Below are 115,343 nucleotides of genomic sequence, written 5' to 3'. Positions count from 1 at the left end.
GCAATATCATCCGGAATTTTTATACCATGTTGTTTTAAGTGAACCATACAATAAACAGCAGATAAATCGTTGGCACAAAAAACAGCATCAGGTCTTTGTTCTGCATCCATTGCAAGAATTGTATTTGCTGCAGTTGTGGCATCCTGCTCGTTAAGTGTACTTACCAATACACGTTTTTCATCGAAAGCGATTTTGTTTTCTTCCAATGCCTGTTTATATCCCTTTAAACGATCGGCATAAATATCTCTCGTTAAATTACCGGTGAGGTGCATAATTTTTTTGCAACCCTGTTCTATAAGATGTGTAGTTGCTTTGTAGGCAGCCTGGTAATTATCTATAACAACAGAAGTGCTTTCTACTCCCGGAAAGCTACGGTCGAAAAAAACAACAGGTATCTGTTTGTCGAAAAAAGGTTGAATGTGTGCTATATCTGTAGTGGTATAAGCCAACGAAATGAGGAGCCCGTCAATACGTTTGTTAAACATCGTGCTGGCATTACTTTTTTCCAGTTCCATTTTTTCCAGCGACTGGCTTATAATAAGATCGTAACCTTCCTTACTTGCAACGTCTTCCATACCGGCTAATATAGAAGTCATAAAATAACTGTTTAGCCGGGGAACAATAATGCCAAGTGTTTGGGTACGTTTATTACGCAGGCTGCTGGCAAAATTATTATGACGATACCCCATTTCTTCTGCCTTTGCGAGTATGCGTTGTACAGTAGTTTTGTTCAATGCCGGGCTTTTTTTCAATCCACGGCTTATGGTTGCCGGCGAAAGTTTCAATTCACGGGCCAGATCGTATATCGTTATTTCTTTTTGCATCAATCCTTTACAAAGTTCTAAGTGAAACTAAGGTAAGGATTTTTAAAAAAAAATTATGCAATCGGTTGCATATTTCAAAATTATTCCTACATTAGCTTTCAGAAAGGCATTCAGCTGTTTCTTAATTGTGGCAAACTTCAATTTGGCTATTGAAAAATTGGAGGTAACAATAGACCAAGGTTGCAAGCCTGGTTTATTGTATTTCTATAAAGGCATTGTAAGACGGGTAATCCGTAGGATAATGCTAATTTTTTGTCTGATTAATGCAACCGATTGCAAAAAAAATGTCTTGCTAAATCCCGATCCATCGGGCCATATAAACGATAACTACTGTTATGAGAGTATTGCTTGCTCCGCCAAAAGCTTCAATCATTTTTTGCAGTGCATTAACCACCGCATTGTACAATGCTGTATCGGTGTTTCCGTCTTTTTTTAGAGGCTGTGTGTTCTATATCTCCAAACATTATTACACAAGCAAAATACATCACCCTCCCACCTGAAAGGAGGTTTTAATCCAATAACAAATTTCCTGGTACGACCATTATTAACTGTTTCAAAACTCAAAACTCGAATTGACTATGCCAAACAAAAAAACGATTTTGTCACTTTTGGGAAGAAAAGCGACAAAGGCAGCTACGCTGGCAATTGCAGTGTTGCTTCAACTGCTATTTTTTACCGGCTCCGCCAACGCACAAAACGTAACGGTAAAAGGTAAAGTAACAAACGAACAAGGGTCGCCTGTTGAAGGCGCTTCCGTTGTTGTAAAAGGAACTACAAACGGAACTACTACAGACAATACAGGAAGCTTTACAATTTCTGTACAACGAAATGCTGTACTGGTTATTTCGGCTATTAACTTTTCTGATAAGGAGGTTGTAGTTACAGATGCCAATATTAATGTTAAACTGGAACCGCTTGAAAAGTCTTTAGGCGAAGTTGTTGTAATTGGTTATGGTACGCAACGTAAAATAGATGTAACAGGTGCTGTAGCCAGTGTTAATCTCGAAGCCCGCAGAGATCTTCCAATGACTAATGTTGGACAGGTATTGCAAGGAACTGTACCGGGTTTGAATGTTGGTTTATCAACTGTTTCGGGAGGTACTCCGCCAATTTCAATTCGTGGTAGAGTAACATTAAGCGGTAATCAGAATGTGTTGATTATATTGGATGGTATACAGTATACAGGTTCTTTATCATCAATTAACCCCGATGATATTGCAACAATTGATGTATTGAAAGATGCAAGTTCAACCGCTGTTTATGGTGCACAGGCGGCAAATGGTGTTATTCTCATCACTTCTAAGAAAGGACGTAAAAGCGAAAAGCCACGACTTTCTTTTTCTTCATCGTATACAGTTCAACAACCAACAATCGGAGACCTGAGACCATTCGACAGAGATGGCTTTATTAAATTCATGACGGAGAATTTCTATGATAAAGCTTATTTGGCGCCCGGCTATACACAGCCCAATCCCAGTTTTCGTCTTCAGGATTGGATTGACCCGGTGTTAGGAACACCAACAACAGGTTTGCAGCCACATAACTACGATTGGTTTGATGAGGCTACTAAAAACGGTTCAATTTATGAAGCCAATCTGAGCATTTCAGGAGGTTCGGATCGCTTTACGTATTTTCTTTCTGGTGCCCTTGTTGATCAGAAAGGTTATATCATCAACGATAATTTTAAACGTAAAACAATCAGAGCGAACCTCGAAACAAAACCCTTAAGCTGGTGGAAGGTTGGTGTTGTTTCTTCTGCTTCGTTTGTAAACCAGGATGGTGCTGAACCTTCTTTCGGAAGCATTCAGCGTATGCCTCCATTGCTTCGTCCATACGACAGCACCGGAACGCTTATTCCTTTTCCAACAAGAACATTGGAACCAAGTCCGTTTACTACCTATTACGTAGACGATGTTGAACGGAATAACTACTATTTCGCTAACATTTATACCGACATCAATTTCCCATTCCTTAAAGGTCTTAATTACCGTATGAACTTTGGTAATAACTACAGAGAGTCAAAACGATTCTTTGCAAGTATTTATGCAGCAGGCCAAACAGGACAGGCGTTTAAAAACTATCAGAATTATTACGACTATACGTTCGATAACATCCTTACTTATAAAAACACATTTGGTAAGCATGATGTTACTGCAACTTTATTATATGGTGCAATTGAACGCCAGTTTAACAGTACCAACTCAAGAGCAGAAGGATTTACACGTTTGAATTTAAGTTACAATAACCTTTCTCTTGGTACAAACAGGTTTACAGAATCGAGTGCAAATGCAGAAGCACTCAATTACCAAATGGCAAGAGTAAACTATAAGTTTAACGACAGATACCTGCTTACGGGAACAATCCGCAGAGATGGTTTCTCAGGATTCTCTAAAAACTTCAAGTATGGTGTATTCCCTGTTGTTGCACTTGGCTGGGTAGTTTCCGAAGAAAAATTCATGAAAAATATTAAAGCAATCAATTCATTAAAATTAAGAGCAGGTTATGGCGTAAACGGAAATCAAACTGCACAGTATACATCTATTGCACGTGTTGAAACCAACACATCTTATATCTATGGTGATGGTGGTACAACAGCATTTGGTCAGCAGGTTTCTTCGCTTGGTAACGACAACCTGGAATGGGAACGTACTGCAGGTTTAAACATTGGTGTTGATTTTGGATTGCTCAAACAAAACCGTTTAACCGGTTCACTTGAATTTTATAAAAACAAAACAACCGATCTCCTGTACAGTATTAACATACCAAATGTTACTGGCTTTGGAAGCATCAGAACAAATGTGGGCCAAATTGATAACACAGGTTTTGAAGCTGCAATCAATTACAACATCATCCGTGCAAAAGATTTTAAATGGGATGCGAACCTTAACTTCTCTGCAAACATCAACAAGATCGTAACTATCAGAGGTATTGATGCAAACGGCGATGGTATTGAAGATGATCTTATCTCAAGTGGTTTGTTTATCGGAAAAGCAATTGGTACTATTTACGATTACCAGTTGGATGGCATCTATCAATTAACAGATACAAGATTACCCGGTTTCCCTGTTGGTTCACTCCGCATCGTAGATCAGAACAAGGATAATGATATTACACAGGCCGCCGATCGTATTGTATTGGGAAGAAGAGAGCCTGCATACCGGGTTAGTTTAGGAAACACATTCTCGTATAAAGGTTTCTCACTCTTTGTGTTTGTTAACTCTGTACAAGGTGGTAAAAACGGATATCTCGGTAACAACAATCCTTCTTATTTCAGAGAAGACAATACAATCCGTATTAACGATTTAATGGGTATCGATTATTGGTCGCCTAATAATCCGAATGGTAAGTACCCCCGTAACGTTTCCGGCACACGTGCTAAGTTCGAACCAAGCTATTGGCAAGACAGAAGCTTTATCAGATTGCAGGATGTTACACTCTCTTACAATTTTTCGAAGCTGCTGAAAAAATTACCGGTTGAAACAATCAGTGCTTTTGTAAGCGGCAGAAATCTCTATACCTGGACAAACTGGGAAGGATGGGATCCTGAAACAGAAGCGGCTGATGCAAATGGCGTATTGCAGGCACAAGGTCTGCTTATTGGTGGCCGCCCTGTGTTAAGAACGTTTACGTTTGGTGTTAACCTTGTTTTCTAAAAAAATAAATCTACTATAATGAAATATATATATCGATTGACATTGCTGATTCTTATACTGACGGTTTCGTCGTGTAAGAAATCTTTTCTCGACGAAAAACCGCTTTCGTTTTTAAGTACAACAAATGCATTTATCACAGCTAATGATTTTAATGCGTCGATCAATAATCTGTATAGAAACGTACGTGATGAATTTTATGCACGAAGCGACTGGCAACCGATGCAGTATCTGTACAGAACAGATTTGGTTATTGAAGTAACTGTTGGTTCTAATCCACAGCTTGCAACAGAATTTGGTCCAAACGGAACGCTTGCGAATAATCACTGGGCACAAATCTGGAAAATTGTAGCAGAAGCAAATACAATCATCAGCCGTATTCCTTCTTCTTCTCTTTCTGCAACAGATAAAGTAGCATTTGAAGCAAAGGGTCGTTTCTTCCGTGCATTTGGATATCGTACACTTGCTTATTTGTGGGGTGGTGTGCCGCTTATTACAGAAGAGATCGTTTCGGAGAAAACAGATTTTAAAAGAGCTACAAAACAGGAAATTTTAAACCAGGTAATTGAAGATCTGAAATTTGCTGCAGCAAATCTTCCTGGTATTACAGCTGTTAAAGACGGGGAAATTTCGAACCTTGTTGCACAACATCTTTTAGCAGAAGTTTATCTTGCAGCAGGTCAAAATCAAAATGCAGTTGATGCTGCTACTGTTGTAATTAACGATCCTGCAACAGATTTAATGTTGAGTCGTTTTGGTTCACGTTCTGCTGTTAATCCCGGCGATGTGTATTGGGATCTTTTCCAGGCAAAAAATCAAAACAGAAAAAGTGCAAACAACAGAGAGGGTCTTTGGGTAATTCAGTTTGAAACGGATGTGCCCGGCGGTGGTGCAGTTTCTACTGCAATGGCAGGTTCTTTTCAAATGGAAAGGGTACATGTTCCCTTGTTCAGAGATTTTCGTGTAAATGGTGTTGCCCAGTTTCGTTGGCCTGTGAGCGATTATACAGGTGGTCGTGGTGTAGGGTTTATGCAGCCTTCACGTTACTTTGCTGATACAGTATGGGCAAGCGATTTCAATAACGATATCAGAAATGCCAATCATAATTTCATCAGAGTAATACCTGTTACAAATCCAGCCAGTCCTTTATACGGCCAAACAGTATCTACACAAAATCCTCCTCCCGGTTCAGGTGTAACATATCCATCAAGGGTTTTTTATCCATACCAGGCAAAGGCTACAACTATTGCCGATCATCCTGCCGGTTTGTATGTAAACCCCGGTTCATCAGATCCTACATTGAAATATGAATTGAAAGCATCGGCCGGTGGTACATATGCAGATCAGTACATGTTCAGATTGGCAGAAACCTATTTGCTGAGAGCAGAAGCTTATGTAGGATTGGGTAATACCGCTTCAGCTGCTGCAGATATTAATGTAGTTCGTGGCAGAGCAAATGCAAGCATTATTACTCCGGCACAAGCTACTATCGATTACATTCTTGATGAACGTATGAGAGAATTTGGTGTTGAAGAAAAACGTATGCTCACTCTGATGCGCTTAGGTAAACTGTACGACAGGGTGAAAAAGCATAACTCGTTTTATGGTGTTAACATGCAACCGCATTTTAATCTTTGGGCTATTCCTTTTGGTGAAATTGAAAGAAACACAGGAGCAGTATTAACACAAAACCCCGGCTATTAATTCTATCTTAATAATGAAAAGGAGAGATGAATTCATTTCTCCTTTTCATTACACTTAACTTTCTATAGATCGACTTACTCTTTAATCAACATGGTTTTTTTTCAGCGATATCGTCATTTTTGTTTCACTGGTTTATTAGCGTTTGTTGTAAGTGTTGCGTCTGCGCAATACAGTTCGCATCGTGTTTTGATCAATGATGGCTGGCGTTTTCATAAAGGCGATCCTGCCGGTACAAACGGTTTGTCGTACGATGTGCGTCCCGATGTTACAGACAGAAATGATAATGTTGTGGCCGATTCAAAACCAACAGAAGGAGTTGCAGTTAAAGCAGCAGATACAGTATTAAAAAAATGGATACTTCCTTCTGCAAATAGATTTATTAAAGATGCAACAAAGCAACATCAGCGACCTGCAGGTAATCCCGGTGCAGATGTAGCTTTTGTACAAACAAATTTCAACGATAGCGAATGGGAGAAAATTACTCTTCCGCACGACTGGGCTATTAATGGGCCGTTTTATAAAGAAGCCAATGCAATAGTTGGCGGTGGTATGGGACGTTTGCCTGTACAGGGTATTGGTTGGTACAGGAAAAAAATAAATATTACAGCAGCCGATAAAAACAAATCGATTTATCTCGACATCGATGGTGCAATGTCGTACACTGTTGTTTGGTGTAACGGTAATCTTGTTGGAGGATGGCCTTATGGTTACAATTCGTTTCGTTTAGATCTTACACCGTATGTTAAGCCAGGCAGTGATAATCAAATTGCGATCCGCATCGATAATCCAACAAACTCTGCACGTTGGTATCCCGGTGCAGGTATTTACCGCAATGTATGGCTTACGAAAGTAAACCCTGTGCATGTAGCACATTGGGGTACTTTTATTACTACGAAAAATGTATCTGCAGCTGCGGCAACAATTGATCTTGCAGTGCAGATTGAAAATAAATCAACAGCCAATCAAAACATACAGGTTGTTACCGAAGTTTTTTTGTTTGATACTAAGTTGAAAAAGAAAGGAGCAAAGGTTGCTTCGTTTCCTGCAGCAACTATTGTTGCAACTGCCGGAACAAACAGTAAAATTGGAAAAAGTATTATACTAAAGAATCCGCTGTTGTGGGGACCTCTTCCTGCACAAAAACCAAACTTATACATTGCTGTTACACACTTGCTTGCAAACGGGAAAGTAGTGGATGAATATCAAACGCCGTTTGGCATCCGTTCACTAACCTTTGATGCAGAAAAAGGACTTTTTGTAAATGGAAAGCCGGTGCGTTTCCAGGGCGTTAATCAACACCACGACCTTGGTGCATTAGGTGCAGCATTTAATGTGCGTGCAGCAGAACGTCAATTGGAAATGCTGCATGAGATGGGTTGCAATGCAATTCGTTTGGCACATAATCCACCTGCACCTGAGTTACTGGAGTTAACCGATCGGATGGGTTTTTTAGTGATCGATGAAATATTCGATAGTTGGGAGCGTAAGAAAACAGCACTCGACTTTCATTTGATCTTTCCCGATTGGTATGAAGCAGATACCAGATCGTTCATTCGCAGAGATCGTAATCATCCATCCGTTATAGCATGGAGTTACGGTAACGAAGTTGGTGAACAATACACGGCAGATACAGGTGCGCTTGTTTCAAAAAAACTGTACAACATTGTAAAAGAAGAAGACAATACACGGCCTGCAACTGCATCGATGAACTATGCAAAACCAAACATGCCTTTTCCTGCAGTAATGGATATGCTCAGTTTAAATTACCAGGGCGAAGGTATTCGTGATGCTCCGGCTTATGCACATCTCAGAGGCATCCGTACATCACCATTGTATCCTGCATTTCATGAAAAGTTTCCGGATAAATTAATTGTAAGCAGCGAAACGGCTTCTGCATTAAGCACACGTGGTTCGTATGTTTTTCCGGTAACAAGTGGCAACAGTGCACCGGTAAGCGATACCACAGGTGGTGATCCGGTAAATAAATATGTAAGTGCATACGAGTTGTACACGGCTCAGTTTGGTGCATCGCCCGATAAAGTGTTTGCATCGCAGGATAAACATCCGTTTGTTGCAGGTGAGTTTGTTTGGAGTGGTTGGGATTATTTAGGAGAACCAACACCTTACTATTCTGCACGCAGTTCTTATTCGGGTATTATTGATCTCGCCGGATTTAAGAAAGATCGTTTCTATTTGTATCAATCACGTTGGCGTTCCAATCTTCCAATGGTACATATTTTACCGCATTGGAACTGGCCCGATCGTATTGGACAAATTACACCCATCCATATTTTTACTTCCGGCGATGAAGTGGAATTGTTTTTGAATGGCCGTTCGCTTGGGAAAAAGAAAAAAGCTGCCTACGAATATCGTTTACGTTGGGATGATGTGTTGTATGAACCGGGCACAGTAAAAGCAGTAGCCTATAAAAATGGAAAGAAGTGGGCTGAAGAAACGATACAAACAACCGGTGCTGCTGCGCAATTAAAACTGCAAGCAGACCGCACAATGATTGATGCAGATGGGTATGATCTTTCATTTATTACTGTAAGTGTTACCGATAAAAATGGAGCAACAGTGCCTGTGGCAAATAACAATATCGGCTTTAGTATAGAAGGTGTGGGAGAAATTGTAGCGACAGATAACGGAGATCCGGCAAATCTTGTTTCTTTTGCATCGAAAGAGCGGGAAGCATATTTTGGATTCGTGCTGGTAATTGTACGTTCGAAAGCGGGCATGCCGGGTGTAATAAAACTTAAAGCATCTGCACCGGGTTTAACAGCTGCAGTTGTTGAAATAAAAACGAAATAACAGATTAAAATATTCTCATGTTAGTTTGTTTAGGGTCATAATTAACAGCACGGGGGAATGCTTCTCGTTCCCCCTTTTTTTAAACAAAACAGGAAGAATGCTATTATTAGGAATTGATATTGGAACATCGTCAATCAAAGTATCGGTGGTTGATGCACAAACGCAGCAAAGAATTGTGTCGGTGAGTTATCCCGAAACAGAAACTGAAATTATATCGAAACAACCGGGTTGGGCAGAGCAGAATCCCGATGTCTGGTGGGAACATACACAACTGGCCATTCAAAAAGCAAACGTAACAGGTTTGTATAACCCAAAGGAAATTGCGGCCATTGGTATTTCGTACCAGATGCATGGATTGGTGATTACAGATAAGAACGATCAGATTTTGCGTGATAGTATTATCTGGTGCGACAGTCGTGCGGTTGAAATTGGTAATGCAGCTTTTGATACAATAGGTCCATCAAAATCTTTACAGCATTTATTAAACTCTCCGGGAAATTTTACTGCAAGTAAACTCGCCTGGGTAAAACAAAACGAGCCGCAGTTATACCATCAGGTAAAACATGTAATGCTTCCCGGCGATTATATTGCGATGAAGCTGAGCGGTATGGTTACAACAAGTATTTCAGCATTGTCCGAAGGCGTTTTCTGGGATTTTGTAAATAACGAACTGTCGAAAGATGTGTTCGGTTATTATGGATTTAATGAAGCATCAATTCCCGAAATAAGAAATGTATTTGCAGAACATGGCCGATTGAGTGAAGAGGTTGCCAATAAACTTTCGTTGCAGCAAGGTATTCCTGTTTCGTATAAAGCAGGCGATCAACCAAACAATGCATTCTCGTTAAATGTACTCGAAGCAGGTGAAGTAGCAGCAACTGCAGGAACAAGTGGTGTGATCTATGGCGTGAGTGATGAATTAACATTCGATCCGCAATCACGTATCAACAGTTTTGCACACGTGAATCATACAGCTGAGCAAAAGCGTATCGGTGTTTTGTTATGCATCAACGGTACAGGTATTCTTAACCGCTGGATGAAAACAATTACCGGCAACGGATCGTACCAGGCAATGAATGATGCAGCTACAGCTGTTTCCATTGGCAGCGATGGCGTATTTGTTTTGCCGTTTGGCAATGGTGCAGAACGTATGCTGGAAAATAAAATGGCCGGCGCACATATACAGGGGCTCGATTTCAATACACATACACAGGCGCATTTATACCGTGCATCGCAGGAAGGTATTGCATTTGCTTTCCGTTACGGGTTAGATATTATGCGTGAGAACAAAATGAATCCTTCGGTAATACGTGCAGGTAAGGCCAATATGTTTTTAAGTGATGTGTTTACAAAAGCATTTGTCAACACACTCAACATACCTGTTGAATTACACAATTGCGATGGCAGTGTTGGTGCTGCATTAGGAGCAGGTATTGGAGCAGGAATTTATAAACACGCAAAAGAAGCCTTCAGCAATACAAAACCTTTGGCTGTAATTGAGCCGGATGGTACAGGTAAGTTGTATGATGAGTTGTATGCAGAATGGAATACCTTGCTGAGCAAACAGATAAACTGAAAAAGTAAACATTCGATAACACTGCTGCAGAAAAGCAGTTAAATAAAACAACCATGAGTATAGTAACAGGACAAACAGAATTTTTTAAAGGCATTCCTCAAATTAAGTTTGAAGGAAGTGGTAGTGATAATCCTCTTGCGTTCCGCTGGTATGAAGAGAACAGGGTAGTTGCAGGAAAAACCATGAAAGAATGGTTACGTTTTGCCTGTGCGTATTGGCACAGTTTTGTAGGAAGCGGTGCAGATCCGTTTGGCGAACCAACGCATATTTTTCCATGGGATGTAAAAGCAGATGCTGTTGAACGTGCAAAAGATAAAGCTGATGCTGCATTTGAATTTATGACCAAGTTGGGCTTACCTTACTATTGTTTTCATGATGTGGATGTTGTTGATTATACCAACGATGTAAATGAAAATGATAAACGTTTACAGGCTGTTACAGCCTACCTTGCCGAAAAGCAAACGGCAAGCGGTGTGAAGCTTTTGTGGGGCACAGCGAATTTATTTTCGAACAGACGTTATATGAATGGCGCTTCAACCAATCCGGATTTTCATGTGCTTGCTCACGGTGGTGCACAAGTGAAAGCCGCATTGGATGCTACCATTGCTCTCGGAGGTGAAAACTATGTGTTCTGGGGCGGACGTGAAGGTTACATGAGTTTGCTCAACACAAACATGAAACGTGAAAAAGAACATCTTGCACGTTTCCTGCATACAGCAAAAGATTATGCACGCAAAAACGGCTTCAAAGGAAAATTCTTTATTGAACCAAAGCCTTGCGAGCCAAGCAAACATCAATACGATTACGATTGCGAAACGGTAATTGGTTTCCTTCGTCAATACGATTTGCTCAACGATTTCAGTTTGAATATTGAAGTAAACCATGCAACATTAGCAGGGCATACTTTCCAGCACGAATTACAAGTTGCAGCAGATGCAGGTTTGCTCGGCAGTATGGACGCAAACCGTGGCGATTACCAGAATGGCTGGGATACCGATCAGTTCCCGAACAACATCAACGAACTGGTTGAAGCAATGCTGGTAATTGTGGAAGCAGGTGGTTTTACAGGTGGTGGCATCAACTTCGATGCAAAGATCCGCAGAAACAGTACCGATATGGAAGACCTGTTTTATGCACACATCGGCGGTATGGATGCATTTGCACGTTCGCTGGTTATTGCGGAAAATATTTTGCAGAAATCGGATTACAAAACGATCCGCAGCAACCGTTATGCTTCGTTCGACAGTGGTAAAGGAAAAGAATTTGAAGAAGGTAAATTAACACTGGAAGATCTGCGTGCATATGCAGTTGAAAATGGCGAGCCAGCTGTAACAAGCGGTAAACAGGAATATCTCGAAAACCTGATCAACCGTTTTATTTAAACGGGCGGCTTTTCTATAAAAAATCCTCTTCAGTACGAAGAGGATTTTTTTATGTGTTTTACGGAAAGGAATGTCTTTTAAGCGACAATTTAAAACCGAACGGCACAGTAGTTTCGTATAGTTCATAATTGAAAAAGCTAAACCGAGTTTGTATGAAACCTGTCGTTCTTACAGTAACTGTATTTTTTATATTCTTTTCTTCCTGTGTAAAACAACGAACACCCGAGGTAACACTTAACGATGCTGCAGATACAACAGCAAAACTGAAATATACCGGTGTTTTTATGAATGGCCCTTGGGGAAGAGTGAGTGGCAAAGCAATTATCAGCCAGGCATATAACGGACAGTTTTCATTGGTTCTGGACAGCGTAACAATTTCAAACGGTCCGGATCTGTACGTTTATCTTTCGAAAGAAATACAACCGGTTAATTTTATCAGTTTAGGAAAATTAAAAGCAACCATGGGTACACAAGTATATTCAATTAACGGCATGCCCGATTTTGCTGAGTATAAGTATGCCCTGATACATTGCCAGCAATACAATCACCTGTTTGGAAGTGCGTTGCTGATGATGCCATAGCCGCAATTAACCCGTTACCATTTCTCTTGCAGTTACAAGCGAAGAGTCGGTTGGTCTTTCGCCGCTGAGCATTTTTGCAACAGCTTCTATCTGCTCATCTTTTGTCAATCGGCGGATCTTTGTTTTAATAACCGATTTTTCATCCTGTTTGTAAACAAAATAATGGGCTTCGGCTTTTGCAGCTATCTGTGGCAAATGTGTAATGGTAATTACCTGTTGACGGTTTGCCAACTCCTTCAATAAAACACCAACCTGTTTTGCAGCTTCGCCGCTGATGCCTGTATCAATTTCATCAAATAACATTGTTGATAACGAAATACGTTCGGCCACCAACGATTTTATGCACAGCATCAGTCTGCTTAATTCGCCACCACTTGCAACTTTACTGATGGGTTCGAAGCGGTTGCTTTTATTTGCATCGAACAGGAAATTTATTTTATCGATTCCGTAAGCATGTAACATGCCGGTAGTAAGTTCAACTTTTAATTGTGCATTTGGCATGCCAACACGGGCAAGCAATGCGTTCACCTGTTTTACAAACGGCTCGGTTTGTTTGCTTCGTAACTGATGAATGTTTTTTGCTTCTTTTTCCAGTTGAAGTTTTAATTGCTCGGCTTCTTTTTCTTTTGCAGCAATATTGTTGTCTGCTTCTGCAACAGCCTGCAATTCCTTTTCGAGTTGTTGCTGTAAGGCAAGCAATTCGTTGGTAGCATGCAGTCCATGTTTTTTCTGCAGCTTGTAGCCGATCTCCATCCGTTCGTTCAACTGTTGCATGCGTGCTTCATCAATGCTGATGTTGTTTTGCAAATGATCGAGTTCCGATGCAATATCGCTCAGCTCAATTTGAGCACTCAATAAACGTTCGCTGATGTTGCTGATATCGGCGTGTACATCTTTATATTGCTGCAAACGCTGCAATATAATTTTTAACTGTTGCACAACCGGTGTGTCGCCTTCTTTTAAAAATGCAACTGAATCGGTTAATACAGCTGCAATGCTTTCAGCGTTGTTCAACAGTTTTAGTTCCTGCTCAGCTTCTTCCAGTTCGTTTGGTTTAAATGAAGCCTGTTCCAGTTCGTCGAGTAAAAACTGTTTATAATCCTGTTCTTTTTGTTGTTGCAGCTGTTGTTGTTTCAGCTGCTCAAGTTCTTTTTGTAAACGTGCAAAGCCGAGGTATTGTGAGCGATACAGCTCCACAGCTTCAGTACAACCTGCCAAAGCATCTAACACTTCACGCTGAAAATCTTCTTCACCCAATTCCAGGGTGTCGAACTGCTGGTGCAGATCAACCAAAGCAGAAGTAAGTTCTTTCAGTTGTGCAATTGTTACAGGTGTATCATTAATAAATGCTCTCGATTTTCCCGTTGCAGCAATTTCCCTGCGCAGAATAAGTTCTTCATCTGCATCAATATCGTTTTGTGTCAGCCATTGCTGCAATTGTTTTTTGCTGCTGCCAAAAATTGCCTCCACCACACATTTCTTATCTGGCAAACGAAGTACAGAACTATCGGCCCTGTTGCCAAGCACCAATCCGAGTGCACCTAATAAAATGGATTTACCTGCACCTGTTTCGCCGGTGATAATGTTCAGTCCCTGCTGAAAATCAACACGAAGCTCATCTATGATCGCAAAATTCTGTATGGATAACTGTAGCAACATAAGCAGCTCAAAACTAAATGAAATAGGGCAAATCTGCGAAAGCTGTTTAAAGGGGGCAAATCGCTTAAAAAGTGATTTAAAAATTACCTGCTGAAATAAAAACAGATGTATAAAACGGGTTTGTTTTTTTACGGTAAAGCCCCAACAAGGCTCAAATGATCTGTGCCAAAGATTTCCTGAAAAAATAGAACAACCGTTTGCGCAGGTTTTTCAACCGTTTGCGCAAGTGCAAAGGGTTTCGGGGCTTTTGGAGAGATAACATCACCCATATAAATTTGGTTTAACGAAGAGATGATAATTACATCACAACAACATAACATTTCGATACAGTTGTTGATGTAGCAAGGATGAGAAAAACGATTGCTGAATTCAAATTTGATGATCCATTATTCTGTTTGCCATAAAGCCATATAAATAAAAACAGAAGTGTGTAGAATGTGATTATTCAAGTGCAGCCCGATTAGAAGATTGATGACAATTTGATCAAGAGCCGTTAAGGCGAAGATTGATTTCGATAAATAAGGATTACTGTGGTTAACGCTGTGGTGTATCCTGGGTATAAACCTAAACTAACTGACTTAATTATGAAGAAGCGAATGATTCTGTCTGCGACAGCACAGAAGCTTATTGTTACTGCATTGCTGTTTTCTTTCGTTGGTAATGCAAACGCTCAGTCCGATACAACTTCAACCTCCTCCAAGAGCGATACAGCAATCATGTCTGTTACAAATGGCGTTAAGGTAGAAACTGCAACAGCAGGGTTTAAAGAAATCAGTTTTGTGCCCTTGCGATATGTGCTTAAGCAGCCGGTTATTTCGTTGCAGCAGATAGTAAAAGGAAATGCAGCGGGTGTACATGTGCAGGAGCCAAGCGGAGAACCAGGCAGCGAACAGAATATTTTTATCCGTGGTATTTCTTCACCATTGCTTAGTAAACGTGAGCTATTCGATCAGCAGGCAGCGATCTTTCTCAACGGCATTCCACTTGCGCAGGATAATCCATTTGCTTACGAAATACAGAAGTACGATTTTAACCGCATTGGTCCGGCTACCAATTTGCTTGCAGCGATCAATCCCGATAATATCGAATCTATTGAAGTAATAAAGGATCCGTTAACACTTGCCGCCCTTGGACCTGTTGCAACAAATGGTGCTATCTGGATAACTACAAAAAATGCACATTCAGGTTACAGGGAAATAGCAGTAAACAGTTATTATGGTTATGCATTGAAGCCTTCAGTTACACCGGTTAATGCTGCGTATGAGAATAGTTTTCGCAAACCATTTTACGATCGCTTTGGAACGCTTGCAGATCGTTTGAATTATCCTCCTTACTTAAGAGATTCTACCAATGCAGATTATTATGGTCCTGCAAACTGGGGCGATAAGTATTATGAAAATGCAGCTTTGTACAATCTTGATTTGAGTTTAACCGGAGGATCGGAGCGTGCTAATTTCCGTTTCTTCGGCAGTGCAACCAAAAATGCATCAAGTGCCGACCGTACAGCTATTAACCGTTACACAGGTTCGTTCTTTATTAATGCTTCGCCTATTAAATGGTTAACGGTATCGAGCATGTTAAACTATAATCGTTTAGAGCGTACACGTAACCGCAATATTCGTGACCGCCTGGCAGAGCAACGTTATATTCCCGATTTAACTAACCCGCTTACGCCGAATAAAAACGTGTACAGTTCTTACCTGAATGAATTCGATAAAGTAATCGACGATAATACATCGAATGTTATCCAGGGATATTTTGCTTTATCGGCCAACCTCAACAAATTCAGTTATCGTGGCAGAATTGCATTTGATTACAACGAAGGCATCCGTGATGTTTTCTGGCCTACCACTTTATTAGAAAAAAACAATTTTGTATCCAACTACTTCGGGTACAACCAACGCATGGTTGTAAGCAATACCGCATCCTATCAGATAGATGTAAACCGCAGGCAAAAATTAATGCTTGAGGCTGGTCAGAACTTTATGGCCGATACTTATAAGTATGATTATGCATATGCATACAACGGGCCTAACGATTTTGTAAAGATCAATGTGGTGAATGGCGACCCCAATGCAGCGGACTATCTGTTGCCTGCTGCTTTCCGTGTTTATTATTTCCCAAGCAAAATGCGTTCGGCACTTGCTTCGTTTTCGGGCAAGGCAACTTACTCGTTTGATGATGTGTTGAAACTGCATGCTGTTGTAAGCAGAGACGGCTCATCAAACATGCAACCCGACAATCGCTGGACAACTAATTTTTCCGGAGGCATTGAGTGGGATGTTAAAAAACATTATGGCGATGCATTAAAAGACTTCAATGCATTTTCGGTTAACGCATCGTGGGCACGTTTAGGAAAATTGTTGAACGACGACAGGTTTAATGCAGGTGCACAATACCGTGTAGATATGGGCTGGGGTAACGAACCAACATTGGGTTCTTATGCAGGTATTCCGGGCATATCAAGACCATATACCAGCGGATGGGTTGGTTATGGTATTCCATGGGCTTACAGCGAACAGGCAAATCTTGCTGTACGCATGGGTTTCTTAAACGGTAATCTCAAATTTGGTATTGATGTTTATAACAGGGAAGACAAACAAATGCTGTTGCCTGTGCCTGTACCAACAGAATGGGGGTATACAGGTGCCTACAAGTCGGGCTTACATGTACGCAACAACGGTATCGACTTTACCATGTTTGCAAACATTCTTCCTGAGGATAAGCATGAGCTGAGTTGGAGCGTTTCTGCAAACTTCAACTACAATAAAAATAAACTCGTTGCATTACCGGGCGGATTGGATGAACTTATTATTGGCAATAACAAACTGGTTGTTGGAAAACGCATTGATGCATTTTGGTTGTTGAAAAATTTCGGCAACTACAAACGTCAAAATCAGATCACGGTTAATCCGCAAACCGGTGTAGCGCTTAACTATCGTGGTGTACCCATTACATTAGGCGACCCCTGGTGGTTAGATCTTAACGGCGATTACCGTATTAATGATGATGATAAACTGGTAACAGGAAATTATTTGCCAAAAGTTACCGGCGGGTTTAGTACAACGCTTGCGTACAAGGCATTCAGTCTCGATATGCAGTTTTATACAGCATTGGGTCACCAGGTGTTGAACCAATATGCTTCCTCACGTCTCGATTTTATTAATGTAGAAGCAAGCAACAATATCAACTCTGTAAAAGAAATCACTTTCTGGGAAAAGAAAATGGATCTGTCGGGTTATCCCATGTACAATCCGTGGAGTTCGGTAGTGCCTTACCGTCTCGATCAAAGCTTGTTCCTCGATAACGCTTCGTTTTTAAAGCTTCGCTCCATAACACTCAGTTACGAACTGGCAAAGGCAAACAGCAAAAACAAATCGCTCCGCAGTTGCTTGTTTTATATAACAGGTACCAACCTTTTTACAATAACGTCATTTAAAGGCGATGATCCTGAGCTGGTGAATTATAATGGCATCTATACAGGCTATGGATTGCCACTTTCACGAACAGTTATTGCAGGTGTTAGAATTGAATTATAAAAATCATTTAAACTAATCAGTAAACATGAAGATGACTTTAACAGCAACAAACAAAGTAATGAGCGTTGGAAAAAAACTGTTGCTTGCTACCGTATTGATGCTTTTCATGGGAGCTTGTAATAAACAATTAGACATTAAATCGTCACGCCAGGCCGATGAACAAGGGCATTGGGATTCGTACGAAGATGCAAGAAGCGGTTTGATGGGCTTGTATGGTTTGCTTCGTGCAGCGCTTGCAGATAACAATGCGCATTGGATGTGGGGAGAGTTGCGTAACGGCGATTTTCTTTCGGTGTACAGAACCGATCTTAAAGCAGTGATTGATGGTAAACTCAACGCATCGTTTCCAACTATTGAAGCTGCAACTAACTGGCGCAGGTTTTATGCAGTTATCAATGCAAGTAACCTGTTTATTGAACGTGTTGCAGGTTGTAAGGCAGATCAACGTTATACGGAGTCGTATTACAAACTCGATGTAGCACAGGCAAGAGCTATTCGTGCATTTACTTATTTCTATATAGCAAGAATATGGGGCGATGTTCCATTGATCACTGCTACGAAAGAGGGCAGTTTTGAAGAATTGCCACGCACCAATCAAAACGCTGTGCTTTCGTTTGCAGAACAGGAGTTGGTACAGGTAGCACCTAATCTTCCGTTTCTTTATTCAGGGGTTGATCCTGCACAGATTTATCCGAACAATTATTACGGGTACAACTCTTCACAATGGTTAAATGCTCCGGTAACACGCCTGGCAGCTTATGCAACACTTGCACATATTGCAGCGTGGCAGGGTCGTTATATCGATGCAGCTGTTTACACAGAGTATATTGTTAACAACGCATCAAAAAGTAATCTCACTTTAGTAAGCACTACCAACCTGGTAACAACATTGTTTAACAGCGGTGTTAATAATAACTACAATCAACTGCTTGGTTTCAGCTTTAACCGCAACGTGGGCGAAACAACTTCTGAAGGGCATATTGAACAACTCACGTTGGCAAATACAACCTTGTATCCAATGTCGAAACCGTTACCGGAAATATATGTGCCGAAAGATTCTATTGCATCAGCGTTTCCCAGAAGTAATGGCGGAACCGATCAACGCTTTGGTGTAGATCCTGCATCGGTACAACAAACTATTTATACCAACTATTTCGAAAACTACAGTGCAGCTGTTCCTGTGTTTAAAAAGATTCGTGTGGTTGATGGTAATGTTGGTAACGCCGGACAGTTTGCGGTGTTCAACTCTTCCATTGTGTTTACACGCCTCGAAGAAATTAAACTGTTGCGTGCAGAAGCGTTGGCTGTATTGGGCCAAACCGATGCTGCTTACCAGGAGTTAAATGCTGTAAGAGGTGTAAGAGGTCTTGCATCTGTTTCTCCTGCACCATCACGTGATCTGTTAACAGAAATATTTGCAGAACGCAGAAGAGAATTAATGGGCGAAGGCTGGCGATGGTACGACCTGGTTCGCTTCAATAAATTAAAACGCACAAACCCTGCTTTTAACATGTTGATTGATAAAGGTGGTATTTACTGGCCCATTGCACAGGAAGTGTTGAACAGAAATTCAAAGATTACACAAAATGCCTACTGGCAATAAGCCGGCTGTGGTATAAACGAAACGTTTTCAGCAAAAGTAAAAATGTAACGAATGAGCTTCATCAGAAAAAATTATTTGTTGATTGCAGTATGTGTACTGATTGTTGCAGCATTGGTTGGCTGCAGCAAGAACGATAAAGGATATTACAATTATTCAAACACAGCAGGAACATTTAAAGGATCTACTTACGAATATCTTACTGCACAAACAGGTGTTTACGATTCGCTTTTGTTTGTTGCAGGCCGTTTAACAGGGTTGTCGGCTGCACTTAAAACAGGCAACATTACATTGTTTGCAGCCAATAACAGAAGTTTCGAACTGGCACTCTTTAACATTAACCAGGCCCGCAAAGATTCTATTCCTGCAATGCCGCAGGTATCGCTTGCAACAATTGATTCGGCTTTGCTCGACACATTTGTTTGCCGCTACATTATTCCCGGCTTACAACATACAGATAGTTTGAAAGGTTTTACCGATGGTAAGCTGTATGCCTCCTTCCGTTACGATTACAATATGCAGCTGCAGTATGTAGCAACCAACGCATCGGGTTTTTTAGGTGGCGGACCAAAGACGATCACTTTCAGCGATCCACGTAATTCCATTTTTACACGCAACTGGGTAAGGGTAAATACCATTACGGTTGATATTAAAACCACAAACGGAATTGTGCATCTGTTGCCAACAGGTCATGATTTTGGATTTGGAAACGATTTTATCAAACGAGTGAATAAACGATAGGTTCTATTTAAATCTCATTTTCTTTTAAACAGAAGATAACGATGAACAAAAAAATACAAAAAGTTGTGCGCAAACGCCGATACTACATTCTTGCAGTTGCTGTGCTGCTTGCAGCAAGTGCCTGTAAAAAATACCTTCCAAAAGAAAGGGAAACAGTAGGGGTCGATTCGCAATACACCATCGATACGTATCAGCCGGTGTTGGGGCGTACAACATTTTTTACTGATAATTTCTACCAGGGTAGTACAACTTATCCTTCCGATTTTAAAATTGTAAATCCACGCAGAAGAAACGGTGATCCTGCACCAGAACTGACAGATGTTTTCCCGGTGATGGTTTGGAAAAAAGCATATGATGGAAATGAAAGATCCATTGCAGAGATTGAAGCAAAACGTGAAAAGCAATATCGCCCATTATTTGAGATAGGACCACACTCCGGTGCATTTACCATGTGGGCAGAAGCACGTTCAGCTTTTGTACGTTCGCAGCCCGACTCCGGTTATTTGTTTGATGTGGAATTATCAAACTCAGGAGGCCGCAGGTATTACCGCAATATTAAACTGATGCCTTTAAAGGAACGTCCGTACGAACCTTCAAACTATAATGCATCAACCGGGCAGCCTGTTACAAATGGTGTGTATGCTTCTGTTATTACAAACATCAAAGGCGCCAATACCAACCGCTATCTTTCGTACAACGATATTGATGTGTACATACGCAAAGTGGTAAAAGCAGGTGTGCCTTCAACCAACACATTAACCTTCCGTTTTCTCGATACGTTATACAACCCGATCGATCCTGCAAAGTTTGCAGAAACAGATTGGAACAATGTTGTACATGGTTTCGAAAAGCAAGTAACCGCAACAGGTGTTACCTATAAAATGGCTTACCCCATTCCTGCTGTGGAAATTCCAACACGGTACACTACTTCCGATGGTCGTCGTGCAATAGCCAGATTCAGCTATTCACGCATTGGTTTTAATGGTGGAAGAGAAATTGCTACACTAGGTCTCGACTTTGCAATTTATGAACCCGGCGATTGGGAAATAGTATTTGCGTTTAAAAACGATAATCCAAAATTCACCAACGATTAATACAGGACACACATGTTAAGTATATACACACGCAAAAAAATAACTGCAATGAGATGGTTACCCTGTATAGGAATATTGGCTTGCATGCTTTTTAATGCTGTGCATACCTATGCACAGAATAAGATAACTGTAAAAGGTGTTGTAAAAGACAATGCACAGCAAACGGGTATGCAGGGTGTAACAGTATCAACAGTTAAACCTTCAAAAACAATTGCAACAACCGATGCGAATGGTGCTTTTACTGTAACCATTGATGCAGGAACTGAATTGGTTTTTACACACTCCGGTTTTACTGCGGTACGTAAAACATTTATGTCGAGCAATTCATCTGTAACTATTTCTCTTTCTGTAAAAGATAATGCTATGCAGGAAGTAGTGATCCAGGGGTTCCGGCAAAAAACAAAAGAAACTGCTACCGGTTCAAGTACTGTTGTAAATGGTAAAGCGTTGCAGGATGTACCTGTATCAAATGTTGTAGAATTATTGCAGGGTAAAGTAGCAGGTTTGAATGTGCAGAACAACTCCGGCTCACCTGGTGGTATGGGCACAATTAACCTGCGTGGTATTTCAAATATTAATATCAGCAGCGATGGTTTCTTAACACCGACATCGCCCTTGTTTGTGATCGATGGTGTGCCTGTTGATGTAAATACAAATTATGAATACGGATTCCAGGGTGGTGGGGCAGGTATCAATCCATTGGCATTAATACCACCAGAAGATATAGAGCAAATGGAAGTGTTGCGTGATGCAGCAGCAACATCGGTATATGGTGCAAGAGCAGCGTATGGGGTGATTATCGTTACTACACGTAGAGGTAAATCGAAAGTGCCTGTTGTACAATATTCAACAAACTTTTTTGTGAAGGCACCGCCACGCTTACGTGAAGTGATCGGTGGTAAAGAAGAACGTTTACTCCGCATACGCACCATTCTTGATTATGATACTTCCTATGCAGCAGCGCAGGCATTGATCAATCAAACACCTTTCTTGTCAGACAGTTTGAATCCTTATTTCAATAACTCAACAAACTGGCAGGATTATTTTTACCGCACTACTTATAACCAACAACATAACCTGAGTATTCGTGGTGGTGATGACAGGTTCAATTATAAAACCAACCTGAACTATTACCAGGAAAATGGTATTGTGCAGAACACAGGCTTTAAGCGTTATGGTCTTAGTATGAATGCACAGTATGCACCTACTAATCAGTTGCGTGTGCTGGTAAGCCTTTCAAGTCAGCTGGGTCAAAAGCAAAACGGTAGTGGTGTTGGTTTAATACAAACAGGTGTGGCAAGTGGTGGATCTTCATCTTCATTACTGCCATCGCCATCGATGTTCTCTGAAAATAACAGCGCATTAGCGGCGGCAAGAGTCACCAATAATAATAAAACGGCAAACATCCTTACAAGTCTTGATGCATCTTATGAACCACTGAAAGGATTACGTCTTGGAAATCTTATCAGCTATAATTTCAATTCAGGAACAACTGATCGGTTTACGCCATCGTTTCTAAGTAATGGTTCTTCTGAATCATATAGCTATAACGACAGGAGCTATCAGTTGAACAACCGTTCGATCATTAACTACACCACCACGCTACGCAATCTTCACAACTTTAATGCGTATGTGTTTAACGAGATCAACACAAACGGTTTTCGTGCAAACGCAGTTCGTTTAGATCGCACAGCTAACGATCAGATAACAGGGCCTATTGGTTATGGATGGGGAGCTTCACGTGGAGGCACATTAAATAATATTACTGAAAGAAGACAACATGGTTACGGCGGTTCGTTCTCATACAACTTCGATCGCAAATATGTAATTGATTTCACATTCCGTTTTGATGGAACATCCAATACAGGGTCAAAACAACCTTATTCAAAAAATCCTGCTGTTAGTGCAAGATGGAACTTCAACAGGGAAAAATGGTTGGAGAAAGTTACCTGGTTAAGTTATGGTTCAGCAAGAGCATCGTGGGGACGTAACATACGCCCAACCGGCGACATCTTTGATACCTATGGTCGTTACATTGTAGGGCTGCCTTACAATAACAACCCGACCGTTACCATCGATTATGCAACCATTCCTAACGAAAACTTTTTACCCGAAACACAAACAAGTACCAACGCCGGTATTGAATTAGGACTCTTTAATAATGCACTCCAGTTAACTTATGAGACTTATTACAGATCCATCGATAACCAGATTATGGAAATTAAACTGGCGAATACCAGTGGTTTTGCTGAGTTGCAAACAAATGCAGTTAGTCTTGTAAACTATGGAATGGAATGGACTGCTACCGTACGCATGTTCAAACAAAGCAAACCATTTCAATGGACACTTAGTGTAAACGGTGCATTGAACAGGGAGATATTGACGCAGCTTCCTGAAAATCTTCGCCAGATGACAAAGCAGATAAAAGACAATGGTAGTGATGTGCCGGTTATTTACCGCATAGGACGTAATGCTATTTCAAATCTTATTTATCATACACAGGGCATTTATGCAAGCACAGGTGATGTGCCGGTGAATATAGCAACAGGTCGTCGTCAACAATTAGGTTCTGGTACTGGGTATTATTTCCAGGGTGGTGATCCACGTTGGACAGATGTGAATGGCGATTATATCATAGATGAAAAAGATCTGTTGCCAATTGGTAATCCCATTCCGAAAGTAACAGGTGGTATTCTTTCGCAAATGCAGTTTAAAGGCTTTCAGTTAAACATCAACGTATCGTGCACACTGTTTCGTGATCTGCTGAATGCTTCTTTATCGAAGACGATGCAAAACTTTGGCAACCCCGCAGCAATTGGTCCAAATGGCGAACGTTTGCAGCCGACAGCGCTTGTACCAATTGATCAATACAATTACTGGAAACCATCATCTACAGACAAAGGAAGCGGTACAGTGAATGCACAATATCCAAATCCATTTGATTTCAGAAGAGCAGGTGTTATGCAACCTTTCCGCAGCAACCAAACATTGTTCCTCGAAGATGGTTCATACTGGAAGATCAACAACATTGTATTGGCTTATAACCTCGACAGGAAATTGATCGCACGTTTTAAGATGACCTCGTGCAGGCTCACATTAACAGCCAATAACGTATTTACATTTTCGAATTACAGCGGCCCCGATCCTGAATTGGTTACACAGTTGGGAAGAGATAACTCAGGTGGTTATCCAAATGCAAGGAGCTATGCAGTTGGTTTAAATGTTCAGTTTTAATTGTAAAAGAAAAACGAAAAAGATGAAATGTATTATCAGCATACTTGCAATTACAGCACTGATCTTATTTGGCAGTGGTTGCAAAAAATATTTAAGTCTTGATCCGCCAAATGCGCTTTCGGGTAATAATTTCTGGAAGTCGAAAACCGATGTTGAAAATTATACCAATGGAATGTATGAGTTGCTGCGCAAATCGGTTGCAAGGCTCGATATGAAAGCAGATGCCAGCTCTTTCAACTTTCCCTTCTTTGCTTTCTCCGGCGATTTAAGAGGTGGTATGGCAAAGGAGAATACAGAAATAGGTTGGGGACGTACATATGTAGCCAACTTGTCGAACAATAATATTAAGGCATTATTTGTTGATGCACCAAGTGGTGGTAACAACTGGTATCGTGTGTTTAACATGATCCGTTTTAGCCAATGGGATAATTTTTACAAAGTAATTGCTGCAGCAAATATTGCGGTAGATCGTGTTGATGGTGTATCCGATCCATCATTAACTGCCGAAGAAAAAAAGCAATACAAAGCGGAAGCGATCTTCATCCGTAACATGGCTTATTTCCTGATGGTTCGTCAGTGGGGTGATGTTGCTTATTATACTGATGCTTACCACAGTGCTCCACTAAAGCGTATGGCAATGGTTGAAGTATTAAAGAAATGCCGTGAAGATCTGATGGCAGTGAAAGATGATTTGCCATGGACTTATAAGGATCCTGTATTTGTTGCGGTGCGTGGTATGCGTGGTTCGGCACTTGCATTACTGATGCATATTAACATGTGGCTTGCAGGATTTGATACCGGTAACGAAAAAGCTTATTACGAAGCAGTGGATGTATTGGGTGATGAACTGTATAACGAAAATGGTGGCGCATATGCATTATTACCATTGGAACGTAATGGCGAAATTTTTAAAGGCCGTTCGAAAGAAGGATTGTTTGAAGTACCGCAGAATGCAAACTATGGCGAATCGTTCGGTTGGTCTTATTACTACGATCTGGTTTATTATAACCGTCTTGCTCCCGATCCTACACATCCTTATATCAGTTACGATACAAAGTTTATGGAAACCATTTATCCTGTTGGGCAGGCAGATAAACGTACGGATTACTGGTTTGATGTTTCAACCATGTATGCCGGCAACAGGAGTTTTAAAATGCTGAAGTTTTTTGTAAACCGTGATCCGAATTCGGTTGATGGCACTTCGTTCGATGCAAGCCAGATCATTTTTCGCTACACCGATGCTATTTTATTGCATGCAGAAGCATTGGCAAATATTGGTAACGATACAAAGGCAAAAGAAAAATTAAACATTGTAAGAACTAGGGCAGCCGCCGCACCGATAACAAGTACAGGCTCAGAATTGAAAACAGATATTTTCTATGAGCGTTGCCGTGAATTATTGGGCGAAGGACATTATTGGTTTGATGTAGTGAGAACAAAGCGCATCATCGACCCATCTTACAAGTTCGGATACCATTGTACGGTAGAACAATTTAAAGCAGGTGCATGGACATGGCCTATTCATTCATCGGCATTGATCAATAATCCGGGCATGACATTAAACCTGTATTGGCAATAACATTTAAAACAAAGCAGATGAACTATATGAATCGTTCCATCATCATCGCTGTTATCATTACAACCATTTCGTTTGGTTGTCAGAAAAAAGATTATTTCACAGACACGGGAAAACATACACCCAATTTCCAGGGTAATGTATACGAGTATTTGCAAGCAAAACCGCAAATGTTTGACTCGTTGGTAAAGGTCATTCGTATTGCAGGTATGGAGAATGTGTTTAAGAATGAGAAGATCACCTTTTTTGCTCCTGCCGATTCAAGTATTACACTTATCATGAGAGCATTGAATCTATACCTTGATTCAAGAGGTCAGCGTCGTGTAACAAGCCTTACGCAAATTAAGCCGGAAGTGTGGAGAAGGCAGTTAAGCCGTTACTTGTTTAAAGGTGCCCGTTCTATGAACGATTATCCTCAGCTTGATCCGGGTAACCTTTCTGCTTATCCAGGCCAGATATACAGTTCTTACCAGGGAGATATTATGAATATTGGTGTGATCTATAACGATGCAGGTGGTGTAAAGTATGCTGGCTACAGGCAGTTAATTATTTCTTTTATACCATCTGTTTCTGCACCGAGAGACTATAACAGCTGGTACCCGGCAATTGTGGCTTCTGTAAACGTGGCACCCACTAACGGTTACGTACATGTACTCAACTACCAGTATCACTTTTTCGGATTTGGCATCATTCAGTTTATTGAAGATGTAATTGACAAAGGCATAGTTTATTAGTTAAAAAGCAGAAGCGTTTTTCATGATAAAGCAAACGATTAAAAATTTTTCAGCAATGATAAAAAAGAAGAGGCAAATAACTCTTGCGGTTATCAATTGTTTTTTGATAGCTGTACTATTAGGTGCATGCACAAAAAAACAAATAGAACCGGTTGATGTTTATCCCGATCCTCCTGCAATATTGGTAAAGTTCCTTGAGGGCGGTCCTTATCCTGCTACCGGCAGCGAAGGTTCTGTTGTTAAGTTTAACGTTACAGGTTTAAAAGGCAAGGAAGGGCAGTTTAAGTTTTTTGTACACCTTACCGAAGCCGAAATCATTTCTGTTGAAGAAAATGCCATCACCGTAAAAGTGCCGTTGGGTGCAAGTACAGGTGCTGCCAACGTACTCATTAATGGCGAATATTATTTTGGACCAACCTTTGTTATTAAGGGGAAATTGTCGATCGATGCTTCGTTTAATACCGATGCCTATGTTTCAAATGGTGAGATCAAAGGCATTTTCCGTCGTTCAGATAATAGTACATACTTCATTTATGGTCGCTTCAGCAATTATCAAAGCAGTGCAACAGTTGCAAACCCTATCACGAATATGGCAGTTGTTGATCTTAACTGTGCTTACCGCCCGGTTGCCGATCAAATGAAAGTTGGTAAAACAGGTGTGGGTGGAAGTTTAAGCAGTGTAATACAACAAGCGAGTGGACAGTATTTGCTTGCAGGTTCCTTCGGCAGTTACGATACAACAAACGGTATCAACAATATTACACGGTTAACATCGGCAGGTGTATTAGAAACGCAAGTGGTAGATCTGATCAATCCCGATCCCGTTGGTTTTCCTAACGACGGACAAGCAATTGTGCCTTCCTTAAACGGCGGAACATCGGGTGGCATTACCAAAATGTTTGTAAGCTCAACAACAGGCGATATAACTGTTGTAGGAAACTTCACCAGTCATTTAAGTACGTTTTATGAACGATCAACAAAAACAGGACCGTTGGTTGATGTGGTTAAAGTGCGTCAGCTTATCCGCATGAAATCAACAGGTGCATTCGACTCTACATTCAATTTCAACTTTGCAACAAAAGAAGGTTACGAAGGTGGTAATGGATTTATTTATGATGCTGTTCAGCTCAACGATGGTAAGATCATTGTTGCAGGCAACTTTACAACTTATAACGGTACAACAGCAAACTACATTGCACGTATTAACCCAACAAACGGGTTGATCGATGCAACATTTAATCCGGGTGGCGTTGGTGCCGACGGAGCCATCAATAAAATAAGATACAACGCTGTTACCAATAGAATTTTAATTGTTGGTGCATTTAAAAAATACAATAACCAGGAAGTTAATGGTGTGGCCTTGCTTAATGCAGATGGCACTGTTGATGCAAGTTTCCGTTTTGGAAAATTAACCGGAGGTGTGCCTGAGTTTGCAGCGCAATTGAATAATGGAAGAGTCATTGTTGCAGGTACATTCAGCCATTACAATTACAACTACCTCACTACACCCGATAAATCTGTTGTACGGCCTGGCTTTATGGTGCTGGAAAGTAACGGATCGCTGGCGCTTGGTTATAACAACACAGGATTGTTCAGAGGTATTATCAACGATATGGTAGAAGGTACTTCAACCGATCTTAAACCTGCTGTTATTCTTGTTGGCGACTTCGACCGGTTTGATGGAAAAGCGGTAGGCGATATTATAAAAATCAAATTGGAAAATTAACCGTTCACTAAAAATCAACCGGCAATTGTTGATGCAGGATTGCCCCAATCTTATAAAACAGTAATACATGAAACGTTTAAAATATCTGAAGATCTTTTTACTCTTTGCGGGTGCAGGATATTTTGCAGCAAGCTGTAATAAATCTTTTCCAAACCCATTGGATGCAAATACAACGGGAGGAAATGGAAATAAAGTCATCAATCCAAAGACATTGGTAATTGTTGTAGATGGTGCAGTTGGAACACAGGTGCAGGTGGCAAATCCTCCGGTGCTCGGCAGCCTTGTTGATTATTCCATTTTTTCGTGGGATGCATTGAACGATTACGACAATGTACCTGTTACAAATAATCTTGGGTGGGCAAACCTGCTTACCGGCGTAAGAGTAAATAAACATAATGTTACCGGTGCCGATTTCAGCAACAATCGTTTTGCAGATTATCCATCTTTGTTTACACGCATGAAACAGGAAAAGCCGGGCTTACGTACAACAGCTTTCTTTTCATCGAACGGCATTGCAGAAACACTTGCTGCAGATGCAACCATTAAACAATCGTACAACGAAGATGATGCTGCTGTAAAAGAAGCAGTGAAAGCAGAATTGCGTACACAAAATGCTGATCTTGTATTTGCACAGTTTCATGATGTTGATAAAGCCGGTGCAGCCTCATCGTACAGCAACAATTCAACAACATACAGAGATGCGATCTTACGTGTTGACAGTTATATTGGTGAAATCTTAACTGCTTTAAAAAGCCGTTCAACATACAGTTCAGAAAACTGGATGGTGATTATTACTTCAAATAAAGGAAGCAATACCGTTTACAATCCATCAGGTTCATGGTCGGCTTTTGAAGATACACGTCATAATACATTCTTCTTTTGCTTTAACCCACGCTTCAACAGTAAAGCACTTTCGAAACCGGGTGCATTAATTCCTTATACAGGAACAGCTCCGCAATTTTCAGGTACACAATCGCAAAACAGAAGAGCGAAAGCTGTTACTGCAGGTAGTTTGTTTGATATGGGTTCTGCAAATGAAATGACGGTGCAGTGCAAAGTGAAAGTTCCAGCAGGTAATTATTATTATCCTGCATTTCTTTCAAAACGTGCTTCTTTTTCCGGTGGTGTTGTTGGTTGGGTATTTTTTATGGAAGCCAATTACTGGATGGTCAACTTTGGCCAGACAGGTTTAGGTAATCGCCAGATTCGTGGTCATGTAATTTCCGATGGTTTGTGGCATACGCTTACAGTTGTAGTACGCAAAGAAGGTGCTGCACGAAATGTATACACGTATACAGATGGTGTACTTTATAACAGCGGTATTTCTGCAGCAACAAGAGATATTACCAGCTATGGAAATCTCAACAGTCCGCAACCACTTACAGTTGGTAATCTTCCTCCCGATAACGTAACCAATCTTGGCAACTTTCAGATTACCGATATCCGTTATTACAATGTAGCGCTGCCCGATGCATATATTGCCAATACGTATTGTACAACAAGCATCGAACCATCCAATCAATATTATGGTAACCTGCTTGGTTTCTGGCCCGGCTTCCCGGTTGTAAACGACAACGGTGTGTTTAAAATGAAAGATTTCAGCAGTTATCAAAACGATATGGTGCTTGATAGTTATTCACCCGGCAGCTTCAACGATCTTACTGCAAATGTTTGTCCACCAATTACAGAGCCTGTATACAAAACAGTTCCTAACTCGGTAGATGTTGCAGTGCAGATCTATGCATGGTTTGGTATTGCTGTGCCGGGCACCTGGAAATTGGATGGAAAAAACTGGATACCTACTTACAGCGATGTAAGCGGAGGTTAAACAAAGAACAACGACTCATTAAACTAGTTACAATAAAACGAACAAAATGAATTCTGTTATGCTTGTTAAGCGTTTATCGGTTTGTTTGCTGTTACTCACAGTAGCGGTAACAGCCTGCAGAAAAAAGTACGCATACGATTTTGAAGATGGTACTCCCGGCGATGGTGCAAGTGTTGCAAGTATTACCATTGATACCAGTATTAAAAATGTTGATGCAAGTAAATATGCACAGGCAAGAGTATTTCCCGGATTGGTGTGTGCTTCGGAGCCAAGGGTAAAAGTTGATCTTGCAATGAATTTGAATTATAACAATGTACAGGATGAATTGCGTATTTCTGTTCCACCAAGTCCACAGTTTAGTACAGGACTTTATGCTGCACCGGGCGAGTTGGTGATTATTGATGTGCCGCAGAATGAATATTCATTGTCTGTACAAATTGGTGCATGGACCGATAATCTTTCTGTAATTCAAAACGCACCACGTGATCCTGTTATTTACACACGCAGCCAATTAAATCCCGGACGTAACTATCTCCGGAATTTATACGGTGGACATATTTATATTTTCGCAGGCCGTCCAATTGCAACTCCGGTAAACTTGTCGTTTACAAATGTGCTCAAGTCGCCCGATTATGTATTCGGCCAAACAGATAATGCAGCGTGGCAAACACAGATCCGTTCTTCTTGTGTACCCTGGCTTGAGTTGCGTAGTGCGAACATGATCTTTGTTGTTCCCCGCCAGTATTGTATCGATCGTCCGTTTGCAGATATTCAAAAAGCAATGCAGGATTGGGATGATATCATTAATCTTGATTATTACCAATGGGAAGGGTTAAGTGCAACTCCTGCAGAAGCAATTGACAAAGCACCATTGCTTCCGTGGAGAGTAGTGATGGATATTAAACCGGTTGTTGGTTATGGTCACTCAGGCTTTCCTATTGTTGTGCAAAACGATTACAGTTGGTTTGATGGTATTGGAAACGTGAGTGCTATTAACGGCGGAGGTAACTGGGGTGTGTTTCACGAAGTTGGTCACAATAACCAACAAGGCACTTACTGGAGCTGGAGTACATTAGGTGAAACTACCTGTAACTTCTTCTCCTTTAAAGTTGCAAACCGAATTAGTGCAACAACGCCATCGGCATGGCCTCCTAAACATCCTGCTTTAGCAACAGCAATACCTGCTGCAATTACTTGGGCATCATCTGCAGTTGGTACAAGAAATTTTGATGGTACAGATGCTGCGATCAATGATCCGTTTGCACGCTTAACACCTTTTGTGCAGATCATGAGTAAGATCCCTGCTAACTGGGGTTATCCCGGTCAGCCCGATGGCTGGAGTTTTATAACAGAGCTGTACAAAAAAACACGTCGTTCAAATCGTATTTCATTAACTGATCAGAACAAGCGTGACTTTGTGTATGAAACCTTATGCGAATTTACAAGAAGAGATATGCGTGCTTTCTTCAGAGCATGGGGTATTACCATCAGCAACATATCGTTGAATAAAATGGGAGCGATTTATCCGTTATCATTTCAGGAAATATGGAAGTATAATCCGTTAACAAAAACCGGTGGCGATACACAGGCCGATCCTCGCAGCGTTTGGGTGCCTACTGTTAACTCTTGGGCAACGAATGAAGGTACAAGTGGTGGAGTTATTACACATGCTTTTGATGGTTCGTTTACAACTTACTGGCATAGTAATTATGGAACCGGAACAGGACCAACAGCTCCACAGTACACCATTACTGTAGATATGGCTGTGCCAACAACGATTAAAGGATTTGCAGCTGCATTGCGTCAGAGCGGAACAGGAACAACTACCCGTGTTAAAAACATACGTGTACAGGTGAGCGATGATAATATCAGCTGGACACCGGTTACGTTTGTTACAGGAGCAAGTACAATTGCAGGTGCATTTACGCTTGTAAATGTACAAGGATTGCAAAGCTTTAATCTCACTGCAAATATTACAGCAAGATATTTCCGTTACGTTATTTCGGCTACATCCGACAACGATCCAACTGGTAACAGCTCAGCATTGTCAGAAATAAATATTGTAAGACCTTAATCTTCCATCAGCGATAAACGAATAATATGAAAAGAGATAAACAACTTACCCGTTTGTTAGTTGCTTCGATAGGGGTGATGATTTTATTGTTTGCGTCCTGCAAACGTTATGTTGATCCTCCACTTTATTTTGAAGAGCCGGGAGATACAACTCGGCCTGCATCAAGAAAAGTGCTACTGATTGCCATTGATGGTGCAGCAGCCGGCGAATACAAAAAAATGGGCTTGCCTGTTTTACAAAATATGTTATCGAAAAGTAAGTACACGTGGGAAGGTGTGTCGGACGAAGTAAGTACCGACGCTGCAACGTGGAAAACATTAATGAGTGGTGTTTCTTATTCACGTCATAAGATCAAAGACAGTTCGTTTATTTATACGCAGGGTATCAACGATCCGCAGCATTCATCTGTTCCCAATTACCCGTCAATCTTCTCTTACATCTTATCTTCTCCAAAAAGCGATATGCGCACAACAGTTATATCGTCGTGGAGAACAATGGTTGAGAAACTGGTTCCGGAAGTACAGGATCCTGTTGTTGCAGCAGATGATGTAGCCGTAAAAGATTCAGCACTCAAGCGTATTAAAACCGGCAATCCCGATTTTATGGTGTTGCAGTTTAATTCTGTAGCCATAGCAGGCAAAGCAGGTGCATTTCTTGCCGATAATACATTGTATAAAGATGCAGCTGTAAAAGTAGATGCATATATCGGCGAGTTATTAACCGCATTGAAAGCAAGACCCGGTTATGATAAATCCGAGGAATGGCTCGTGATTGTTACAAGTACACATGGTGGTATAGGTAACAGTTACGGAGGACCATCATCTGCTGAAGTAAATGCATTTTCTGTTTTCTATCATGAGAAGTTTAAGCCACTGGAATTTGTACGCTCAGGTTTTTCGGGTGTGGCAATGAAAGGCACAGGTAGTTCGGTAATCCGTGCACGCATACCTGATGATGGCGGGCTTTACAACCCCGGTTCAGCACAGCAAACAATTTCAGTTAAAATGAAATCGCCAACAAAAACACAATACCCGCATTTCTTTTCTAAAATGGACAAGTTTGCAAGCACTACCGGTTGGTCGCTGTTTACAAACTCAAGTGGCATATGGTGTATCAGCGTAATTGGTTCAGGCGAGTCACGCATTCAGGGAACAACGCCTGTAGTGTTTGATGATAAATGGCATACTGTTACATTTAAATTTATGGATAGTGCAAGCAAGCGTTGGCTGGTACGTTATACCGATGATAAACGCATTGATCATACAGATATTACGGCAAGGGGTTCAGTTACAAGTACATCGCCGTTAACCATGGGCTGGGCAACAGATCAGGGGATGGGTGCTGTTACAGTAAGCTTTGCTGATTGCATGATCTTTAATACAGCATTGTCTGATGCAGAAGTTGCAGCATTGCAATGTTCGAAAGATATTACTCAGCATCCTCGGTATGCAAATCTCATTGGTTACTGGCCTTGCAGTGATGGATTTGGTGGTCGATTTCTGAATAAAGCTCCTGGTGCGGTAAATAAGGATTTTGTATTGCAGGGTGCATTTACATGGGATAATTATGCAGAAGTGCCTTGCAGCATAACTCCTTTTCAGCCTGTAGCAGGAAAGTCTGCTTTATTTATGAAATCGGTAGATGTTACGGTAACGAGTTTGTATTGGTTAAAGATGAATATCCTTCCGGTGTGGGGGCTTGAAGGAAGCAAATGGCTTGAACCTTATGAACAGGAATTTGTAAAGTTATAATCAGGAATAGTTGATTTTTTGAAAGCGTCTCTGGTTACCGGAGGCGCTTTTGTTTTTTAGAAAAGTGATGAACAAGTAGCAAAACAAAAAAGCCGCAATGACAATCATTGCGGCTTTTGTATAACATTCAAATCAATTATGGTTCAACTGAATCATTCAGGTCGGCATCAACAAGAATACGACCGCAGTTTTCACACACAATGATTTTTTTGTGTTGTTTAATTTCGCTTTGGCGTTGAGGAGGAATGGTGTTAAAGCAACCGCCACAGCTTTCACGCTCAATAGGCACTACCGATAAACCGTTGCGGTAGCTTTTACGGATGCGGTCGAAGCTTGCGAGTAAACGCTCTTCTACTGCTTCTCTTGCACCGTTTACAAAAGAACGTAATTGGTTTTCTTCTTTTTCAGTTTCAGCAATGATCTTATCGAGTTCGCCTTTTTTATGCTCTAAGTTCTTTTCTTTATTGGCAATGGCTTTCTTCGCTTTTTCCAACACTTCGCTTTTGTCAACCAACTCTTCGTTTGCATCTTTAATATGCTTTTCAGAAAGTTTGATCTCTAAGCCCTGCATTTCAATTTCTTTATTGATTGCTTCGAACTCACGGTTGTTCTTTACATTCTCACTTTGTTTTTCGTACTTAACAAGTAAAGCCTGCGATTCAATAATTGCATCTTTCTTACTTTGTACAAAATCCTGGATACCGTTGATCTCTTCTTCAATACGGTTTTTGCGTGCATTCAAACCTTCAATTTCATCTTCGAGGTCTTTTACTTCCATAGGCAATTCACCCTTCAGAATCTGAATTTCATCCAGTTTGCTTTCGATCTTTTGCACACGAATAAGTGCCTTCAGTTTTTCTTCTACAGAATACTCTTTTGTAGTAGCCATATTGTTGTTTGAAGTTTTTTTGAATGTTCCTCAAGCTGCGATTACTTAAAATACTCAACCGGGTTCGTTTTCACAGCAGTTTTAAGGACGGCAAAGGTAGGGAATTTATCCTGCAAATGATCGGCCAGTAAATCTATCGTAAACTGCTCGCTTTCCCAATGTCCGATGTCGGCCAGCAAGAGACGGTTTTCAGCATCGAAGAACTCGTGGTATTTCACATCGCCGGTAACATAGGCATCGGCTCCCGAAGCCAGGGCGGTTTTGGTTAAAAAGCTGCCGGCACCGCCACATAACGCTACTCGATGAATGGATTTTGCAGGTGGAATGGTATGTTTAATGACAGTCAAATTGAATTGATCTTTAAGTAGTTGCAGGAAATCGTTGGGTATTAGCGGTTTCGGCAATTCACCGATCAAACCCGAACCTGTTGTTTGTAAACGATTATCAAGACTAACTACATCGTAGGCCACTTCCTCATAAGGATGCGCCTTGATCATGGCCGAAAGAATGGAATGCTCCTGCCAGGCGGGGAAAATCACTTCGATCTTTAATTCCTCCTCTTCATGTCGTTTCCCAATCTCCCCAACAAAAGGATTGCTGCCATCTGCCGCCTTAAACGTTCCTTTACCGGCTGCAGAAAAACTGCATTCGCTGTAATTACCGATATGTCCGCCACCCGCATCAAAAATAGCGGCCCTTACAAACTCTGCATGCGAAACAGGAACAAAGCAGAAGAGCTTCTTCAGTAACCCGCTTTTAGGCTGCAGAATTTTGCAGTTAACAAGCCCGAGCCGTTCGGCCATTTTTGCATTAACTCCTGTTATAACGTTATCGAGATTGGTATGAATGGCATAAAGTGCCACATCATTTTTTATAGAAGCTATTACAGCACGCTCTACATAGTTTTTGCCGGTGATCTTTTTCAGTCCGCCAAAAACGATCGGGTGATGTGCCACTACCAGGTTGCAGCCTTTTTGTTTGGCTTCTAGAATAACCTCTTCTGTTGCATCGAGGCTTACTAGTATGTCTGTACATTTCCATGCCGCCGACCCGGTGAGTAAGCCTGCATTGTCGTAGCTCTCCTGTAAAGAAGGGGGAGCGAGTGTTTCGAGAAAACGGATAATATCGCCGATTTGCATGCTGTAAAAATAGGATAATTCGGCAGGGCGATCGGGTTGCAAGCGGTAAAACCTCACGGTTTTGTTTTACGTACTTCTACTGTTAGCAGTTCCGAAAACTAATTGTAATTTCATACTTTGAAAAAATCTATGAAATAACCTGAAAACAGAATTACATGAAACAGTTCATTTTTCTTTTTGTAGTGGCAGTAATGTTAGGTGGTTGTAAAAAGACCATCAAAAAAATACAGGAAGAAACGGCCGAAACCTTAATTGTAAAAGCAATTACGGATGGCCGTTGGACCGTGACCGTTTATACAGACGGAACAACTGATTACAAGAGCGAATTTGACGGTTATGAATTTCAGTTTAAAACCGACCGTACTGTAGACGCTATTAAAAACTCCGCAACAGAAGCAACCGGCACATGGAACGAGGATAAAGTAAATATTGCCATCATTGCCGATTACCCGGTTTCTGCTGCTGTTACTTTACAACGCCTTGATGGTAACTGGAAATTAAAAGACAGTAACTGGACCTGGGTAAAAGCCCAGCAAACCATCAATGGTACACTCTTTACCCTGGAGCTTCGCAAAAAATAATTACTGCCGCACAAACTAAAAGCGCCCCCAAATGGAAGCGCCTTTCCTTGTTCTCATTTATAACTCAAAAAGTTAAAGGGCATTCTTTGCAATAACGGTTGGTGATTGTTCGGGAATAAAAGATGATCGTTTTGCTCTTCAAAAATGCAAAGACTCAATTAATAAAGCAAATCAATTAATTTTATGAGCCGATAGATTTTGACTATGACATTGACTCAGCTTGAATACCTCGTTGCGGTAGATACTTACCGCCATTTTGCAACAGCCGCCTCGCATTGTTTTGTAACCCAGCCCACGTTAAGTATGCAGATACAGAAACTGGAAGAAGAATTAGGCATTAAACTGTTCGACAGAAGTAAACAGCCGGTGATACCTACCGATGCCGGCATCGAAATTATTGAGCAGGCCCGTAAAATTCTGCAGGAGCGAAACCTCATCAGTGAAATTGCACAGAATAAAAAAGGTGTGCTTACAGGTGAATTGCGGATCGGCATTATTCCAACACTGGCGCCTTATCTGCTGCCTTTGTTCGCCAAAAGTTTCAACGAAAAATATCCATCTGTAAAACTCATCGTGCATGAAATGATGACGGAGTACATCATTCGTCGTCTGCGTGAAGGACGTATTGATGCAGGACTGCTGGTAACACCTTTGCAGGAGAATGGTATTAAAGAAGAAGTGCTGTTTTATGAAGAGTTGCTGGTGTATGTGTCGCCCAAAAATGAAGCGTACAAAAAGAAATATGTACTGGCGAAAGATATTGAGCCACAGAAATTGTGGTTACTGGAAGAAGGACATTGTTTCCGTTCGCAGATCGTTAATTTATGCGAGCTGAAAAAAGCAAGTGAACTAAGTACACAGTTTGAATACGAAGCAGGCAGTATTGAAACATTACGCCGCATGGTGGAGATGAACGATGGAATAACGATTATGCCCGAACTTTCTACATTGGATATGACGGCCGACCAACAAAAACTGTTACGTCGTTTTCAAAGCCCTGCACCTGCACGTGAAGTAAGCATGGTGGTGCATCGGGATTTTATGAAGAAGCGGTTGAAGCAGGCATTGAAAGAAGAGATCATTGCTGCTGTGCCGGAAAAGCTGAAAAAGAAAAAAGCACAGACGATTGTGCCGGTGTAGTTCTTTGCGATGAGCCGTCACCAATGTTGTCTGTTCATCCAACGGGCGACGCTACAACAATGCATGCGGAAACGGTTGCGCAAAACTTGGACTTGTTATGCAATGCTGTTATTTTTATTCATTAAAAAATAACCATGTTTAAACTCTTAGGCGTATTAGGCACACAGGAATTGATCATCCTTTTGTCTATTATACTTTCACTTGGCTTATTCATTATTATTCCTGTTATCATCGCTTATCGTTTAGGTAAGAAAGCAGGAAAGTTAGAAGCGATGGAAATGCAGCGTAAGTAGCCAATCCTCATTAATTATTTTCATCGCAGAGAAAGTAGATGCATAAAGTAAACGCCTATCTCGACTCCGCTCGATTGGCTGACCCGTCCTTCGACTACGCTCAGGACTACCATTCACTATTCAGCACTCACCATTCACCTTCCTCACTTCATCTGCTTCTTAATCATCTCCGTAAAAACCAGCGCTGCTTTTTTTCGATAGCTATCCTTCGGCCATGTAATCGACGCCTGACTGATCACGTTTAATCCTTTAATAGGAATCGTTTTCAACGTCTGTCTTCCTTTGGCAGCAGCAACCGTCATGATCGTACAAAAGTTTCCTGTTTCAACCAATTGCAGCAATGTATTAATATCATTCAACTCCATTTTAATATTTGGTTGCACGTTGTTTTCTGCCAGTGCCTGATTCAGAAAATGCCTTGTATGAAATCCTTTTGCTGGCAATACCAACGGAATATCTTTTAAGTCTTTAATAGCAATTGATTTTTTATCAGCAACCGGGTTCGATGGATGTACCACCAATGTTAATGGTGATTCATACAACCGTTGTGAAATAAACATATCGTTATCCTGCAACTCCAAAAATGAAAGCAGGAAATCAACTCTTGTCGATTTGAGTTTGTCCAGCAGATCTTCCGATGTGCCAAACTCAACAATAATTTTCACTTCGGGGTATTGTGCCGAAAACTGCACCAGCACCGGCGTGAGCAAAGTAGACAAACCATACGTTACACCAATCCGCAGTTCACCTGTTTTCAATCCCTTTAAATCATCAATTACAGCCCGGCCGCTTTCCGCATCACTCAGGGTTAAACGGGCAAAGGGGAGAAACTGGCTGCCAGCTTCCGTTAACCGCACCCGTTTGCCAATACGATCAAAAAGCGGCATACCCAGCTCATCTTCCAGTTGCTTGATCTGCTGACTGAGCGTACTCTGGCTGATGTACAGGTTGTGAGCTGCCACGGTAAAATTGAGCAGCTCAGCCGATTTAATAAAGTAGCGCAGCTGACGGAGTTCCATGTTTCTAAATCGGTTTTATCAATGGATGTAATAGAAAAATAAGGTTATACAAATTTAGGGAATCGGGTTAAATTTGGCCTTTCTTAAAAACGAGCAGAGATAAGGTTGCCAACCTTAACCCGATAATTTTTACAACCTCTAATACAAAATATATGAGTCATACGCCAACAACATTGTTCGATAAGGTTTGGGATTCGCATGTAGTCCGCAAGATCGAAGATGGTCCCGATGTGTTTTTTATCGATCGTCATTTTATTCATGAAGTAACAAGCCCGGTTGCATTTTTGGGTTTGGAAAGCCGTGGGTTGAAAGTGATGTTCCCCGAAAAGACATTTGCAACCGCCGATCACAACACACCAACTATCAACCAGCATTTACCGGTGCAGGATCCGCTGTCTGCGAATCAATTGAAAGCGTTGGAAACAAATGCTGCGAAGTATGGTATTTCGCATTGGGGGTTGGGTAATCCAAAAAATGGTATCGTACACGTAGTTGGTCCCGAAAATGGTATTACACTTCCGGGTATGACGATCGTATGTGGTGATTCACATACATCAACACATGGTGCATTTGGCGCCATTGCATTTGGTATTGGCACTTCAGAAGTTGAGATGGTATTATCATCTCAATGTATCATGCAGCCGAAGCCAAAGAAAATGCGCATCACCATCAATGGTAAATTGGGTAAAGGCGTTGTGCCGAAGGATGTGCCTTTATTTATCTTATCGCAGATTTCTGCAAGTGGTGCAACCGGTTATTTCATTGAATTTGCTGGTGAAGTGTTTGAAAATATGAGCATGGAAGGCCGTATGACGGTTTGTAACCTTTCGATTGAAATGGGTGCACGTGGTGGTATGGTTGCGCCCGATGAAACAACATTTAATTATCTGAATGGAAGAGACCTTGCTCCAAAAGGCGAGGCTTGGGATAAAGCATTGGCTTACTGGAAAACATTAAAGACTGATGCTGATGCGAAGTTTGATCTTGAATTGAATTTTAGTGCTGATCAGATCGAACCACAAATTACGTATGGTACAAATCCTGGCTTGGGTACAGGTATTACACATACAATTCCTGTTGCTGCTGAAGTAAAAGATGGTGAAGCTTCTTACAAAAAATCACTCGCTTACATGGGCTTTGCAGAAAATGAAAAGATCATTGGCAAGCAGGTTGATTATGTGTTCTTAGGTAGCTGTACCAACGGACGTATTGAAGATTTCAGAGCATTTGCAAGTATTGTAAAAGGAAGAAAGAAAGCAGATAATATTACAGCATGGTTAGTACCCGGCTCACATATTGTTGAACAACAGATTAAAGAAGAAGGTATTCTTGATGTGTTGACGGAAGCTGGTTTCCAGTTACGTCAGCCCGGTTGCTCTGCATGTCTGGCAATGAACGATGACAAAATTCCTGCCGGTAAATACGCTGTAAGTACAAGTAACAGAAACTTCGAAGGTCGCCAGGGTCCCGGTGCAAGAACATTGCTCGCAAGTCCGTTGGTTGCTGCTGCAGCTGCTGTTACAGGCGTAGTAACTGATCCGAGAGAGCTGATTGCATAAATACAATGTCGGATGTAGGATGTCTGATTTAGGATGTCCGAACTCCGGTAAAACTTAACAATAATCAGGATGTTTTTAAATCATACATCCTACATCAGAAATCAGACATAAACTTATGGCATACGATAAATTTACAGTCCTCACAAGCACAGCGGTTCCCATGCCGATCGAGAATGTGGACACAGACCAAATTATTCCCGCACGTTTCTTAAAAGCAACCAAGCGTGAAGGTTTTGGCGATAATCTTTTCCGTGACTGGCGTTATAACGGCGACGATACCCCGAAACAGGATTTCGTTTTGAACAATCCTATTTACTCCGGTAAAATTTTAGTTGGAGGTAAGAACTTCGGTAGCGGCAGCAGCCGTGAACATGCTGCATGGGCTATTTACGATTACGGTTTCCGTTGTGTGGTATCAAGTTTCTTTGCTGATATCTTTAAAGGCAATGCACTCAACATCGGTATTTTGCCTGTAACAGTTAGTCCTGAATTCTTAGATAAGATCTTCAAAGCTATTGAAGCCGATCCGAAAGCTGAACTGGAAGTAAATCTTCCTGAGCAAACGATCAGCATTGTTGCAACAGGCGAGAAAGAATCATTCGATATCAACGGTTATAAAAAACATAACATGACGAATGGTTTCGATGATATCGACTACCTGCAATCAATGAAAAGCGATATCCAGGCATTCGCAGAAAAAAGTTTATACTAAGTTCTGATCCCTTAAGCAACCATGCCCAACAATCAACGTTACATTGAAATAATGGATACCACGCTCCGTGATGGTGAACAAACCAGCGGGGTATCTTTTTCTGCATCGGAGAAATTAACGATCGCACAATCGCTCTTAACAGAAGTGAAAGTTGATCGTATTGAAATTGCTTCGGCCCGTGTATCGGAAGGAGAGTTTGATGCAGTGAAAAAAATTACCAAATGGGCAAAGACAAACGGAATGCTCAACAGGGTAGAAGTGCTCACGTTTGTAGATGGAGATGTGTCGATTGACTGGATGATCAAAGCCGGTGCAAAAGTGGCGAATCTTTTAACTAAAGGTTCGCTCAATCATCTGACACATCAACTCAAGAAAAAACCCGAACAACACTTTGCTGAAATTGCAGAAGTGATTAATCTGGCAAAAAAGAAAGGCATTGAAACAAATGTATATCTCGAAGACTGGAGCAATGGTATGCGCCATTCAAAAGCGTATGTTTTTCAATACCTCGATTTTATTGTGAAGCAACCGGTGAAGCGTGTAATGTTGCCCGATACATTGGGCATCTTAACACCTGTTGAAGTATATGATTTCATTTCGGAGATCGTACAACGTTACCCAACTACTCATTTCGATTTTCATGGTCATAATGATTACGATCTCGGAACAGCCAATGTAATGGAAGCATTGCGTGCAGGAGCACATGGTTTGCACTTAACGGTAAATGGTATGGGCGAACGTGCAGGTAATGCACCGTTGGCAAGTGCTATTGCGGTGATGAATGATTTTATGCCGAACATTAAATCATCAGTAGTAGAAAAATCATTGTATCGCATCAGTCGTTTGGTGGAAACATTTTCAGGCATCCGCATTCCGGCAAACAAACCGGTCGTAGGCGAAAATGTGTTTACACAAACTGCAGGCATCCATGCCGATGGTGATAAAAAGAACAAACTTTATTTTAGTGATCTGATGCCGGAGCGTTTCGGTCGTCAGCGTAAATATGCATTGGGCAAAACCAGCGGCAAAGCAAATATTGAAAACAACCTTGCACAGTTAGGTATTCAGTTGAGTGATGCTGATCTTAAAAAAGTAACGCAACGCATTATTGAATTGGGAGATAAAAAAGAGATGGTTACTCAGGCCGATCTTCCGTACATCATCTCTGATATTTTAGATAGTAATTCTATCCAGGATAAAGTGAAGGTGGAGAATTATGTACTCACACATTCAAAGGAATTACGTCCGTCGGTAACACTTCGTCTGGCTGTTAATGGAGAAACATTTGAAGAGCATGCACAAGGTGATGGACAGTATGATGCCTTCATGAATGCATTGAAGAAAATTTACAAGCAAAAGAAAATGGAATTGCCGCAGCTCACCGATTATGCTGTGCGCATTCCTCCCGGTGGTAAAAGTGATGCGTTGTGTGAAACGATCATCACATGGAGTTACAATAACAAAGAATTTAAAACAAGAGGTCTTGATAGCGATCAGACAGTATCAGCTATTAAGGCAACGCAAAAAATGTTGAATATAATATAGTGAGTGGGAACCCCGACAGCGGTTGCAAACCCTGTCGGCGGTTAGAATACCACAACAGACAATTCATTCTCAAACAAAAAGAAGTTCAAGTAGAATAACAATGGCAACAAAACACATTTTAATTGTTCCGGGCGATGGTATCGGACAGGAAGTAACAGCAGTTGGTAAATTGGTATTGGATAAGATCGCTGCAAAGTATGGTCATACATTTACCTACGATGAAGCATTAATCGGCCATGTGGCGATTGAAGCAACAGGTGTTCCTTTGCCTGATGAGTCATTGGAGAAAATGCGTAAATCAGATGCAGTATTGTTCGGCGCTGTTGGTCATCCGAAATACGATAACGATCCTTCTGCAAAAGTTCGTCCTGAACAAGGTTTGCTGAAGATGCGTAAAGAACTTGGACTGTATGCCAATCTTCGTCCCATTAAATTGTTTGATGAGTTATTAGGTGCATCAAGCATCAAACCCGAAATTTTAAAAGGTGCAGATATCCTCTTCTTCCGTGAACTGACCGGTGATATTTACTTCGGCGAAAAGGGACGTAAGAACGATGGCGATACAGCTTACGATATTGCAGAGTACAGTCGTTACGAAGTAGAGCGTATTGCACGCAAAGCATTTGAAGCTGCTCGCACACGTGGTAAAAAATTATGTTCGGTTGATAAAGCGAACGTAATTGAAACATCACGTTTGTGGAGAGAGGTGATTCAGAAAGTAGCATTGGAATATCCTGATGTGCAGGTGGAACACCAGTTTGTTGATGCAACAGCCATGTTGCTCATTAAAGATCCACGTCGTTTTGATGTGGTAGTTACTGCAAATCTGTTTGGTGACATCTTAACCGATGAAGCATCGCAGATCGCCGGTTCAATGGGGATGCTGGCAAGTGCATCTATCGGCGATGGAACCGGTGTATATGAACCAATCCACGGTTCGGCACATGATATTACCGGTAAAGGTGTAGCTAATCCGTTGGCATCGGTTTTATCAGCTGCTTTGCTGCTTGATATTTCATTTGGTATGAAAGAAGAATCAGAAGCGGTCATTAACGCTGTAGATAAAGTATTGAAAAATGGTTTCCGTTCACGTGATATTGCCGATGCAACAACACCGGCTGATAAAATTCTCGGAACGGCTGCTATGGGTGAGCAGGTCCTGCTCCATATTTAAAAGGAAACTGTAAGGACAGAGGGGGCAGAAATGCTCCCTTTTTGTTTAACAAAAAGTGGCTACAATTGTAGTAGTGTAACTAAACTAAAACGTATGAATATTCAAGTTGGACAAAAAGCGCCGGATTTTTCACTATTCGATACAGAAAGAAAAAAAGTAGGTCTTTCCGATTTTAGGGGAAAGAATGTATTGATCTTATTTTACCCCATGGCTTTTTCCAGTACCTGCACCCGTGAACTTTGTGAAGTAAGGGACGATATTGCCCGGTATAACAATGCCAATGCTCAGGTGTTGGGCATTTCGGTTGATTCGGTTTTTACCCTGAAGCGTTACAAAGAGGAACAGGGCTACAACTTTCCGCTGCTCAGCGATTTTAATAAAGAAGTATCAGCTGCTTACGATTCGTTGTATGAGAACTGGATACTGGAAATGAAAGGGGTTTCTAAAAGAAGTGCTTTTGTGATTGATGGAGAAGGGGTGGTACAATATGCCGAACTGGTTGAAACCAAGGATGCTGTGCCTGATTTTGAAGCGATTAACAATTGCTTATCGGGACTCAATTAAGATAACTTTGACAAAAATAAGCAGATGGATTTTTCTGAAATCCGTCTTGTTTATGTTAAGAATTGTGAAAAAAAGCTTGTATATTGTCAATAATAAAATTAGTTTTGTTTCGTTGAAACGGATTTTAACCATAACCGCCTTTATCCTCCTGATAGCCACAGCAACCTTTGCACAGAGCGATCGACCTTCGTCTGCAGGTGCTGAAAACGTGGTTAAAGTTGTTCGTTTTTATCCCAATCCAGCTTCAGCTTTTATCAATTTCGAGTTTAAAGACATTGCAGTTTCCAATTACTCTTTCAAAGTGTTCAACTTTATTGGAAAGAAAGTTCTCGAAATCAACAATCTTACTCCACGTACAGTTATTAACCTTAACGATTATTTCCGTGGCGTGTACATCTTCCAGTTAACCGACCGCAGCGGTAAAGTTGTGGAAAGCGGTAAGTTCCAGGTGGTGAAGTAGTTTCTCTTTTGTTTCTGGTTTCAAGTTTCTTGTTTCTGGGTGGTACCCGATTGAATTGCTATGCCGACTATTAGTCAGCATTTTGCCAATAACCTGTAACCAGAAACCAGCAACTGTTTTCCTTTGTACCTCTTAAATGTATTTTACAACACTTGCACAATTAGAAACTTCAAATAGTGTGTATTCTCCCAACCCCAAACAATCGGGTGATCGGAGCTTTGTGTTTGAAACGTAACCTGGCGTAATTGCCGGCGGGCATCTTTCGCTGCCATTTGAATGATCTCTAAAAACAGATCCGGCTGCACAAGATTGGTACAGGATGATGTTACTAAAAAACCACCGGGCTTCACCAGCTTCATTCCACGCAGGTTAATTTCTTTATAACCTGTAATTGCTTTTTGAATCGTTGCTCTCGATTTAGTGAACGAAGGCGGATCAAGCATCACTACATCGTATTGCTTTCCTTCCTTCACCCATGTTTTCAACACATCAAATGCGTTTACACATTCAAACTTGCATTTATCAGCAACGCCATTCAATTCTGCATTTTTATTACACATGGCAATAGCACTTTCCGAAATATCCAGGCCATGCACACTCTTTGCGCCATACTTTGCTGCATGAATTTCAAATGTGCCGGTATATGTAAATGCACCCAACACTTCGGCATCTTTCACAATATGCTGAATGTGGCGGCGGTTATCTTGTTGATCGAGGAAATAGCCAGTCTTTTGTCCGTTGGCAATATCCACATGAAACTTTAACCCGTTTTCATTGATGATGATATTGGTGTCGAATGGTTCACTCAAGAAACCTTTCTTCTGCTCCATGCCTTCCAATTCACGGATAGGTACGTCGTTACGTTCGTAAATGCCTTTTGGTTGAAAGATCTGTTGAATGGCTTTTACAATAGAATCTTTCCAGACATCAATCCCTAATGCAAGTGTTTGCAAAACGAGATAGTCGTTAAACTTATCAATGATCAATTGCGGCAAGCCATCAGCTTCACCAAAAATAAGTCGGCAGTTTTCTTTGTAACCCATTTGTTGACGATGCTTCCATGCTTCACTCAACTTGCGTAAAAAGAAATCATCGTTGATCTCTTCATTCTTCTTTCTTGTAAGAATACGCACCAGTATCTGCGATTTTGGATTGAAATACCCTCTTCCCAAAAATTTATCATCATGCGTATGCACATCCACAATAGCGCCTGCTTCTGCATTTCCTTCTACACGGTTTACTTCGTTGGCAAATACCCAGGGATGACCGTTTAAAACACGTTGACCTATTTTTCTGTTGAGCGTAATCTTCGTCATAGCGGGCAAAGGTATTTTTAAAAATTGAGTTTCGTGCAACGAAAACATCCGGGTTGGGGTCAAACAGGAAAAGAGCTATGAAACCTTATCATCTTATTCTTTTCGCAATCATTCTTATCAGTTCTTGCCGCAAGCCTTGTTTACCGGAACGCAGCTTTAAAGCTCGGTTGCTTGCTTCTTTTTGTGGCTATCATATTGTTCAGGTAGAAGATGGCCACGGGACCTATTGGGGGATGAATTGGACGAATAGTGCCGGGACATCTTATCCAAATGTGTTTACTGTGGCGAATACATGCGATTTTATGAAACTGGGTTTGAAAGCGGGCGAGTCATTTATGGCAACTGTTATTGAACTTCCCGAGCAGGATAATTGTGCTGTTTGTGATGGTTATATGGAAACGCCACCCTTGAAGCGAAGTATTAAGGTAATCAGGTAGTTTTTTATGTTTAAATATTAGGTTAGGCATCCGGCAACGGGTGCTTTTTTATTTTGGATGGATGAAAGAGACAATTTGTCCCAATTGAACCATTGGCAATATTCTTGACCAGCTTACCTTTGCCGACAATTTTACCATTTATGGATCAAAAGACGAACGAAATGACAGAACAAAACGCAGCAGACATAAATAATACTGCTTTCAGTGCAGATATTAATACAGATGAAAACATCGCCGGTGTTAACCATCTGAACGAACAGATTGCTGAAGAAAGCGAGCTGGAAAAGCTTAAGGAAGCTTTGGAGGAAGAAAAGAAAAAATACCTCTACCTCATGGCCGAGTTCGACAATTTCCGCCGCCGCACAGCAAAAGAAAGAGTGGAGCAGATGCAGACTGCCGGTAAAGAAGTGATTGTTTCCCTTCTGGAAGTGCTGGACGATGCCGACCGTGCAGAAGCCGAACTGGCGAAAGCAGGTGGGGTGGACGAAGGTGTGAAACTGGTTTTTCATAAACTCCGTTCTTCATTGCAAAACCGTGGCCTTAAACTCATGGAAACAAAAGGCCAGGATTTTGATGCCGATAAGCATGAAGCCATCACTGAAATTCCTGCAGCAACAGATGCGTTGAAAGGAAAAGTGATTGATGAGATTGAAAAAGGTTATTTGCTCAACGATAAGATCATCCGCTTTGCAAAAGTGGTGGTAGGAAAATAATTTGAAAATTAATTCAATTTGAGAATTTGAAAATTTCAGGCATTAGCACATTTTCAAATTTTCAAATTCTCACATTATGAAGAGAGATTTTTACGAAATATTGGGTGTAGCCAAAGGCGCTTCTGCCGATGAGATCAAAAAAGCTTATCGCAAAGTGGCCATGCAATTTCACCCCGACCGTAACCCGGGAAACAAAGAAGCTGAAGAGAAATTCAAAGAAGCGGCAGAGGCTTACGAGATTTTAAGCGATGCAGATAAAAAAGCCCAGTACGATCGTTACGGACATGCGGGTGTAAGCGGTAATGGACGTGGTGGCTTTGGCGGTGGCGGTCATCACATGAACATGGATGATATCTTCAGCCAGTTCGGTGATATTTTTGGCGATGACAGTCCGTTCGGAAGTTTCTTTGGCGGTGGCGGTCAACGCAGAGGTGGTGGTAAAACAAGAGGTGTTCGTGGAAGCAATCTGCGTGTGCGCATTAAACTCAATTACGAGGAAATTGCAAAAGGCGCCAGCAAAACAATCAAAGTAAAAAAATATGTAGGCTGCAATACTTGTGGCAGCACCGGTGCAAAAGATAAAAGCAGTATGCAAACCTGCGGTACCTGTGGTGGCAGCGGCCAGGTAAGACGGGTACAAAATACTTTCCTCGGACAGATGCAAACAGTAACAACCTGTCCAACCTGTAATGGGGAAGGTTCAACTATTGCAAATAAATGCACTGCATGTAAAGGCGAAGGCCGTGTGTATGGTGAAGAAAATATCACAATTGATATTCCTGCAGGTGTACAGGAAGGTATGCAGTTGAATGTAAGTGGTCGTGGTAATACAGGAGAGCGTGGAGGTCCTGCCGGTGATCTCATTGTTTTGATCGAAGAAGAAGCACACCCACAATTGCACCGTGATGGATTGAATGTGGCGTATGATCTGCATATTTCTTTCCCTGATGCGGTTTTTGGTATTCAGGCCGAAGTGCCCACCATCGATGGTCGTGCAAAAATCAAAATTCCACCGGGCACGCAAAGCGGTAAAGTATTCCGATTGAAAGGCAAAGGTTTTCCTGCGGTACAGAGTTATGAAAAAGGCGATCAGTTGATATATGTAAATGTGTGGACACCCCAGCATTTAACATCGGATGAAAAAGCGGTGCTGGAGAAATTGCAGCAGAGCCAAAACTTTCAACCCAAACCTGAAAAAGGAGAGAAGGGTTTCTTTGAACGGGTGAGAGAGATGTTTAGCTAAAATGAGTTAGTAGAAAATAGTAAGAGGCGAGTATTTAATACTCGCCTCTTTTTTTGCGGGTGAGCCACCCCGGAATACAGCGGGTGACTCACCCATTCATTCCTTATTTTTATGCCTTCCCAATCTTTTCGCAAACATGAGCAACAACAATCCTATCTATTCAATTCCGGCACGTTTCCGTCGTATTGAAAACCTGCATATTCTTTTATGGTTGATCAAAGACACTTGCTGGGCATTGAACTTCCGTTTTTTAGGAATGATCATGATCATTCCCACCGTGCTTGCAGCTGTGATCATTGCATGGCAAACACGTAAGATCATTTCCGAACTGGTGCACAACCTGGCTGTAGTATTTTGGATTATTGCCAACTGCACCTGGATGATCGGCGAGTTTTATGGCTGGGATGAAGGACCGATGGGGCTACGGAGAATGGCGCTCATCCCATTCGGTGCCGGGCTTTTGATACTTGCAGTGTATTATATTCTTTACTACACCAATCGAAATTTCAGAGAAAGAAATATCGCACAAACGGAGGAAGTATTGAATAAAGAACGCAGTCACCAACCAAAAGAAAAATCAGCTTGAATCTGCTTCGGCCAGTTACCGCTCAATAGTTATCTTTGCGCTCCTTAGCAAACCGTTTATGTTGAAGCTGTTAAGTATTGACTTGTCCTACTTTTCACTTTCAACCTTCAATTTTAAATTTAGTTATGTATCGTTCTCATACTTGTGGCGAATTAAGAAGTAATCATGCCGGCACAACTGTAACCCTTGCAGGCTGGGTGCAAACTGTTCGTAAGTTCGGAAGCATTACGTTTGTTGATCTGCGTGATCGCTACGGCATTACTCAGCTATTATTTGGTGAAGAACTGAATAAAGTGTTGGATGAAAATCCGATTGGTCGTGAGTTTGTATTGCAGGCAACAGGTACTGTTAACGAACGCAGTAATAAAAATCCCAACATTGCCACAGGTGATATTGAATTGCTTGTTTCAGAATTTAAGATCCTGAATAAATCTGCAGTTCCTCCTTTCACCATCCAGGACGATACAGATGGTGGCGATGATCTGCGTATGAAATACCGATTCCTCGATCTGCGTCGTAATGCAGTGAAAAGAAATCTTGAATTGCGTTATGCTGTAAACCGTGCTGCAAGAAATTACCTGCATGGCAATGGTTTTATGGATATTGAAACACCGTTCTTAATTAAATCTACTCCTGAAGGTGCAAGAGATTTTGTGGTTCCTTCACGAATGAATCCCGGACAGTTTTATGCATTACCACAATCGCCACAAACATTTAAACAGTTGTTGATGGTAAGTGGTTACGATCGTTACTATCAGGTGGTGAAATGTTTTCGTGATGAGGATCTGCGTGCCGATCGTCAGCCGGAGTTTACACAGATCGATTGTGAAATGGCATTTGTAGAGCAGGAAGATATTCTCAACATGTTTGAAGGAATGATCAAATCCATCTTCAAAGAAGTTAAGAACATTGATTATACCGAAGCTGTTGAACGCATGACATGGGAAGAAGCCATGTGGCAATACGGAAACGACAAGCCTGATATTCGTTTTGGTATGAAGGTGTGCAACATCAAGTTTCCTGCTCACACATTCCCAACAAAAGAAAGTCAAAGTGCATTAATTGATGGTGTGGATTTTAAAGTGTTTGATGACGCTGAAACCGTGCTGGCAATTGCGGTGCCCGGTTGCAGTGAATACACACGCAAGCAAACTGATGAAATAACAGAGTGGGTGAAACGTCCGCAGATCGGCATGAAAGGTTTGGTGTTCATCAAGTGCAATGCAGATGGTACTTATAAAAGCAGCGTCGATAAATTTTACAGCGAAGAAAAATTAAAAGCCATTGCGGATGCGGCCAATGCAAAAGCAGGTGATCTTGTTTTGATCCTTGCAGGTGCAGAAGAACGTACACGTAAAGCAACAAGTGAACTGCGTTTGGAAATGGGGAAACGTTTGGGCTTGCGAAAAGAAGATGAGTTTAAATTATTGTGGGTGCTTGATTTTCCTTTGTTTGAATTTGCATTGGAAGACCAGGATGGTGGTGGCGCAGGCCGTTGGGTAGCAAGACATCATCCGTTCACCAGTCCAAAGCCATCGCATATTGAAACAATGATCAACAACAATCCAAAAGTTGATGATCTCGATAAATACCTGGAGCATCCTTATGCCAACATCAAAGCCAATGCTTATGATATGGTGTTGAACGGAAATGAAATTGGTGGCGGGTCTATCCGTATCTATCAACGTGAGCTGCAGGAAAAAATGTTTGCAGCGTTGGGGATGGATGCAGAAGAGCAGCAACACAAATTCGGATTCCTGTTAGGTGCATTTGAATATGGTGCACCGCCGCATGGTGGTATTGCATTCGGTTTCGATCGTTTGTGTTCAATTCTTGGCGGTAGCGAAAGCATTCGTGATTTTATTGCCTTCCCGAAAAACAACTCAGGAAGAGATGTAATGCTGGATGCACCAAGTGAAATTGGCAACAAACAGTTTGATGAATTGCAGATAAAGCTGGATTTGAAGTAAAGTCCAATTATGAGCGATTTAGTAGTTTCAAAAAGAGTGCGTCAATTACGGTTCTTCGCAATTATTACGCTCATTTTAAGTGTTATTGAGATTTTATTGATCACAGGTTATACCGTTTATTCTGGAACGATACCTGAAAATTATTTAGTGTACCTGAAGTGGTTGTTTGTTATTTCAGACATACTTCTTGTTATAACTGTATTTAGGTTAGTCAGGCTGTATTATCCATCTAGGGCATTGTCGATAAGAATTCAATACATTTTTTTAATTCTTGCGTATTTATCTGTTTTTGGTATAGTTGTCTATTTGGCTTGGCTATACAATTTTATAGATCTTTTTTTTACAATCGAACCGATTGTATCAGAGTTTGAAATGTCTGAAGATTTATTTCCTGTATTACTTTTTTTTGCTTTTGTTCTAATTAAAATTTCGTCTTTAGTTTACACGCAGGTAAATGGGTTTCGACTGATAAAAGAGATTCGAAAGAATTATCGTGATTCTTTAGTTGAAACATCGGATTTACTTTAAAAAACGACTTATGGGTTTTTATCGCATCGTTTCTTATTTTCTATTAGTAGTTGCCGTTATTCTTGGCATTGCGGCATTGTTTACATTACTTATTGCACTTGCAAATCCTGCGCTATTGATAAGTGTATTTGTTGTGGTAGCAGTAGTATTGTATTCTGTTGCAAGTTTTTTGTTTTTACACAATGGGATTGATGGCAAACAAAAACTTAAAAACAAACTGCGTGATTTTATCAAAGTGAATGCGTATGTGTCAATTGTGTTTGCTGTAATGAATATTGTTCAATCGCTGGTGGTTATTGTCGATCCTTCTGCACTTACTACCGCCATAAATGAATTTACTGCAGCACAACAAACAAAATCGCCCATCTCTACTGGGTTGTTTATAAAAATAATGCAGGTTGCCATGTGGTTCCTGCTTATCTATGCCATCTTTTTAAGCTATCATATTTCTGCAACCTTCCGCTATCTGAAACAGTATGCAGCAATTTTCGATGATCAGCCAAAAAGTTAACAAGGTTTCAAAGCTGGTTAACACAATCCTTTCTTTTCTTTTTCGTTTCTAAAGCAAATGTTTTGTATGCGTACAATACTTGTTTGCTTATTTGCAATGCTAACATTCGGTTCCTGCAAAAAGAAAGATGATGCTGGTGCTGCAAAAACAATGCTCAAAGTAAAGTATGGTACAGATGTAAGACAGGCAATGGATATTTATCTGCCTGCAAACAGAAACACAGCCACAACACCTGTTTTGATATTAATACATGGAGGAGGTTGGACAGAAGGAAGCCGGAGCGACCTGAATGCGGTTGTAGATACACTTCAACGCCGTATGCCCGATTATGCTATCTGCAACATCAGTTACCGGTTGGCAGCAAATGGACAGAATATATTTCCTGCACAGGAGAACGATGTAAAAGCAGCGGTGGAGTTTATTTTCAATAAGCAAACTGAATACGGAATCTCAAATCATTTCGCTCTGCTAGGCGCAAGTGCAGGCGCACATCTTGCTTTGCTGCATACGTACAAGTACAGTTCTCCAGTAAAAATAAAAGCAGTGGTTTCTTTTTTCGGCCCAACAGAATTGGTGCAGATGTATAATAATCCGCCGAATCCTTTAATTCCATTATTACTTGCCGGTGTAACAGGAGGTACGCCTACGTCAAACTCTGCAATTTATCAGCAATCATCTCCATATAATTTTGTTGTAGCAGGGGCTTCTCCCACCTTGTTACTGCACGGAAGTAATGATGTTGTTGTTGCAGCTTCACAATCATCAATCCTTCACGATAAACTGAACAGTGTTTCAGTGCCTAATCAATATGTGTTATATCCGGGTGCAGGTCATGGCGATTGGACTTCGGCTGTTTATACAGACGCATTTTTAAAAGTGGAAACATTCATCAAACAATACAATCCCTGATCTGTTTTGTAAAAGCCTTCTTTTCCTGTTTGCAGAATTGCAATAACTTGCCGCTATGCAAGAGCCTTTAGCCGAACGTTTACGTCCAAATAAACTTGCCGATCTTGTAGGTCAGCAACACCTTTCCGGTACAGGTGGTATTTTGCAAAAAGCAATTGCCAGTGGCAACATACCAAGTATGATTTTGTGGGGACCTCCCGGCGTTGGTAAAACAACGATCGCCAATATCATAGCACATTCTGTTGATGCAAGTTATTTTCAACTTAGTGCTATCAGCAGCGGCGTAAAAGATGTACGTGAAGTAATTGAACAGGCGAAGCAGGAAGCAAAAGCCATTTTGTTTATTGATGAAATTCATCGTTTCAACAAAGGCCAGCAAGATGCATTGCTCGGTGCTGTTGAAAAAGGAATCATTACATTAATTGGTGCAACAACAGAAAATCCTTCGTTTGAAGTAAACAGTGCCTTGTTGAGTCGTTGCCAGGTGTTTGTATTAAAAGCATTGGAAGAAAAAGATCTGGTGCAGTTGCTGCAGAAAGCGATACAGGAAGATGAATTGTTGAAGACAAGAACGATTGAGCTGAAGGAAACAGAATCGTTGATCCGTTTAAGTGGTGGCGATGCAAGAAAGCTGCTCAATTTATTAGAGATTGTTTCTGACGCATCCAATGTATCTGATAAATTAGTGATAACAGATGAATTGGTGCTGAATACTGTTCAGCAAAAAATGGCTTTGTACGATAAAAGTGGCGAACAGCATTACGATATTATTTCAGCTTTTATCAAATCTATTCGTGGCAGCGATCCTAACGCCGCTGTTTACTGGCTTGCACGTATGATCGAAGGAGGAGAAGATGTGAAGTTTATTGCACGGCGTTTACTCATATTGGCAAGTGAAGATATCGGCAATGCAAATCCCAATGCGTTGTTATTAGCCAACGCAACGTTTGAAGCTGTGAATAAGATCGGTTATCCTGAATCAAGAATTATTTTATCGCAATGCACTGTTTACCTGGCGTCATCGCCAAAAAGTAATGCATCTTATGTAGCTATTAATAATGCATTGGCGGCAGTGCAGCAATATGGCGACCTGTCTGTTCCTTTACACATTCGCAATGCGCCAACAAAGTTGATGAAGAATATGGATTACGGCAAAGGATATCAGTACGCACACGATTATGAAAATAATTTTGCATTGCAGGAATTTCTTCCTGAGAAACTTACCGGAACAAAATTTTACGACCCCGGTAAAAATGCAAGAGAAGAAGAACTGCGCCGGTTTTTAAAACAACTCTGGAAAGAAAAATATAACTACTAGACTTATTGCCATGAAGATGAACTGGACATTAAAAAAGTTTGAAGCGTTAACGCCATACGAGTTATATGATATTATGTGGTTACGTAACGAAGTGTTTGTGGTAGAACAAAACTGTGTTTACCAAGATGCAGATTATAAAGATCAGAAAGGCTGGCATTACATGGGCCGTAACGAAGAGGGGATGCTGATGGCTTATGTACGCCTGTTACCGCCTGGTGTTTCGTACAACGAACCTTCCATTGGCAGAGTGCTCACCAACCCGGCAGCAAGGGGCACAGGCACAGGAAGAATTTTAATGGAGAATGCAATTGAACAATGTAAACAGCTTTTTGGCAATTTGCCCATCAAAATAGGAGCGCAGTATTACCTGCTGAAATTCTATTCATCTTTAGGATTTGTACAAACAAGCGAAATATATCTGGAAGATAATATTGAACACATAGAAATGGTTCGGAAATTTGAAAACTAATAGGTAATTTTACGAAACACCATAAGTAAAACTGCTTAAAACCTATGCTGGACAAGGGTTTACATGTATTTCTGAATCAAAAAATTTTGTTCTTCAAAATTTGTTATCTAATATTGCCTTGTCGTATCCAATACAAGAAAAACCAAATATCCAATTCTATGAAAAGACGTACACTACAAGTCTCCCTGTACGCTTTATTGTTGATGATCTTTTCCACTAACACGGTTAGTGCACAGATTGGTCTCTCTACTGCAAATTCCCGTTTCGAAATCGGATTAAATGTTGGCCCCATGAATTTCCTTGGCGACCTCGGTGGTAACCGTGGCAAAGGAACAATTGGTCCCAAAGATAATAACGTACCAATGACCAATATGATCGGAGGTATTTCTGCTTCCTATTATCCTTCAGAATGGTTGGGTTTCCGTGGAGCATTTAATCTTGGCCAGATGGAAGGTGATGACAGGTTAATTAAACAAAAGCAACCTGCCGATACATGGGAAGGTTCAAGAAAGTTTAGAAATCTCACATTCCGTTCTCCACTTTACGAAGCTTATGTTGGTATCGAATTATATCCTACTGCATTTATCAGTTTAAAAAATGGTTCAGGTCTTCCTCGTTTTCGTCCCTACGGAATTATTGGAGTAGGCGGTATAAACTTTAAACCACAAGGTTTATACAGAGATGCTGCCGGTAATGAATCATGGGTTGATCTGAAACCTCTTCGTCTTGAAGGACAAGGAATGGCAGAAACAGGTGTTCCCGAATACAGCACGTTTACTTATGTTATTCCAATGGGCGTTGGTATTAAATATGATATTACTGAACGCATAACTTTTGGTATTGAATTGATCCACAGAAAAACAGGCAGTGATTATATAGATGATGTGAGTACAAAGTATATCGATCCTGCTTTGTTCGATCAATATCTTTCACCTGCTCAGGCAACACAGGCAAAATATCTTGCTAATCCAAGTTCATTTTATCCGGGCATACCAGGCTATACTCCTTATCGTATAGGTAAGAAACGTGGTAACCCCGATAAAAATGATTCATATTTTTCAAGCACATTTCGTTTAACCTGGAAAATAGGCGATGTATATGCCGATTGGTTCCGAAATAAAAACTCAATGAAATGTCCGCAATATTTTTAGCGTAACAATATCCTTCAATCCATACCCAAATTCCTAAAAAATGAAAACTCAATTTCCAAAAACAAAGGAAAGAATATTAACTGCCAACCCCGAATTGACAATTTGGTTATTACGTGTTGGTCTAATTTCCCTGTACGTAATACTCTACATTTTCAAGAAAAAATTATATCTGTAAACTTCTTAAGCAAAGTATGCAATAAACGTTAGTCCGTACCCTATTCTCTATTTTTCCAATCCTGTGAAAATCTGATAAGAGAACTGTAGACCGATATTTATTTCACCATGCTTTGCTTATTTCTTAATTCCACGTGTGTAAACCAGGACTAGTATCAATTATTTGAGTAAAGTATGCAGTAAACGTTAGTCTGAGACCTATTTCTATGTTTTCCAATCCTGTGAAAATCTAAGAAGAGAGAACCAGTGACTGATATTTATTTCACCATGCTTTACTTTGTTTCTCTTGGTCCGTACTCTATCCTGTTGCCCCCCATTGGTCTGGGGGGCTTTTATTTTACAGGCGAATTATAATTCGGTTTTAAGGAAACGACCGGTGTGACTTTGTTTGCAGTTGATAAGTTCTTCAGGCGTGCCTTCGAATAAAATCTGTCCGCCACCATCACCACCTTCCGGGCCAAGATCGATAATGTGGTCTGCCACTTTAATTACATCCATGTTGTGTTCAATTACCAAAACACTATTACCTCTGTCTGTTAATTTATTCAACACTTCAAGCAAATGCTGAATGTCCTGGAAATGCAAACCGGTTGTTGGTTCATCAAGAATATAAAATGTTTTACCGGTATCTTTCTTCGCAAGCTCAGTTGATAATTTTACACGCTGTGCTTCACCACCGCTTAAGGTAACAGCACTTTGCCCGAGTGTTATGTAACCGAGCCCGACATCTTCCAGCACTTTAATTTTTCTGTAGAGATAAGGAACTGCCTGGAAAAACTCAACTGCTTCTTCCACCGTCATATCCAACACATCAGCAATCGATTTTCCTTTGTAACGGATCTCTAATGTTTCCCGGTTGTAACGTTTGCCATTACACTTTTCGCAATGCACATAAACATCGGGCAGAAAATTCATTTCAATCACACGCATACCACCACCTTCGCAAACATCGCAACGGCCTGTTTTTACGTTGAACGAAAAACGCCCTGCATTGTAACCTCTGATCTTTGCTTCGGGTACTGCAGCAAACAATGTTCTTATCTCAGTAAAGAAACCGCAATAGGTTGCAGGGTTGCTTCTAGGTGTACGTCCAATGGGCGATTGATCAATCTCAATCACTTTATCAATATGCTCCAATCCTTTAATGCTTTTGTAAGGCATGGGATTGGTTTTTGAATCGTAACAATATTTACTGAGGATAGGGTAGAGCGTTTCATTAATGAGTGTGCTCTTGCCGCTGCCGCTTACGCCTGTAACAACGATCAGTTTACCCAAAGGAAATTTGGTGCTTACGTTATTCAGGTTGTTGCCGTTTGCGCCTTTCAGTTCAATAAACTTTCCATTGCCTTTACGACGCTCTTTCGGAACAGCAATTGTTTTACCGCCATTCAGGTATTGTGCTGTTTCACTTTTCGATTGCAAAACATCGTTCGGTGTTCCTGCCGATACAATCTGACCACCATGTTTTCCTGCCTGCGGCCCAACATCAATCAAGTGATCGGCAGCAAGCATAATATCTTTATCGTGTTCTACTACCAATACACTGTTGCCTACATCACGCAGATTTTTCAACGCTTCAATCAACCGATGATTATCTCGTTGATGCAAACCAATACTTGGTTCATCTAAAATATATGTGATGCCCTGCAGTTGCGAACCGATCTGTGTTGCCAAACGTATACGCTGACTTTCACCTCCGCTCAATGTTCGGCTGGAGCGGTTTAAGGTGAGATAGGTTAAGCCAACATCTAACAAAAACTGCAAACGCTCTCTTATCTCTTTCAATACATCTTTTGCAATGGTTGCCTGTTTGTTGCTGATGCGCAATTCCAAACCATCGAACCATGCAGCAAGATTGTCGAGGTTTTGTTCGCTCAGTTCAGCAATATTGCGGTCGTTAATTTTAAACCAAAGACTTTCCTTGCGTAAACGTGCACCGTTACAACTGCTGCATGTTTTTAATGTGGTAAATCCGGCAACCCATTCACGCAGATTCTCGGTACTGTGTGTCGAAGAAAACCAGCGTTTGAGCATCGGAATAATTCCTTCGTAACTGCCGGTGTATTCCTGCGGTACTGTGTCATCATTTACATCAATTTCAAGTGAAGGATTAATATTCTTATCGCCATATAATAACAGGTCAAGATGTTCTTTTGAAAGTTTTTCAACAGGCACATCTAATTTGATCTTGTATTTCTTTGCAAACGCAGTCACCTGTTGGTACACACTTGCATCACGCTCGCCACCAAGCGGAGCAATACCGCCTTCTTTAACAGTGAGTTTTCCATCGGGAATGATGGATTCCATTTCGATAGTGTACACATTGCCCAAACCTTTACAGGTAGGGCATGCACCATAAGGTGAGTTAAAGGAAAACGCATTGGGTGATGGTTCTTCATAACTAAGTCCTGTGTCTTCACACATTAATTGTTTGGAGTAAGACACAAGGCCATTCTTTTCAGTATCGATGAACATCAGATCTTTTCCAAGCCTTAATGTTTGTTGTACACTCTGGCTGATGCGCACACGAAAATCATCACTCACTTTTAAACGATCAACTACTACTTCAATATCGTGGATCTTATAACGGTCAACCTGCATCTTTGGAGTAAGATCAACAATCTCTCCATCAACACGCACTTTTACAAAACCTTTCTTACGGATGTCTTCAAACAGTTCACGGTAATGGCCTTTACGGCCTCTTACCAACGGCGCCAGTAACGAAACTTTTTGTCCATCGAAACGATTGTAAATATTCTCAACAATTTCTTCTTCGCTCCACTTCACCATTTTTTTTCCGGTGTTGTACGAATACGCTTCGCTTGCACGTGCAAACAACAAACGCAGAAAATCGTACACTTCGGTAATGGTACCAACTGTTGAACGTGGGTTTTTATTGGTGGTTTTTTGTTCAATGGAAATAACAGGAGAAAGGCCGGTGATCTTATCAACATCGGGGCGCTCCATATCGCCTACAAACTGGCGGGCATAGGCACCAAAGGTTTCCATGTAACGACGTTGCCCTTCAGCATAAATAGTATCAAATGCCAGCGATGATTTACCGCTGCCGCTGATACCGGTAATAACCACCAGTTTGTTTTTGGGTATCTGTACATCAATATTTTTCAGGTTATGTACCCTTGCCCCTGAAACATCGATGTACTCATGCATTTCTTCACTCATAATGTTTTCCTGCCTTTTTTACGATTGGAAAGCGAATTTACCGTGAAATTGTTTACTAAAGTTATTAGGTTTTTGAAAATCTCTTTGAATGGTTTTCAGGAATTTGGGTAAGTACGGAACAGATTTTGTATTCGTTCAATACCGAACGGGATTGAAATGAACGCTTTATTAAATAATTGTTATGTGGAAAATTAAGCCTTCAGGAGGTTTACGTTTGCAGAACTAACAATTAACTTAATGGTACGATCGATTCGCCATTTTTAAAACTTACACATATGGGCATAGCAGTTTACAACGAGGTTCCAATGATTTTTAACGATGGCAGAGATGAGCATCGTTTTACAGTAAAACTGAGTCCGGCTACGGAAAGTTTTCGTTTGGAAAGCGGTATGATAAGAAGAAGTATTTTCATTGGCAAACGCATGTTTAATAAGTTGTTCCAGTTTGTACGGAATGAATATGGACACAACCTCGGAAAAATTCAGTACGATGATGAACAAATGATCAAAGGTTCGGCAACAACTGAACAACACGATCAGTTCCGTTTTCGTATTGAAGAAGGTGATGGCATTGAAGTGGTGCTGGAAAATGAAGCTGTTCCCGATCGTCAGCTGCGGGCAAGTATTAAACCCGTTTACAGTACAGAAACAGAACGCAAAGCTCACCTGCGTGCAATGATTCCATCAGTATTAGCTGCATTGATTCTGGTACGTGAAGCAAACCCTGTGCTTTAACAACCGTTAGTGAAAGAAATTTGGCAGATACCTCTTTTTCTGCCTACTTTTGCGCCAGTTCTTTATAAATCCCGCCTAAAGCGGGACTACTTATCAAGAAAGGCAGAGGGTAATGGCCCGATGAAGCCTTGGCAACCTCTCTCAACGAAAGTTGACAGAACAGGTGCCAATTCCATCCACAGCAATGTGGGTAGATAAGTCAGATTCAAAGCTTAACAATGTTCACTTACATAGCAAAAGCTCATCTGATCTTATCGGATGAGCTTTTTTGTTTTACAGAAAAGCCCGCCGGTAACCTGCTTTCTTCGATACCAACAAGAACAAACATTAAAAGAAAGCAGTATGAAACGAACAGTTGTTTACAACAGCATTGACAAAACTTTTACAAACTCAGATTTGTATAAACAAAACAAGCCTGTTACTTTTGTAACGCATTCTTCATTTATGTACAACAACAATTACACAAACTCTTCTTTTGCTGCATGCATGCAGTGTTGTTGTATTTGTTGTATGCCGTAAGGCATACATATCATTTCCGACCCCTTAACGGGGAGGTATCCCATAGGTTTCTTTCTTTTTTTCTGTCCAATTTTTTTACATCATTTAAATTATTTCAACCATGAGCACTTTACGTTTTGAAACCTTGCAATTGCATGCAGGTCAGCAAATCGACCCTACAACAAAATCACGTGCAGTACCTATTTACCAAACAACTTCGTATGGTTTCGATAACAGCGAACATGCGGCTAACCTTTTTGGTTTAAGAGCATTTGGCAATATCTATACCCGTATCATGAATCCTACCACCGATGTGTTTGAACAACGCATTGCAGCATTAGAAGGTGGGGTAGCTGCATTGGCAACAGGCAGCGGACAAGCGGCACAGTTTCTTGCACTCAGTAACATTCTCCAGGCGGGTGATAATTTTATTACTACTTCTTATTTATATGGTGGTACTTACAACCAGTTTAAAGTTTCGTTTAAACGTTTGGGTATTGAAGCACGCTTTGCTGATGGTGATGATGTTGAAAGCTTTGCAAAACTCATCGATAAAAATACAAAAGCGATTTACCTTGAAACAATTGGTAATCCCCGGTTAAATATTCCCGACTTTGAAAAGTTTGCTGCCTTGGCAAAAGAATACGATTTGCCATTGGTGGTTGATAATACATTTGGTGCAGGTGGTTATTTGTTCCGTCCGTTAGAACATGGAGCCAACATTGTTGTGGAAAGCGCAACAAAATGGATCGGTGGACATGGTACAACTATCGGCGGTGTTATTATTGATGGTGGTAATTACAATTGGGGCAATGGTAAGTTTCCGCAGTTTACTGAACCAAGTGAAGGTTATCATGGATTAAAATTCTGGGATGTGTTTGGTGAAGGCAATCCGCTTGGTTTACCAAACATTGCATTCATCATTCGTGCACGTGTAGAAGGCCTGCGTGATTATGGTGCTTCACAAAGTCCGTTCAACTCTTTCTTACTCATTCAGGGTTTGGAAACATTGTCGCTTCGTGTACAACGTCATGTTGACAATGCATTAGAACTTGCACAATGGCTGGAGCAACACCCTTCAGTTGAATATGTATTGTATCCCGGTTTAAAGAGCAATCCTTATCACGAACTGGCGAAGAAATATTTAACCAACGGTTTCGGTGGTATACTGCAGGTAGCAATTAAAGGCGGAAAAGAAAGCGCTGCAAAATTCATCAACTCATTAAAACTTGTAAGTCATTTGGCGAATGTGGGCGATGCAAAAACACTCGCTATTCATCCTGCAAGTACAACACACGAGCAGTTGAGCGAAGCAGAACAAGTAGCTGCAGGTGTAGACCCGAATCTTGTACGCATCAGTGTGGGCATTGAACACATCGATGATATTAAAGCAGATCTGGAACAGGCATTTCAAAAAATTGCAGAAAAGGAATTGGTAGGATAAAAAAAGAATAAAGAATAACGATAGAACGGTAATGTCAACAAAAGTTTTTACATATAACAAACCATTCAGGCTGGAGTCGGGTGCATTGCTCAATCAATATCATTTAGCTTATACCACTTTTGGTGAATTGAATGAAACAAAGAGCAATGCAGTATGGATCTTTCATGCACTTACAGCCAACAGCGATCCATCGGAATGGTGGGATGGTTTGGTAGGCGAAGGAAAGTTATTTGATCCGGCAAAGTATTTTATTGTTTGTGTGAACATGCCCGGCAGTGCATATGGAAGTATTGGTCCGTTGGATATAGATCCATTAACAAACGAACCTTACTATCACGAATTTCCCTGGTTTACTACAAGGGATATGATTCGTGCTTACGATCCATTGCGCAAAGAATTGGGTATTGAAAAAATACACATCGGTATTGGTGGCAGCATGGGTGGACAGCAGTTGCTCGAATGGGCTATTGAAGAACCGCAACTGTTCGAACACATTATTCCTATTGCAACAAATGCGTACCACTCTGCATGGGGTGTTGCCTTTAATGCATCGCAACGATTGGCTATTGAAGCCGATGTTACCTGGAAGAATAAAAGTGCAGACGCAGGGCAGGCTGGTTTAAAAGCAGCTCGCAGCATTGCATTGCTTTCGTACCGTCATTATGATGCATACGGCATCAGCCAGATCGAAGAAACAAATGATGTGCTCGAAGATTTTAAAGCTGAATCGTATCAACGTTACCAGGGCGATAAACTGGTGAAACGTTACAATGCATTCAGCTATTATTTTCTTGGTAAGGGAATGGATTCGCACAATGTTGGCCGCAGCCGTGCTTCTATTGAACTGGCGTTGAAAGAAATTACAGCCCGTACATTGGTCATTGGCATCAGCAACGATCTGCTGTTCCCCATCAGTGAACAACAGTTTTTAGCAAACACCATCAGCGGTGCTACTTTCAAAAGCATTGAATCTTTTTACGGGCATGATGGATTTCTGCTGGAATACGATCAGATCAATAAAGCCATCAACAACTTTTTACAACAAACACAGAAAACAGATTTAAAGAAACAGTTAATTAAATAATATGTCAAACGATAAGCAGTTAGTAATTGGCCTTTTTGGCTTTGGCGTTGTAGGTGAGGGTTTATACAAAGTGTTACATCAAACCGAATCATTGAATGCACGCATTAAGAAAGTATGTATCAAGAATGCAAACAAAAAGCGTAATGCACCCGATGAGTTGTTTACAACAGACAGGGATGTGATTTTGAACGATCCTGAGATCAATGTAGTGGTGGAAGTGATCAACGAAAGCGAACCGGCTTTTTATATTGTATCAACAGCGTTGAAGAACGGTAAAGAAGTAGTAAGTGCAAGCAAGAAAATGATTGCTGAACATTTGCCTGAGTTATTGAAGTTGCAAACAGAAACCGGTCTTTCATTTTTATACGAAGCTTCGGCTTGTGCTTCTATTCCTGTTATCCGCAATCTTGAAGAGTATTACGATAACGATTTGCTGCACGGTATTCGTGGTATTGTAAACGGAAGTACCAATTACATCCTTACAAAAATGTTTGAGGAGAAACTCGATTTCAAACAGGCATTGTTACAGGCACAGCAGTTAGGTTTTGCAGAAGCAGATCCTACATTGGATGTGGATGGATGGGATGCGGTTAACAAATGGGTGATCCTGTTACTGCATGCATATGGTGTGGTATCGAAAGTGGAAGATGTGTTGTTCACCGGTATTCAAAATATACAAGGTGCAGATGCAACTGTTGGCCGTGAAAAGAACCTGGAGATCCGTTTGGTAGGCCAGGCAAAGAAATTACAGAATGGCAAAGTGGCTGCATTTGTATTGCCGCAGTTTGTTAAGCACGACGATCATTTAAGTTTTGTAAAGAACGAATACAATGGAGCTGTTGTAGAAAGTTCATTTGCTGATAAGCAATTCTTCTATGGTAAAGGAGCAGGTTCGTTCCCCACAGCATCGGCTGTGTTGAGCGATATTTCTGCTTTGCGTTACGATTACAAATACGAATACAAGAAGTTGTATTATCACCAGCCAAACGAACTTACAACCGACTACTACCTGAAAGTTTATCTCAGCTTTGATGACTGGGATTTTATTCCAAAAGAAAAATTGGAATGGATCGAAGAATGGCATGCTGAAAGCGATCGTAAATATTTGGTAGGTGTAGTACATGCAAACGAACTGAAGCAAAACAATTGGTGGCGTGAAAACGGAACCTCTTTAATTTTGAGTCCCGAACCGATCATTGAAGATGTAGAGATCCGCAAATTGAAAAAAAAGAGTCTTGAACTGGCCGGTTTAAACATTAATTAATCATGAGTTTACAACAACAGATAACCGAACTGGAAAGTCTGCTGCAGGATAAAAGCCCTGCAGCGGCTCTTCAATTACTCAGCGAACGTTTTAAAGGCAGCATCGTTTTTTCAACCAGCTTTGGTTTGGAAGATCAGGCTATCAGTCATCTTATCTTCAACCAGCAGTTGCCTGTTGATGTGTTTACCTTAGACACCGGTCGTATGTTCACCGAAACATACAGCACCTGGCGTTCAACACTGGAAGCATACAATCAACCTATTCATGCCTATTATCCAAATGCAGAAGCGTTACAGCAATATGTTACGGAAAAAGGACCTAATGCATTTTACGAATCAACCGATAACCGTAAGCAATGTTGCGGCATTCGTAAAGTTGAGCCGTTAAAACGTGCATTAAAAGGAAAACAGATCTGGATTACCGGCTTGCGTGCAGAGCAAAGTCCCGATCGTCAGCAAACAACACAGCTGGAGTGGGACGAAAGCAATCAGATCATCAAATTTCACCCCATATTACACTGGACATGGGAAGAACTGAACCAGTTCATCCGTGAAAATCATGTTCCCTACAACGTGTTACACGATAAAGGTTTTGTAAGTATCGGTTGCGCTCCCTGTACAAGAGCCATCCGCCCCGGCGAAGATTTCCGTGCCGGCCGCTGGTGGTGGGAAGATAAAAGCAACAAAGAATGCGGGTTGCATGTGCATACAGATGTAGAACAAACTACCAAATCCTGATTTGCGCAAATGTTTGCGTAATTAAACCTGATTAAAAACAAGTGTTAGGCACTTTGAGTATTATATTTGCATTATAAAACCCTACTTACTAAGTAGGTTAATAAAGCGATCATGAGTCAATATCATTTAGATTATTTACAGCAATTAGAGGCTGAGAGCATTCACATTTTTCGTGAAGTGGCGGCGCAGTTTGAGAAACCGGCCCTTTTATTCAGTGGTGGAAAGGATTCCATCGTAATGGTTCATCTTGCCAAAAAAGCATTTGCCCCCGGAAAAATTCCTTTCCCTTTAGTACATGTTGATACAGGCCACAACTTTCCCGAAGCATTGGAGTTTCGTGACTGGCTGGCAAACGAAGTAGGTGCAACACTGGTAGTTCGTAAAGTAGAAGATACTATTAAGCAACGCAGCTTAACCGAGCCGAAAGGAAAATTCCCAAGCCGCAACTGGTTACAAACGTATACACTCCTCGATACCATTGAAGAGTTTGCATTTGATGCATGTATTGGTGGTGCCCGCAGAGATGAAGAGAAAGCCCGTGCAAAAGAACGCATCTTCTCGGTACGTGATGAGTTTGGTCAGTGGAACCCCAAGCTGCAACGTCCTGAATTATGGAATATCTACAACGGCCGTGTACACAAAGGCGAAAACGTTCGTGTATTCCCCATCAGCAACTGGACAGAATTAGACATCTGGAATTATATCCGCAAAGAAAAGATCGATCTGCCTTCAATCTATTTCGCACACGACCGTGAAGTGATTGTACACGATGGACAGTTGGTTGCAATGAGTGAGTTTGTACAACCATCTGCAGATGATACGATCATCACCAAACGTGTTCGCTACCGTACCGTTGGTGATATGACCTGTACTGCAGCGGTTGAATCAAGTGCTACCAACTTAGATGAAGTAATTGAAGAAATCATTGCAACACGCATCAGCGAACGTGGTGAAACACGTATTGATGATAAGGTAACTGAAGCAGCAATGGAAGACAGAAAGAAGAACGGATATTTCTAAGGTGAATGGTGAATAGTCAATGATTATTGCTTATTCACAATTCACTATTGGCCATTCACAATTTTTGATTTTAAACTTATTTAGATAAAATGGATTTATTACGTTTCATAACAGCAGGCAGTGTAGATGATGGTAAGAGTACCCTCATTGGTCGCTTGCTGTACGATAGCAAAAATATTCTCATCGATCAGCTGGAGGCGTTGGAAAAATCAACCAAGAACAGAGCTGATGGTTCTGTTGATCTTGCGTTGTTAACAGATGGTTTGCGTGCAGAGCGTGAGCAAGGTATTACCATTGATGTGGCTTACCGTTATTTCACCACACCAAAACGTAAGTTTATTATTGCCGATGCGCCCGGTCATGTGCAGTACACAAGAAATATGATCACAGGTGCAAGCAACGCCAACCTCATCATTATTTTAATTGATGCAAGACAAGGTGTTGTTGAACAAACACGTCGCCACTCTATCATTGCTTCCTTGCTGAAGATAAAGCACGTGGTTGTTGCTGTAAACAAAATGGACCTTGTTGAATATTCGCAGGATGTGTACAACAACATTCTCATTGAATACAACGAGGTAGCAAAGCAATTAGGTTTGAACGATGTAACCTATATCCCCATCAGTGCATTGAATGGCGATAACATTGTAGATAAGTCAGAAACAATTACCTGGTACGAAGGCAAACCATTGCTGGAGTTTTTGGAAACAGTAGAAATTGATCATGACATCAATTTAACTGATCCACGTTTCCAGGTGCAACTCGTTATTCGTCCGCAAACAGAAGATCTGCACGACTATCGTGGTTATGCAGGAACTGTAACAAGCGGTACCTATAAAGTAGGCGATAAAGTAACCGTGCTGCCTGCGGGTATTGAAACAACTATCAGCACATTGGAAGCAGCCGGTAAATCAGTTGATGAAGTATTTGCTCCGCAAAGCGTAACCATTCAATTGGCAGATGATATCGACATCAGCCGTGGCGATTCTATTGTAAAATCGGATAATCTTCCGCAGGTAAGCAATGAGCTGGATGTGATCCTTTGCTGGATGGACGATAAAGCATTGATTCCCGGAAATAAATATTACTTACAGCATGGCAGCCGTTTAGTGCGTTCTGTTGTTAAGCAGGTGGAGTACAAGCTCGATGTAAACAGTTTACAGCAACAACCTGTTGAAGGAAACGTAAAGCTGAACGAAGTGGTGAAAGCAGTGATTAAAACTGCATCACCATTGGTTTTCGATTCGTACGATAAACTCAGCGAAAACGGAAGTGCTGTATTGATTGACGAAACAAGCAACAGCACAGTAGCTGCTGTTTTAATAAAATAAAAAACCGAAAGGTTTTTTTATGCAACTAAACCCTACTTGCAGAGTAGGATAATAAGGAGAAGAAATATGTCAAACGAACGCAATCAAACACCAGGTAAAGTGATCATCGCAGGGGCCGGTCCCGGCGATGCTGAGCTTATTACCATCAAACTGCAAAAGCGTTTAGCAGAAGCAGATGTAATTTTTGTTGATCGGTTGGTAAATCCGGAGATAACCGATCTGTATGCACGTCCTGATGCATTGGTGCTCATGACAGGTAAACAAGGTTATCACGATGGTTCGGTTGCACAGGAAGATATTAATAAACTGCTCGTTGGTCATGCACAAAACGGAAAAACAGTTTTGCGTTTAAAAGGTGGTGATGTTGCTTTCTTCAGCAATGTGCTCGATGAGTTGCAAAGTTTGAGCGAAGCAAATATTCCGTTTGAAATTATTCCCGGTATTACGGCTGCATCCGGAGCGTCGGCTTATGCAGGCATTCCGCTTACTGCAAGAGGTTATGCAAAAGCAGTGCAGTTCATCACGTTTAATCCCTGCAGTTTTTATACACGTGAGCAATGGAAAGCATGGGCATCGTCATCCGATACACTGGTGTTTTACATGGCTGCACGTAATCTCGAAGGTTTGGCTGAGTTGTTTCTTCGTCACACAAAGAAACCACATACAGCATTAGCAGTTATTGAGCAGGCTACAACAGAACATCAACGTGTGCATGTTTCAACACTTACAAATGTGAAGAGCGATTTTGCAGCTGTACAATTCAGTTCACCATCGCTGGTAATTATTGGTGATGTAGTGAAACTGCACGAACAGTTTGATTGGTATGCAGCAAACAAAACAGGCTCTGTATTTAATGAATTAGTGACGGTTAAATAAAAGAAATCAGAAAAAAAATGATTGGCGAAGCAAGATTAAAAGAATTACATGCTTTCTTAAAAGACTATTCAGCCGAAGAATTAATTTGGGTGAATGGTTATTTGTCTGGACTTGTAGCAAAAGAAAAACCCAATGGAAACGGAGCAACGTCAACTGCTGCACATGCATCAGTTGCTGCAAAAAAATTGACATTGGTATTTGGTACAGAAACGGGCAATTCTAAAAAGCTGGCTACAAACCTGGCAGCAATTGCTAAGAAAAAAGGCGTGCAGGTAAAACTTGCCGATGTAAGTCAATACCGTATTACCGATCTGCCAAAAGAAGAATACTTTTTTGTGGTGATCAGTACACAGGGCGAAGGTGAACCACCGATCCCTGCAAAAAAGTTTTACGATTATATTCATGAAAATGAACTGAAGCTTCCAAACTTAAAATATAGTGTATTGGCACTGGGCGATTCATCGTACCCGATGTTTTGCAAAACAGGCGAAGATGTGGATGCTCGCTTCAAAGCCTTTGGTGCAACAGAAGTGGTGCCCGTGCAAAAGTGCGATGTGGATTATGAAGAAGATGCAACTGCATGGTTTGAAAAAGTATTGCAGGTGTTGGAGCAAAAAACAACTGCTGCTCCTGCAGAAGTTGCGGCTGCACCGGCTGCAAAAAAGCCAGTTGGTAAAAAGCATTATCACGGTACTGTTCTTACCAATGTTAATCTCAACGATCGTGGATCGAATAAAGCTACCTTTCATATTGAAATTGGTACCGACGAACCGATTGCATACGAACCGGGCGATACCATTGGAATTGTGCCGGGCAATCGTCCGGAAGTAGTTGATCGCATTCTTTCACTTACAGGTATTGCTGCAGATAAAATAATTGTAACAGCAAAGGCAGAAGGAACAGTAAAAGATCTGTTGTTGCATAATCTCAATATCTGCTACCTGCTTTCTTCAACTGTAAAAAAATATGCAACACTTACGCAGCAGGAAATTCCTGATACAAGAATGGACCTTGTTGATCTCTTGCGTATCTATCCTGTAAAAGATGCAGATCAGTTTGAAGATGTGGTAAAAATATTAATGCCGATTGCACCCCGTTTGTATTCGGTTGCATCATCACCTGCTGCACATGGTGAAAACGAGATTCATATCACGGTAGCAAAAGATGCATTTCTTTCGCAGGATGAGCAACGTTTTGGATTGTGCAGTGAATTCCTCGGCGATCTTCCGGTTGGTTCACCGCTTACATTCTACGTACACAAGGATAAAAACTTTAAACTTCCTGCAGCCGATAAAGATGTGATCATGATTGGCCCCGGTACAGGTGTTGCACCTTTCCGTTCTTTCTTATCGGAACGTGATGCTACAGGTGCAAATGGCCGTAACTGGTTCTTCTTTGGTGAGCAACATTTTGTAACCGACTTTTTGTATCAAACCGAAATACAAAATTTTGTACAGACAGGTGTGTTAACGAAAATCGATCTTGCTTTCTCCAGAGATCAGCAGGAGAAAATTTATGTACAACATCGCATGCAGCAGAAAGCAGCAGAGTTGTATAGCTGGATAGATGCCGGTGCTTCGGTATATATCAGCGGAACAAAAGACCCGATGAGTAAAGATGTAGAAGCAAGCTTGCTCAATATCATTTCAACCGAAGGAAAGAAAACAGAAGAAGAAGCAAAAGCTTATCTCGAACAACTGAAGAAAGAAGGCCGTTACGAGAAGGATGTGTATTGATGATGAGTGATGAATAATGAGTGATGAGTGAACAGAGCGTACATCCCCTCCCGGGAGGGGCGCAAAGTGTTACACGAGCAGAGGGATCGAAGGGGTGGGTTGAGAACTTGATAGTTCATAGATAATAGTTAATAGTAAGAAGACCGAAAGTCAGTAAAGTCAGAAAGACCGAAAGAAAGATCAAGATTAAGAATGATTCTTTCCGACTTACCGACTTGCCGACTTTCGGACAAACAAATTAAAATGAGCGAAAAAAATAATTTATCTCCTGTAGAGCGTATCAAAACAGCGAGTGAAGGTTTAAGAGGAACATTGAAGGAAAGCCTGCAGGATGGCTTAACCGGTGCATTGTACGAAGATGATCAATCATTGATTAAATTTCATGGCATGTACCAACAGGATGATCGTGACCGCAGAGAAGAACGTACTGCAAAGAAATTAGAGTGGTTGTATTCGTATATGATCCGTTTGCGTTTGCCGGGTGGTTTCTTAACGCCTGAACAATGGGTGGCGATGCACAATGTTGCAGGCGAACATTCAACAGGTACTATCAAGATCACTACACGTCAAACAGTGCAATTGCATGGAATATTAAAGTCGCATATCAAACCAACGATCTCTTCATTCAATACAGCAGGTTTGGATTCTATTGCAGCTTGTGGTGATGTAAACCGTAATGTAACCTGCAGTGCACATCCGAACGAATCTGAAATTCACGAAGAAGTTTTTGCTTTTGCAGATAAGATCAGTGTAATGGCTTTGCCAAAAACAAGATCGTATTACGAAGTTTGGCTCGATCAGGAAAAGCTGGTGGAAAAAACAGAAGAGGATCCTTTATACCAGGAGCGTTACCTGCCACGTAAATTCAAGATCGGTATTGCAATTCCGCCAAACAACGATGTGGATGTGTTAACGAATGATGTAGGCTTGATTGCTGTGATTGAAAACAACAAACTCATTGGTTTCAATATTGCAGCAGGTGGTGGTTTAAGTTCAACACATGGCAATCCAAATACCTATGCACGTTTGGCAACAGTGTTGGGTTTTGTTACTGTTGAACAAACATTGAAAGCTGTGTACGAAGTCATCACTATACAACGTGATTATGGAAACAGGGCCGATCGTAAACTGGCCCGTTTAAAATACACCATCGATCGTTTAACGGTTGAAGGGTTGAAAGAAGAACTGGAAAAACGCTGTGGGTTTAAACTCGGCGAAATCAAACCTTACAGCTTTACTTCACGTAAAGATCACTATGGCTGGAAGAAAAATCACCAGGGCAAATGGTACTTTACATTGTTTGTAGAAAATGGTCGGGTGCTGGATGATGAGCAGGTGGCAATGAAAACAGCTTTGCTTGAAATTGCAAAAACAGGAAAAGCAAACTTCCGTTTCACGGGTAATCAAAATGTAATTATTGCTGATGTACTGGAAGCAGATAAGCCTGTTGTTGATGCATTATTGCAACAATTTAAACTTGATGCACATACAGAAAATGCAGGCGTGTTGCGTAAGAATGCGATTGCATGTGTTGCCTTCAATACCTGTCCGCTTGCGTTGGCAGAAGCACAACGTTATCTCCCAACATTGATCGATAAGATTGAACCATTGTTAAACAAACATGGTTTGGAAGAAGATGAAATTATTTTACGTATGACGGGTTGTCCCAATGGTTGTGGCCGTTCAAGCGCATCGGAAATTGGATTTATCGGTACAGCTTACGGACATTACAATCTGCACATTGGTGGAGATCGGGAAGGGGAGCGTTTGAATACGAAGTTTAAAGAGAATCTGAACGAAGAGCAGATTTTATCTTCACTCGATGAATTGTTTGCGGTGTACAAAGCCGAGCGGAATACAAACGAAACATTCGGCGATTTTTCTTACCGTAAATGGATATTGAATTAAGCAGTGAAGTACTGGCTCCTCATATCGGCGTTGTTTAGTGCATTGAATTTGTTTGCGCAGGATCCGCCTGCCGAAATGTGGGTTGGTGTTGCAGTGCCGGTTCATTTCGGAAAAAAAGACAACTGGCAATGGCATAACGATGCAGGCTATCGCACCAATGGTGTAAGTGTATTGCCGCACCAGGCATTGTATCGTACAGGAATCCGTCATTTTTTTAACGGACACTTTAATGCAGCAGCAGGTGGGGCATTGTTTTTTACAAGAATAAGTTACGATAAAGATGATCGGGAGTTTGGACAGGAAAACAGGTTGTGGCAGGAAGTAGTTCATCTTACCAATCAGAAAGCAGCATGGCGTGTGCAAAGCCGTTTTCGTTTAGAGCAACGTTTTTTTGAACCTACAGAATTACGGGCAGCATTTTATGCTACCCGTTTTCGTTATCGTAGCGCACTCGTTTATGCACCAACAGAAAAGATACAGCTGCATCTTGCAGATGAGTACATGCAGCAGTTGAGTAATAACAAAATGCAGTTCAATCAAAACCGTTTGATTGCTTCGGCATTCTGTACATTAAAAAAGCAATCGCAGTTGCAGTTTTCTTACATTTGGCAATATCGTTCAGCTTCATCTTCGCAAAGCATCATTGCTGTGATCTTTCAAAAAAGCATAGGAATTAATGGAAACAACTAATACAGTAACCGTAAAAAATAATTTATACCCGGTTTTTTTAAAGCTGGAGGAGTTGCGTGTGTTATTGGTAGGTGCAGGTAATGTAGGATTAGAAAAACTACATTCTTTACTTGCCAATTCGCCCAATGCAGCTGTTACCATTGTTGCACCTGTGGTAAAAGAAGATGTTCGTCGTTTGGTTTGGAAGCACCCTTCCTGCGAAATTGTTCAGAAAGCTTTTGAGGAAACTGATCTTGAAAATAAAGACCTGGTTATACTTGCTACCGACGATCATAAGCTGCATGAAAAAGTGCGTGTGTTGGCAAAAGCAAAAGGGTTGCTGGTAAATGTTGCTGATACTCCCGATCTCTGCGATTTTTATTTAGGCAGCATTGTACAAAAGGGCAATTTAAAAGTTGCTATTTCTACAAACGGCAAATCGCCAACTGCAGCCAAACGGATTAAAGAAGTATTACACGATGCATTGCCCGATGAGTTGGATGAAGTAATTGAAAACCTGCACAAGGTTCGTAATAAGCTCAACGGCAATTTTGAATACAAAGTAAAAAAGCTCAACTCCATTACAAAAGTATTGGTGGAGAATGATCGTGTTGGTACAGAGAAGAAATGGAAAAAAGTTGCCACTTATTCCTTGCTTGCGTTTGCGTTAATGCTGATCGGTCACTTCATTTTTTCGTACATACCGTTCAGGCAAATTGCAAACGATACAGTAACCTTTTATCAAACACTCGATAAAAATTTTCATTGGTTAATGCTTGCAGGGTTTCTTGCACAGCTGGTTGATGGTGCGTTGGGCATGGGTTATGGTGTAACCAGTGCAACGGTGTTGTTGTCGGCTGGTGTTAGTCCTGCAGCCATTAGCGGTGCAGTGCATACTGCCGAAGTTTTTTCAAGTGCAGCATCTGGTTACAGTCACTATCGTTTTGGAAACGTTAATAAAAAATTATTCAAAGCGCTGGTAATACCCGGTGTTATTGGCGCTATACTCGGTGCAGTGTTGTTAACATGGTTGGGTAATAAAGATGCTTTTTGGTTGCGTGCGTTACTGGCTTGTTATACGTTGTTTTTGGGTGTAAAGTTTTTGATCAATGCATTTCGTGAGCAACGTCAACAAAAGAAATTTAAACGTTACAGTGCACTTGCAGGTGCCGGCGGTTTTTTAGATTCATTTGGCGGCGGAGGCTGGGGCCCATTGGTTACAACTACGCTTATTAACAAAGGTCGTAGCCCGAAATATGTAATAGGCTCTGTAAGCCTGACTGAGTTCTTTGTAACACTGGCGAGTGCATTCACCTTCTTTACATTATTGGGTGTTACGCATTGGCAGGTAATTGTTGCATTAATGCTGGGTGGTTTTATAGCAGCGCCTATTGCGGCAAAACTAGCAGGTAAAATGCCAAGGAAAACAGCTTTCATTCTCCTGGGTATTCTCGTAATTATCTGGAGCCTGCGTATTCTCGTAAAAGTTTTCTAACGAAATAATTCTTTTTTAAGGGGTGAGTAAAACATCTGTTTTGCTCCCCCCTTTTTCTTTTATAACGGGGAAAAAAATAATGAAAAATAAAAGTCTATTAATTTGGTAGGAATATATTACCCTACTAAATTTGTAGGATAAATGAAACAGATAACCCACCTTAATGCGCACCTGGTCATGCAGTTTACTTCGGCAACACGATGTTGTTTCTGCATGCGTTAACCATTGTTTCCTATAGCATTATTCATTACAACTGCACCGGCTTGTTACGGTTCGGTACGAAATACTTATTGTTTAAATTAATTGAAATGAGAAAGAGTTTATTTTTTATTCTGTTGCTTATCGGAGCAACACTTACAGCACAAAGTCAGGCTGTTTTAAAAGGAATTATTAAAGATGGCAAGGGGATTCCTGTTGAATCTGCCACAGTTAAAATTCTAGGTTCAACTGTTTTTGCTGTTGCCGATGGTAAAGGTGAGTTTGCTATTCCTGCACCAAAACAGTTACCCTTCACATTACAAATTACTTCGGCTGGTTATTCGCCCAGTGATGTTGTGATTTCTGAATTGAAGGATAGTGTGCTGCACATATTGTTGGTAGAGAACAGCCAGTTGTCGGAAGTAGTGATCACCTCACGACGCAGAATAGAAACAGCACAGAATGTTCCTATTGCTATTTCTGTTGTAGGAGGTTCGCAGGTAGAAAATGCGGGTGCATTCAATGTAAACCGTTTAAAAGAACTGATACCAAGTGTGCAGCTGTATACATCCAACCCTCGTAATACAGGTATTAATATTCGTGGTTTAGGTTCGCCATTTGGTCTTACAAATGATGGTCTTGATCCCGGTGTTGGTTTTTATGTTGATGGTGTATATTTTGCACGGCCTGCTGCAGCAACACTTGATTTTATTGATATTGAACAGATAGAAGTATTACGTGGCCCACAAGGAACATTGTTTGGAAAGAATACCACTTCAGGTGCATTCAACATTACTACACGTAAGCCAAGTTTTAATCCGGGTGCAAATTTCGAAGTGAGTTATGGTAACTATGGATACATACAGGCGAAGAGTTCAATAACAGGTGCATTGGCAAAAAAAATTGCCGGACGTCTTTCTTTCTCCGGTACACAGCGTAATGGATTGATCGAAAATGTTCGCACCGGAAAGTATACGAATGATATTAATAACCTCGGTGTTCGTGGTCAGTTATTGTTTAAACCGACAACTAATACTTCTATTACACTTGCAGGCGATCTTTCCCGTCAGCGTCCTGATGGATATGCACAGGTAGTAGCAGGTGTGGTGCAAACAAAACGTGCAGCTTATCGGCAGTTTAATGCAATCATCGCCGATCTGAATTATTCACTGCCAAGCACAAATGCGTTTGATCGTAAGATTGATCATGATGTGCCCTGGAATTCGGGTAACGATTTAGGTGGCGTATCGTTAAACATTGAACGTAAGATTGGTCCCGGTACACTTACTTCAACAACAGCATGGCGCTATTGGAATTGGGATCCATCGAACGACAGGGACTTTACCGGATTACAGGCTTTATCAAAATCGCAAAACCCGGCCAAGCATCAGAACTGGTCGCAGGAACTGCGTTATGCCGGACAGATATCTTCACGTTTAAGTGGTGTTGTTGGCTTGTTCTATATCGACCAGGAAGTAAAGATCAATGGTACTGAAGAATCAGGTTCTGCACAATGGCGCTTTTCACAAAGCACAACAAGTGATCTTTGGAAAACGCCTGGTTTGTTCGAAGGTTTTGGCATCAATACAAAAGCTTCCATTAAATCGAAGAGTGCAGCAGTTTTTGCAAATGTTGATTGGGAAGTTGCAGAGGGTTTTCACATCTTACCCGGCTTGCGTTATAATTACGATAAGAAAGATGTTGTGTACAATCGTATTGCATCAGGTGGTTTAGATACTGCAACGTATAATGGTACAACTGCTCAAAAAACAACTTTGCAGGGATTTAAGAATGGGGTGTATACCAGCCAGTCTTATGTGGCCAATGCTGAAGAAAATAATCTTACCTACCAGCTTACCGTATCGTACCGACCCAATAAGCAGATCAATGCATTTGCAACTTATTCAACAAGTTTTAAACCTGTTGGTGTAAATGTGGCCGGCTTGCCAACCGTTAATGGTGTTGCTGCAACTGATCTCGCAGTAATTAAACCTGAAGATGTAAGGCATTACGAAATAGGTGTTAAAACAAACCCGACAGATAATTTTATTTTCAATCTCGTATTTCACAATACAAACATTAAAAACTATCAAACCAATGTGCAGTCTGCTGAGTTAGGTGTTAACCGTGGCTACATTGCCAATGCAGAAGAGGTAAATGTAAAAGGTGTTGAAGTTGATGCAAACTATAAAGTAAACAGTCATTTCTTATTCTACGGAGCATTGGCTTATACAGATGCGAGATATGTAAAATTTACAAATGCTCCATTGCCACTTGAAGAAACAGGATTAACTGAGAATGGTGTGCAGAAAGCATTCAAGGATATTTCCGGTGGCGTGCTGCCGGGTATTTCTAAATGGTCGGGATCGTTAGGTGGTGAGTTTACGAAAGCCACTACATTTTTAGATAAGCCTGCAAAATTCTTTATTGCAGTAGAGAGTTTTTACCGTTCTTCTTTTTCTTCGAGCCCATCGCCATCTGCATACCTGAATATTGATGGATATACATTGGTTAACGGAAGAGTTGGTTTTCGTGCAGTTAACAGCGGCTTCTCAGCTTTTATCTGGGGACGCAATATTTTCAATAAGAATTACTACGAACAACTTTTACCTGCTGGTGGTAATGCAGGGCATTATGCTGCTGTACTTGGCGATCAGGCAACGTATGGTATAACTATTCGATACACACTATAAATGTTTTCAGTTTTCCCTAAGCAATAAGCAATCGTAACAAAGCAGCGTCCCGATTCTTCGGGATGCTTTTTAAAACAGCTGCATGGCCGAGAGGTGAGGTAAAGGTCTGCAAAACCTTTTACGCCGGTTCGATTCCGGCTGCAGCGTCAATACAAATAAAATGAAACCAATCTTAGCTTTAACAGTTGTTGCTTTTTTGTTGTTGCAGAATGTAGATGCTCAACAGAAAATAGTTTCAGAAGAAGAGCAATTGTGGACAGGTTATTTCAATCAAACAAGATTCAGTAATAAATGGGGCGTTTGGACAGATGTGCATGTACGCACAAAAGAAAATTTTTTCAATCATCTTTCGCAGGTTGTAATACGACCGGGTATTACTTATTATTTATCGAACGATGTAAAACTTACAGCAGGTTATGCATTCATCAATCATTTTCCTGCCGATAACCATAAAAACATTTCACAGCCCGAACATCGCCCCTGGCAACAGTTGCAATGGCATGCAAAATATCCACGCATTAAACTGATGCAGTGGATTCGTTTGGAAGAACGCTTTCGCAGAAAAATTTTAAATGATGATGCGTTGGCTGATGGTTACAATTTCAATTTCCGTTTCCGCTATAATATTCTTTCGCAGTTTGCATTGAACAGATCCACGCCGTTTAAGCCGGGAAGCTTTTCGTTTGTACTTTCAAATGAAGTGTTTGTAAATGCAGGCCGTGAGATCACTTACAATGTGTTCGATCAGAATCGTTTTTTTGCCGGCTTTCATTATCATGTAAACAAACACGATAACCTGCAGCTTGGATATATGAATTTATTTCAGCAGCAGGCTGCTGGTAACAAGTATAGAAATTTGCATATTGCAAGGGTTTTCTATTTTCATCAACTCGACTTTCGCAAAAACACAGCAAAGCATTGATTTGGTTTATGCTTTCGTATGCAAACTTTGCAACAACCGCAAACCCTCTTCCCAGTTTCCAAGTGCTGAATCGGAATTAATGTGGCCCACAGCACCGGCATTAATATGTGTGCTCCCCCAGGCTGCCGCCCATATTTTCGTACGGTCTATTGCTGCATACGGATCGTTCGAACTGGCTACAACAACTGAATTAACCGGTAAGCTTTGCAATGGAATAGGAGCAAAGTCTCGCAATTCTTTTTTTGTACTTTTCTCTACATCGGCAGGTGCCACCAGCATAATTGCTTTTACATGTGCTGCACAATAGTGCATGGCCCAATGCACAACAGTAATGCAACCCAGGCTATGTGCAACAAGGATCAATGGTTCGTTTTCAGCAGCAGTTATTTGTGTATGTAACTTGTTTACCCAATCTTGTTTTATAGGTTCGTTCCAGTTTGTTTGTTCAACACGATGGAAGCTGTTGGGATATTTCCTTTCCCAATTTGTTTGCCAATGGCCGGGGCCGGAATTGTATAAACCCGGAACGATGAGGTATTTCATATTGCAGATTTTTTTTAAAGCGCCTCCTGTGAAAACAGGAGGCTTGAGTCGATCATGAGAGCAAAAGTGTTTGCATGATATGATAGTATGCGAAAGGAGCGGAAAAACCGGCTGCCTGTAATTATTGGTAACGGAATACCTGCAGAAATCTATCGCACCGCAATACGATTGCTATTATTCTACAAAAATAGTAGAGAATGTTGAATAAAATGCTTGTTGTATAAAAAATACTCTATATTTTTGGTAGACTATTAGATGGTGGAGACAGAACTGTTTTAACTAACAAACGAATAAAAAAACTGGAATGAATAAAATTTACTTAAGTGATTCAGGCCCCAAAGTGTCGCCGGCTATTTATGGATTTTATCGCTGGAGAGAAGATGAAGCTACTGTTGCAAATGTTGAACGTATTGTGCAGCTTAGTCTTGAGCTGGGCATTAATACCTTCGATCATGCCGATGTATATGCTGGTTACCAGGCCGAAACTGTTTTTGGCAAGGTTATTAAAACTTCATCAGTAAAAAGAGAAGATATTGTACTCTTCAGTAAATGCGGATACAATGTACCGCATCCAACCAGACCCGAAATGAGAGTGGCACATTACAATACTTCGAGCAAGCATATTGTTGCAAGTGTTGAACAGTCGTTAAAGAACCTGCAGACCGATTACCTTGATGTGTTTTTATTAAACGGACTCGATCCGTTGTCTGATCTCGAAGAAACTGCACTTACGTTACGCCGCTTAAAGGAAAGTGGAAAGATCAAAAATATTGGTGTAGTGAATTTTTCTGTTTTTCAGCATCAGTTGCTCAGCTCGTATTTGCATGTACCCATCGTTACCAATCATATTGAGTTGAATTTGCTTAATACAACAGCATTTGATAACGGGCAGATCGACTATATCAAGCAGAAATACATCCGTCCTTTAGCTACCGCACCATTGGCCGAAGGCAGAATTGCCGAGAGTACGGAGCGTGTGCCTTTGCGGGTAAGAGCCAAGCTGGAAGAGCTTGCACAGAAATACCAAGTACATTTTGAATCGGTAGCAATTGCATGGCTTACAAAGTTGGGCGCATTGCCACTTATTGGTTCAAGCAATGAACAACGCATACGCAACATTGCAAAGGCCTTTGAAATTGATCTCGATCACCAGGATTGGTACGAGTTGTATACTGCTTCAAAAGAATAAATAACTTTTTATGAAGACGAGGCTTGTAACACTTACAATGTTTACTTTCTTTTTTATGATTTTTTCTTCTGCAGAAATAGTGAATTTTTTACCTGCTGTTGTAAAAGGGCAGTTGCTCGACAGCCAAACAGGAAAACCAGTACATGGTGCGCATGTATTTATTGTTCGGGGCGAAGAGGAAGTGTTCAGTTCTGCCAAAGGTGATTTTCATTTTAAAACATGGAATGTATTTCCGCTTACCGTTACGGTTGAACACAAGTTGTATAAATCCGTAAACCTTCGTGTTACAAGCGAAACAGATCAATTAACAGTTAAGCTAACTCCCATTAAATGATGTTTGTAGCATGCATCTGAACTACCTCGCTTTTGCAGTTCCGTTGTTTACAGGGTTTATGTTACTCGAATATGCAGTAGCAGTAAAAAAACAAAAGCAGCAATTGTTTTCGTTTGATGAAGCCGTTGCAAATGTAAATGTTGGTATAGCTGAAAGATTGAGCGATCTGTTTACAACCGGGCTGTTCTACTATTTTTTTGCATGGATCTATCAGCACTTTGCATTGTTCGATATAAAACCAAATTGGTTTACATGGATCGCCTTGTTCCTGTTTACCGATCTGTTGTGGTACTGGTATCATCGTTTCGGGCATGAGGTAAATATTTTCTGGGGCTTTCATGTAGTGCATCATCAAAGCGACGATTTTAATTATACAGTTGCAGCACGTATAACTGTTTTGCAATCGGCAGCACGTAGCCTGTTCTGGGCTTTTTTACCATTGTTGGGTTTTCCGCCGGAAATGATCACAACATTATTGCTCATTCATGGTGCGTATCCTTTCTTCACCCATACACAGCTTATCGGCAAGCTGGGTTGGTTTGAGTATATTTTTGTAACGCCATCACACCATCGGGTGCATCACAGTTCTAATCCGCAGTATCTCGATAAAAATTATGGCGATGTACTCATTATTTGGGATAAACTCTTCGGCACATTTGCAAAAGAAGAAGAACAGCCGCAATATGGCTTGACCAAGCCCCTCAACAGTCATAGCTTTTTATGGCAGCATTTTCATTTTATTATGGAAATACTGGTATCGTTTAAACGAGCAGCAACATTGAAAGGTAAATGGCGAAGTTTTTTTGGAAAGCCTGATGATATTGATCCACGTATCCGTTCCGGTCTTGAACGAAAATTTTCACGCAAGGAATACGAACTGTCGCAAACCAAAGCATTGCGCAATTATATTAAACTGCAAACCATTGTTTCGCTGGTACTGCTATTTGTTGTGATTTTGCTGGAGCATTATCTTACTGCGTTGCAATTAACAACAGCCGCATTTTTTATTATCCTGAGTGTAATTACAACAGGCGCAATGCTGGAGCAACGTCGCTGGATCGTTTTTCTTGAATATGCCCGCATTGGCCTGGCAGGTATTTTTATTTATCTCTGCTATCCCTCGTACAGCATCAGTGTCCTCATCTTTTTATTACTCACGGTAATGCTGCTTTTCTGCAAAACAATCAGCGAAAAGTACAATGGTTATCTCTATGCTTCCATTCGTTCGTAAAAGGAAAGTAAAACTGCTAAAAGCAGGTATTGGCTTAGGGTTGAAACAGCTTTAGGTCTTAACTTCGCAGCTCATTCAGCTATAAAATAATTATGAGTAAGTATAAGCCGGAAACTGATGCCATTCGCTTGCAGATGAACCGTACCAACGAGAAAGAACACAGTACGCCTTTGTTTTTAACCAGCAGTTTTGTGTACGATAGTGCAGAGAATATGGCCGCTGCATTTTCCGATGACAGCCTGGATGTAAATATCTATTCCCGTTTTTCTAACCCAACTGTTGATGAGTTTATTGGTAAGATAGCAGCATTGGAAGGAGCAGAAAATGGTATTGCAACAGGTACAGGCATGGCCGCTGTGTTTTCAACGTTTATGACCTTTCTCAGCAAAGGCGATCATATTCTTTCTGCATCAGCTGTGTTTGGTTCAACCCATACCATCTTAACCAAGTATTTACCAAAGTGGGGATTTGAATCGACTTACTTTGATATGAACCAACCGGAAACAATTGAAGCGTTGATTAAACCCAACACGAAACTGTTGTATGTTGAAACGCCTTCGAATCCCGGATTGGATATTATCGATCTTGAATATGTAGCAGCAATTTGTAAAAAGCACAATATTTTGTTTGTGGTTGATAATTGTTTTGCAACGCCTGCAGTACAGCAACCGATTAAGTTTGGTGCTGATCTTGTTCTGCATTCTGCAACAAAGTTTATCGATGGACAGGGACGTGTACTTGGTGGAGTAGTAGTTGGTAACGAAGAGCTGATACACGAAATGTATTTGTTTGTGCGCAATACCGGCCCATCACTCAGTCCGTTTAATGCATGGGTGTTAACCAAGAGCCTGGAAACACTGTACATCCGTATGGATAAGCATGCAGATAATGCGTTGAAACTTGCAAAACGTTTGGAAGGAAATCCCAAACTCAACTCCGTAAAATATCCTTTCCTGCCATCGCATCCGCAATATGCTATTGCGAAGAAACAAATGAGCAATGGTGGTGGTATTGTAACTTTTGAATTGAAAGGTGGTATTGAAAGTGGCCGTAAGTTTTTAAATGCATTGGAAATGTTATCGATGACCAATAACCTTGGCGACAGCAGAACCATTGCATCGCATCCTGCATCAACAACACATTCCAAGTTATCTGTTGATGAAAAGAAAGCTGTTGGTATTACCGATGGTTTGGTACGTGTATCGGTAGGATTAGAACATATTGATGATATTATTGCAGATATAGAACAGGCATTGGAGAAATGCTGACGGTGTCAGGATGTCGTCAGACGTCAGACACCTTTGATGACATAAATAAAATTTTAAACAGCGTCCTGCAAAGCAGGACGCTGTTCTTTTATCAAAAACATTCTTTAATTGTATAACCGGTTTCAAACAAAAAGCCCCGTCACTTATGTGAACGGGACCGTTATTACCTGATAAAACCAAAACAGCGTTTAGCGTGTGGGCGTTGCTTCGTTGTTGCCTTTTACTTTTTTCAACAACAAGATATAACCACAGCATTCTTTATTCTTTTTATTTACCTGCACGGGTTTAATCATATGCCATTCGCTGAACTTAGGCATATATCCATAGCTGATAATATTGCCATCTAATTCGGGCTTTAATTTTTTATAATACACTTGTTTTTCGTCGTAATCATACATACGCACTTCGGTTATTTTGCTACCGGGGTCGCCAATAAACACAATATGATACCATGCGCCCTGCGTCATAGGTACAATTACAGGCATTTCAAATTCGCTTTCCATGGTCATGCTGGCTTCTTTCAAAACCATAAAGCCATTTTGCTCAAACGATTTTTTTAAACTGTCTACCTGTTGTGAAATGGATTGATTGGTGCAACTGCGTTGTCTGATGTCTTGTGCGTGCAGCAAATGGCTTGCAAACACAAATGCAAATAGGAAGAAATAGGTTTTCATACTTGTACGGATCTTTTGGTTCTTTGTGCTGTTTTTCAGCAGGATTGGGTACGATTTCCTGTACAAGATACGGTGAATAATATGATATTGGAATGTTTTGAGCACTATGTTTTACTACTACGTATTATCCCTTATGTTGATTTATGAGTTTTACTTGCTGAATATACCAAGAATTATGCCTTAAATAACTTTATTAACCTTTATAAGTGTAAAAAGAATTGGCCTGGGCTGTACAAGTGAGTACAAGGTCGTTAATGCAAACATGGGCAGGCAGGCTCGCACAATAATAAATTACATCGGCAACATCTTTGGCCGAAAGAGGCGTGTAGCCTGCGTAAACAGCAGCAGCTTTGCTTTCATCGCCTTTAAAACGGATCATCGAAAACTCTGTTTCGGCAGCTCCGGGATGTATGGCAGTTACTTTTATATGATGTGGAAGCAGATCAATACGCATGCCTTTGCTGATGCTGTCTACTGCCGCTTTACTGCCGCAATACACATTACCTTTTTCATACGCTTCTTTACCTGCAGTGGAGCCGAGGTTAATGATATGTCCCTGCTTACGTTTGGTCATGTACGGCAACACAGCACGGCTTACATACAATAAGCCTTTAATATTGGTATCGATCATGGTTTCCCAATCGTCCATATCTGCTTCATCAAAATTATCACGGCCAAGTGCAAGCCCTGCATTGTTTACAAGTACATCAATTGCCTGCCAGTTTTCGGGCAACGATTGGATAGCTGCAAACACAGCAGCCTTCTGTTGTACATCAAAAACCAATGTATAAATGCTGATGCTGTATTTTGTTTCCAGTTCTGTTTTGATGGATTGCAAACGATCTTCACGACGCCCCGTTAAAATAAGATTCCAATTGTTACTGGCAAATACTTCGGCCGCTGCTTTGCCGAAACCCGATGTAGCACCGGTAATAAAAACAAGCTTACTCATGCTGTGAATGTACAGAGAAACTGCTTTGAGCGAACGGTGTGTGTGTCTTTTTTAAGCTTGTTATAAATAATGCACAGGCATAGTTGCTTTTTTTACTGTAAACGGCCTATTCCGGTTTAAGAAAAATGTAACTGCTATTATTTTACTCCAGTCCACCATTGTTTAAACTGTTGTTCATTGTTTTTTAGATACACAAACTCACCAATAACAGGGGTAACTAATGGTAATTTGATTGCTTGATTTAACTCGCTGATTTTTATCAGGGGCTCATCCCATGCATGGTTTGCAAGCACAAACTTCGAAGAGTGAACAGGAAATAATCTTTTTGCTTTTAAATCTTTAGCAGCTTTCAAAACCTCATCAGGTAATAAGTGAATGTATTTCCATTTCTGATCGTATTGGCCATTTTCTAAAATAGCCAGATCAATTGGTCCGTATTTATTTCCTATTTCAGCAAAATGTGTATCATAGCCGCTATCGCCACCAATAAATATTTTCATAGTCGGCGTTTGTAAAACGTACGATAACCAAAGTGTATTGCAGCGGTTAAATCCTCTGCCGGAAAAATGTCTTGCTGTGGTAGTATAAGCAGTGAAGTTACTGTCGAGCTTAATTGTTTCGTTCCAGTCTTTTTCAATAATACTGTCAATATTATATCCCCAGTGTTCAAAATGTGCACCAACACCCAAACCGCAAATTATTTTCTTTGTTTTTGATTTTAGCTTCATGATCGTTTCATGATCTACATGGTCATAATGGTCGTGTGAAATAAAGAGATAATCAATATCAGGGAGATCATCAACGGTATACCGATCGGTTCCTTTAAATGATTTTACAGTTTGCGGAATGGGTGATGCATTGCCACTAAACACCGGATCAACCAAAATCCGCTTACCATCTATCTGCATAAAATAAGAAGAATGTCCAAACCATACTAAAATATCCAGTTCAGCAGGCAGGTTCAGTAAATCTGTTTTTATGGAGGGGATACTGTCAACCGGATATCTTCGTTCGTTTTTTTTGAAGATAAACTCATAGGTTACACCTAACATGCTGTAACCTTCTGTAAGTTCGGGTGTATGGTTGATGTTTACAAACTTGCCATCTTTATAATTCGGCGATTTTTTCATTAATGCAAGCCGCTCGCCCGATGGCTGTTTGCCAAATTTTGCTTTTTTCATGTAAAAGAAGGTTGTTACTGTTAAAAGAACAAGCAAGCCTAATATAGCCAGTAATGTGCGCTTTAATAGCTTGAAAATTTTTCTTTTCATTTTTGTAACGCAACTGAGTTTTGTTGGTTGAAGTTAAGAACTTAACCTGAGTGTAATTTGTTGCGACATGATTGTGGTGGATATAACCCCTTCAGAGTTTAATATCTTCAATTGTACGGTTTTGTCTGCTGCGCTCGGCACCAAAAGCCATGAGGTGACTTTCAACCGAAACTTCTATCGATGAACTGAGCAGTTCTTTATTTTGCTGATAAACGGCCTGCACCCAATCTTTCACCAGCCGATGATCGCCGCCGCCATGTGCATCGGTTTTTAAACTCCACGATGTTTGTTTGCGTGTTTTAAATTCGGTAAGTACAAAACTTTCCATATCGCCAATAATATCGCCCTTTGAACCCATAATGCGTGTTTTTCTTCCTTCGTACGATACATGTGCTTCCATGGAGAAGGCAGCAGTAGTTCCGTTTTCAAACAACATATTCACTGTTAAATGATCGGGTTGATCGTTATCCATGCGATACACACAACGTCCGTAATCGGTTACCTTCAATTGTTCAAGAATATAAGCCGCCTGTTCATCTTCATCTTCAGGTAAGTCGAAAACATAAGTTCGTTTACGGTCACGGTAATAGATCTGCAATGCAGAATACGGACAACTGCTTTCTACAGCACAGCCATCGGTGCAGCGTTCTGTACTTCCCTCAGGTGCATTTTTATTTTTGAACCAACGGAGATTACCAAAACAATGTACATCATGCACAGGGCTGTTTACAAGCCAACGGATAATATCGGTATCGTGCGATGATTTTGCAAGAATGATGGGCGCTGCCATTTTACTGTTGCGCCATTTACCACGTACGTACGAATGACTCATGTGCACATGCTCGATCGGTTCCATGTGCTGGATGCTGATGATCTCACCGATCAATCCTGCATCAATTACACTTTTCAATTCTCGGAAATATGGAGAGTAACGCAATACGTGACAAACACCAAAGATGCGGCCCGTTTCCTGTGCTTTCTTTAAAATCAATCTGCACTCGTCTTCGGTTGGTGCAATTGGTTTTTCAAGCAATATATCATAACCGGCTTCCAGTGCAGCAAGGCATGGAGCCGAATGTAACTGGTCGGGTGTTGCAATGATCACCGCATCGGCCATTTTTTCTTTTGTAAAAACTTCTTTCCAATCGTTGTAACAATGGTCGGCAGCAATTTTATGTTTGCGTGCAGTACGTCTTCTTCGCTCCGAATTATTATCGGCTACAGCAACGATCTGTAATTCATCGGGATGTTCTTTTGCATAGTCGGCATAGATGGTGCCTCTGTGTCCTGCACCGATCAATACAGCCGTAACAGCTGTTTCAATTTTTTTATGCAGCGGATTGTGAAATACATCATCTTCCAAACCTAACAATGCAGCAACTTCTTTCCAACCATCGGAAGCCATGTTGGTGAGTATTTCTACAGGACGCAATATTTTTCTTGATGCAATAAACTGGCGTAACGACATAACTTATTCTTTAAGTCAAAATAATTATTCTTACAGGCAGCTGGTTGGTTCGAATAAAAAAATGTGTGCTGTCTTTTTATTAAAACAGCAATATTTCACAGTTTAAAATTAGGAAAGGAATTGTTAATGAATCAACACAATTACGAGATCCATCACATTTGTTTGTGTTGCACCGGTAATAAACAAACCGCCGGTTTGTTTGAAAAAAGTGTATGCATCGTTTTGCTCAATTGCAACAGTTGCTTGTATTTGTTGCTGCAATGCCTGTTGCAAAACTGCTTCATCTGCAAAAGCTCCTGCAGCATCGGTTGGGCCATCGGTACCATCTGTGCCTGCAGCTAATACAGTAACCTGTTTATTTGCTCCGAGTTGTTGCAATGCACAAAGCGCCAGTTGCTGATTGCGTCCGCCAATGCCATTGCCCTTAACCGTTACCGTTGTTTCGCCGCCGTAAATAAAACATGCTGGCTTTAAACCGTTGTATGTTGTTGCATGATGTACAATTGTTGCAGCATTATCTGCTGCTTCGCCCTGCAGCGATGCCGGAAATGTAAACACGGTGTATCCAAGTTCCGTTGCTTTTTTTGCAGCAGCATTCAGTGCGGTTTCGTTGCTGCTGATGATGTAATGATGAGATTGCTCCAGTAACGCATCAGCAGGTTTGATGGTTTCTGTAATACGGCCTTCAATACCTTTTTGCAGATGCTGTGCAACAGATGCAGGAATTGTTTTTTCTAAGTTGTATTGATTGATAATATTCCATGCATCGTTAAAACTGCTGGCATCGGCAGTGGTTGGTCCGCTTGCAATCGTTTCAAGTTTATTGCCCGGCACATCGGAAATGATGAAGGTATGCCAGTGTGCATGTGCTGCGTGGCGTAACAACTGTCCGCCTTTTATTTTTGATAAATGTCTGCGTACACAATTCATTTCATCAATAGCAGCACCGCTGTTGAGTAAGAGCTGAAACGTTTGTTGCAATTCATCTAAGCAGATGCCTTCCGGTACATCGGCCCATAAAGCAGAAGCGCCACCGCTGAGTAAACAAAGAATAGTATCGCCTGGTTTTGTTTGTTGTAAAAAAGTAATGGTTTGCTCAATGGCCTTGCTGCTGTTTTCATCGGGCACCGGGTGTGCAGCTTCTATGCATTTGATGATCTTCAGCGGCACTGCATGTTTGTATTTGGTTGTAACAAGCCCGGCTTTAATATGTTCTGCAAGTAATTGTTCTGTTGCCTGTGCCATTGCCGCAGCTGCTTTGCCTGCACCAATAACATAAAGATTTGTTGCTGCTAACGGAACAGTGTTATTGCCCGCCTGCAAAACGTTGCCTTTTAATTGCAGGTATTGTGGCAGCAGTGCAGCAGGTTGCACAGCATCAACTGCTGCACGGTAAATAGCTTCTGCATGAATTCTGTTTTGCATACATCAATATCAGAATAAACGTAAACAATAATGCTGAAATGAAAACATGAATCATGCCTGTTTTGTGCGGTGCATATTATTTCCTGGGCAAGTGTTCCGCAGTATCACTTGTTGCCAACTAAGTCTGTTTCGATCCGATAGCTATCGGATGTATCGGAATCATCAAACGCATAACTGTTGCTGTAGATTTTTCCTGTACGGTTTTGCACAACATCTCAAGGTTTGTTTTACATTATCCGAATCAATCTGGACTTAATCACTTGATGCTTGTGTGGAATTATGTAAGGTGCTTGCAAATACTTGATCCAAAAGCAGTTTACTTTTTTGTTCTGTAGGAAGGTCAAAACCTATTGCTTTTTTTAGTTGCCTCTCAGATATACCACGAATAGGGAATTGACAGATGTTTATTCAGTTTGTATTTTGTTATTGTTAACCGATTGTTGCTGCCTGTTACAATGTATGGTAGCTTATCGCTTTCGCTAACCTGGAAATACTGTTACCCATACAAAACATAAAGTTTTACTCTGAATCTCTAAGACAAAATTGTTTTTGAAAAGTGATCTTTCAAATAAAAATCTGCTTTTATCCAATGCCCAATGAAGTGATCTGAAAATCTATAAAAGAGTAGGACAGGGAAGCTGAAAACTGATTAGAGTAAGCAATTATTAAATCAACTACAATGGCAAAAAGTACAAAACCTGTAAAGAAGTCTGCTGCTGCCACTAGAGTAACGGGAACAGAATTGGCAGAGTTGACAAAACGAATGAAAGTACTCAGGATTAATCCAACTGTGAATATTACAAAGTTTGCAGCAGCTGTTAAGAAGATTAATCCCAATGCTCTTATTCCGGTATCAAAACTGCCAGAAGATGTCGTGGCATCGCTCAAAAATTTAAAAGACAGTGCCAAACGGTTTCATGGAGCCAAAATACCACTTACGTGGTTCCCGCCTCAATTGATTTTTTCTCCATGCAGCGATAAATTCGGATACCTGACATCTGCAACAGTAAGGGCTTCAAGTAAAATGGATTTTAATGTTGTGAACGTTGGGTTACTCAATCAGCTGGGAGAATTGATGGGGAATTCCGATAGAGAAGCAACGATAACTGATTCAAACATACCTGCAGGGTATACTTATTTCGGACAATTTGTAGATCATGACATCACTCTGGATGTATCCTCTACCATTGATGCTGTGAATGACGCTAATTCAATTAACAATATGCGTACACCTGCATTAGATCTGGATAATGTATATGGGCGTGGACCAGCTTTAAATCCTTTTTTGTATGAATTTCCTTCATCTGGTCCTTCAACGGCTGTAAAATTAAAACTGGGAGTAAACAGAGATGCGGGAAAAGGTGGGCCTTCTACTGTAGGTGGTGGTATTGCCGGAATGCAGATACAAACTGATTTTGATGTGCCCCGCATGAGTGGAACAAATACTGCAGTGATCGGTGATCCCCGAAATGATGAAAACTTATTTGTAGCTCAATTTCAATCGGCGATGCTAAAATTTCATAATGCAGTGGTTGATATTGTTGTTGCATCGGGATTTACCGGTGATATTTTTGTTGAAGCAAAGAAAATAGTAACACATCATTATCAATGGGCTGTTATAAACGATTTTTTAAAACGTATTTGCGGAGCAGCTACGGTAACTAATTCATTGTCGTCTGTAGTTGCAACAGTTGGCAGCCCGTTTCGTATGCCGGTCGAGTTTTCAGTTGGCGCTTATCGGTTTGGACACAGCTTGATTCGTGAACGTTACTGGATCAATCACAATTTTATCAATCAACCCTTAGCCGATGCATTTGGATTTATAAGGAATCCAAATCTACCTGTATTATCGAATTGGGTAGTTGATTTTAATGCATTTTTTCAAACCGGCATCCCTGTTCCTGTGTTTAATATGGCTCGCAAAATTGATAGTGTTTTGGCAAACGGGTTGGAAACTTTGCCTGGAGGGAGTGGCATCATGTCAATACTGGCGGCAAGAAATTTACGAAGAGGTCTTGCCTTAGGTTTACCAAGTGGGCAGGCCACTGCTGTTGCGCTCGGTCTTGTTCCTCTTACTACTGCACAATTAAAAAGTGGCTTGTCTGCTGCAGAGGTTACTCTCTTAAATTCAAACGGAGGTATACTGTTAAGCAAAACGCCGCTATGGTATTACTGCTTGCGTGAAGCTGCAGTTGTAGGCGGCGGGAACTCACTGGGGCCATTGGGTGCTAAAATAGTAGCAGATACTTTTGTGCGGATGTTAAAACGTGATGGTGATTCTTACATCAATAAGCCCGGAGGATTTACTCCTTTTCTGCCATCAGATGCAGCAGGTAATTTTACCGTTACTGATATTATTAAATTTTCAGGGGTTAATGTGCCTTAATCAGAAGTTGTTTTGTGCTAGTTTACTATTCATGAAGCTTTGATTAGAGTTAAACTGTTAAGGGTAATAGTGATAATTGAGAATAAAAGCAAAAGGCAATAGCATTGCCGCCTTCTTCTATTTCAATAATCTTCTTACATCGTGTCAAAATCACTATTCCCTTCTTTGTAATTCTTCTGCCTAAATAATTTTCTGGCGCAATTGTTCCGCTAAGACAGAGCACTTGCGCTAAATAAGGGAGATTACAAATAAACCTCATTCTCGATTTCCCATGTAAAAGGTTTTACAAAGGTTTCGAACGTAACAGGTTTTGCAAGTTCTATGCTTGTTACAGTTGTTTTCTTTTTCCCTGTTTGTTCGTTGCCTTTTGTATAAGATTGTTTTTTTGTTAGAAGATTAAAACTATAATTTTCATATTCAAGCGTTGCACGATGAATCGTTGATAGCTCTGCACCAATTAAAATGAATTTACTACCTGTAAAACGGAATTTATATGTGCTGTTGGTTGTGTACCAACTACCCATATTATAAAATAAGTGGAACTCTATTTTTAATATTCCTCTATCAATAGAAAGGCCTTGGTAAGGATCGTCCATAATGGATTTGTCATGCTGTAAAATGAACGAATTGCTTTGTGTTTTCAATGTAAATTGATTCGCAGTTTTGCTTTTAAACAAGATCAGCAATATTCTTGGCTGCGTTACAACGGAGTCGCCATCACTGGTTATGCATTTTACGCTGTCTTTATGCTGCAGTACAAGGACCACGTCTTTTACTGCATCCTTATTTAGGTCGCCGCTGATGCTGTCGTGTATCATCCATCCAGAAGGAACAAATTCAGGAATAGCCTGTGCTGTTGTTTTAATTGAAGGATAGATAAACTCCTGCGCATTAGCGATGCTACATAGAATAAGTAATATGCTGATCAGAGCAAATCGCATCCCTTTTTGTTTAGTAGTATAAAGATAAGGCTGTAATCATTTGTTGCTTTTGATTAGAGATGGTTCTCGTAAAAGTTGGAGCAGAAGTGTTTTGCTGTCTGATACAATTTTCGGTTGTTATAAATTTAAAAAGGGTAGTGTTTTAGATATTCAATTCTGGGATTTATTGTTATTAATTTTTCCAAGCCCACCCAACCATGTCCTTCAGCCAAAGGCGTAACGGGGTACTCAATTTCATCTAAAGAATATTGCTGTTCTTCAAAACTTGCAGGAAATGGAAAACTCTCAATATGGTTTTTGTCTAGTTGAAGCATTAATTTATCGAAAATTTCCTTGTCAAATTTTTTGTATTTATTTAATAAAAGTCTGCAAACATTTTGAATAACACGTCTGCGTACTCAAATAGTTCGATTGTTTGGTCGATGTCGTCTGCCAAAACAACAAGTGTAACCCATTTGTGAACTTTATCAAATGTTCTAAAACCTCTTTGCGAAAAATATAGTCTGGTGTCAGTTGCAAACGTACTTGTGTAAGGGAATTGTCGTTTAGGAATTGAAAATGAAAAGTGAAACGTAAATTCGTAAGTATATTTTTCGCTTTGTAAAATTCTATTCGGTTTTAGTAGTTTTTCATTGACGAAGTTTATTACATATTCATTTACTTTATGTGAAACACGAGGCGTCTTATCAGACTTGCGTATTCGGGACTAAAACTTCTTTTTACGATAATTGGCATTCTGAAATTATATAGGTTGTCTTTAAGTCTAAATTAGGTTTGACTCTACTGCCGTGGTTCGTGTCATCACGAACCATTATAATGTTTTTCCGGTTCGTGGAGACACGAACCACGGCGTAAGAGCCAAGCTGAATATTAGTTAGTCTGAATTTCTTCCTTGTATACAGGCTCTTTTGCCATGAAATTATATGTTTCTTTAAACGTTACTTTTTGTTTAGTAGTTACTTTTCGTTCGACTTTTTTGCCTACAAGATGTTCATCAACTAAAATTAGTTTTCTGTTTTCAGTTATCCAGTCAAGCATAGATTTATTTTTATTATCAGGCTGAAAACTAATGATGCTGTCTGATAATTTCCATGTTCCATTTTCCTCGATTCTTGTCAGGCAGGATTGCTCTATAAATTTGTATGTGCCATCTTTATTTAACTCTATCGAATAATTACCGTAACCATCTCCCCGATAATACCTTGCATATATTCCGGTGGTTATTTCTAAAAGGTTGTTTACATTAAAGTTTATATTTCTCGGTACAAATAATTTATTCTGTTTTCTAAAAGTATCGCCAGATAATATAAATGGAATATTTGTAAACTTTTTCAAGTTGCCGTTAAGCAACCTTTTATTTTTAATTTTTGATGTGTCGCAGATAAAACGAATACTTGAGTCGCTAATTTCTAAAGTACCGGATGTAACTATTCCATTGCTTAAATATGAATTATAATAAAGCAAGGAAAATTCCTTTTCTCTTTTTATAGTTAATTCCCAACTGTCTCCCACTTTAAGATAATTGAAAACTCTAATTGTATCTGTTTTTTGAGCAAAGCAGATTTGAGAAATTAAAGTTATGAGAAGATATATGATCGTTTTCAAACGGAGTGGTGTTAATGTTATCGTACTGGTGCTTTCTTTTCAATTAATATAATGTTGTTAGTTGAAGTTAATATTTTTTATTTCTTTTTCTATCGAATTCCATTATTCAATTTAACAAAATAAAAAAAGGCTATAGAACTGCAGCCTTTGTAGTCAATTATTTTGCAATTATCATCGTATCAATATCACTGTTCCTTTTTTCGTTATCCTTCTTCCTAAATAATCAGTACCGCTCACCATCCACACAAATGCACCGGGGTCTTGTTGTTTGCCTTTGAAGTTTCCATCCCAGCCATCTTTTTGTTTGGTAGTAGCAAACACTTCCTGTCCCCAGCGGTTAAACACACGGAAATAATGAAACTGTGCAATGCCTACTGTAAAGGGCGTTAATACATCATTGAGATTATTACCGTCGGGAGTAAAACCTGTCGGCACTAAAATATCGGGAGCAATTTTAAAAATGCGCACATTAACCGTGTCGTAATTAAAACAACCTTCGGGTGTAGTGGTGAGCATGATGTATCGGAAGTTTTCCAACGAACCATCAAAAATTGCAACAGGGTTTTGAATGTTGGGATTGTTTAAATAGATTGGTGGCTGCCATTGATAAACAGAGCCGCCGCTTCCGTTTAACTGCAATGGCTGACCAACAACTACTGCTGTATCGTTTCCTGCAAATGCAATTACCGGAGGTATAACGGTTACCCGTACTGTATCGTAAACAGGTTTGGGGCAACCCAATGTATCGGTACCTCTTACAACAAAATCGGTTGTGGTTAATGGAAAGGCTGTGGTGGTTGCACTTGTTGGCGAACCAACATAACGTGCAGGCGACCATAACCAACTACTTGCAACACCGCTTGCTGAAATGGTTGTTGTATCATCAAAACAAATTGTATCATCCTGCCCGGCATCAACAACAGGGTAGGGAACAGTGCTAACCACAACATCGGCTGTTTGCGTACACTTACCAATAGAACCAATAACTGTATACGTTGTGCTTGCAGACTGTGGCGCAACAACCGGATTTTTTGCAGTTGGATTACTGAACAGTGTTGGTGGGCTCCATGAGAAATATAATCCATCGCCGGATGGCCTTAGTGTAACCGAATCGCCACGGCAAATGGTTGTATCGTTTGGTGGAATAAGTGTAACCGAATCAACTACGTTTATAAAAACCGAATCGGTATTGAAACAGCCGGGCGCTAATGTAAGTGTAACAAAATATTTTGTTGGCCTGTCTGGACTTACCAGTGGGTTAGCTACATTCTGGTTATTGATATTGTACGATGGTGTCCACGCAAATGTTCCTTGTCCGGCTGCATTTAACTGCAATGTATCAATAGAACAAATAAGCGTATCGTTGGTGAGTTGTATTGCCGGCTTATCGGTTATTACAACCGGTTTTATAATGGTGTCTAAACAGCCTTTTGTTGATCCTGCAATCAATTGTACCTGGTAAGTACCAAGATTGGGATAACTGTATTGCGGGTTTCGCAACAGCGATGTGTCATTCAATACAGCTGTGTTTCCAAAATTCCATCGCCACGAATTAGGCGAACCATAAATGGATGTTGTTCTGTCAGTAAATTGTATCGGCACATTCATACAGCCATCGTATGCATTAAAATCGGGGAAGAACCCGGGGTACACATAAATATCAGAGTACGATGTATCGGTACAGATTTCACCACGGTTTACAATCAACATTACTTTGTATTTACCTGTATCGGCATAAGTATAAGTGGGAACACTTTGTGTTGATGTATCGGTTGTTGCAGCGCCTACACCAAAATCCCAGTACCATGTTCTGATTTCGGTACTTGGTGTTAAGTTTTGAAAAGTTTGTGTAAAGCCATCGCAGGTGCGGTTTTCTAACGGCAGTTCAGCATCAGCAAAATCACAATCGGAAATACGCACAGTAAAATCTTTGCGGTGTTGCGAAATGATAACACCTTTTCGCCATTCCGTAATACAAACGTTTACCACAAAGTATGATGCACCGTTTGGGTTAGGAACACCAACAGGTGCAACACCGGAAATAAGACCTGTTCTGGGATCGATATTTACTCCCGAGCCAAGTGGCGATGAGCCGCTGTAGCCCGCATTGTATGTAAGTGATCCGTAAGGAGGATTATTGGGTTTAACGGTTGCGGCACTTGTAATACCTGTACTGTTATATGCATCGCAAAAACTATAACTGAGCGAATCGCCAGCATCGGGATCAACTGCACTAAAGGGCAATGTAAAACGTTTGTTGCGGCAAATAAGAACAGTATCTTTTACATTGAACACCGGACTTGAATTTGTTTCGGTGCCAAGCTGTGCCGTGCCGGGAATATTTGTTACATAGGTTGCGCCAATGCTTTGGCCGCTTACATTCGATAAACCGTTAATACGGCAACATGTTTGAAAAGCAACTGTATAACCTTGTGCACTCGATGGTAAATCGATCTGCAAACTATACAAGCCAACTTCGTAACAAACAGGTGGTGCGTTAATAATACAACTGAAAGGGTTTTGCAGTTGCAGCGTGGTGAAACTTGTACGTTGTACCAATACACTGTCGAGATAAGCGGTGTTACTACCCCTGTTAAAAATACCCATTACCACACTGGTGGGCAATGGAGCAAGCTGTGCACCTCCCGTGTTGGTGATAGGATTGCAATCACGAAACAAGCGCAAGGTTATACGAAAAATGCTGCCGCCATTACTTCCTGGCCCAACATAACTGTAATACATTTCGCCACCGGAAATATGTCCTGCCTGCAATTGAGTAAACGAAAGAACAATAAAAAATATCAGCAATAAACGCTTCATGCTTTTACGGAATCCTGTTTTAGTGTGATGATGGTTGTTATAAATGCAAGGATCGTTTCGTTTAATGTTGTTGTTGCTTCGAGCATGCCCATGTGTGCAATGCCCGGTATAAGTTTTACCATGCAAACCTGCGGTAATGCAGATTGGGCGAGTGCATCAGCAGGATTAACGGCTTTGTCTTCTTCTCCAATAAACATTAATACGGGTACTGTTGCTTCTTTTAATACAGCTGTACGGTCGGGCCGGTTGATCATGGCGTTGTAATAAGCGATCAATGCCTCTGCTGTAAACTGTTTGCCTTGTTCTGTTAACAGCTGCACTTCTTCGCTGTGTGTTCTGTTAAACGTTGCAGCAAAGAGATTTGGTATAGTGGCTTTTACAAAATCAAATGCGCCATGTTCCTGTATAAAGCCAATCGATTTTTTTCTTGCTTCTTTTTTCTCTTCGGTATCGGCATAAGCTGTTGAATGAATTAAACCAAATGCCTGTAAACGTTCGGGATATTTTTCTGCAAAAGCCAATGTAACATAACCGCCCATTGAATGGCCAAGCATGATGCATGTTTTTATTTCTTCTTCATCCAACATCAGCTTAATGGCTTCTGCCATTGAATCGATGGAAAGTATTTCGCTGTTTAAGGTTGATTCGCCGGTACCGGGCAAATCGGGCAACAGTACTTTATAATTTTTTTGTAAAGCAGGAAGTTGTTTTTGCCAAATGCGGTGATCTTCGCCAAAGCCATGAATCAACACTACAGGGTTGCCTTTGCCAATACAGGTATAAGAAACGGTTAGTGCATTTTGTTCGTGGGTCTTTTGCATGCGGTAAAATACAAAAAATACCACCGCTGAAGTCTATTTATCGGTGAACGGGACCAATTTTACGATAAGCTTGACAGTTATTTCCTTTTACCTGCCAGGAAGCTTTGGTAAATGCCAAACAAAATCAACAAGGCCGATAATGCAAGTGCTGCTTTGCTGAGCAGATCGCCCATGCGCACAAAGAATGTTTTGTTTGCTGTTGCTTCAATCGCCATTTTAGTTGAGGCAGCATTCCACCAGTTTTGTGGTTCGTGAATTTCTCCTGCCGGATCAATAAAACAACTGATGCCTGTGTTGGCACTGCGCAATACCCATGTTCTTGTTTCGATGGCACGCAGTTTTGCATAGAGCAAATGTTGTTTGTAGCCGGGTGTATTCCCCCACCATCCATCATTGGTAATAATGGCAATGATGTTGGCGCCTTTGCGTACATACTTACTCATGTATTCGCCATAAATACTTTCGTAACAAATAGCAGGAGCCAGCACGTTGTTATTTTTTAAGTTGATGGGTGTACGTTCTGTTTGTTTGGCATAACCGCCTGCAGTGCCGCCAAATTTTTCAAACACAGGGCCAAGAAATTTTAAGAAGCTGGGTAATGTTTCAACACCGGGCACAAGCATCGATTTGTGATAGATCTGTAATGGCCCACTGCTGTCGATGAGTAAGCAGGCGTTGTACACTTCGTAAAAATTACTTGTGCCTTCAATTGGTCTTGCATCGTTCGAAACACGTTCGTTAAACACACGATAACTTTCAATGCCGGTAAATAATTGAAGCTTTGGATGCTGTCGTAAAAAGTTGAATAACGGCAGCAGGAAAAAATTTTCTTTCAGATTTTCCTCGTCAAAACCATTGCCGGTATATAAAGCAGTTTCAGGCCAAACAAGCAATGTAGTGCTGCTGTCGATCTTTGCTTCGCTGAGTTTAATGAGTTGTTGCAGTTGCGCATCGAACGAACCTGTAAATAATTTTTCGTACGGATCGATGTTCGGCTGAATGATAACAACCGCTGTAGCATGGTTGATGGCTGATGTATTATTTTTGATGTAGGATGGTTGGTTATTGCTGATGAGAAATGATAGAATGATTGGTGTTGCAAGCACTGTTGAAATAAGTACAAGTGATGACATACGTACTTCGTACTTCGTATTTCGTACTTCTAATAATTTAAACAGCAACACATTTACCAACAGCACCCATAATGTTCCGCCGCTTGTTCCTGTGTATTCATACCACTGTATCCAGTTTGTGCGACCTGCAAAAATATTTCCGATGCTGAGCCAGGGCCAGCTTAAACCCCAATCCTGCAGATGCAGGTATTCAAAACTCATCCAGAAAACAATGAACGAAGTGTAACCAACAAACGAACCAAAACGTTTACGCATCAACCGAAAGCCCATCAACGGAATGCACATGAGCAAACTGTTGACGATGATGGCGAGCCATGCGCCCAGCATGTCTGCATTCCATATCCACCAGGTGGTGCTGATGTTCCAGCTAAAAGTTGCGAGGTACATCAATCCGAAAAACGTAAGGCCCGAATAATTTTTCTGTTCTATCAACAGCAGCGGAATAAATGCAAAAAAGATGGCTGCAGTTAAATTAACTGTAGGCCATGCAATAAAAAACAACAATCCGGAAAGAAGCGAGAGTAAAACAGGTTGAAACTTTTTCAAGCAAATGGTTTTTGTAAAAATAAGAATGCCCGGCAATATGACCGGGCATTTGTTACAAAGCAAATGTTTTATTGGGGAATAACAACAAAGCCGTTAAGCATGGTCATAAACTCCTGTTGATATTGTTTAAACAGATTTTTGGCAGTATAGCATAATACCTGCGATGTGCCCGATTCGTTGCTGAAATAGTAGCCGGCGTAGGTGAAGTTCATACCACTCATGGTTACCGAAAACTGCATAAACAAAACACGCTTTCCATTTACCATGCGGTATTCTTCTTTTTCAACAATAACATTTTCGGCACCACGCATTTTCATACTTTTTACCACAATAGCCGAAAAATTTTCAAGAGGTATTTCAATTTTTTCAACAACTGTAATGCAATAGCCATCCTGGTTCTTCAGCTTTAAAAGATACTCTGATGCTTCTGTTGGTTTTAGATCGGTCGGATTCCATTTTGTTTCGTTGTACCAAAGTGCGTGATCGGTTCTTTCCGATTTCAACAGTGTTTTTGCAGCGGTAGATTTGCTATACTTTGTAAGCAAGCTGTCGTTGAATTGAGTTTTGCTGCTGCTGTTGGTCTCTGTCTGGTACACCCATGTGCCGTCATCGTTAAGGATAACTGTTTTACCATCTTTAGTGGTAGCTGTTTGCTGTGCAAATAATAAAACTGTTGAAAAGAGAAATGCAAAAAACAGAATAGTTGTTTTCATGTGTAAAATAAAACTGTGAAAAATTATTTATTGTCAACTGTCATGCCATTGAGGAAATCATCAAAGTCGGCTTTGTAATCGGGTAAAAGTTTACGTCCCGTATAACATACCAATTGTGTAGTACCGTTTTCATTACTGTAATAATAACCGTAATACACAAACTTAACACCCTGCATAGTGCCACTCATTACAAGGTGCAGTACTTTTTTACCATTTACTTTTCTGTACTCGGCTAATTCAATTTTTGAATCGGGTGCACTTTCTTTAAGGTTGTTATACGCAATGTCTTTGAGCGTTTCCATTGGTATTTCCATCTTTTCGGTAATGGCCATGCAGTAGGCCGAACCTTTTACATGTTCAAATTCATACTCTGCATCTTCATTATCCGTTTTAGGTTCCACTTTCCATTTTATTGGATTGTAGTTGAGGATAATGTCGTTTACAGCAGATTTTTTTACAGCAATGTTTTTTGATGATGATATAAATACTGCCGGGTTAAGGTTGATTTTTAAACTACTATCCTGTTCAAGCAGTACCCATGTGCCATTGTCGTTTAGCTGAACTCGTAAGCCCTCGTCGGTAGTGGCATATTTCTGTGCAAATAATCCGCCCGACCAAAAAAGTAATAAAAGAAGAAATGTGTGTTTCATTCCGGGTTTAATTGATTCGGGTGTAAAAATAAGAATGCCTGACATAACTGTCAGGCATTCGCTATAAAGATTTCAATCCTGAACGAACCCGATAGCTATCGGGTCGAAGGGGCTCAGGGCTACTAGCGTGAATAGTTCGGGCTTTCTTTTGTAATGATCACATCGTGTGCATGGCTTTCTTTCATACCTGCATTGGTGATTTTTACAAATTGTGCTGTTTGTAATTCTTTAATGGTTTTTGCACCACAGTAACCCATACCTGCACGTAAGCCGCCGGTGTACTGGTGTACAATTTCACTCACATTGCCTTTAAACGGTACACGGCCTTCAATACCTTCGGGTACTAATTTTTTAATACCATCCTCCACATCCTGGAAGTAACGGTCGCCACTACCTTGCTGCATAGCACCAATTGATCCCATACCCCGGTATTGTTTGAATTTTCTTCCTTCGTAAATAATGGTTTCACCGGGGCTTTCTTCTGTGCCTGCAAACACACTGCCCATCATAACCGTTGATGCACCTGCTGCTAATGCTTTAACCATATCGCCAGTGTAACGGATACCGCCATCGGCAATTACCGGAATACCTTTTGTTTTTACGGCATGTGCTGCTTCCATAACTGCTGTAAGTTGTGGTACACCAATACCTGCAACGATACGGGTAGTACAGATAGAGCCGGGACCAATACCAATCTTCACGGCATCTGCACCTGCATCGGCCAATGCTTTTGCGCCTGCACCTGTACCAACGTTACCTGCAATAACCTGTAATGTTTTGAATTTCTTTTTCAATCCTTTCAATGCTTCAATTACACCTTTGCTATGGCCGTGTGCACTGTCTAACGATACAATATCAACACCAACCTGCTGCAAAGCATAAGCTCTGTCGAACAAGTCGCCGGTTATGCCCAAAGCAGCACCAACCAATAAACGACCATACGAATCTTTTACTGCGTTGGGGTGACTTTGTAGCTGCAAAATATCTCTGTAGGTAATTAAGCCAATGAGTGTACCATCTTTCTTAACAACAGGAAGCTTTTCAATTTTATGTGCACTTAAGATGGTCTTTGCTTTTTTAAGATCGGTTCCTTCGGGAGCAGTAATAAGGTTGGCAGATGTCATTACTTCACTTACCTTTTTCTTACCGTTCGATTCGAAACGAAGATCACGGTTGGTAAGAATACCCACCAGTTTTTTGTTTTGATCAACAATAGGAATACCGCCGATCTTGTTTTCTTTCATCAACTGCAATGCATCGCCAATTGTTGCATCCTGTTGCAAGGTAATGGGGTCGATGATAAGACCACTTTCGCTACGTTTAACTTTACGCACCTGCGCTGCCTGATCTTCAATACTCATATTCTTATGCAGAATACCCAAACCTCCTTCACGGGCAAGGGCAATAGCCAAACCTGCTTCAGTTACAGTGTCCATTGCTGCAGAGAGCATGGGGATGTTGAGGGAAATGTTTTTGGTGAGTTGGGAGCCAATGTTTGTTTCACGAGGGAGAACCTGGCTGTAACCGGGTAGTAACAATACATCATCGAACGTTAAACCTTCACCGAAAAATTTGCTTTGGATTGCTTTGTTGAGAGCGGAAGAATTTCTTGTTGCCATGTGCAAAGGTAAGGGAGCAGAGGTATTGCTTCCAAATTGGCCTGAAACGCAGTCTGTTTTTACATGTTATACCCGCTTTTACGTATATGGTCTACCTGTTAATGGTATTGTTGAGGTATGCTGCTGAAGATACATTTGCCCAGTGAAAAGCACTTTTAATTCAGTCTTTGCAAGAAGAGCACATTTTTTATTTGCTGTATTCTCTGCCTATAGTGATGCAAAGGAGCTATAAAATCAATTCATTTTAAACAAAACCAAAACATGAAAAAGATCTTTTCTGTACTTGTTATTGCAAGCAGTGTATTATTTGTATCCTGTAAAGGCGATCAAGGTCCGGCGGGACCAGCCGGCCCAACAGGAGCTACAGGTGCAACGGGAGCAACAGGGGCAACCGGCGCAACCGGATCAAATGGCTCAAACGGAACAAACGGAACAAATGCCCAGGTAGTTTATTCGGCCTGGTTAACAAGCCCTTTCGACTCGAGAGATACAACCATTGATGGCACTTGTGTTAAAGTGCGCCATTTCAATGCACCATCATTGAGCAGCACCATTCTTTCACAAGGCACAATGATCACTTATTTCAGAGTTGGTTCAATAGGCCCATACCAACTGCCTTATATTTCAGATGCCGGCACCGGTACAAACCAGATCACTGCTATCTATAGTGTTCAGAAAATTTTTGTTGTTCGTCATACATTCAACAGTTGCCGTTTTACATCTGCAGTAGCAGCATCGTATACTGGCGAGCCTGTAATGGTTAACTTACCGCAATCGCTGGAGTATCGCTATATTTTAATTCCGGGATTAATTGCAGGTGGACGTTTTGCAAGTGGTCCGGCTGCAGGTTATTCGGTAGCACAGTTAAAACAAATGAGTTACGAAAGAGTGAAGGAGTTGTTTGCAATTCCTGAAAATGGTTCAAACGAAAAGAAATAAACAAACCCGTTTTTCTTAATCGAAACGCTCCTGAAAAGGAGCGTTTTTATTTTAAACTATACATTTTTCCCGGTAGGCTGTTTACAATGCCATTCATTTCCAGCATAAGAAGAGCTGCGGCAACCGAACTGCTGCTGATAGCTGTGTGCAGATTAATTTCATCTACATGCAGTTGCTGCTGTTGTTGCAGAAGCTCCACGATCAAACGTTCATCGGCAGTAAGATCGACGAATAGTTGTTTTTGTATTACTTTCTTTTTCTGCTGTTCTTCCCATCCCATTTGCGCAATAATATCCTCGCCGTTGCGGATGAGTGCGGCTTTGTTACTTTGAATTAAATAATTACAACCCTCGCTTTTGCTATCGGTTGCTTTACCCGGTACAGCAAACACATCACGGTTATAATTATTGGCAAGGTTAGCAGTAATCATACTGCCACCTTTTTTGCCTGTTTCAATAACAATCGTCGCATCGCACATGCCGGCAACAATACGGTTGCGTGTAGGAAAGTTGTGCCGGTCGGGTTTGGTTTCTTTTCTGAATTCGGTTAATAAACCACCGCCTGTTGCAATCATTTCTTTTGCCAGTGTTGTGTTTTGCGATGGATAAATTTTATCAAGACCGTGTGCCAACACACCTACGGTTTGCAACTGCTGCTTTACAGAAAATTTATGTGCAATAGCATCTATGCCATATGCAAGTCCGCTAACCACCAACGGCTGTTGTGGCAGCAATTGTTCAAGAATAGTCTCCGTCATTTGCTTACCATAATCTGTATTGCTTCTGGTACCAATGATGGAAATGATTTTTGTGTGATTAAGGTTCGCTGTGCCTCTGTAAAATAAAAGCGTTGGCGGATCGTAACAATGAAGCAACCGCTTTGGGTAATCTTCATCGGTTAAAAACAGCGGCTTGATTTTGTACTTTTCAATAAAGTCGATCTCTGTTTCCTGTTCTTTAAAAGCCTCAAATGCTTTAATGCTTTTTGCCCGCACTTCACCAATGCCTTCTATTTTTTCAAGTGTTGCTTTTTTTGCTTTGAAGATGGCTTCTGCATTTCCTAATTCGTCGGTAAGAATACGGGCATGTACAGTACCGATGTTTGGCACTTGTGTTAATGCAAGTTGGTAGAGCAGGTCGGTGTTCATCTTGCTTCCAAGATAAAGCAAAATTATTTTGCTACAACCTTCAGTTCTGTTCTCCTGTTTTTTGCACGTCCTTGTTCATTTGTATTTTCAGCAACCGGTTTTGTTTCGCCGAAACCTTTGCTGCTTAAACGTTCTGCTGCTACGCCTTTGTACAGAAAATAATTGATCACCGCTTTTGAACGGTTGTTCGATAGTGTAAGATTATCTGCCGGCTTACCTACATTATCTGTATGTCCGTTAATCTCAATTTTAAGTGTAGGATTGTCCTTCATCAGCTGAACAACTTTATCCAGTTCAATCATCGACTCGGGTTTCAGTTCGGCTTTGTTTACATCAAAGAATACATTCTTCAACACAACACTTGCATTCACTTCAATTGGAATAAGAGGAATATTGATGGTGTAAGTAGTGTCGCTGCCCGATGTTTTTAATGAAAAATTTTCCGAATAGAAAAGATAGCCTCTGCGGTTTACATTAAATGCATAGTCCTTACCTGTAGGAAGTGTAATGAGGTAATTTCCCTCTTCGTCGGTTTGTACTTTGCTGATGGTTTGAGCCGATGCAAGATTGATGAGCTCTACTGCAGAAGGTAATCCTTGTTTTGTTTTTGCATCAAACACATTTCCTTTTACCCATAATGTTTTGTAGGGGCGTGCATGTTCCGGTAATTCAAAACTGTAAAGATCCAGGCCGCCACGGCTGTCGTTACCATCACTTGCATAGTAAGCTGTTTTTCCATCGCCGGCGATCATTAACGAACCTTCATCATCAATTGTATTAACAGGGTAGCCGAGATTTTGTGGCTTCTCCCAACTGCCATCATCTTTCTTACGCATAAAATAAAGATCGGTGCCGCCATAACCGGGATGGCCGTTACTGGTAAAATAAAATGTCTGGTTATCGGGATGTATGAAAGGACAACTTTCATCAGCACTTGTATTTACTTCCGGCCCCATGTTGCGTGGTGTGCCCCATTGTCCGTTCGGTTGCAGATAACTTACAAAAAGATCGCTGCCGCCAAAGCCCGAAGGATCACGTGCTGCAAAATACAAGGTGCGTTTATCGGGTGCTAAACTTGGTTGGCTTTCCCAATATTCGGTATTGATAATACGACCCATATTAATGCGTTCGCCCCAACCGTTTTTTGTGAGGTAGGAAACATACAGATCGCAACTGCCTTCACCATCTTCCATATTACAACCGGTGAAAATTAGCATACGGCCATCCTGCGAAATTGTTTGTGCCCCTTCGTTCTCTTCTGTGTTGAGATTGCCCGGCAAAGGTTCTGCTTTGCTCCAGGCACCATTTCTTTTTTCGCTGATGAAAAAATCTTCATGTCCAATGCGGCGTGTAAACACCAATGTGTTGCCATCAATTGTTGCAGAAGGAAAATACTCCAGTTGTTTACTGTTGATACTGTCGCCTAAATTCTGCGGCGAAAAAACATAAGTTGCAGGAACAGTCTTTTTATAATCAATCGCAAATTGGTAGCAACGTTTACGATAGTCGGCCGATTTAATGGTGCGTTCGTTCAAATTCGGTTTTTGCAAAAAGCGATTGATGGCTGCTAATGCATCTTCAAAATTGCCGTTGCCTGCATATGCAATAGAAATTGGAAGCAAAAATGTAACGCAGTACACCGAGTCGAGTTCTGTTGCTTTGCGATAAAATTCAACAGCCTGTTTGTATTTTTTTTGTTCAGAAAAAACTCCGGCCTTGCTTAAATAGGCATCTACAAATTTGGTATCGGCAGCAATACATTCATCCAGCAGTTGCATGGCACGGGTGTAGTTTTTAACACGTGCTTCATTAATTGCTTCACCGTATTTATAACCGAGTTTGGTGTTTACTTTTTGTGGATCGTACCATTGTGCAGAAGAGGAAAGTGTAAAAAATACACAGAGTAGAAGGCATAGTTTTTTCACGAGCATTGAATTCATAGTTCAATATACAAAGATTAGCTGGAGGGGGTGTTAAAGCGGTGTTGAATTTAGGCTCTGCTCAAATCTCGACTCCGCTCGATTTTTCGAAACGTCCTTCGAACCCATAGCTATCGGGTCGAAGGACTACGGCACATTAATGTATTTGTGTACCTGCAAGCTCAGTTCCCATTGCGGGTTTGCTTTAATGTAGTCGATGATGAGTGGAGTAACCTGTGCAGCTTTGTCCCATTCTGGCTGCAGGTATAATTTGCAATTAGACGAAACCTGTGCGGCATATGTTTCGGCCCAGGCAAAATCGCTCTTGTTAAAGATCACCACTTTTAATTCGCTTGCATGTGGCACAACTTCGGGCAATGGTGCTTTGAATTTTTTGGGCGAAAGGCAGATCCAATCCCATTCGCCACTCAACGGCGATGATCCCGATGTTTCAATATTAGTTTGATAACCGGCTGTATGTATAGCTTTGGTCAACGCATCTAAATTGTGCATCAGCGGTTCGCCGCCTGTGATAACAACGATAGGTTTAAGGTTTGAGGTTAAAGGTTGAAGGTTACTGCCCAACTCCCTATTCCTGATTCCTAATTCCTTTTCCATTTTCTCAACTATTTCCTCAACACTGTATTTCGGATGTTTTGTTGCATCCCAGCTATCTTTCACATCACACCAAACACAACCCACATCGCAACCGCCAAGGCGAATGAAATAGGCAGCACGGCCCTGGTGAAATCCTTCACCCTGTAACGTGTAAAACGATTCCATTACAGGCAGTACCTGTTGTGCAGTATCAATCAACAATTCCGTCATTTGAAATACAAAGTTAGTGCAGCTTACAATTTGCTTACGTAAGCATTGTATGTGTTCATCAATAAACCCGCAATCGTCATGGGGCCAACGCCACCTGGTACCGGTGTAATACCACTGCTCTTTGGTGCAACTTCATCAAACTTAACATCGCCTTTCAAAGCAAAGCCGCTCTTCTTTGTTGCATCATTAACACGTGTAATACCTACATCAACAATTACAGCTCCTTCTTTTACCATGTCCCCCGTTAAAAATTCTGCCTGGCCTAATGCTGCAACAATAATATCGCCCTGCAACGTCATTTCTTTAAGGTTGGTTGTTGCAGAATGACAAATAGTAACGGTACAGTTACCGGGATAAGCTTTGCGGCTCAGCAAAATACTCATGGGCGTACCCACAATATGGCTGCGGCCAATAACCACAGCATGCTTGCCTTTTGTTTCAACTTTATAATGTTCGAGCAATAATAAAATGCCATAAGGTGTTGCGGGAATGAATGTAGGCGTTCCGGCAACCATGTTACCCACGCTCACCGGGTGAAAACCATCCACATCTTTCGATGGATGAATAGCGCTGATCACCTTTTCATCGCTGATGTGTTTGGGCAAAGGCAATTGCACTAAAATACCATCCACTTCAGGGTTATTATTCAATTCCTCTATTTCGGCAAGCAACCCTTCTTCCGAAATATCTTCCGGTAAACGCTTTAACGTAGAACCAAAACCAATTTCAGCACAGGTTTTCACTTTCGATGCAACATAGGTTTCACTGGCTCCGTTATTGCCAACCAAAATGGCTGCAAGATGTGGTGCTCTTTTTCCTTTTTGGAGTAAAGCACTTGTCTTTTCTTTAAGATCTTCTTTTATGGCTTGTGCTGCCAGTTTACCGTCGAGTAATTGCATGGCGCAAAAGTAACACAGACAAACCTTGTTTCCATTGAATACAAAAAATTAAATACAGGCAGGTTGCAGAGCGTGTTGAAATGGCTTAAATTTCAGTTTCAAACCCAATCTGCTTGAGAATAATTCTATCGCTTATATGTATTGTTGCAATCCTGCCTTTACACTCGCAAACTGTGCGACAGCCTTTATTGGCAAGTTACCCCGGTTTAGGTGCTTACAGTAAAAATGCAGCAGATGCGTTTTCATTTACAGTCAATCCGGCAGCTCTGGCCAATCTTAAACAAAGTGGGGCAGGGGTTTATAGCGAACGTCGTTTTTTATTGAATGCTTTTAGTCAGTATACAGCTGTTGCGGGTTTGCAAACTAATTCCGGCGCCTTTGGTTTACAAGCCGATTATTTTGGGTATGCAAACTATACAGAAACACAGCTTGGTCTTGGTTATGCCCGATCGCTTGGTAGCAGGATTGATGTTGGTGCAAAATTTAATTATTACAGTTTGCGGATACCTGCTTATACAACTGCTTCAACGGTACATTTTGAAGCAGGATTGCTGATGCATTTGAGCGAAAAGCTGCATGCAGGATTTAGTGTTTTTAATCCGGTTGGAGGCGAACTGAATAAAACAACGAATGAAAAAATTGCATCTGTATTCAGAGGCGGGTTGGGATACGAAGTGTCGGATAAGCTTTTTATTAGTGCGGAAATTATAAAAGAAGAAAATAAAAATACCGGCGTTAATGCTGTGTTTCAATATGAACCTGTAAACCAGTTGCTGATAAGAGGAGGCATTAATACAGTTAACTCGCAACCATTTGTAGGTGTTGGTTTACGTTTTGGTTCTTTTAGAGTTGACGTAGCCACCGCTTACCATCCGCAATTGGGCATATCGCCTGCAGTAATGATTTTGTTTGATGGTAAACGAAAAGAAAAGACTGCTGAGTGAAGAACATACTGATTATATTTTCATTCTTCTTTACTGTTTCAGCTTCTGCCCAGGAAACACAAAGCACCGAACAGCAGATTGAAAACATTACTGAAGTAAACGAATCGGAAACGGAAGACGATTCGTACCTGCAATCGCTGAGGCAATATCAACGTAACAAACTCAATCTTAACAGTGCAACAGAAGCGGAGTTAAAGGAATTTCCCTTTCTGTCGCCTTTGCAATTAGCCAGTTTTTTAAATTACCGAAAACTGTTTGGCAAGTTCATTAATATGTATGAATTGCAGGCAATACCTACCTGGGATTACGAATTGATTCAAAAGATGCTGCCATACATTACAGTTGGTCCGGCAATGTCGTTGAAAGAAGATGTTGGCGCACGGTTTAAAGATGGAGAGCATTCAATTCTTTCACGGCTTACATATGTTTTGGAAGAAGCGGAAGGATTTAAAAGAAGAAGAGATACTGCTGCAACCACTTACTATCCCGGAAGCCGGGAAAGAGTTTTGCTTCGGTACAAATACAATTACAAAAATCTGCTACAGTATGGTATTACTGCAGAGAAAGATCCCGGGGAGCAATGGTTTAAAGGCACACAAAAAAACGGGTTCGATTATTACTCAGCCCACTTGTTTATACGAAATGCAGGCATTATTAAAAATTTAGCCATCGGCGATTTTACTGTTAACATGGGACAGGGGCTTATTCAATGGCAATCGCTTGCATTTAAGAAAAGTGTGGATGTGCTCAACACTAAACGCCAGGCAGCTATTCTTCGTCCTTTCAACTCTACAAATGAATATTTCTTTAACCGTGGAGCAGGCATAACGTTAGAGAAGGATCATTTTCAGGTAACAGGTTTTGCTTCGTTTCGAAAGGTAAGTGGTAACCTCGCTGCAGATACGCTTAGTTCCGAAGATTATTTCAGCTCACTCATTACTTCAGGTTTAAACCGTACAGCTAACGAACAAGCCGACAAAAATGCCATTCAAATGAATTCGTATGGTGCTAACATAAGCTATAACAACGGCGCTTTTCATATTGGCGCTAATGCCGTTCATTTTCAATTTAACCTTCCTTTTAAAAGAGGGAGTGAGCCGTATAACAATTTTGCGTTTCGTGGAAAGCAGTTAACTAATACAAGTATTGATTGGAGTTACACCTGGAGAAATTTGCATTGGTTTGGGGAAGCTGCCAATCATAACAGCAATAATTACGCAATGATGAGTGGATTACTTGCAAGTGTTGATCCCAAAGTTGACTTATCGTTTGTGTACCGCAACATGCAAAAAGGGTATCAATCTATTTTTGGCAATGCTTTTACAGAAGGCACTTATCCAACAAATGAGAGTGGCTTATTTGCAGGTATTTCAATCAAGCCAAACAGCAAATGGCGACTAGATGGTTATATGGATTTTTATCGGTTTCCATTTTTACGCTATCGGGTTGATGCTCCGTCAAATGGCCAGGATTATCTTATACAACTAACACATCGACCCAATAAACAACTCGAAATTTATACACGTTTCCGCCAGGAAAGTAAAGCGCTTAATTACACAGAAGATGGCGAATTGATAACAGCGCAGGTTGAACCGATAACCCGTAAAAACTGGCGAACACAAATACAGTTTAAGGCAACAGCATCAATTACATTGCGGCAGCGTTTTGATGCAATGTGGTATAATGTAGTTGGGCCACAGGAGAGCAGAGGTTTTCTTACTTTTTTCGATGTATTCTACAAGCCAATGATGAAGCCTTTTTCGGCTAATATGCGTTTGCAGTATTTTGAAACAGATGATTACAACAGCCGTATTTATGCCTACGAAAATGATGTTTTATATGGCTTTTCTATTCCTCCTTTTTCCGATAAAGGATATCGGTATTATTTGAATCTTAATTACGACGTATCGAAAAAACTTTCGTTTTGGCTGCGGTGGGCGCAGTTTATCTATGTTGGAAAAAGTACTGTAGGAAGCGGGCTTGATGAAATTTCCGACAATAAAAGAACGGAGGTGAAGCTTCAGGTTATTTTACGACTGTAATAGTTCTGGTTATGCAAGATTGCAACAAAGTTAAACTGCTTTTGCTTACCAGAAATAAAGCCCATCCCGGATACGCTGTCGGGACTTAATTTGAAAACTTAATATCAAACTCATGCAGCATTCGCAATGCAGTTTTTGTCAAAATTTTACAGGGTTTTAAAAAATTAACAATTTTTTGTTAGTAATTAGTAAACCTTATATTTGAAAAGTATTTTTAACTAAATCAATCAACATGAGAAAACTTCTTGCAATGGTGGCATTGCTGCTGTTCTGTGCGTATGCAGCATTAGCCCAATCTGTTGTAGTGCAAGGCCGGATAGCCGATGATAATGGTCCGGTACCTAATGCTACAATTCAGGAAAAAGGAACCAAAAACACTGTAACAGCGGATGCGTCAGGTTCTTTTACAATTAAAGTGAAACAAGGCGCCCGTCTTGTAATTACCGCTGTAGGTTACGAAACTACAGAGGTTGATGCCTCAAATGCTTACATGAATGTATCGCTGAAAACCAAAGCCGATGAGCTTCAGGAAGTTTTAGTTACAAGTGCGTTCGGTGTAAAAAAATCTCAACGTACAACTGCTTTTAGTTCTCAGGTAATTAAAGCTGAGCAATTGAATGTAATCCGTCAGCCAAACCTCAATAATGCATTAGCTGGTAAGGTAGCTGGTGTTCAGTTTCGTGGTCAGGCTTCTGCTAAGTTGAACGATCAGGGTTTCCTCCGTATTCGTGGCGGTGGTTCTTTGGGCGATCAATCAGCTATTTACGTTGTTGACGGTACAATCACAAACTCCTTTGATATCAACCCAGACGATATTCAGGACGTTACAGTACTGAAGGGCGCAAACGCTACAGCTTTGTTTGGTAGCCGTGCAGGTGCAGGTGCTATTGTAATTACTACCAAAAAAGGTTTTGCGGGTAAAAAAGGTATTGGTATAGAAGTAAACCAGGGTGTTACTATTGATAAAGCAGCTTATATGCCTCGTTACCAAAACGAATATGGTGGTGGCGATGGTGATTGGTTAACTTTTACATACAATAGTACAATGCCTGCCGCATGGCAAGCTTTAAATGGTCAACGTTATCACGACTTTACGGATGATGCCAGTTGGGGTCCGAAAATTGACGGTGGTCAATACATTCCATGGTATGCATTTATTCCTGGTCACGATAAATATGCAAAAACTGCAGCCTTTACAGCTCAACCTAATAACGTTCGTGATTTCTGGAATACCGGTATTACAAATAATACCAACGTAAGCTTTACACAAAACAATGGCGAAGGTCAGAGTCTGCGTGTTTCTTACACAAACCAAACTGTAAAAGGTTTATTGCCTAATACAAAATCACTTCGTCATAATCTCTTTACTACATTTAGTATGGATCTTGGACGATTCTTCACCGTTGGTGCAAACATCACTTATACAAACCAACAAATTAATGGTGAGTTTGGTGATGGTTATGCAAACAATTCATCTGGTAACTTTAACCAATGGTTCCATCGTGACCTCGATATGAGTATTTTGAAAGAATTGTCTGGCTTAAAAACACCAATCGGTACTTTGGCTTCATGGAACTTCCGTCGTAATCCGGGTTCATGGAGTGCAGCAGCTCCACGTAATAGTGTTTGGGGTGCGAACTACTGGTATAATATGAATTCTTATTATGAGAATATTAATTTCCAGCAGAAACGTGATCGTGTTTATGGTGATCTGAATCTTGTTTTCAAATTGAATAACAACTTTAAAATCAGAGGAACCATCCGTACAGACCAGTTCAATGCAGGTGTAGAAAATATTATTCCTACACTCATTGAATACTCTGGTGTACAAACCGGATTCCTTGCGGGATACGGTACAAGCACAACAGTTAACAGAGAATGGAACTTCGAAACTGTTGCTACTTACAATAAGTCATTTGGCGATTTAGCAGTTTCAGTTAATGCCGGTGCAAACCGTATGCAAATCAGAAACAGAAACGTATCTGCCAGCACAAACAATGGCTTAAGCGTTCCTGATCTTTATGCTATCTCAAACTCAAAAACAACTCCTACTGTCAGTAACGGTCGTTCTGATCAGGCAGCAAACTCTTTGTTTGCCTTTGGTGATTTTGAATACAAAAAATTTGCAAGTGTAACATGGGCTGTTCGTAACGACTGGTTCTCTACACTTCCTAACGGAAACAATTCATTGTTGTCTCCATCAGTTGGTGCTTCATTTGTATTTAGCGAGTTTACTAAAGACAAGCTTTCTTGGTTAAACTTTGGTAAAGTGTTTGGTTCATGGGGTAAAAAGCCCAAAACGCTTAGCCCATATGCACTTAACCTCAACTATGGTGTTAATCCATTATTGTGGGGCACAAACTTCTTAATGTCAACTCCGGATGGTTCTCCTGATCCAAATCTGCGTGGTGCTTTAACAACAACATGGGAAACAGGACTTGATCTCCGCTTCCTGAAGAACAGATTAAATCTGACACTTACTTATTACAAAGAAGATAACAAAGACGAACCTTTAGGTGTAACAGTAAGTGGTGTTAGTGGTTTTACTTCACAAACTATTAATGCTGCATGGGTTCAACGTTCTGGTATTGAAGTAGAGCTTGGTGCAAACATCATCAAAAAGAAAAACTTCAGCTGGAATGTAAATACAACTTATGCTTACCTGATCGATAATAAAGTAAGAGCGCTTGCTCCTGGTTTAACCAGCTATACATTGTCTGGCGGTTCTTTCGGAACCCGTTTTGCACGTGCTTTCCACTACGTAGGGGAGCAATGGGGTATGTTAACCGGTGGCGGTATTGCACGCAATGCTGAAGGCAAACCGTTAATTACAACTAATGGCTTCAGCGGTGGTTTAGGTTGGTATCAAAGAGATGCAACAAAACGTTGGGGTCCGGTTGTTCCTAAAACAACAGGTGGTTTACAGAACTTCATTACTTACAAAGAGTTCACCCTTGGTTTGACAATGGATTATCAAATTGGTGGTAAATTCTTCTCTTTGTCTGAACAGTGGGGTCACTTCTCAGGAATTTTTGAAGCAACTGCAGGCTTAAATGATAAAGGAAATCCAAAACGTGATGATCCTTCTGCAGGTGGTGGTGTGCATGTAACAGGTGTTGCTGCTTCTGATGGTAGAACTCCTGTAGATGTATACATTTCTGCTTACGACTATTATCACCAGTTCTATTATCAACAAATTGCAGAGCCATTTGTACACAGCTTAACTTATGCTAAAATGCGTGAAGTAAGCCTTGGCTATGCAATCCCGGTTCAAAAACTTGGAAAATTTGGTAAAGCGTTTCAGGCTGCACAGTTCTCAGTTACCGGCCGTAACCTGTTTTTCTTCTATCGTGATGCGAAAAACTTTGATCCTTCAGAGATCAGTGGTGTATTCGGTGAAGATGGTCAGTTAGCAGGTTCACGTTCTTTTGGTTTTAACCTGAAACTTAATTTCTAAACCCTTAATTACAGAATATGAAACGAATGAATATAAAACAGATGGCCTTAGTGTTGGGGGTTTCTGCATTAACTTTTACAGGATGTAAGAAAGCTATCGATGATTTCGGTACACTCAACAATAACCCGAACGCTACAACTGTTCCTATTACTTCTGCATTGCTTACAAATGTGTTGGCTAATGTTGGCGGTAACGTTTGGGGCGGTGGTATTAACACTACAGCAGGTCTCTATTGTCAGTATATGTCTGAAACTCAGTATACAGATATCTCACGCTATGCTGCTCCTACATTAAACTGGGACGGTATTTATGCTGGTGATTTGTATGATCTTCAGAACATCATCAATACAAATACGAATGAAAGCACTAAAGCAATTGCTGCAGCAAATGGTTCAAATGCGAACCAAATTGCAACTGCCCGCATTTTAAAGTCGTATTATTATCTGATGTTAACAGATGCGTTCGGTGATATCCCTTATTCTCAGGCGCTGCAGGGAAAAGGAACCATTGCATACGATAAGCAGGAAAATGTTTATCCTGCAATTATCAACGAACTGAAAGAAGCTGTGGCACAGTTTGATGGCGGTGCTACTGTAACAGGAGATGTTCTGTACAGCGGTAGTATCACAAAGTGGAAGAAACTCGCAAACTCATTGCGTGCAATTGCTGCGCTTCGTATGTCGAAGGCAAACGCAACACTGGGTAAAACAGAGTTTGCTGCTGCAATTGCAGCCGGTGTTATTGATGCTAATGCAGATAATGCAGGTATCGTATATCCTGGTGGCAACTACAGAAATCCGATCTATAACTATTATGTAATTACACAACGTTTCGACTTTGCTGTAAGTAAAACAGTTACAGATTACTTAAGCGGTGTCAACGATCCTCGTATTAATGCGTTTGGCCATACTACACAAGGTTTCCCTTACGGTTTAACACGTAACGATGCGTTGGCTTGGCAAACATTAAATCCAAACTTTGCATTTCTGTTAGCGTTTACAAACACTCCACAGACAATGCCGGTTTATCTTGTAACTGCAGGCCAGATGTATCTTGCACGTGCAGAAGCTGCAAGACTTGGTTGGACAAGTGAGGTAACTGCAACAATGTATACTACAGGTATAACCCTCGAAATGAATCGTTGGGGCATTACTGGAACAACTGCAATTGCAACTTACCTTGCACAACCTGCTGTAGCTCTTGGTACAGGTGATGCACAGAAAATTGCTGAACAACGTTGGTTGTCTCATTTCCCTGATGGTAACCAGGGTTGGGCAGAATGGCGCAGAACAGGGTATCCTGT

General features: G+C 40.8%; 88 protein-coding genes, 1 tRNA gene and 1 riboswitch (2 of these 90 only partly in view). Of the genes, 62 read left to right on the top strand and 27 right to left on the bottom strand.

The features are described from left to right. Positions 1-824, bottom strand: the 5' portion of a protein-coding gene (locus ESA94_RS06080; protein WP_129129937.1) for a LacI family DNA-binding transcriptional regulator. Its footprint begins 205 nt before the window's first position; the window shows 824 of its 1,029 coding nt (coding positions 1-824); the start codon lies at positions 822-824; its stop codon lies beyond the left edge, outside the window. A gap of 608 nt (positions 825-1,432) precedes the next feature. On the opposite strand from ESA94_RS06080, the gene ESA94_RS06075 reads away from it, so the two are divergent. From ESA94_RS06075 to ESA94_RS06050, 6 genes are all read left to right on the top strand, one after another. Then, positions 1,433-4,477 (top strand): SusC/RagA family TonB-linked outer membrane protein, encoded by a 3,045-nt coding sequence (locus ESA94_RS06075; protein ID WP_205755914.1) that lies wholly within the window; start codon positions 1,433-1,435, stop codon positions 4,475-4,477. Positions 4,478-4,495: 18 nt separating this feature from the next. Further along, positions 4,496-6,178, top strand: a complete 1,683-nt coding sequence (locus ESA94_RS06070; protein ID WP_129129935.1) for a RagB/SusD family nutrient uptake outer membrane protein — start codon at positions 4,496-4,498, stop codon at positions 6,176-6,178. A 90-nt stretch (positions 6,179-6,268) separates the two neighbouring features. Next, the gene (gene galB, locus ESA94_RS06065) at positions 6,269-8,989 is read left to right on the top strand and encodes a beta-galactosidase GalB (protein WP_129129934.1); all 2,721 of its coding nucleotides are present in this window, start codon (positions 6,269-6,271) and stop codon (positions 8,987-8,989) included. Between the two features lie 97 nt (positions 8,990-9,086). Then, on the top strand, positions 9,087-10,565 hold the full coding sequence (locus ESA94_RS06060; protein ID WP_129129933.1) for a xylulokinase: 1,479 nt from the start codon (positions 9,087-9,089) through the stop codon (positions 10,563-10,565). Between the two features lie 53 nt (positions 10,566-10,618). Further along, entirely contained in the window at positions 10,619-11,947 is a 1,329-nt protein-coding gene (gene xylA / locus ESA94_RS06055) for a xylose isomerase (protein ID WP_129129932.1), read from the top strand. Positions 11,948-12,099: 152 nt separating this feature from the next. Next, positions 12,100-12,528 carry a DM13 domain-containing protein gene (locus ESA94_RS06050; protein WP_129129931.1) on the top strand — a complete coding sequence of 143 codons (429 nt, stop codon included), beginning with the start codon at positions 12,100-12,102 and terminating at the stop codon, positions 12,526-12,528. Between the two features lie 6 nt (positions 12,529-12,534). On the opposite strand, the gene recN is transcribed toward ESA94_RS06050, so the two are convergent. Further along, positions 12,535-14,187 carry a DNA repair protein RecN gene (recN, locus tag ESA94_RS06045; RefSeq protein WP_129129930.1) on the bottom strand — a complete coding sequence of 551 codons (1,653 nt, stop codon included), beginning with the start codon at positions 14,185-14,187 and terminating at the stop codon, positions 12,535-12,537. A 128-nt stretch (positions 14,188-14,315) separates the two neighbouring features. Next, positions 14,316-14,456, bottom strand: a complete 141-nt coding sequence (locus ESA94_RS21375) for a hypothetical protein (protein WP_164972664.1) — start codon at positions 14,454-14,456, stop codon at positions 14,316-14,318. 315 nt (positions 14,457-14,771) lie between these two features. Between ESA94_RS21375 and ESA94_RS06040 the strand changes: the two genes are divergently transcribed. From ESA94_RS06040 to ESA94_RS05990, 11 genes are all read left to right on the top strand, one after another. Then, complete coding sequence (locus ESA94_RS06040; RefSeq protein ID WP_129129929.1) at positions 14,772-17,726, top strand: SusC/RagA family TonB-linked outer membrane protein; 2,955 nt, start codon at positions 14,772-14,774, stop codon at positions 17,724-17,726. Positions 17,727-17,751: 25 nt separating this feature from the next. Beyond that, the gene (locus ESA94_RS06035) at positions 17,752-19,329 is read left to right on the top strand and encodes a RagB/SusD family nutrient uptake outer membrane protein (RefSeq protein ID WP_129129928.1); all 1,578 of its coding nucleotides are present in this window, start codon (positions 17,752-17,754) and stop codon (positions 19,327-19,329) included. 51 nt (positions 19,330-19,380) lie between these two features. Further along, positions 19,381-20,067 carry a fasciclin domain-containing protein gene (locus ESA94_RS06030; protein WP_129129927.1) on the top strand — a complete coding sequence of 229 codons (687 nt, stop codon included), beginning with the start codon at positions 19,381-19,383 and terminating at the stop codon, positions 20,065-20,067. Positions 20,068-20,108: 41 nt separating this feature from the next. Next, positions 20,109-21,161: a DUF5007 domain-containing protein gene (locus ESA94_RS06025; protein ID WP_129129926.1), complete on the top strand. Its 1,053-nt coding sequence runs from the start codon at positions 20,109-20,111 to the stop codon at positions 21,159-21,161. 48 nt (positions 21,162-21,209) lie between these two features. Next, positions 21,210-24,395 (top strand): SusC/RagA family TonB-linked outer membrane protein, encoded by a 3,186-nt coding sequence (locus ESA94_RS06020; protein WP_164972663.1) that lies wholly within the window; start codon positions 21,210-21,212, stop codon positions 24,393-24,395. A gap of 22 nt (positions 24,396-24,417) precedes the next feature. Next, on the top strand, positions 24,418-25,974 hold the full coding sequence (locus tag ESA94_RS06015; protein WP_205755913.1) for a RagB/SusD family nutrient uptake outer membrane protein: 1,557 nt from the start codon (positions 24,418-24,420) through the stop codon (positions 25,972-25,974). A 17-nt stretch (positions 25,975-25,991) separates the two neighbouring features. Further along, positions 25,992-26,705, top strand: a complete 714-nt coding sequence (locus ESA94_RS06010) for a hypothetical protein (RefSeq protein ID WP_129129924.1) — start codon at positions 25,992-25,994, stop codon at positions 26,703-26,705. Positions 26,706-26,808: 103 nt separating this feature from the next. Next, positions 26,809-28,431, top strand: coding sequence for a DUF5008 domain-containing protein (locus ESA94_RS06005; RefSeq protein ID WP_164972662.1), 1,623 nt, complete (start codon positions 26,809-26,811; stop codon positions 28,429-28,431). A gap of 67 nt (positions 28,432-28,498) precedes the next feature. Continuing rightward, positions 28,499-30,259, top strand: a complete 1,761-nt coding sequence (locus ESA94_RS06000; RefSeq protein ID WP_129129922.1) for a DUF4983 domain-containing protein — start codon at positions 28,499-28,501, stop codon at positions 30,257-30,259. A gap of 46 nt (positions 30,260-30,305) precedes the next feature. Beyond that, complete coding sequence (locus tag ESA94_RS05995) at positions 30,306-32,333, top strand: M60 family metallopeptidase (RefSeq protein WP_129129921.1); 2,028 nt, start codon at positions 30,306-30,308, stop codon at positions 32,331-32,333. A 26-nt stretch (positions 32,334-32,359) separates the two neighbouring features. Then, the gene (locus ESA94_RS05990) at positions 32,360-34,084 is read left to right on the top strand and encodes an alkaline phosphatase family protein (protein WP_129129920.1); all 1,725 of its coding nucleotides are present in this window, start codon (positions 32,360-32,362) and stop codon (positions 34,082-34,084) included. 136 nt (positions 34,085-34,220) lie between these two features. On the opposite strand, the gene ESA94_RS05985 is transcribed toward ESA94_RS05990, so the two are convergent. Then, complete coding sequence (locus ESA94_RS05985; protein WP_129129919.1) at positions 34,221-34,973, bottom strand: zinc ribbon domain-containing protein; 753 nt, start codon at positions 34,971-34,973, stop codon at positions 34,221-34,223. 41 nt (positions 34,974-35,014) lie between these two features. Further along, a complete protein-coding gene (locus ESA94_RS05980) occupies positions 35,015-36,169 on the bottom strand; it encodes a Nif3-like dinuclear metal center hexameric protein (protein WP_240670997.1) in 1,155 nt (384 codons plus the stop codon). A gap of 98 nt (positions 36,170-36,267) precedes the next feature. Here ESA94_RS05980 and ESA94_RS05975 point away from each other — a divergent pair, with 98 nt between their 5' ends. The 3 genes from ESA94_RS05975 (at position 36,268) to ESA94_RS21370 (ending at position 38,126) form a co-directional block, all read left to right on the top strand. Then, the gene (locus ESA94_RS05975; protein WP_129129918.1) at positions 36,268-36,693 is read left to right on the top strand and encodes a hypothetical protein; all 426 of its coding nucleotides are present in this window, start codon (positions 36,268-36,270) and stop codon (positions 36,691-36,693) included. A gap of 204 nt (positions 36,694-36,897) precedes the next feature. Then, on the top strand, positions 36,898-37,833 hold the full coding sequence (locus tag ESA94_RS05970) for a hydrogen peroxide-inducible genes activator (protein ID WP_129129917.1): 936 nt from the start codon (positions 36,898-36,900) through the stop codon (positions 37,831-37,833). A 134-nt stretch (positions 37,834-37,967) separates the two neighbouring features. After that, the gene (locus tag ESA94_RS21370; RefSeq protein WP_164972661.1) at positions 37,968-38,126 is read left to right on the top strand and encodes a hypothetical protein; all 159 of its coding nucleotides are present in this window, start codon (positions 37,968-37,970) and stop codon (positions 38,124-38,126) included. Positions 38,127-38,269: 143 nt separating this feature from the next. Here the strand turns inward: ESA94_RS21370 and ESA94_RS05965 are convergent, their stop codons facing one another. Beyond that, positions 38,270-39,145, bottom strand: coding sequence for a LysR substrate-binding domain-containing protein (locus ESA94_RS05965; RefSeq protein WP_129129916.1), 876 nt, complete (start codon positions 39,143-39,145; stop codon positions 38,270-38,272). 152 nt (positions 39,146-39,297) lie between these two features. Between ESA94_RS05965 and leuC the strand changes: the two genes are divergently transcribed. The 6 genes from leuC to ESA94_RS21365 all read left to right on the top strand — a co-directional run bounded on the left by leuC (position 39,298) and on the right by ESA94_RS21365 (position 45,159). Further along, entirely contained in the window at positions 39,298-40,704 is a 1,407-nt protein-coding gene (gene leuC, locus ESA94_RS05960) for a 3-isopropylmalate dehydratase large subunit (RefSeq protein WP_129129915.1), read from the top strand. A 115-nt stretch (positions 40,705-40,819) separates the two neighbouring features. After that, positions 40,820-41,416, top strand: coding sequence for a 3-isopropylmalate dehydratase small subunit (gene leuD, locus ESA94_RS05955; protein WP_129129914.1), 597 nt, complete (start codon positions 40,820-40,822; stop codon positions 41,414-41,416). 21 nt (positions 41,417-41,437) lie between these two features. Beyond that, entirely contained in the window at positions 41,438-42,961 is a 1,524-nt protein-coding gene (locus ESA94_RS05950) for an alpha-isopropylmalate synthase regulatory domain-containing protein (protein ID WP_129129913.1), read from the top strand. A 100-nt stretch (positions 42,962-43,061) separates the two neighbouring features. Beyond that, complete coding sequence (gene leuB, locus ESA94_RS05945) at positions 43,062-44,135, top strand: 3-isopropylmalate dehydrogenase (protein ID WP_129129912.1); 1,074 nt, start codon at positions 43,062-43,064, stop codon at positions 44,133-44,135. Positions 44,136-44,228: 93 nt separating this feature from the next. After that, the gene (locus tag ESA94_RS05940) at positions 44,229-44,699 is read left to right on the top strand and encodes a peroxiredoxin (RefSeq protein WP_129129911.1); all 471 of its coding nucleotides are present in this window, start codon (positions 44,229-44,231) and stop codon (positions 44,697-44,699) included. Between the two features lie 112 nt (positions 44,700-44,811). Continuing rightward, a complete protein-coding gene (locus ESA94_RS21365; RefSeq protein ID WP_164972660.1) occupies positions 44,812-45,159 on the top strand; it encodes a T9SS type A sorting domain-containing protein in 348 nt (115 codons plus the stop codon). 143 nt (positions 45,160-45,302) lie between these two features. On the opposite strand, the gene ESA94_RS05930 is transcribed toward ESA94_RS21365, so the two are convergent. Beyond that, entirely contained in the window at positions 45,303-46,475 is a 1,173-nt protein-coding gene (locus ESA94_RS05930) for a class I SAM-dependent rRNA methyltransferase (protein ID WP_129129909.1), read from the bottom strand. A 77-nt stretch (positions 46,476-46,552) separates the two neighbouring features. On the opposite strand from ESA94_RS05930, the gene ESA94_RS05925 reads away from it, so the two are divergent. The 11 genes from ESA94_RS05925 (at position 46,553) to ESA94_RS05875 (ending at position 56,310) form a co-directional block, all read left to right on the top strand. Next, positions 46,553-46,912, top strand: a complete 360-nt coding sequence (locus ESA94_RS05925; RefSeq protein ID WP_129129908.1) for a hypothetical protein — start codon at positions 46,553-46,555, stop codon at positions 46,910-46,912. 140 nt (positions 46,913-47,052) lie between these two features. Further along, positions 47,053-47,625 (top strand): nucleotide exchange factor GrpE, encoded by a 573-nt coding sequence (locus ESA94_RS05920; protein ID WP_129129907.1) that lies wholly within the window; start codon positions 47,053-47,055, stop codon positions 47,623-47,625. Positions 47,626-47,701: 76 nt separating this feature from the next. Beyond that, positions 47,702-48,868, top strand: coding sequence for a molecular chaperone DnaJ (gene dnaJ, locus ESA94_RS05915; RefSeq protein WP_205755912.1), 1,167 nt, complete (start codon positions 47,702-47,704; stop codon positions 48,866-48,868). 136 nt (positions 48,869-49,004) lie between these two features. Next, positions 49,005-49,454: a hypothetical protein gene (locus tag ESA94_RS05910; RefSeq protein WP_205755911.1), complete on the top strand. Its 450-nt coding sequence runs from the start codon at positions 49,005-49,007 to the stop codon at positions 49,452-49,454. A 125-nt stretch (positions 49,455-49,579) separates the two neighbouring features. After that, positions 49,580-51,424, top strand: coding sequence for an aspartate--tRNA ligase (gene aspS, locus ESA94_RS05905; protein ID WP_129129905.1), 1,845 nt, complete (start codon positions 49,580-49,582; stop codon positions 51,422-51,424). A gap of 9 nt (positions 51,425-51,433) precedes the next feature. Then, the gene (locus tag ESA94_RS05900) at positions 51,434-51,952 is read left to right on the top strand and encodes a hypothetical protein (protein ID WP_129129904.1); all 519 of its coding nucleotides are present in this window, start codon (positions 51,434-51,436) and stop codon (positions 51,950-51,952) included. A gap of 10 nt (positions 51,953-51,962) precedes the next feature. Further along, the gene (locus tag ESA94_RS05895; RefSeq protein WP_129129903.1) at positions 51,963-52,463 is read left to right on the top strand and encodes a hypothetical protein; all 501 of its coding nucleotides are present in this window, start codon (positions 51,963-51,965) and stop codon (positions 52,461-52,463) included. A gap of 66 nt (positions 52,464-52,529) precedes the next feature. Then, positions 52,530-53,372, top strand: coding sequence for an alpha/beta hydrolase (locus tag ESA94_RS05890; RefSeq protein ID WP_164972659.1), 843 nt, complete (start codon positions 52,530-52,532; stop codon positions 53,370-53,372). 55 nt (positions 53,373-53,427) lie between these two features. Further along, on the top strand, positions 53,428-54,690 hold the full coding sequence (locus tag ESA94_RS05885) for a replication-associated recombination protein A (RefSeq protein ID WP_129129901.1): 1,263 nt from the start codon (positions 53,428-53,430) through the stop codon (positions 54,688-54,690). A 10-nt stretch (positions 54,691-54,700) separates the two neighbouring features. Continuing rightward, the gene (locus tag ESA94_RS05880; RefSeq protein ID WP_129129900.1) at positions 54,701-55,159 is read left to right on the top strand and encodes a GNAT family N-acetyltransferase; all 459 of its coding nucleotides are present in this window, start codon (positions 54,701-54,703) and stop codon (positions 55,157-55,159) included. 158 nt (positions 55,160-55,317) lie between these two features. Beyond that, complete coding sequence (locus ESA94_RS05875) at positions 55,318-56,310, top strand: hypothetical protein (protein WP_129129899.1); 993 nt, start codon at positions 55,318-55,320, stop codon at positions 56,308-56,310. A 522-nt stretch (positions 56,311-56,832) separates the two neighbouring features. Here ESA94_RS05875 and uvrA read toward each other — a convergent pair. Beyond that, positions 56,833-59,667, bottom strand: coding sequence for an excinuclease ABC subunit UvrA (gene uvrA / locus ESA94_RS05870; protein ID WP_129129898.1), 2,835 nt, complete (start codon positions 59,665-59,667; stop codon positions 56,833-56,835). A gap of 275 nt (positions 59,668-59,942) precedes the next feature. Here uvrA and ESA94_RS05865 point away from each other — a divergent pair, with 275 nt between their 5' ends. From ESA94_RS05865 to ESA94_RS05795, 15 genes are all read left to right on the top strand, one after another. Continuing rightward, positions 59,943-60,401, top strand: a complete 459-nt coding sequence (locus ESA94_RS05865) for a hypothetical protein (protein ID WP_129129897.1) — start codon at positions 59,943-59,945, stop codon at positions 60,399-60,401. Positions 60,402-60,488: 87 nt separating this feature from the next. Next, positions 60,489-60,602, top strand: a riboswitch (SAM riboswitch). A 418-nt stretch (positions 60,603-61,020) separates the two neighbouring features. Further along, a complete protein-coding gene (locus tag ESA94_RS05860; protein WP_129129896.1) occupies positions 61,021-62,343 on the top strand; it encodes an O-acetylhomoserine aminocarboxypropyltransferase/cysteine synthase family protein in 1,323 nt (440 codons plus the stop codon). Between the two features lie 31 nt (positions 62,344-62,374). After that, on the top strand, positions 62,375-63,427 hold the full coding sequence (locus ESA94_RS05855; RefSeq protein WP_129129895.1) for a homoserine O-acetyltransferase family protein: 1,053 nt from the start codon (positions 62,375-62,377) through the stop codon (positions 63,425-63,427). A gap of 1 nt (position 63,428) precedes the next feature. Then, complete coding sequence (locus tag ESA94_RS05850; protein ID WP_129129894.1) at positions 63,429-64,691, top strand: homoserine dehydrogenase; 1,263 nt, start codon at positions 63,429-63,431, stop codon at positions 64,689-64,691. Positions 64,692-64,693: 2 nt separating this feature from the next. Next, on the top strand, positions 64,694-65,428 hold the full coding sequence (locus ESA94_RS05845) for a phosphoadenylyl-sulfate reductase (protein ID WP_129129893.1): 735 nt from the start codon (positions 64,694-64,696) through the stop codon (positions 65,426-65,428). Between the two features lie 111 nt (positions 65,429-65,539). After that, positions 65,540-66,448, top strand: a complete 909-nt coding sequence (gene cysD / locus ESA94_RS05840; RefSeq protein ID WP_129129892.1) for a sulfate adenylyltransferase subunit CysD — start codon at positions 65,540-65,542, stop codon at positions 66,446-66,448. A gap of 89 nt (positions 66,449-66,537) precedes the next feature. Next, complete coding sequence (locus tag ESA94_RS05835) at positions 66,538-67,779, top strand: sulfate adenylyltransferase subunit 1 (protein WP_129129891.1); 1,242 nt, start codon at positions 66,538-66,540, stop codon at positions 67,777-67,779. Positions 67,780-67,845: 66 nt separating this feature from the next. Then, positions 67,846-68,655, top strand: a complete 810-nt coding sequence (gene cobA, locus ESA94_RS05830) for a uroporphyrinogen-III C-methyltransferase (RefSeq protein WP_129129890.1) — start codon at positions 67,846-67,848, stop codon at positions 68,653-68,655. 17 nt (positions 68,656-68,672) lie between these two features. Beyond that, complete coding sequence (locus ESA94_RS05825) at positions 68,673-70,391, top strand: diflavin oxidoreductase (protein WP_129129889.1); 1,719 nt, start codon at positions 68,673-68,675, stop codon at positions 70,389-70,391. Between the two features lie 243 nt (positions 70,392-70,634). After that, positions 70,635-72,299 carry an assimilatory sulfite reductase (NADPH) hemoprotein subunit gene (cysI, locus tag ESA94_RS05820; RefSeq protein WP_129129888.1) on the top strand — a complete coding sequence of 555 codons (1,665 nt, stop codon included), beginning with the start codon at positions 70,635-70,637 and terminating at the stop codon, positions 72,297-72,299. Positions 72,300-72,302: 3 nt separating this feature from the next. After that, complete coding sequence (locus tag ESA94_RS05815; RefSeq protein WP_129129887.1) at positions 72,303-72,989, top strand: DUF2490 domain-containing protein; 687 nt, start codon at positions 72,303-72,305, stop codon at positions 72,987-72,989. Continuing rightward, positions 72,976-74,463, top strand: a complete 1,488-nt coding sequence (locus ESA94_RS05810; protein WP_129129886.1) for a TSUP family transporter — start codon at positions 72,976-72,978, stop codon at positions 74,461-74,463. Before ESA94_RS05815 ends, ESA94_RS05810 begins: the two co-directional genes overlap by 14 nt. Before the next feature lie 308 nt (positions 74,464-74,771). Then, positions 74,772-77,354 (top strand): TonB-dependent receptor, encoded by a 2,583-nt coding sequence (locus ESA94_RS05805; protein WP_129129885.1) that lies wholly within the window; start codon positions 74,772-74,774, stop codon positions 77,352-77,354. Positions 77,355-77,430: 76 nt separating this feature from the next. Continuing rightward, a tRNA-Cys gene (locus tag ESA94_RS05800) sits at positions 77,431-77,501 on the top strand. A 13-nt stretch (positions 77,502-77,514) separates the two neighbouring features. Further along, positions 77,515-78,276: a DUF2490 domain-containing protein gene (locus ESA94_RS05795; RefSeq protein WP_129129884.1), complete on the top strand. Its 762-nt coding sequence runs from the start codon at positions 77,515-77,517 to the stop codon at positions 78,274-78,276. Between the two features lie 6 nt (positions 78,277-78,282). Here ESA94_RS05795 and ESA94_RS05790 read toward each other — a convergent pair whose 3' ends face one another. After that, positions 78,283-78,819, bottom strand: coding sequence for an RBBP9/YdeN family alpha/beta hydrolase (locus ESA94_RS05790; protein ID WP_129129883.1), 537 nt, complete (start codon positions 78,817-78,819; stop codon positions 78,283-78,285). A 304-nt stretch (positions 78,820-79,123) separates the two neighbouring features. On the opposite strand from ESA94_RS05790, the gene ESA94_RS05785 reads away from it, so the two are divergent. The 4 genes from ESA94_RS05785 to ESA94_RS05770 all read left to right on the top strand — a co-directional run bounded on the left by ESA94_RS05785 (position 79,124) and on the right by ESA94_RS05770 (position 82,841). Continuing rightward, a complete protein-coding gene (locus tag ESA94_RS05785; RefSeq protein ID WP_129129882.1) occupies positions 79,124-80,008 on the top strand; it encodes an aldo/keto reductase in 885 nt (294 codons plus the stop codon). Positions 80,009-80,018: 10 nt separating this feature from the next. Further along, positions 80,019-80,342 carry a carboxypeptidase regulatory-like domain-containing protein gene (locus ESA94_RS05780; RefSeq protein WP_129129881.1) on the top strand — a complete coding sequence of 108 codons (324 nt, stop codon included), beginning with the start codon at positions 80,019-80,021 and terminating at the stop codon, positions 80,340-80,342. A 10-nt stretch (positions 80,343-80,352) separates the two neighbouring features. Further along, positions 80,353-81,573 (top strand): sterol desaturase family protein, encoded by a 1,221-nt coding sequence (locus ESA94_RS05775; RefSeq protein ID WP_129129880.1) that lies wholly within the window; start codon positions 80,353-80,355, stop codon positions 81,571-81,573. 92 nt (positions 81,574-81,665) lie between these two features. Continuing rightward, positions 81,666-82,841, top strand: coding sequence for an O-succinylhomoserine sulfhydrylase (locus ESA94_RS05770; RefSeq protein WP_129129879.1), 1,176 nt, complete (start codon positions 81,666-81,668; stop codon positions 82,839-82,841). 188 nt (positions 82,842-83,029) lie between these two features. Here the strand turns inward: ESA94_RS05770 and ESA94_RS05765 are convergent, their stop codons facing one another. From ESA94_RS05765 to ESA94_RS05745, 5 genes are all read right to left on the bottom strand, one after another. Next, positions 83,030-83,515 (bottom strand): hypothetical protein, encoded by a 486-nt coding sequence (locus ESA94_RS05765; RefSeq protein WP_129129878.1) that lies wholly within the window; start codon positions 83,513-83,515, stop codon positions 83,030-83,032. Positions 83,516-83,708: 193 nt separating this feature from the next. After that, positions 83,709-84,467 carry an SDR family NAD(P)-dependent oxidoreductase gene (locus ESA94_RS05760; RefSeq protein WP_129129877.1) on the bottom strand — a complete coding sequence of 253 codons (759 nt, stop codon included), beginning with the start codon at positions 84,465-84,467 and terminating at the stop codon, positions 83,709-83,711. A 137-nt stretch (positions 84,468-84,604) separates the two neighbouring features. Next, positions 84,605-85,648 (bottom strand): MBL fold metallo-hydrolase, encoded by a 1,044-nt coding sequence (locus tag ESA94_RS05755; RefSeq protein ID WP_240670996.1) that lies wholly within the window; start codon positions 85,646-85,648, stop codon positions 84,605-84,607. 181 nt (positions 85,649-85,829) lie between these two features. Further along, positions 85,830-87,206, bottom strand: coding sequence for a Gfo/Idh/MocA family protein (locus ESA94_RS05750; protein ID WP_205755910.1), 1,377 nt, complete (start codon positions 87,204-87,206; stop codon positions 85,830-85,832). 123 nt (positions 87,207-87,329) lie between these two features. After that, positions 87,330-88,631 carry a glycerate kinase type-2 family protein gene (locus tag ESA94_RS05745; RefSeq protein WP_129129875.1) on the bottom strand — a complete coding sequence of 434 codons (1,302 nt, stop codon included), beginning with the start codon at positions 88,629-88,631 and terminating at the stop codon, positions 87,330-87,332. A 679-nt stretch (positions 88,632-89,310) separates the two neighbouring features. Between ESA94_RS05745 and ESA94_RS05740 the strand changes: the two genes are divergently transcribed. Continuing rightward, positions 89,311-91,017, top strand: a complete 1,707-nt coding sequence (locus ESA94_RS05740; protein ID WP_129129874.1) for a peroxidase family protein — start codon at positions 89,311-89,313, stop codon at positions 91,015-91,017. A gap of 242 nt (positions 91,018-91,259) precedes the next feature. On the opposite strand, the gene ESA94_RS05735 is transcribed toward ESA94_RS05740, so the two are convergent. The 9 genes from ESA94_RS05735 to guaB all read right to left on the bottom strand — a co-directional run bounded on the left by ESA94_RS05735 (position 91,260) and on the right by guaB (position 101,865). Next, positions 91,260-91,958 carry a hypothetical protein gene (locus tag ESA94_RS05735; RefSeq protein ID WP_129129873.1) on the bottom strand — a complete coding sequence of 233 codons (699 nt, stop codon included), beginning with the start codon at positions 91,956-91,958 and terminating at the stop codon, positions 91,260-91,262. A gap of 125 nt (positions 91,959-92,083) precedes the next feature. Next, positions 92,084-92,272 carry a hypothetical protein gene (locus ESA94_RS05730; RefSeq protein ID WP_129129872.1) on the bottom strand — a complete coding sequence of 63 codons (189 nt, stop codon included), beginning with the start codon at positions 92,270-92,272 and terminating at the stop codon, positions 92,084-92,086. Between the two features lie 556 nt (positions 92,273-92,828). After that, entirely contained in the window at positions 92,829-93,563 is a 735-nt protein-coding gene (locus ESA94_RS05725) for a hypothetical protein (RefSeq protein WP_129129871.1), read from the bottom strand. A 171-nt stretch (positions 93,564-93,734) separates the two neighbouring features. Next, entirely contained in the window at positions 93,735-96,383 is a 2,649-nt protein-coding gene (locus ESA94_RS05720; RefSeq protein WP_129129870.1) for a PKD domain-containing protein, read from the bottom strand. Continuing rightward, positions 96,380-97,204, bottom strand: coding sequence for an alpha/beta fold hydrolase (locus ESA94_RS05715; protein ID WP_129129869.1), 825 nt, complete (start codon positions 97,202-97,204; stop codon positions 96,380-96,382). Before ESA94_RS05715 ends, ESA94_RS05720 begins: the two co-directional genes overlap by 4 nt. A gap of 77 nt (positions 97,205-97,281) precedes the next feature. Further along, positions 97,282-98,883, bottom strand: a complete 1,602-nt coding sequence (gene lnt / locus ESA94_RS05710) for an apolipoprotein N-acyltransferase (protein ID WP_129129868.1) — start codon at positions 98,881-98,883, stop codon at positions 97,282-97,284. Between the two features lie 68 nt (positions 98,884-98,951). Next, positions 98,952-99,596 (bottom strand): hypothetical protein, encoded by a 645-nt coding sequence (locus tag ESA94_RS05705; RefSeq protein ID WP_129129867.1) that lies wholly within the window; start codon positions 99,594-99,596, stop codon positions 98,952-98,954. 23 nt (positions 99,597-99,619) lie between these two features. After that, positions 99,620-100,246: a hypothetical protein gene (locus ESA94_RS05700; protein WP_129129866.1), complete on the bottom strand. Its 627-nt coding sequence runs from the start codon at positions 100,244-100,246 to the stop codon at positions 99,620-99,622. 122 nt (positions 100,247-100,368) lie between these two features. After that, positions 100,369-101,865 carry an IMP dehydrogenase gene (guaB, locus tag ESA94_RS05695; protein WP_129129865.1) on the bottom strand — a complete coding sequence of 499 codons (1,497 nt, stop codon included), beginning with the start codon at positions 101,863-101,865 and terminating at the stop codon, positions 100,369-100,371. A gap of 261 nt (positions 101,866-102,126) precedes the next feature. On the opposite strand from guaB, the gene ESA94_RS21665 reads away from it, so the two are divergent. Next, entirely contained in the window at positions 102,127-102,804 is a 678-nt protein-coding gene (locus tag ESA94_RS21665; protein WP_129129864.1) for a hypothetical protein, read from the top strand. Between the two features lie 46 nt (positions 102,805-102,850). Here the strand turns inward: ESA94_RS21665 and dprA are convergent, their stop codons facing one another. The 4 genes from dprA to ESA94_RS05670 form a co-directional block, all read right to left on the bottom strand. After that, positions 102,851-103,951, bottom strand: a complete 1,101-nt coding sequence (gene dprA / locus ESA94_RS05685; protein WP_129129863.1) for a DNA-processing protein DprA — start codon at positions 103,949-103,951, stop codon at positions 102,851-102,853. Between the two features lie 23 nt (positions 103,952-103,974). Further along, positions 103,975-105,891: an OmpA family protein gene (locus ESA94_RS05680; protein ID WP_240670995.1), complete on the bottom strand. Its 1,917-nt coding sequence runs from the start codon at positions 105,889-105,891 to the stop codon at positions 103,975-103,977. A gap of 126 nt (positions 105,892-106,017) precedes the next feature. Continuing rightward, the gene (locus tag ESA94_RS05675; protein WP_240670994.1) at positions 106,018-106,698 is read right to left on the bottom strand and encodes a 7-carboxy-7-deazaguanine synthase QueE; all 681 of its coding nucleotides are present in this window, start codon (positions 106,696-106,698) and stop codon (positions 106,018-106,020) included. Between the two features lie 23 nt (positions 106,699-106,721). Beyond that, positions 106,722-107,597 carry a bifunctional 5,10-methylenetetrahydrofolate dehydrogenase/5,10-methenyltetrahydrofolate cyclohydrolase gene (locus ESA94_RS05670; protein ID WP_129129862.1) on the bottom strand — a complete coding sequence of 292 codons (876 nt, stop codon included), beginning with the start codon at positions 107,595-107,597 and terminating at the stop codon, positions 106,722-106,724. Positions 107,598-107,770: 173 nt separating this feature from the next. Between ESA94_RS05670 and ESA94_RS05665 the strand changes: the two genes are divergently transcribed. From ESA94_RS05665 to ESA94_RS05650, 4 genes are all read left to right on the top strand, one after another. After that, positions 107,771-108,541 carry a hypothetical protein gene (locus ESA94_RS05665; protein ID WP_129129861.1) on the top strand — a complete coding sequence of 257 codons (771 nt, stop codon included), beginning with the start codon at positions 107,771-107,773 and terminating at the stop codon, positions 108,539-108,541. Further along, positions 108,538-110,583 (top strand): ComEA family DNA-binding protein, encoded by a 2,046-nt coding sequence (locus ESA94_RS05660; RefSeq protein ID WP_129129860.1) that lies wholly within the window; start codon positions 108,538-108,540, stop codon positions 110,581-110,583. Before ESA94_RS05665 ends, ESA94_RS05660 begins: the two co-directional genes overlap by 4 nt. 232 nt (positions 110,584-110,815) lie before the next feature. After that, positions 110,816-114,040 carry a SusC/RagA family TonB-linked outer membrane protein gene (locus ESA94_RS05655; protein ID WP_129129859.1) on the top strand — a complete coding sequence of 1,075 codons (3,225 nt, stop codon included), beginning with the start codon at positions 110,816-110,818 and terminating at the stop codon, positions 114,038-114,040. Positions 114,041-114,057: 17 nt separating this feature from the next. Beyond that, a protein-coding gene (locus ESA94_RS05650) for a SusD/RagB family nutrient-binding outer membrane lipoprotein (RefSeq protein WP_129129858.1) crosses the window boundary here: on the top strand, positions 114,058-115,343 show its 5' portion. 151 nt of this gene lie beyond the right edge of the window; the window shows 1,286 of its 1,437 coding nt (coding positions 1-1,286); the start codon lies at positions 114,058-114,060; its stop codon lies beyond the right edge, outside the window.

Source organism: Lacibacter luteus, from assembly GCF_004118265.1.
GTDB lineage: Bacteria > Bacteroidota > Bacteroidia > Chitinophagales > Chitinophagaceae > Lacibacter > Lacibacter luteus.
The sequence above is the reverse complement of the archived record's forward strand: the minus strand, read 5'-3'. Positions and strand labels throughout refer to the sequence as shown.

Coding starts and splice junctions, on each gene's coding strand:
- ESA94_RS06070 (WP_129129935.1), top strand. CDS start 4,496: ATGAAATATATATATCGATTGACATTGCTGATTCTTATACTGACGGTT.
- galB (WP_129129934.1), top strand. CDS start 6,269: ATGGTTTTTTTTCAGCGATATCGTCATTTTTGTTTCACTGGTTTATTA.
- ESA94_RS06060 (WP_129129933.1), top strand. CDS start 9,087: ATGCTATTATTAGGAATTGATATTGGAACATCGTCAATCAAAGTATCG.
- xylA (WP_129129932.1), top strand. CDS start 10,619: ATGAGTATAGTAACAGGACAAACAGAATTTTTTAAAGGCATTCCTCAA.
- ESA94_RS06050 (WP_129129931.1), top strand. CDS start 12,100: ATGAAACCTGTCGTTCTTACAGTAACTGTATTTTTTATATTCTTTTCT.
- recN (WP_129129930.1), bottom strand. CDS start 14,187: ATGTTGCTACAGTTATCCATACAGAATTTTGCGATCATAGATGAGCTT.
- ESA94_RS21375 (WP_164972664.1), bottom strand. CDS start 14,456: ATGGGTGATGTTATCTCTCCAAAAGCCCCGAAACCCTTTGCACTTGCG.
- ESA94_RS06040 (WP_129129929.1), top strand. CDS start 14,772: ATGAAGAAGCGAATGATTCTGTCTGCGACAGCACAGAAGCTTATTGTT.
- ESA94_RS06035 (WP_129129928.1), top strand. CDS start 17,752: ATGAAGATGACTTTAACAGCAACAAACAAAGTAATGAGCGTTGGAAAA.
- ESA94_RS06030 (WP_129129927.1), top strand. CDS start 19,381: ATGAGCTTCATCAGAAAAAATTATTTGTTGATTGCAGTATGTGTACTG.
- ESA94_RS06025 (WP_129129926.1), top strand. CDS start 20,109: ATGAACAAAAAAATACAAAAAGTTGTGCGCAAACGCCGATACTACATT.
- ESA94_RS06020 (WP_164972663.1), top strand. CDS start 21,210: ATGAGATGGTTACCCTGTATAGGAATATTGGCTTGCATGCTTTTTAAT.
- ESA94_RS06015 (WP_205755913.1), top strand. CDS start 24,418: ATGAAATGTATTATCAGCATACTTGCAATTACAGCACTGATCTTATTT.
- ESA94_RS06010 (WP_129129924.1), top strand. CDS start 25,992: ATGAACTATATGAATCGTTCCATCATCATCGCTGTTATCATTACAACC.
- ESA94_RS06000 (WP_129129922.1), top strand. CDS start 28,499: ATGAAACGTTTAAAATATCTGAAGATCTTTTTACTCTTTGCGGGTGCA.
- ESA94_RS05995 (WP_129129921.1), top strand. CDS start 30,306: ATGAATTCTGTTATGCTTGTTAAGCGTTTATCGGTTTGTTTGCTGTTA.
- ESA94_RS05990 (WP_129129920.1), top strand. CDS start 32,360: ATGAAAAGAGATAAACAACTTACCCGTTTGTTAGTTGCTTCGATAGGG.
- ESA94_RS05985 (WP_129129919.1), bottom strand. CDS start 34,973: ATGGCTACTACAAAAGAGTATTCTGTAGAAGAAAAACTGAAGGCACTT.
- ESA94_RS05975 (WP_129129918.1), top strand. CDS start 36,268: ATGAAACAGTTCATTTTTCTTTTTGTAGTGGCAGTAATGTTAGGTGGT.
- ESA94_RS05970 (WP_129129917.1), top strand. CDS start 36,898: ATGACATTGACTCAGCTTGAATACCTCGTTGCGGTAGATACTTACCGC.
- ESA94_RS21370 (WP_164972661.1), top strand. CDS start 37,968: ATGTTTAAACTCTTAGGCGTATTAGGCACACAGGAATTGATCATCCTT.
- ESA94_RS05965 (WP_129129916.1), bottom strand. CDS start 39,145: ATGGAACTCCGTCAGCTGCGCTACTTTATTAAATCGGCTGAGCTGCTC.
- leuC (WP_129129915.1), top strand. CDS start 39,298: ATGAGTCATACGCCAACAACATTGTTCGATAAGGTTTGGGATTCGCAT.
- leuD (WP_129129914.1), top strand. CDS start 40,820: ATGGCATACGATAAATTTACAGTCCTCACAAGCACAGCGGTTCCCATG.
- ESA94_RS05950 (WP_129129913.1), top strand. CDS start 41,438: ATGCCCAACAATCAACGTTACATTGAAATAATGGATACCACGCTCCGT.
- leuB (WP_129129912.1), top strand. CDS start 43,062: ATGGCAACAAAACACATTTTAATTGTTCCGGGCGATGGTATCGGACAG.
- ESA94_RS05940 (WP_129129911.1), top strand. CDS start 44,229: ATGAATATTCAAGTTGGACAAAAAGCGCCGGATTTTTCACTATTCGAT.
- ESA94_RS05930 (WP_129129909.1), bottom strand. CDS start 46,475: ATGACGAAGATTACGCTCAACAGAAAAATAGGTCAACGTGTTTTAAAC.
- ESA94_RS05925 (WP_129129908.1), top strand. CDS start 46,553: ATGAAACCTTATCATCTTATTCTTTTCGCAATCATTCTTATCAGTTCT.
- ESA94_RS05920 (WP_129129907.1), top strand. CDS start 47,053: ATGGATCAAAAGACGAACGAAATGACAGAACAAAACGCAGCAGACATA.
- dnaJ (WP_205755912.1), top strand. CDS start 47,702: ATGAAGAGAGATTTTTACGAAATATTGGGTGTAGCCAAAGGCGCTTCT.
- ESA94_RS05910 (WP_205755911.1), top strand. CDS start 49,005: ATGAGCAACAACAATCCTATCTATTCAATTCCGGCACGTTTCCGTCGT.
- aspS (WP_129129905.1), top strand. CDS start 49,580: ATGTATCGTTCTCATACTTGTGGCGAATTAAGAAGTAATCATGCCGGC.
- ESA94_RS05900 (WP_129129904.1), top strand. CDS start 51,434: ATGAGCGATTTAGTAGTTTCAAAAAGAGTGCGTCAATTACGGTTCTTC.
- ESA94_RS05895 (WP_129129903.1), top strand. CDS start 51,963: ATGGGTTTTTATCGCATCGTTTCTTATTTTCTATTAGTAGTTGCCGTT.
- ESA94_RS05890 (WP_164972659.1), top strand. CDS start 52,530: ATGCGTACAATACTTGTTTGCTTATTTGCAATGCTAACATTCGGTTCC.
- ESA94_RS05885 (WP_129129901.1), top strand. CDS start 53,428: ATGCAAGAGCCTTTAGCCGAACGTTTACGTCCAAATAAACTTGCCGAT.
- ESA94_RS05880 (WP_129129900.1), top strand. CDS start 54,701: ATGAAGATGAACTGGACATTAAAAAAGTTTGAAGCGTTAACGCCATAC.
- ESA94_RS05875 (WP_129129899.1), top strand. CDS start 55,318: ATGAAAAGACGTACACTACAAGTCTCCCTGTACGCTTTATTGTTGATG.
- uvrA (WP_129129898.1), bottom strand. CDS start 59,667: ATGAGTGAAGAAATGCATGAGTACATCGATGTTTCAGGGGCAAGGGTA.
- ESA94_RS05865 (WP_129129897.1), top strand. CDS start 59,943: ATGGGCATAGCAGTTTACAACGAGGTTCCAATGATTTTTAACGATGGC.
- ESA94_RS05860 (WP_129129896.1), top strand. CDS start 61,021: ATGAGCACTTTACGTTTTGAAACCTTGCAATTGCATGCAGGTCAGCAA.
- ESA94_RS05855 (WP_129129895.1), top strand. CDS start 62,375: ATGTCAACAAAAGTTTTTACATATAACAAACCATTCAGGCTGGAGTCG.
- ESA94_RS05850 (WP_129129894.1), top strand. CDS start 63,429: ATGTCAAACGATAAGCAGTTAGTAATTGGCCTTTTTGGCTTTGGCGTT.
- ESA94_RS05845 (WP_129129893.1), top strand. CDS start 64,694: ATGAGTTTACAACAACAGATAACCGAACTGGAAAGTCTGCTGCAGGAT.
- cysD (WP_129129892.1), top strand. CDS start 65,540: ATGAGTCAATATCATTTAGATTATTTACAGCAATTAGAGGCTGAGAGC.
- ESA94_RS05835 (WP_129129891.1), top strand. CDS start 66,538: ATGGATTTATTACGTTTCATAACAGCAGGCAGTGTAGATGATGGTAAG.
- cobA (WP_129129890.1), top strand. CDS start 67,846: ATGTCAAACGAACGCAATCAAACACCAGGTAAAGTGATCATCGCAGGG.
- ESA94_RS05825 (WP_129129889.1), top strand. CDS start 68,673: ATGATTGGCGAAGCAAGATTAAAAGAATTACATGCTTTCTTAAAAGAC.
- cysI (WP_129129888.1), top strand. CDS start 70,635: ATGAGCGAAAAAAATAATTTATCTCCTGTAGAGCGTATCAAAACAGCG.
- ESA94_RS05810 (WP_129129886.1), top strand. CDS start 72,976: ATGGAAACAACTAATACAGTAACCGTAAAAAATAATTTATACCCGGTT.
- ESA94_RS05805 (WP_129129885.1), top strand. CDS start 74,772: ATGAGAAAGAGTTTATTTTTTATTCTGTTGCTTATCGGAGCAACACTT.
- ESA94_RS05795 (WP_129129884.1), top strand. CDS start 77,515: ATGAAACCAATCTTAGCTTTAACAGTTGTTGCTTTTTTGTTGTTGCAG.
- ESA94_RS05790 (WP_129129883.1), bottom strand. CDS start 78,819: ATGAAATACCTCATCGTTCCGGGTTTATACAATTCCGGCCCCGGCCAT.
- ESA94_RS05785 (WP_129129882.1), top strand. CDS start 79,124: ATGAATAAAATTTACTTAAGTGATTCAGGCCCCAAAGTGTCGCCGGCT.
- ESA94_RS05780 (WP_129129881.1), top strand. CDS start 80,019: ATGAAGACGAGGCTTGTAACACTTACAATGTTTACTTTCTTTTTTATG.
- ESA94_RS05775 (WP_129129880.1), top strand. CDS start 80,353: ATGCATCTGAACTACCTCGCTTTTGCAGTTCCGTTGTTTACAGGGTTT.
- ESA94_RS05770 (WP_129129879.1), top strand. CDS start 81,666: ATGAGTAAGTATAAGCCGGAAACTGATGCCATTCGCTTGCAGATGAAC.
- ESA94_RS05765 (WP_129129878.1), bottom strand. CDS start 83,515: ATGAAAACCTATTTCTTCCTATTTGCATTTGTGTTTGCAAGCCATTTG.
- ESA94_RS05760 (WP_129129877.1), bottom strand. CDS start 84,467: ATGAGTAAGCTTGTTTTTATTACCGGTGCTACATCGGGTTTCGGCAAA.
- ESA94_RS05755 (WP_240670996.1), bottom strand. CDS start 85,648: ATGAAAAAAGCAAAATTTGGCAAACAGCCATCGGGCGAGCGGCTTGCA.
- ESA94_RS05750 (WP_205755910.1), bottom strand. CDS start 87,206: ATGTCGTTACGCCAGTTTATTGCATCAAGAAAAATATTGCGTCCTGTA.
- ESA94_RS05745 (WP_129129875.1), bottom strand. CDS start 88,631: ATGCAAAACAGAATTCATGCAGAAGCTATTTACCGTGCAGCAGTTGAT.
- ESA94_RS05740 (WP_129129874.1), top strand. CDS start 89,311: ATGGCAAAAAGTACAAAACCTGTAAAGAAGTCTGCTGCTGCCACTAGA.
- ESA94_RS05735 (WP_129129873.1), bottom strand. CDS start 91,958: ATGCGATTTGCTCTGATCAGCATATTACTTATTCTATGTAGCATCGCT.
- ESA94_RS05730 (WP_129129872.1), bottom strand. CDS start 92,272: ATGCTTCAACTAGACAAAAACCATATTGAGAGTTTTCCATTTCCTGCA.
- ESA94_RS05720 (WP_129129870.1), bottom strand. CDS start 96,383: ATGAAGCGTTTATTGCTGATATTTTTTATTGTTCTTTCGTTTACTCAA.
- ESA94_RS05715 (WP_129129869.1), bottom strand. CDS start 97,204: ATGCAAAAGACCCACGAACAAAATGCACTAACCGTTTCTTATACCTGT.
- ESA94_RS05705 (WP_129129867.1), bottom strand. CDS start 99,596: ATGAAAACAACTATTCTGTTTTTTGCATTTCTCTTTTCAACAGTTTTA.
- ESA94_RS05700 (WP_129129866.1), bottom strand. CDS start 100,246: ATGAAACACACATTTCTTCTTTTATTACTTTTTTGGTCGGGCGGATTA.
- guaB (WP_129129865.1), bottom strand. CDS start 101,865: ATGGCAACAAGAAATTCTTCCGCTCTCAACAAAGCAATCCAAAGCAAA.
- ESA94_RS21665 (WP_129129864.1), top strand. CDS start 102,127: ATGAAAAAGATCTTTTCTGTACTTGTTATTGCAAGCAGTGTATTATTT.
- dprA (WP_129129863.1), bottom strand. CDS start 103,951: ATGAACACCGACCTGCTCTACCAACTTGCATTAACACAAGTGCCAAAC.
- ESA94_RS05680 (WP_240670995.1), bottom strand. CDS start 105,891: ATGAATTCAATGCTCGTGAAAAAACTATGCCTTCTACTCTGTGTATTT.
- ESA94_RS05675 (WP_240670994.1), bottom strand. CDS start 106,698: ATGACGGAATTGTTGATTGATACTGCACAACAGGTACTGCCTGTAATG.
- ESA94_RS05670 (WP_129129862.1), bottom strand. CDS start 107,597: ATGCAATTACTCGACGGTAAACTGGCAGCACAAGCCATAAAAGAAGAT.
- ESA94_RS05655 (WP_129129859.1), top strand. CDS start 110,816: ATGAGAAAACTTCTTGCAATGGTGGCATTGCTGCTGTTCTGTGCGTAT.